A 92,140-nucleotide genomic window follows, 5' to 3' on the forward strand; every position below is an offset into this window, starting at 1 on the left:
TAACATATTGCGAGACTGCTTTTGGGTCACCTCGTAGTTATAGCCTACATAGCCTTCCATATTACAACCATTATCGGCAGAAAATATGATATGCTGTGGTCGAATTTCACCATTAATCTCGCCCCAAGCCGTACAAATTTTGCGGAAATACACTTCCCATAGGCCAAGTCCTCCTGGAATTAAGCATTTAGCTTGGAGAAATTTATTCAGTTGTTGCTCTATAGCTGTGATTGGCTTATCTTTCATTCTATTATCTAGACGGTACTTAATGCATCGACTAGCCTTCTATTAATTCGATATTATTCTATATGAAAGTATATCATAAATTATATGGCTAGTAATGTACCTATTTTTAGTTTTTTGAAAGTCATGTGTAAAGGTTTTATATATCGTTACTTTGAATACATTAAAAGCTTATATCGAGAAAGGTAATTCTGCTTTTAATATAAAGTTATGTTCAAACAAAAAAGGTTATCCCTTACAGGATAACCTTTTATTTGAACTATATTTAGGATACATGATATATCTCTTGTAAATTTATTAAGTTACTTAATTTAAGCACCTTGAAATTGAGGCATATCATCCCCGCTAGAGTCGTCCAATTTACCTTGAAGGTCATGGTCAACTATGGCACATACAGATGCATCAGACCATACGTTTTCAGTGGTTTCAATCATGTCGATAATTGTATAGATTGGCAAGATGATACCGAGCAAGCCAATTGGTGCTCCGATGGAGCTCATCAAGGACAAGGTCAAGAAATAACACCCCATTGGAACGCCCGCATTACCAATAGCAGCGAGAACGGCAATAAATAACCATGCTACCATTGTGCCAATCGTTAAATCCATTCCAGCATTTTGCATTACAAATAAGGATGTAACAAGAATGAAAGCAGCACAGCCATTCATGTTAATGGTTGTACAAATTGGCAATACAAAACGAGCTACTGCAGGATGAGCTTTCAAATTATCCTCAGCAGATGCCAATGTAACAGGCAAAGTTGCTGCAGAAGATTTTGTGAACAACGCAACAGCTACGGCTGGAGACATTTTACGGAATACGTCTACAGGGTTTAAACCACGGAATAACAAGAACAATGGAATTACGATAAAGAATTGGATTAAGTTACCGCCGATAACAACAGCAGTATATTTACCTAAGGCACCAACAATTACACCTGCTTCGATTTGTGCAGATAATTGACCTGCAAAAGCAAGGATGCCGATTGGCAATACATAAAGCAATGCTTTAATCAACGTGAACAATAACTCTTGTAAACCAAATAACACTTTCAACACCGCTTCACGATTTTCTGTGCGTGGCATGAACGCAAATGCTAAACCAACGGAAGCAGAAATAAACATTACAGACAATACATTGGCCTGCAAGTATGGTTGCAAGATATTATTTGGAATGGCGGACAAGAAATGATCGTAATACGTAACATTACCAAGTTTTTCAGGAACTTGAGCTGCACCGGCACCGATTACATCAAGTGGCAAGTTGCCTGGTGCAATCCAGAGGTATAAGCCAAGGCCTACAACTTCTGCACAGATTGTAGTAAGCAATGTATATACTACGGCGTGGCCAAAGATACGACCTGTATCCTTTTTAGCCCCTAGCATGGATAATGTAGTAATTACTGCTAAAGATACTGTTGGAATCGCAATGAATTGGAACAAGCGAGTAAAGACTGCTGCAATAAAATTAAAGAGCTCATTTAGAGCTGGAATGTGTTGCCATCCTAAGATAGCGCCTATGATGAGAGCTCCCATCCATAAAATGAACTGACGCAATTTTCCTTGTCCACGACTTTTCAAGGTAATCTCTTGCGCTAAGGCATCGACATTTTTGTTTTTTTGATTTGCCATAAAACACCTCTTTACAAACTAAACTATATGAGACTATAAAAAGAAATCCCAGCCCTTAGGGCTGGGACAGTAGTTATATCCTAGTCTCTTGTTAAAACATATTATAAAGATATGTTTTAACACTGTCAAACCAAAATAATTTGATATATAGATTAATATATACAATTAATGCGTCACTATAAAATCATAGAAGACAACACGAGTACGATCAGGGCTAAACAAAAAATAAATCACATACGGATCAATTCCACTCTCTCGGTGTAGAACATAAACCGTATAGCCATAGGTAGGAACTCGTTCAAGTTGATAATATCCACCTGCTAGTTGACGACCATATAGAAGCCACACAAATAAGTTCCACTTTGTATAATCCTCAATTAAAAGGTCATAAGTGCTTTGTATATCCCCTTTTGAAAAAATAGAGTCTGCCACAGACTTATATGTGCCCGCCTTAAATAACTCCGGTGTAATAACTACACCAGGTGCTGAGGATTCGGCAACAGTTTTCTCAAATTCTTTTACAACTTCTGGGTTACCTTCAAAAACAATAGTGGTTGTGAAATCATAAAAACTTTCTATTGTTCCCCTTGAAGATATAGGATGCAATCCTTTCGGTACTATATCAGGATTTCTAAAATGTTCTGGTAATACTGTTGCTTTTACTGGCCATCTTTGTTTCCATCGTGATATATCATTAACTTCACTTCCAAAAAGGAGTTCATATATAAAGATAGACATTAGCAATAAAGGTACTGCTACAACTAATGTGCACCAAGCATATAAAATGTGTTTCTTCGGTAATATTAAATGATAAAAGTAGTAATAACACTGTAATCTTATTGATAATAATAAGATTACACCTACAATTACAAACCATAATCCTGGCAATTGAATATGTGCATTTCCCCAAAGAAAAAAGGCAAAGAATAAGATTGATAGAATGATATGTTTACCACAAGGAGGGCCTATTAGTATTTGTAATAGTTTAATAAAGCGATTCACAATATATAATCCTTACTTAGACTGATAAAACACAGCCCGTGTCCCATCATCACTAATCAAAAGTTCCACAAAATGAGGTCTCTTTGTATTACCATCATCAACAAATACATATAATCTATGATTCCGCGTAGAATTATATGTATCCTTGACTACTGTTTTTGTTTCTTTTCGAGGTGCAAAGCGCAACCACTCTATAAAATTCCGTTGCGGCAAATTTAAAGGTTCTTCTCCTATACTTTCTATAATGTTATAGCTATTTGGGTGAGATATAAAGCGCTTTTTCTCCCCAGTGTCTAAATCACGCAATACACCATCCGCATCAATTTGCGCTGTATAAGCTGCATTTTGCTTAGCTATCGCTTCATATTGTGCAATTACTTTTGGGTCCCCCTCCAATACCGTATATCTCTCTGGATATGCATTAGCCCAAGCTAAACTACTACGAAAAGCAGACGCATTATAAATACCTTCTGGAAGTTTTTCTGGCCGTTTTAACCTTTCCGGCAATTCTTCACTATTGGGCCATCCTTGATTCCAATCCTTTGTGCTATACTCGAAAGAATCAAATTGATCAAGGCTTGTTTGCAAATCGTACTTAAACCAATCGCCTATTAGCCAAGAAAAACTGAGAGTAAACGCAATATACAAGCACCAGGCCAATTGAGTGTGCCTTTTTTCAGATACAGTCTGTTTCTTAAAACGACCATATTGTAATAATAGACTCAATAGTATCATTACACCAAACACAATATATGTTATAGGAGCTATATTAAATAGCATGCTCAGTATAAAGAATACACTTATACATATTGTCAATAAGCCATAAAATCCTTGAAACAAAACTCTCTCCTATCATGACAATACTTAGAACATTTTCTTATACAACATTTCTATATCTTCCCGACTCACGTCGGCCACTGTATTAGCAATATTCCCGGTAGCTACAACGTATACGTTATCGACGAGCCAAGGAATGTCTTTTTTCGTTAAGCCTAGTTCTGTAAGGTTCGTGGTAAGATCCAGGTCATGTACAATCAAACGTAATGCTTCACCTAGTTCGGAGCCATCTCCATGGTTGAATATACGAGCTAAGGCACCAAACTTATCAGGGTTTGCACTCCATGTATATTCCACTGCAACAGGTTCAATAACGGCAAGGCCTACACCGTGGGTAATATCCTTAAGCCCACTTGCAGGATGTTCCATGCCATGAGCAAGTGTTACACCGGCGGTATTAATAACCATGCCTCCAATTGTGCTAGCCAATGTAACGGACTCCCAAGCTTTTGTAAGTTGAGTTTCGTTGAGAACAGCTGATTTGCCTTCAGCCATTGCTTTCACATGTTTATATAGAGGCACAAGATATTGTGCTAACAAAGTTACAGCATAATGAGCTAATGCATCGGTAAAAGGTTGTGCCGTTTTAGAAGTATACGCCTCGATATTATGACAGAGTGCATCAAAGCCCACAGATGCCAATACATGGGGCGGCATTGTGCCCATCACTGCGGGATCTACGATGGATACTTTTGGTACGATGGCATTACATCGCAAGGATTTCTTGTCTCCTGTTTCGGGATTAGTAAGTACACCAAAGCCATTACCTTCGGAGCCGGTGCCACAGGTTGTAGGAATTACAATAAGAGGCAACGCCTTATCACTGGTTTTACGATTAAAGATATAATCGTTAATGTCACCTTCGTTAACGGACATAAATGCAATGCCTTTTGCACAGTCCATGATAGAGCCGCCACCGATGGCAATGACCATATCACAGCTTTCAGATTTAGCTAAAGCAGCGCCGTCCAATGCAGTCGTTGTTAAGGGATTAGCATCCACTTGATCAAACAACACATGTTCAATATGTGCCGCATCAAGTTTTGCTGTCACACGGTCATATAGTCCAGATTTTTTAGCACTTGTCCGCCCTGTTACGATGAGTGCTTTATTGCCATAAGGCTTAACAAAATCAGCAACACTATCGACTTTATCCCAACCAAATTGGATATGTACTGGTAAAAAATAAGAGAACTCCATGTGAACGACCTCTTTTCTATAAATACTAGCTCTTAATGTTATTGTAATGTATATTCAGACGCCTGTAAAACCTCATAGGACTTTCACTAGAAAACATGTATACTACAGATAAGAGGGGGCATTTATTTTTATAAAGGGAGAGAATCTATGAAATCTGCAATTACACATTTATGGTTTTCGCTGCGTGACCTAGCAACGCAGTCACCTATATTACTGGCATTAATTGCCGTATTTTCATGTACACCGTTTTATCTAGAGCAAGATTGGTTTGCCGATATAGACCTTTGGTTCTATGGGCTGTATTTCTTCATCGTCATACTACAATCATATATAACACGAGATCGAAAGTTCTCCATAGTATATACATTATTAAGCATAGGTATCAGCGTTGGTCTATATACGATTCATGAAACGTACCATCACATACGAGGCATCGAGCTAGCCACAGAAAACATATCATATCTATGGCTGTACTCTATGATTGCTCTATATTTTACATCGCCTGGAGAATACTACATCGGCGAAATCATCAATCGCCTGAAACGGATTGGTATTACCATTGTTACATCAACACTGTACAATGTCGTCATAATCATGACTCTATGGTTTTTCTTCATCATTCTGAACAAACCATTTACCTTTGATGATCTAATCTTTAAAGTACTAGCCGCTATTAATATTTTTATCTGTATGTCCATGCTGTGCACTTACAAAGAGGAGCCTGATGGACCACCAGAACCAAATACATTCTATAATGTTGTTTTTGGAATCATACTACCAAAAGCTTCCATCATTACAGGTATTCTAGCTAATATCTACTTGGTATTGATCCTCTTAGGCCTCCGTGAAGATGCACGGTTCCTTTACACATATTATCCGTATGTAGCCATTTTCTATCTATTTTACTTGGCTAGTTTCAGGTCTAGTGAAAGCAGCAAGACACAAAGGATCCTATGTTTCTTATTTATTACGATTACAATATTGTGTTTAATCCTGATTGGCAAGCGCGTAATAAATGAGCCCGTACTCTGGCTCAATACGATTTACGTAGCCGCATTCAATCTAATCTTCTTAGCACATAACGTATATTCCTTTGTAAAACGTTTGACTCCATCGATCCATACAACGATTATGGCACTCGCCCTAGGCACAGTCCTTTTAATGCCTTTTATCGGTTACACATCCCATCGAGAGTTTACAAACTATACGAAAATTGACGGTCAATGGCACGTATACTTGCCTATTACAGAAACATTTAACCCTGATTTCACAGACTATGGCAGAACGATTATACAGCGAGATCCATCAAAACCAGGAGCAACTGAAATATATAAGGAAAGAAATATTCAGTTTATTAGCTTTACAGCCGTTGAAGAACCACATGTTATTTCGCTTGTAGGATATGATAAATTCATTTCTAACATCGAATTAGAAGTACGTGAACCTGCTGATAGTACAGCTGACATACCAACAGCGTCATATGAATCTATCAACTTTAGATTCATCAATGAAGGGCTTGATTTAGAGGTATCTCTACCAAATGGCGTGACCGAGGTTCATCATATATATGAAAAATTCCTCACTGTGCCAAAAACGGCTTCAGATTCGGTCATTATAGAAGGCACGGGATACAAACTCTTAATCCACTCCTACTATGCATATCAAGACAGCGCACGAAGAATTATTTTTAGCGTATTATATAATTAATTATAAAAGCAGTGCCCCTAGGGGTACTGCTTTTATTTGTATATAAATGATTAATGATTTGATGATATATTATCCAGATTTACAATTACGTCAAAACAGTACTATCCATTTTCTATTCTAAAAAGAGATATATTATTCATAATTTTCATATATCACCTCTCTATACAGTAATATAAAGCATCTTCAGTTATATCGACATTTTTTGTGAAACTATATTAAAAATTTTCCAAATGTCAATATTGAATGTATAGAATTTTTTCGCTATAATCGTAACATAATGTATAAGCTAGATAAGAAAACTACCATATATAGTAGTTTTCTTATTTTTCTGATTAGACTCAACTTAAAGATAATTTATATATTTCATTCTAATCTTATATATGCTTATACGACTATATTAACAGTTTTATGACTTTTAGCTCTCAAGGGGAACAGTAATGGAGATTATGATCAAGAAACGGGATGGCCATTTTGAGCCGTTGTCCGTTGAAAAAACGAAACGAATGATAGCCTTCGCATGTTTGGGGTTAGATTCTTGTGATCCACTAGAATTGGAAATGGATGCGAAGTTACAATTCGTTGATGGCATGACTACTAAAGAAATTCAAAAAACTTTAGTCCAAACAGCTATCGAAAAAGTTATATCTAAAAAAGACGACGGCTTCGGCAACCAAGTTAATAAAATGAACCAAGATTGGCAGTTCGTAGCATCCCGCCTATTCTTGTTCGATCTCTATAAAGAAGCCGCTATTACTCGTCGTTACAAAGCATTTGGCTACGGCAACTTCCCAAATCTTGTCAACATGCTTGTAGAAGAGAAAAAATACGCAGACTTCTTCGTCACAGAATACACAGCTGACGAATTGCAAGAATTAGGCGATTACATCAAACCTAAGCGCGACTATCTTTTCAACTATGAAGGTCTCAAATTATTGGCTGACCGTTACTTGGTAAAAGGCTTCAACAAAGAAATCTTTGAATTACCTCAAGAGCGTTTCATGGCTATCGCAATGCACTTGGCTCTTGTAGAAGGGGAAAACAAAGTAGAATACGCTAAGAAATTTTACGATTTGATGAGCCAACTAAAAATGACAACAGCTACACCTACTTTGGCAAATGCTGGTACACCATTCCACCAATTGTCCTCTTGCTTTATCTCTGGTGTAGACGACAATTTATGGTCTATCTACGACGTAAATAGCAAGTTCTCGCGCGTATCTAAACACGGTGGTGCTCTTGGTATCTACCTTGGTAAAGTTCGTGCATTGAACTCCGATATCCGCGGTTTCAAAAACTCCTCTGGCGGCGTTATTCCTTGGATCCGCTTGTACAATGATACAGCTGTTGCAGTAGACCAATTGGGTAAACGTAAAGGCGGAGCTACAGTAACGCTTGATATTTGGCACAAAGACTTCTACGAATTCGTAGAGCTTCGTACAAACAACGGTGATGACCGCCGCAAAGCGCACGATATCTTCCCTGCTATCTCCGTTCCAAACATCTTCATGGAACGTATGTTAGCTCGTGAAAACTTCACCCTCTTCGACCCTCATGAAATCTTAGCTGTAAAAGGCTACTCTTTAGAGGACTACTTCGATACAGATAACGAAAAAGAGTTCACAAAACGCTATATCGAATGTGAACAAGATCCTAATTTACACGGCATCGAAGTTCCAGCATTAGACATGATGAAAAAAATCATGCGCTCCGCTGTTGAAACTGGTACGCCATTCATCTTCTTCCGCGACACTGTAAATGCTGCAAATCCTAACAAACATGCAGGTATGATTTACGCGTCCAACTTGTGCCACGAAATTGCACAAAATGTTGGCTTCACTAATCTTGCTGAAGAAATCATCAACGAAGACGGTACAATTACTACAAAAACAAACACAGGCGACATGGTTACATGTAATTTAAACTCTATCAGTCTTGGCCGTATTACAGACGAAGAGTTGGAAGAAAACATTGCCCTTCAAATTCGTATGTTAGACAATGTTATTTCCATCAACCAAGCACCAGTACCAGAGTCTCGCATGACTTCTGATAAATACCGCGCTATCGGTCTCGGTACGTCTGGTTATCACCACTACCTTGTAAACCATGATATCCAATGGGAATCTGATGAACACATCGAAGTAGCGGACAAATTATTTGAAAACATTGCATTCTATGCGATTAAAGCTTCTATGGAGCTTGCAAAAGAAAAAGGCGCGTACCCAGCATTCAAAGGTTCCGAATGGGAAACTGGTGAATATTTTACTCGTCGTGATTACACATCTGATCGTTGGAAACAATTGGCTGCGGACGTTGCAAAATACGGTATCCGCAACGGTTACTTGATGGCCGTAGCTCCTACAGGTTCTACATCCAACATCGCAAATACAACAGCTGGTATCGACCCTATCTTCAAAAAATTCTTCATCGAAGAGAAGAAAGGTTCTTTCACACCAAAAACTGCACCAGATTTGAACGACAAAACATTCTGGCTATACAAAGAGGCACATACAATCGACCAACAATGGTCCATCAAAGCTTGTGGCGTGCGTCAACGTCATATTGACCAAGCACAATCTTTCAACTTGTACATCACGCCTCAAATGAAAGCGAAAGAAATTCTTGACCTTTATGTAGAAGCCTACAAACAAGGAATCAAAACAATCTACTACATCCGTAATCAATCCCTTGAAATGGATGAGTGCACAAGCTGTTCCTCCTAATATAGGATAGATACACGCTACATTCTATAATGCAATTTAAGCTATGGTAAAAGTTAACGATATCATTGCCATAGTTTACAAAAAATATGCTCTATAACTAGAGAGCACTAAACTCGGGAAAGATACTTTCACTAACAATGTAAATTTGATGACGACCTATAGAGGTATAGGTCGCATCATTGTATAAAGGAGTCCTACTATGGATAAAAAACTGATTTTCAATGAAAAAGGTGACCGTGGCACGCAATCTATGATTGGCGGTAATACCACGAACCTTCGCGAGTGGAATCGTATCAAGTACGACTGGGCAAACCAAATGTACCGTACGATGCTCAACAACTTCTGGATTCCAGAAGAGATTTCCTTAAACGAAGACGTTAAACAATTCCCATATTTAACAGATTATGAACGTCGTGCCTTCGATAAAATCATTGCGTTCTTGAACTTCCTCGATTCTATTCAATCCGAAAACTTACCTAACTTAAGCCGCTATATCACGGCCTCTGAAGTTGCATCTCTTTTAAATATTCAAACATTCCAAGAGGAAATTCACGCTCAAAGTTATTCCTACATTTTGGACACTGTAACAAATCCGATTACGCGTGACAAAATCTATGATGAATGGCGTACAGATAAAACATTGCTTGAACGTAACCGTTTCATCGCCGACGCGTACCAACGTTTCAGCGACGATCCTAGCGAAGCAAATCTTATTCACACAATCATCGCGAACTATATCTTAGAAGGGATCTACTTCTACTCTGGCTTTAGCTTCTTCTACACCTTGGCACGCCAAGGCAAGATGACAGCTACATCCACAATCTTCAAATATATCAATCGCGATGAAGTAACTCACCTTGTATTGTTCCAAAACATTATCCGCGAGTTACGCCGTGAACGTCCTGATTTGTTCACTCCAGAACTAGAAGCAAAAATCACTGATATGATTCGTCAAGGTACAGAAAACGAAATCGCTTGGGGTCAATACATCACTGACGATAAAATCCTCGGCCTTAACAACGTTCTTATCGAGCGCTACATCAAATACCTTGCCAACATCCGCTTAGAAGCGATTGGTTTACCTCATTTGTATCCTGAAATCAAGGATAATCCAATGGAATGGATCGAAAGCTTTTCCAACTTGAATAGTACAAAAACTGACTTCTTCGAAGCAAAAGTTACAAACTATACAAAAGCAGCAGCATTTGATTTTGATGATTTAGAGTAGAGTGCCGTCATAAAATACAATATCTAGGGACCTACGTCCCAATAGAAAAGAGCTGATAGCTATAACGCTATCAGCTCTTTTTTCATGATTATTTAAAGTTTTATATTACATAGAATTACTATTTCATCAACACTGAGATTTTTTATTTCAGCGTATATGTAGTTAAAAAATATAGTCCCCAAACGCCACCCTCGTTTGTACAGTTGACACGTGGTAATACTTGATAAATTATTACAATACATTTGTGCGCAAAAGGGCCTACACAATATAGATACATTTGCCCCATAAATGTTGTGATAAAGGCTCGTTATTTTAGAGCTAGAGGTTTGTGTCCACCCTGTTTCAAACTACCAACTTTAATTAACTTTCAATCAATTCTGTAGACCAATTAGCAGACTGCAATAGATTGTCTAATAACCGAACTTGTTTAGCAATGTCATCTGCTTGTTTTTGGATTTCACCCACATTGACGGTTGGCAGCAGTTTAATCTCGGACCCTCTCGCACGGAAATTAATAATACCCGCACCAGAAGCCAGTGTCCGATAGGAGGTTAATCGCAAAGCCGCACAATCTTTTTCGGCAATGATTTCAGTAATGGTTCGGCCTTCTATAATAGTTTTACAGTTTGTTAAATTAATATCTGTAATTAGTTTTTGAAGTCTAGTTAAACACTGCTCAAGTGTTTTCAATAGGTCATCAGGGTTCTCATTTGGTACTTCCCCTTCTTGTACTAAACAATTTAGAGATAATCGATTATTTAAATCCGCTATCTTTTTATTTAAATCAGATCGTTCTTGTAATGCTTCTGCTAATTTCATAGACTCTCACCTCGTAATTAAAAACGTATATTCAAATCAATTTACTGATTCAATACCATATATTCTTTTGTTATACAACATCTTATAAAACTTTTCGCATAAAAATATGTGGACAATCTTCATCAAGGTATTCATCCCCTTCTGCTTTATATCCAAGGGATTCGTAGAATGGTCTAGCCTGTACCTGTGCAGATAGGCCGCAAATTTTAAATCCTGCTTTGCGAATAGTATTCTCTGCAGCAATCATAATGGTAGCGCCCAATCGTTGCCCTCTAAATTCTCTACGAACCGCTAGACGCCCGATATAAGCAGATCCATTTTCTTTACCAGGGAAATATCTACATGTACCTGCCGCCTTACCATCGATAGATAAGAGAACAAATTTTGCAATCTCATCAATTTCATCAAACTCTTGTGAAAAGCCTTGTTCTTTCATAAACACATCGATACGAATTTGTTTTATTTCATCAGTAATATGATCTAAGATTTGAATCATCATATGGTACCCTTTCTGCTTCTAAATACATTCGTAAAGATATCAAAACATATTACAAAAGACCTTTATAAACACCTCAAGAATATTTATAATCATTATATCAAAAGCCTCATAGTTTTCACAAAAGAAATCATATCTGACTAATTTTCATCACAACTTTTATTTAAAACTTACATGAAGTTTACTTTTAAGTATTGCATCATTTTATCATTTGGGTTTATACTATACCCAACATTTTAGAAAGGAGCAACCAAAGATGACTAACCAAATTAGCCTCGCAACAAAACAATACTTTTATTGGTTCTTTATCCAACGTACGGGTAAGGAACTATTTGTGATGCGCTAATTAAGGACTTTTCAACATTAGTTGCTCACAGAATAGTTAAAGGGCTACCCGTATTAGCTTACGGGTAGCCCTTTTTTGTTTGCTATCCGTATGGTAAGCCCTACTATTCACTGTAGTTACAAGGAGGAATTATCATGATTATTACATTGAAACAAAACGCAGCAGCGGAAGAAGTATCCCGTTTACGCGGTGAATTAGAGGCTCAAGGATTCGTTATCCATCCAGTAGAAGGCACACGATACAATATTCTAGGACTTATCGGTGATACAGCATCTCTTGATGCTCGCCAAATCGAGTCTCTAGATTTCGTAGATAAAGTAACTCGCATTCAAGAGCCATACAAAAAAGCAAACCGCAAATTCCATCCAGATGATTCTGTAATCAATGTAGGTGGTGTCCTCATCGGTGGTGGTCACTTCGCAGTAATAGCCGGTCCTTGCTCTGTGGAAACACCTGAACAAGTATTAGCCACTGCTAAAGCATGTAAAGAAGCTGGTGCCACAATCCTTCGCGGCGGCGCTTTCAAACCTCGTACATCCCCATACTCCTTCCAAGGTATGGGCCCAGAGGGCTTGGAATTGTTAGAGCTTGCTAAAAAAGAAACAGGTCTTCCTATCGTTTCCGAAGTTATGGATATCTCCCAATTACAATACTTCGACAATGTAGATATGCTTCAAATCGGCGCTCGTAACATGCAAAACTTCACGCTTTTAAAAGAGGTGGGCAAATTAAATAAACCAGTTCTCTTAAAACGTGGTTTATCTGCAACATACGAAGAATGGTTGATGGCTGCTGAGTACATCATGTCCGAAGGCAATGAACAAATTGTATTATGCGAACGCGGTATCCGCACATTCGAAACTAAGACTCGCAATACCTTAGATGTAACAGCAATTCCTATGATGCATGAATTATCTCACTTGCCAATTATCATGGACCCTAGCCACGCAGCAGGTATGAGCCGCATGGTTCGTCCGCTTTCACTTGCATCCGTAGGCGGCGGTGCAGACGGCCTTATGATTGAAGTTCACAACGATCCAGCCAAAGCATTGTGCGACGGTCCGCAAGCATTGCGTCCAGACCAATTCACTAGCCTTATGAAAGAAATTAACGCGTTACGCCAAGCCTTGGTAGAATGCACTAAATAATCTTACATATCACACAAATAAGCTAGTATCCGTTATAATAGATACTAGCTTATTCTTTTAAGAAAGGAACCGTTATGACTCGCATCCATATTAACGCATCCACACCTTATGACGTTGTCATCGAGGAAGGCGCTTTACAACGCATCACCGATTATATTAAACCCTTAAAACCAAATTGCCGTGTTATCATCGTCAGCGATAGTAACGTGGCACCTCATTATTTGGACTCTGTGAAAGCTAATATGGAACATGCAGGTTATACTGTTTGTGATTATGTTTTCCCTGCTGGTGAAAGCTCCAAAAATGCCCACCAGCTCATCGATTTAGTAGAATACATGGCGGCCCAATCATTGACTCGCAAAGACTTGCTCATCGCCCTTGGCGGCGGTGTTGTAGGTGATATGGCAGGCTTTGCGGCAGCGACCTATTTACGTGGTATCGACTATGTTCAGGTTCCTACATCTCTATTAGCCGCAGTAGACTCCTCTGTAGGTGGTAAAACTGCGGTCAATCTCGAAGCCGGGAAAAACCTATGGGGCGCTTTCAAACAACCTATCCTCGTCCTATGTGATCCAGCTACACTCAATACATTACCTGAAATGGAATGGATTAATGGATGCGGTGAAATTATCAAATACGGTTTCCTAGACGTACCGGGTTTACTCACTCAACTCGAGAACAGACCATTAATTAAACATCGCAGTAGTGTAAGTGGCGTTATTGCCCGCTGCGTGCAAGCAAAAGCGGATATCGTGGAACAAGACGAACACGAGTCTGGAGTTCGTGCCCTCTTAAACCTCGGTCATACCTTTGGTCACGGCATCGAAAAAGCGAGTCATTTCGAGGTGCATCACGGTTATGCCGTTGCTATTGGTATGGTGCTCATGGCACAAGGTGCAGTCAAACATGGAAAATTAGATGCGGAGGCTTTAGAGAAATTAAAGGACCTTATCAAAGCACACGATTTGCCAACCACAACAACGATAAGCAAAGAAGAGATTCTAGCTGCCGCTAAGCACGACAAAAAAAGCGAAGGAGAAACCATTAAAATTGTAGTACCTACTAGCTATGGTCACAGTGAACTCAAAGTAGTAACGCACGAGGAACTTGCAACCTATTTAGACTGAGATATAAAGGAGATTTATATGCATTCCGTAACGAACGCCATCCCTACAGGGACTATCGCGTCCATTCCTGCAAAAGCTCATGCGCACCGCGCATTGATTTGTGCTGCTCTTGCAAACTCGCCATCTACCATACTACTGAGCCGCACCTCTAAAGACATCGATGCAACTATGGACTCCTTGCGAGGCTTAGGCGCACACGTTGTGTATGAAAATAAAGTTGTCACTGTTACACCTGGTCCTGCCCCAACAAAGGGCAATGTAGTGCCCCATGAATCCGGTACTACATTGCGTCTCTTATTACCAGTGGCAGCCTCCATTTGTAATGAGGTAGACGTAGATGCGAAAGGGCGTTTACCAGATCGTCCTTTAGAGCCCATGCTCGGTGAAATGAAAGCTCATGGCGTAACATTCTCCCAAGATAAACCACCATTCACTATGATAGGTCGTCTACAAGGTGGAGAGTTCGGTATGGTTGGCGATGTGAGTAGCCAGTTTTTCTCTGGATTATTATTAGCAGCACCACAATGTGGAGGCGCTACAATTACATCTACTACGCCACTTCAATCTAGTGACTATGTAACATTGACGACTACAACGATGGCAGACTTCGGCGTAACAGTCAACCATATACCTGCCTCTGACACAGTCCAAGAATCCTTTACGGTAGCTACTAATGCTACTTTTAAAGGTCAAAGTAATTACCAAATCGAAGGCGATTGGTCCAATACGGCGATTTGGATGGTCGCTGCCGCTATGACAGGCAAACCTATTACAATTACGGGTATGAACAAGAATTCTGTACAAGCTGACCGCCGCATCATACAAGTTATGATTGATGCCGGTTGTGATGTGGTATGGAATGGCAGGAACGTAACCATTACAGGCCGTGCAGTAAAACCAATCCATGCCGACCTCGAGCAAATGCCCGATATGTTGCCAGTTATGGCAGCCCTCGCTTGCTCTATCCAAGGTGAAAGCTCCTTTGTTAAGGGTGCGCGCCTACGCTTGAAAGAATCCGATCGCCTCGAAGCCGTTGCTAATCTCGTCCGAGATTTAGGCGGTACGGTTCGCGAAGATGGTGATGACCTATATATCATCGGTAGTGGTATACTAAAAGGAGGACAAGGTGATTGTGTTAACGACCATCGCCTCGTTATGGCAGGTACATTGATGGCACTCATCAGTGAAAATCCTGTGACATTAAAAGATAGCGAAGCTATCACAAAATCCTATCCAGACTTCTTTGAGGACTGGAACATGCTAGGTGGCAATGCACAGCAAGTATAGCGTCCTAGTAACAGCTAATGCGTTTCAATAGATAAGAATACTAGTCATACATACTATAAGTAGGAGTTAATATAATGGCATCTAATTTCGGTAAAACCATACAAGTATCTACCTTTGGCGCGTCTCATGGGTATGCCATTGGTGGTATCGTGGAAGGCCTCCCTTGTGGACATACCATCGACATCGACGAGCTACAAGCCTTCTTAAAGCGCCGTGCGCCAGGTCAAAACCAATTACAAACGCAACGTAAAGAAGCCGATATACCTGAATTCTTAGCAGGTATGGTAGATGGCATGCTCAGTGGATCTCCATTGGCATTTATGATTCGCAATACATCGCAGCACTCCGGCGATTACAATAACTTGCGCGATATCCCACGCCCATCGCACGCAGACTTTACGGCTCGCATGCGCTACGGTGACAAGGTAGATATGCGCGGTGGTGGCCACTTCTCGGCACGTCTAACAGCTCCACTTTGCGTGGCTGGTGGCATCGCCCTTCAACTATTACGTGAAAAAGGCATCGAAATCCACGGTCATTTAAAACAAGTTGGTATAATCCAAGATACTCCAATCGATATGGTTCATCCAGATATGAAAGCACTCGGTAAAATCGCTACAGAGCCAATTGCTATGCTCGATACAGACAAGCGTTCTGAAGTAGAAAACTTGGTCATGAAGCTCAAAAAAGATGGGGACTCCACAGGTGGTATCGTTGAAGTCGTGGCTACAGGGCTACCAATTGGACTTGGCAATCCAAACTTTGATGGCATTGAGAATCGTTTAGCTCGCGTAATCTTCGGCGTACCTGCCATCAAAGGCGTATCCTTCGGCGGTGGCTTCGGTATGTGCTCTAGTCTTGGATCAGAAGTGAACGATGCTTTCACCATGAATGGCGATACAATCACAACAACCACCAATAATAGCGGTGGTATTCAAGGCGGTATCACCAACGGCTTGCCCCTCGTTATGCAAGTAGGTATCAAGCCTACTCCATCCATTTATAAGGAACAATATTCTGTGTCGCTTTCACAAAAAGAGGACACCTTACTCACCATCAAAGGTCGTCACGACCCATGTGTAGCGCTCCGTGCAGTACCTGTTATCGAAGCCGTTACGGCCCTCGTCATTCTTGATTTCTTAGGAGATATTGACCATGAACTTAGATGAAGTACGCGTTAAGATTAACGATATAAACGACCAAATGCTCGCCCTCTTCAAAGAACGTATGGAACTCTCTAAAGACGTAGCGGCTGCAAAAAAGGAAATGAATAAGGCCATTTACGATGCCAAACGAGAGCGCGACATCCTCGACAAGGTAACAAAAGATGCAGGTCCAGACCTCGATCTATATGCACGCCGCTTTTTTGAAGCATTATTCAGTTTGAGTCGTACATACCAATCTGAGCAGCTATTCCAAGACAATGAATTCACGTTGAAAATGAAAAAAGCCATTGAGCAATCTCCTACTTTACCACCTCAACGAGGCAGTGTAGCTTGCGCCGGTGTATTCGGCAGCAATGCTCAAATGGCGTGTGATAAATTATTACCCCTCAGCCAAATCCATTATGTAACGGGTTTCCGTGCCGTATTTGATGCCGTAGAATCAGGTGAATGTCAATTCGGTGTATTGCCTATTGAAAACAGCTCCAATGGTTCTGTAAAAGAAGTATATGACCTCTTAGAAGAGCGCAAATGTTATATTGTACGCGGTACGCGCCTTTGGATATCTCACGACTTGCTCGTAAAAAAAGGAACAAAACTAGAAGATATTCATACCATAATTTCCCACCCTCAAGCGTTGGGCCAATGCAGTCACTTCCTAGATAAGTTAGAAGGCGTAGAATTACGCTCCTATGACAACACCGCTCGCGCCGCACAGCTTGTAGCGGCTAGTGATGACCCAGGGGTCGCAGCTATCGCAGCACCTCAATGTGCAGACCTATATAATTTGTCTCCATTGTTGAGAAATATCCAAAACAGCGACAACAACTATACCCGCTTTATCTGCATTAGTAAGGATTTCCACGTGTACCCAGGAGCCAATAAAATCTCAGTAGTAACGACCGCAAGTCATGCTCCAGGGGGCCTTGGTACATTGCTCACCAAGTTTGCTAATATCGGTGTGAACCTTACTAAACTCGAATCCCGCCCTATCGTAGGACATAACTTTGAATTCTTGTTCTACCTCGATTTAGAAGCATCCTTGGCGGATCCAAAAGTACTCTCCGTGTTGGCGGAACTCCACGCATCGCAAGATAAATTCCGTTTGCTCGGTAATTATCCTGAAAATTAATATTTTCCTCTATGGTAGTGCTTATTAATGGCATATATAGTACAATGGATATAGTTTTAAAACTCCAATGGCTAATAGGTGACAGCCTATTAGCCATTTTGTGTATATTGACCTAGGAGGTCCTATGAAATTTGGTTTACTTGGCCGTATGTTGGGCCATAGCTTTTCTCCACGCATCCACAGTGCTTTGGGAAATACTAATTATGAATTATTTGAACGAGAACCAAGCCAACTGCAAGAGTTCTTCGCAGACCCAGAATTACAAGGTATTAATATTACCTTCCCTTACAAGGTTAATGCCCTTGAAGCCTGCGATGTAGTTGACCCTCGCGCGGAACGCATTGGTTGTGTAAACACTATGGTCCGTAAAGACGGCAAATGGCATGGTTACAATACAGACTACGATGGATTTGTATTCACCCTAAAATACGCTGGTATCGATGTATCTGGTAAGGAATGCATTATCCTTGGCGATGGCGCATCTTCTGCTACCGTTCACGTGGCTCTTGAAGATCTAGGTGCTAAGAGCATCACACATCTATCTCGTAAAACAGCTCCGCTCTATACTGATGCACCTAATTACTACGAAACAGCGCAAATTATTATTAACTGCACGCCTATCGGTATGTATCCGCATAATCCGGCTAACCTCATAGATATTATGCAATTTTCCAAATTAGAAGGCGTTGTGGATCTCATCTACAATCCGCGCCGTACAGTTTTACTTTTACAAGCAGAAATGATGGATATTCCGCACTGTGATGGTCTACCTTTCCTCGTGGCACAAGGCGTTGAGGCGGCTAATCATTTCCAAGGTGAAAGCTTTGGCACCAAGGAAACCGAGCAAATCTTACGAGATATGCGCCGTGAAAAGGAAAATATCATTCTCATCGGTATGCCTGGTGTTGGGAAAACAACAGTAGGCAAGGCAATCGGCAAAGAGATGGGCCGTACTTGTATTGATGTCGATCAAGAGCTAGAAAAAGAAATCGGTAATATCTCCACATATATTACGGAACAAGGGGAAGCTGCGTTCCGTGAAAAAGAAGCGGAAATGATTGCAAAATTAGGTACAGAAACTGGTCTTGTCATCTCCACTGGTGGCGGCTGTGTAACAATACCTAAAAACTATGCACACCTGCGCCAAAATGGACGTATTTACCAATTAACACAACCTGTAGAAAAACTATCTACTTCAGGTCGTGTTCTATCTGGTGGTGGCATAGAACGTTTACGTGAACTCGAAGAAACTCGCACTCCAATGTATGAAAGCTTTGCACAATGCATCGTAGAACATAATCGCAATGCACCAAAAACAGTGGCAGCTATACTAGAAGACTTCGAAGCAAACTTATTGTAAGAGTTTATATAACGGTATTTATAAGATTATTTCCTCTATATAAGTACGGGCTTCTACATCTTTAGAAGTAAGAGCATTTACATCTGTATTCTTAGATAAAACTAAAACTCATATCATGACATCAATGATATAAACTGAAAAGCAGTAGCTATCCTCAGGGTAACTACTGCTTTTTTATGTGTCCTATGTATTATATATATTGGTAGAAAATCACTTTAGCAATTACAATGTAATTACATAAAGAATTTAAAATAGCTTTCACCATCGAACCATCAAAATACAATGAACTAATTTCTATAAGCAATAGTCTTAACGTGACGACCATAAATAGGAGGCATTATGAAAACTGTAAATCTACAAGTTCGCATCAATGAGGACTTAAAACAAGAGGTATCTAGCATATTAAAAGCACAAGGTCTATCATACACCTCTATGCTAGATGCACTATTCCGCCAAATCATCAAAGAGCGTCGCATTCCGTTTGCCATTGCGTTACCAACGGCACCTATCGATGAAACACCTACACCAAGCACACTCAACAACGGCACCTATGAACAACCACAAACTACATTAAAAGCCTCAGATCATATAGGTGCGTATGGTACACCAAGAGAAGAAAATCAAGAAATATCCTTCGATACAATCGATAAGACAGGAGTTCTTAACATCCGTATCAATCCTAAAGTTAAGACACTAACAACAGCTATTCTAAAAGAAATGGGATTAACCATGTCACAAACAATTACACTTGTATCTAAACAAATACAATTTAATAAGGATATTCCACCTACTATCCTCCGTCCAGAATGGATTGATGCTATTAATAATGATTTCTGGACTGAAGAAGATTTAACTACAAGAATACAATTAGGGCTAAATCAAGCAGAAAAAGAAATTGGTGAACCTGCGGAAAAAATTTTTAATGAACTCCTTGAAGATTTATAAATTTGGAGAGCTGAAATGAAGTATACAGTAATTATGACGCCTACAGCTAAGTCTGATATAGTAAATCTCAAAAGTTCACTAGAACAACAGATTATAGATTCTTCATTTATTAGAAAAGAATTAAAGTTGATTTATCAAAAAATTTCTTCATTAGCTATCTTTCCTGAACGTTATCCTATTGTAAATAGTAATACCAATTACAGAAAATTATCATACAAAAAATATCTTATTCTATATAAAGTCATTAATAATAACATATATATTTTTTATATCCGCCCTTCAAAAATGAATATACTACAAGAAATACAAAACATATAAAAAAGTCGGCTTTTGCCGACTTTTTTAATGCACTTTTACCCGTTTATGTTGTTGTTCATCAAATACGCCATCTACGTCGATGGTATCTAGAATTCGTTTTAAAGCATGTACATCGATTTGCCCTGGCGCCGATGTTTTACCAGCAGAAGCAAAGGTCATGGCATTTCCAAATAGAGCACCTGCAGTGCGTGTAACAGCACCTAGTTCTCCCATTGCCATCGTAATAATTGGATCCGAAGGATACAAAGCCTTTACTTCGGCTGTTGCTTCAAGGAGCGTCAATACATCACCAGTTGTGTGAGGCATAACGGCAATCTTTGGCACATCCGCTAAGAACTCTTTCATTTGAATGAGTCGATTTACAATGACTTCACGGCTCGGCGTACAGTGGAAATCATGGTTGCTCATGATAATAGTGATTCCATGAACCTTAGCAAACTCTATCGTTTTAAGCATTCTATCTTGATCAAAAAACAGCTCAATATCGATAGCATCCACCAATCCTGTAGGAATCAAACGTTCTAGCATCGTAAAATAATCTTGTGTGGAAATCGTTTTTTCCCCACCTTCACCTTTTGTACGCCATGTAAAGAGCAACCCACGACCTTTCAGTTGTGGCTTGATGAGCATTAATAATTCAATAATAGCGTCAATGGAGTGGGCCCGCTCGAAATAGTCAATGCGCAGCTCCACTACGTGACACGGTGTATTACATGCTACCGCGGTGGCATCTAAAATTTCTTTTATTGTTGTGCCCACAATAGGCACGCATATTTTTGTACCCTTTTCGCCGAGTACAGTATTACCGATACGGACCATAATAACTCCTTTCTGTCCCACACGGTGAGACTAATGACTTACCTTAAACTAACTATATACCAATATTTTTGTAAAAGCAATCAATCCGGCCATATTGGATTGCTATTCACTAAAAACGTATGAAAGCCTGCCATTATGCACTAAAACAGTATTCTTAGATTAACGATTAACATCATTTTTTGTTATATCTTGAGTCATTTATAGATGTAACTTTATAACGATTTACATGTTGTAAAATTTCTAGATATAATAATTAGATATATAATATATTTACATTTTGTTAAACCTATATAATATTAATCAAATATATAGCTGAAACGTACAAAGAATATAGATAAAAAGACACAAAAAAAGCCCCTACAAATTAATTGTAAGGGCTTTGATATAAATCATAATTCCTAAGTATAGTATAATATCGTATCGTATGTTATCAGTTGTAATAACATTTCATACCATTAATCATGTTGTACGGATAGTTTCCGCGATTGGAATCCCATATAAAGTAATAGCAAACCTGTAATGCTAAATACATAGGATATCCCAATATAGGTAGATACAATACTTGCAAACACTGGACCTACCATGGAACCAAATTGTTGAGCCGTCGTCGTCATACCAAACATGCGACCTCTAAAGCCTGGTTCTGTATTAAGTGTTACAGCTGCACTCAAAGATGGGTTGATACCTACAATACAAGAGCCAATTAATACTTGTAGTACACCAAACCACCAGATACCTACTGGTAAGCTTTGAAGTAAAAGAACAACACCACTACCAAGCATACAGTAGGAAATGGTTCTAAAGTACCCACGACGCTCACCGAGGCGCACCCATATATTGGTCGTTAAGGAACCGGCTAAACCACCGATACTGAGGATTGTACCTGAAATGATGGCCGCCCCTTCCATAGTGCCTTGCATATCACCTACATAAAGCGCCAAAATAGGCTGTAGCATCATGATGACACATTGCATAAAGAAGTAAATCCATAAAAGTCTTACTAATACAGGTTGTTCTTGAACCGACTTAAAATCTTCTCGCAAGGATGTAGCTTTTACCGGCTGTTTGGACTGCTCCTTAGAAGTTGTATTTTCAACATCTAGTTTTGGTTCTTTTACAAGAAACAATACCGCCAAGGTAGCAATGAATACGGCTATACCAGATATATAAAATACAGGGCGCATACCTACGACACTTTCAACGGCACCACCTAAAAATGGGCCGATGACATTGCCTAAAATCAGACCTGTTTGGAATATGCCGAGGGCACGGCCCACCTGTTTCTCATCCACACTGAGGGAAACCATGGTCATCGCTGCAGGATAGAAACCATTAGCGAACCCAACTAAGGCACGCCCCATCAGCAATTGGTACTGATCCGTTACCATGCCGATGAGAACATAACTGACAGCAATGGCAAAACCAGCGCGCAAAGCCATCCGCTTTTTCCCTTTATTATCTGCAATTTTGCCCCATATAGGAGCCATAATACCAGCAATAAGGAAGGTAATACCAAAGACAAGACCTGACCAAAGTGCCACATCATCCTTAGATACGCCGAGTTCTAACAGATATATAGGCAAGAAGGGAATTATCATTGTGTAACATATGGCTAGCACGGTCATACTAGCCGTAATAATCCATACATTGCGCATGCCACCTCGAACATCAGATTCAGTTGAACTCATATTTACCTCCCTTCCACGTATAATTATATAGAAAAACTAATAGAAACTAATATACATACAAATATATTTCAATTTAAATTTCTATCGACCAAACTAACTAATCTAAGTTCTAATCATATATGTAAAGAAGAGCCGCATACGAAACGCGACTCTTTCCATAAAACTCACCTAAAGATAGCCAAACATTTTAGTAATCCCTAAAGATTGCTCATACTAAACATATGGAACTACCAATTAATTTTCTGGGAATTTGTGATCCATTACGTCTTGCAAGGAAACGCGCTCCATTACATGACGGAATTCTGATTGCAAATGCTGCCACAATGGAGCAGTCAAGCAATCGTTAAACATAGGACATGGCTCTACATCGTCTTCTAAACAAGACACGAGAGCAATCGAATCCTCTGCAGCATATAAAATTTCATATACATTGTATTCAGATGGATCCTTCACCAATCGATATCCACCGTATTTGCCACGTCCACTTTTAACGAGACCTGCGGAGGATAGACGAGAAACAATCCCCTCTAAGTATTTATCGGAAAATCCTTGGCGTTCTGCAATCTCACGAATCGGTACATTTTTTTCTACACCGTATTCTGCAATATCCGCCAATATCCGTAAGGCATAACGACCTTTTGTAGATATTTTCATAAGTTAACCTCTATATCATTCATAATATATTAATAGTATATCACAAATTCATACAAAAAATGGTGGGAAATATGATACACTATACATATATCGAAATATTTTATTTAGGTATGATTTTAATTTCATATAGGGAGGATGTTATCTAATGTTAGATAAACTATTTCTACTCAGTGAGCGCGGTACAACTGTCAAAACCGAGATTTTAGCAGGTATTACTACGTTTATCACGATGGCGTACATCCTATTCTTGGCGCCAAACATTCTTAGTCTTGCAGGTATGGACAAAGATGCAGTCCTCATCGCAACCGCTTTAGGGGCTGGTCTCGTAACGATTTCCATGGGTCTATTCGTTAACTATCCGATTGCTCTCGCGCCAGGGGTTGGTCTCTTAGCCTTCTACTCCTTTACCGTAGTTCTAGGAATGGGTGTGTCTTGGCAAACAGCATTAGGTGCGGTATTCATTTCAGGTCTCGTATTCCTCGTATTAACACTTACGTCGGTGCGACAAATGATCGTTGAAGGCATCCCTGCCTCCATGAAGATTGCTATTACCGTTGGTATTGGTCTCTTCATCGCTATCATTGGTTTGAAATTATCCGGCTTAATGGCCATCTCCATTAGTTTGTCTCCAAACTCCTTAGGTCAAGTCGTACAAACACATGGTAATTTAATACCTCCTGCATCCGAGACGCTCTTAACGCTTGGTAATTTGCATAGTGGCGAAACATTGTTAGCTCTATTCTGCCTCATCTTTACGGCTTTATTGATGGCTCGTAAAGTTCAAGGCTCGCTCTTGATTGGCGTTTTAGTGACAACTGTAATTTCCTATGCCACAGGCCTTTCCACAATGCCTGAGAACTTTACTGTATTGGCAGTGCCTGATTTCTCTAAAGCGGCATTCCTTCAATTAGATATTCCTGGCGCTCTTCACATGGGCTTAATCACGATTATCTTCTCCTTCACCTTCGTAGAATTGTTCGACTCTATGGGTACTTTGATCGGTACTGCTACAGAGGCGAAAATTGCAGATCCTAAATCTGGTAAATTCCCTGGTCTTGGGAAAGCCATGACCGTAGATGCTCTTGGTGTAAGTGCTGGCGCCTTGCTCGGTACTTCTACAATTACTGCTTTCGTTGAAAGTGCGGCAGGTGTAGGTGCTGGTGGACGTACTGGCTTAACAGCTGTTACAACAGGCGTATTATTCTTAATCTGCCTATTCGTTGCTCCATTGGTAACGCTCGTACCAAATGCTGCAACCTCCCCAATCCTTGTAATCGTTGGGGCCCTCATGTTAGGAGCTATTCGCAATATTGACTTCGATGATTGGACTGAAGGCTTCCCTGCATTCCTCGTTATCGTATTAATGCCGTTCACATATAGCATCGCTAACGGTATCTCTGCAGGTCTTATTGCATACCCTCTACTCAAAATCATTGCGGGCCGTGCAAAAGAAGTTAACTGGATCATGTACGTATTGGCCGCACTTGTTATCATCCGCTACGTATTCTTCTAATTAACGTATGCCCATAATTATGCTATTAGTGAAAGCTACTTTATATTCGATAGCTATACAATCACTAATACCTAAGAACAAAGTATATGTAAATTACATCCACTAAAAGAACCTATCTCCAAAGATATTACCCTAATATCTAGGAGATAGGTTCTTTTTATTATGTACTCTTTTACTAAACGCTAACGTCGTATGGTAACACCGAATCGCGCTATAGAGTCTTATTAGGATTTAGTATTAACGAATTGTTTTTACACCGATTAAGTCTGTACGACTTGGCTCAATATCAGTTAATGGTACTACATGATCTTTATAAAACTCTGCTTCAGATGCTTTCACAGGCACTTGGAAGAACAAGAAATATGCCATGTTATCTTTGCTCCACGTAATACTGCGAACTAAGCTCTTATCTACATTACCTGTATACTGCACATCACCTGTTGGCGTAGAGTCAATCCACTGTACGTCATGGTATTCCGTTGGAACATATTCTTTAGGCAATACAGTATCCTTAGAGTAACTCATGCGGAAGGCCATAACATGATTTACCCAACGGCCGCTATGTTCTTTGTACTCTTTACCTTGCTTCCAATATACAGTTTCTAATACATCATTATCATAAAAATGTGTAGCATAGTATGTATAGCCAAGAGGCAAGTAACTTGGTACAGATACGTCATAGGACATCTTACGAGATGCATCAATTACACCGCTTGGTAAGCCAATGGATTTACTCGTAAGTATAGGCCACTCAGAATTCGTATGTGTACGCAATGGCAACCCAATAGATTCAAAATGAGGTCTATCTTGTTCACCATTTTGTTTAACACTTTGCGCATTATTTCGTTTACCATTTTGCTTATCATTTCCGTCACCACGTAATCTAGTGTCATCAGAAGCCACGTTACTTAACGGCCCTACTGAATCTACAATTTTGCTTACATAGTTTTGGTTTCTTGGGGAAGCAAAGTAGAGCATATGAACTTTGTTATCTTTTTCCCAATAAGCAATTTGAACAGAATCGTTGCTAGAGCCTAAAGTATGTACAGGAATTCCATTAGGGGTAGTAAAGCTAACAGTATCATCAGCATTGTATTTTGTCTTTTCCAATATAGGCTTTACCACGGTATCGATAGCCCAACCCATACGATATACAATATCTGTATTAGAGAAGGTTAATTTCGGACCATATTCTCCATCATGGCCCGTTTCCGTATATACAATTTCTAATACATCATGGTCCTTGGCCTTTACATCGCGTACTGCATAGTCTTTAGGCATATAAGATGGAATTTGTAAATCATATCCAAAATAATTTGTACTGGCGTCAACATTAAGCTGTACTATATCACCATTATCAACTTGATCATACCACCGATAACGATTCATTAGATCTTTATTCTTTTCCACTGTATCGATGGTAACAGTATTTCCATTTTCATCCACTAAAGGGGTTAATGCACTAACTGATTGTACCCCAAAGCTACTTACCACAGCAGCTAGTATTCCCATGGCTAATAATAATTTTGTTGTTTTCAATCTCATAATTTCTTCTCTCTAAATTTAGATATTTCATAAGTATATATTACCGAGTTAATCACTTATCTATTACATTTTTAACTCAGATTACTGACTTTCAAGAGTATTACGTACCCTTAATAAACCACGCCACTCTTTGCTTTCATAGGCACTACATGTTCCTGTTTTATTTCTTCAATAGTTTTAGGTTTAATCGGTATTGTCGGATAGTTACCAACTAGTTCATAACGAGAGCTATCAATACTTTTCAACGGTACCACATGGTCCTTATAGAATTCCGCATCAGCCTCTTTCACCTGTTCTAAGAAGAATAGGGAATAAGCCATACCATCCTTCGCCCACGTAATGCTGCGAACCATATGCGTTTCAGGATTACCGGTATAATAAACCTCACTAGAATCACCTGATTTAGACCATTCAAGATCGCCGTATTCAGATGGAACATATGGTGTATCTCTTACAGTATCCAAGGAATATCCCATTCTATAGGCCATAATACTATCTATATATTTTTTCCCATCCCGATAGATAGTCACACCTTTTTTGTAATATACAACCTCTAATACATCATTTCGATCTTGACGCGCTGTATAGAGCTGATAACCATAAGGTATATAACTAGGTGCCTTGACCTCATACGGCAGTTGCTGTGCAGCCTCTACTATTCCCTTCCAATTACGAGCCCCTTCTTGAGTTTTCATAGGCCACTCTAAAAAAGACTTTCTTGGCAATGCTTTAATTGCTGAATCAGGATAAACTCTAGGCATATCATTTGTAACGGTAGCTAAAACACCAGCATTATCAGTAGATATAGAGTCATTAACAACATCTGCTGAAACATATCCCGCAGACAATAATCCTATAGCCATAGCAGCTAAAACGGACTTATATAGAAGCTTTTTCATGATCTCTCCTTTTATAAAAACTTGATATACTTTACACATTTAATGATATATTTTCTTATATATATCAAAAATATGACTATAATTCTGTTACTTAGGCTACTTCTTAAAACTTTTATCTTTCCTATTGTGAAAGTATAGTTATGAGCAAATAGCTGCTTTAATGCTTACTAGTTATACATAATAAAACATCCTACTAAACGCTATATTACAATAGAGTTCAATAGGATGTTTTGTCATTATTTATTTAATGGAGGCATAATAATATCTTGTTCAAGCTGTCTTCGTCTCTTTGCGGTATAGTCTACAACTTTAATTTGAACTACGCCCACAGAGTTTACCATGGCATCAGTAAAGGTAAATTCTCGACCAGTCTGATGCTTCATCAACACCTGTAAACCATGAGCTTTATCATCAATATTCGCTAAATAAACAGCCTCTCCTCGACCCATTACACTGAAATAAACTGAACTATATTTACAAGGAATATCTCCACCTGATACGAGGGCTTCATCATGGCCGTCAATTTCGATAAATACATGAGGGTTCGCTTTAATCAAATCAAACTTCTTTCCCTCATGATGTCCATGCACAAAGATATGAAGTTCATCATCTATAAATTCATAGCCAAAATGTAAAGGTACCACGTAAGGGTAATCACCATCCATCATACCTAAGTGAATGATACGCGTGCTGTTTAAAATATCTTTAATTTCATCTATATTTGTAACTATACGATCTTGACGTCTCATAATAGCCTCCACGGTTATATTTTAATGATAGTTCATGTATTATTATAGCAATTTTTCAGCTATATTTCTTACCAATCCTTTTGAAAGCTATAAGTAATCTATCTTAATCAAGGTTGTTTACTAAATATACCCTAAATTTTGTCTACTGTAAAAATACATTTGACTTTTTACAATAGATACTGTATTATAAGAAAATAGTTTTATAGATTCTATAGATTATGAAAGTTATGGATATCCATAGCCTTTATATTTATAGATAGTTTGTAGAAAAGAGGTCTTTATTATGTCTGATACGCATCAGTTAAAACGGGGTCTTAAGAACCGGCATGTACAGCTACTCGCCATCGGTGGTGCTATTGGTACAGGCCTATTCTTAGGCTCTGGTCGCGCCATTCACTTGGCGGGTCCATCCATCATATTCGCCTATCTAATAACAGGCGTTATGTGCTTCTTTATTATGAGAGCACTAGGCGAGTTATTGTTATCTAACCTAAATCACCACTCTTTTATCGACTTTGTAGAAGATTACTTAGGGGATCGAGCAGCCTTTATCACAGGATGGACATACTGGTTCTGCTGGCTTTCACTAGCCATGGCAGATTTAACAGCCGTAGGCCTCTACATGCAATACTGGATACCGTGGCTTCCTCAATGGATACCAGCCTTACTCGTTTTAATCGTCTTGTTGTTAATGAACTTGACAGCTGTAAAACATTTCGGCGAAATGGAATTCTGGTTTGCCTTGATTAAGGTAATTGCTATTATCTCTCTTATCATCATCGGTATCATCATGATTTTCACAGGTTTTACTACGAATGCTGGCGTCGCCGCCTTTAGTAATATGTGGAACTACGGAGGATGGTTCCCGAACGGAACGATGGGCTTTATTCTATCATTCCAAATGGTTGTATTCGCTTTTACAGGTATCGAACTCGTAGGGTTGACAGCTGGTGAAACGGAAGATCCTGAAAAGGTTATTCCAATGGCCATAAATAATATCCCATTGCGTATTATTTTATTCTATGTGGGTTCTTTAGCCATCATCATGAGTATTTACCCTTGGACTGCCGTTAACCCTGCTGCAAGCCCATTTGTAGCGGTATTTACCGCCGTTGGTATTACAGCCGCTGCAGGTATCGTAAACTTCGTTGTTCTTACCTCTGCAGCATCTGCTACAAACTCCGGTATTTTTAGTACGGGTCGTATGATTTATGCCTTGGCAAAACGCGGTCATGCACCTAGCTCGATGCGTCGCTTGACTCACAGCAGTGTACCATACCAAGCAACGATCTTCTCGGCAGCCGTATTATTGATTACGGTTGTACTCAACTACGTAATGCCTGAAGCAGTATTCGTTATGATTACATCAATCTCCACATTCTGCTTCATCTTTATTTGGGCCATGATGGTTATCTGTCACCTTAAATATCGTAAGAAAAATCCTGAACTAGCAGCACAATCTAAATTCAAAATGCCTCTATACCCTGTAATGAATTATATTATCCTAGCTTTCTTTATTTTCGTTCTTGCAATTCTAGCATTAAACGAAGATACGCGAATTGCCCTCTTGTTCACACCAATTTGGTTTATTATTCTTTGGGCCTTCTACTCCATGCTTAACACAGACGATGAAGATGCCCTTGGGGAAGAACTCATCGAAATGGCTGGTGTAAAAGAAATTTACAAAAAACCTAAGAAAGACGATTCCGATGATTACGTAATCTAACAAAAAAGCTCGTGCATAGCACGAGCTTTTCTTTTACTTCATAGTAGGGAAATTCTGTTGTTCATATTGTTCTAGATATGCTGGTAAATTACTTGTATCTTCATTGTAATTAAAAATAGTCTTGATGCGATAGCCTTCTTGAGTGATCATGATATCAATAGAGGATGGTACTTCTTGACCATTCTGTTGCAAATGGTGAACTAATTCTTGCAATGCCTCTATTTGACGTAAAGAACCTGCCATATATTTACCCTTGGATAGGCCTGTATTTCTAATGACTTGACCATTATATACTTGCCCTCTATTATCTTTGTAATAGAAGCGTACAGCATCCTTATCACCCATAGGGACTGCTTTAATATAAATAATCTTCCAATTCTTCTTAATCATCACTTTTGTAGCTTGTGCTAAATTATTAGACAAACGTCGTGTTTCTTGATTAGTAGATTTAGATACACCATTAACCTGTTGAATTTCATCATTCATAGGCATTTCAATAGGTGTCATTACTGGATCTTGTTCTACCTTTTTTGCATCTACAGGCTGAATCGTAAACACGCCAACAACCGCCATTACAGCTAATGAGGTAAGAGCAATTTTTTTCATTCCATCTCTCCTTAGAGAATTTATCAACACAAATTACATTTTATAAAATTAGTTACTAAAATCCGTATCCACAATAGCGAATTGTGTATAGTCAGGGTAACGTTTTTGCATTTCTGCCTTAATTTTTTCCAATGTGCCATGCGGATCTTCTTCGTCAAAGTCAAAGATAATATCGTAGTAAATAACCTTCTTTTCTTCTTGTACGTAGAAGGCATGTACTTGTACTACATGTGTATATAAACTAATAACTTGATCAAGAGCTTTTCTAATTTCAAGTACTTCTACACTTGGTTGGTTTTCAGCATATACACCAACGGTCATATTGATGCCAAACTTTTTATAAAGATGAACCGCAATGCCCTTTGTTAGGGGATGAACTTCTGCCATTGTCATCGTATCTGGTACAGAAATATGAACAGAACCAATTGTTTCTCCCGGACCATAGCTATTTAATACCAAGTCATATACACCACCCACATTCGGATGCTGTGCGATAGTTTCTTTAATATTACGGATTAAATTATCATCTGCTCGAATACCAAGCAAATGGTTGTACATTTCACGTAAAATATCATACGCCGCTTTTAAAATTAAAACAGAAATAACAGCGCCCACATAACCTTGAATATCAAAGTTAAAGAAAAATACTAAGCCTGCAGATACCAATGTGGCAAAGGTAATTACCGCATCAAAAAGGGCATCTATACCAGATGCTACGAGCGCATCGGATTTATATTTTTCACCTTGTGCCTTGATATAACGGCCCATCACGATTTTCACCACGATGGCAACAGCGATGATAAGAAGGCCTGGAATATCAAAGGTAGATACCTCAGGGTGAATAATTTTTTCCACAGATTCCTTAAGGGATCCAATGCCAGCACCGAGAATGATGAAAGCTATGGCCATAGTAGTCATATATTCTATACGACCATGACCAAATGGATGCTCCTTATCAGCCCCTTTGGCGGCTAATTTCGTACCCACAATAGTTAATACAGAGGACAATACATCTGTTAAGTTATTTACTGCATCAAGGATGATGGCGATGGAATTAGACGCAAGGCCCACAATCATTTTAAAAATAACGAGAACGACATTACCTATAATGCCTTTTATACTAGCAAGCGTAATCCCCCGATTACGTGCTGCACCATTATCTTGTAAAATCATACTACACCTCTTACATTCTGATTTATAGTTTATAAATAGAACTATATCGATTTACTTATAATCCTATTATAGCTTATTGATTATCATTTGTCATTATTTTTCTTGAAAAATATTTTTAAACTTATTGATTTTGCTGAATTATCAATAATTCTCATTTCTCAATTAGAAATTTTGATGTATTGTGACTTCACAATGTATAGTACAAACCTATTATTAACGTACTGGTATTTTGTATTACGTAACGAGTTAACCAGATCAGATTATACCGTAACCGTAATACGCTCTCCTGTGCGCATATGTGTAAATACTACCTTTTGAGCGCATAATTGGAATGGCTGTCCCGTAGGTTGTGCACCGTATAATGTATCTCCTACAAGAGGGTGCCCTAAATGGCTGAAAGCTACTCGAATTTGATGTGTTTTCCCTGTGTACAAACGAACTAAAACCTCAGTATATCCACATTTATTGGACTTATACACAGTTTTGTCCACATTTGGATTATTTTTATCCACATCTACTAATTCTATATCCACATTTTTTAGTCCTATATGCACAGAATTTTCAGACTTATTCACAGAGTTATCCACAGGCTGGGAAGAATGTCTACATAGGACGGAAAAATCTGTGCGAGTCTCTTTGCCCTTTGCATTTACTTCGTAATGAATACCATCAGCACTGCGTTCCATAGGGAATACTAAAGTATCCTCATCAGCTTCTACAATGCCTTCTACAGTCGCCAAATACCACTTTTCAAAGGTGTTATCATCCATTTGTTGTTGATAAAGACTTTGAGCTAGACCGCTTTTAGCAATGACAATACAGCCCGTCGTATCTCGATCTAGACGGTTCAAGAAACGTACCTTTCGCTTGATACCATGTTCTTTAAAATAGTGCGCCACACCATTGGCAAGAGATAGTTGATCTTTAGAGTTCACCGTCACACCACTTGGCTTATCCACAATAAGAAGATCCTCGTCTTCGTATAAAACGGATAAGTCCATTTCGATTGGATCGTGGTCAATCTTCTCTTTAGCCATAGCAATCCAGATCTCATCGTCTACGGAAATTACATCCTTTGGTGTAGCCTTATGCCCATTAATATGGATTAATTTCTCTTCAAAGAGTTTAACTAAGGACTTTCGAGGATATTTAGTATCTAACACTTCGCCAAGTGAAATATCACATGCTTCGCCAGTATGTTCTAGATCACGACTTGACATGTCTTGATTCCTACTCGATATACCTCGACTGCTACTAAATACGTCTCGACCGTTATTAGACAGCTTTTGTTTTGCATATTTCTTGCTAAGCACAGCGTTTATATCTACAGCGGTCACGGTCCACAGAATATCGTCAGGACGATGTGTTTTTCGCGCCATCAGTATCTCCTTTCTACGAGTTCAGAATCTCGTGGCATATAGTTGAGTAGCGAGCTTGGTTGAACAGCTCGACCTCTTATATTCGTCTGTTCAAAGGTAATAGTCAATTCTTGTTTAGGTCGAGTGATGGCCACATAGAACAACCGCTTTTCTTCGTCTTCACGACCTTCTGCAATAGCAAAAGGACTTGGGAACGTACCTTCGTTGAGTCCTGCTAAGAATACGTAATCAAACTCACTGCCCTTTGCTTGGTGAATGGTAATGATAGGAATGCGGTCTTCGTTTCGCACCTGTTGTGCAGGCTCGCCCGCCGTGAGAGCTGCGAGCTGCAAGATTTGATTTAACCGTGCTAATCCTGCTGGCCCTTCATAAGCCGCATCTAATTTTTCCATGATACGATATAAATCGCGTATATGCTCTACTTTAGCCACTTCTCCATGAGATTTGTAGTATTCTAGAACCCCCATTTGATTCATGATGTACGCCAATAATTTCGTTGGCATCTCCGTATAGGCTTTTCTACGCAACGTCGCCATTTGAGATGCGATATTGGTGAAAGCTGCCTTATATTTGTTAATAGCTACCATACGTCCCGTTGTAGTAGGCACGATATTTTCTTTCACCGCATAAATTAAAAGCTGTGCAGTGGCTAAGATATCGTCCATCGCATTATGAGTCGGGACGTGGTTTATAGGGAATGTAGACGCCAGAAAACCCAATTTATGATTTGGCAAATTAGGGTAGAAACGACGATAAATATCGAGTGTATCATAGACAGCCTTGAACTCGGGATTACCTAAGTTATAGCGATCCAATTCATTCGTAAAGATACTTACATCATAGTTTACATTGTGACCTACAATAATAGCATTCTTAGAGAGTTCCTTAAAGGCTTGTAACACTATAGCTGGCTCTTCGCCGTGCTCTTGTAAATACGCATCGGAGAAGCCGTGTACCTCTTCGGATTGACCAACAGGTACCCCAGGATTGATAAAGCGTTCAAAGGTCTCTAAGACCTGTCCATTTTCATCGATACGGATGGCCGCAATTTGAATGATGCGGTCTTGAGCTGTATCTGTGCCAGTGCTCTCCACGTCATAAACAACTACTTCGTGCTGCTCTAATCCACTGACAAGCTTTGCATAAGGCTCTACCTCAAAGATAGGCATATCCATAAAGTCCGTCAATTTTAAACCAACTTCTCGTGTTTCGGGACTTTCAATAGCGCCGATACGAGCGTCACCAATACCAGCAACATATCGCTTGATAATTCGTTTCGCACTGACAGAATCATTAGGATTCATCAACAACTTGAAGTAGGCCATAACATCTTTGATTTCTTGACGTCTAAAGAATTTGAACTCGTCGATAATCATAAAGTGACGTCGTTCCTCTTCAGGTCGTTCATTGTTGAGACGTTCAAAGGAGTCACTCAATCGTTGCGCCTTTTTATTATCCCGCACGAGAACGCCAATGTTAGCATCCTTTGGTAAGGCGCAGATAGCTTCGTAGATATATCTCCCCTCAAGATAACTATTTTTACAGCCTTTAATGAGAACTGGCTTCCCCTTGCTTTCACTATTGGCACGAGGCAATTCAGTGTAAATAGACCCAACTAGGTCGGGAAACATATTTTGCAAGGTCTTGAAAGCCATCGTAAAAAGCGTCCAGTTAGAGCGATAGTTTTCATAGAAGATGATTTTCAAAGGCTTGAAATCCGCATCAAACTGCTTGAGCAAACGGAACGGATCGGACCCACGCCATTCGTATATGGTTTGGAAATAGTCGCCACACAAAAGTACGTGATTACCCTCCCACAGCATTTCTAATACCTTGTACTCCAGTACGCCCGTATCTTGCATTTCATCTACAGAGATATAGCTGTAACGGCTACGCCAACGTTCACGAACTACAGGGTCTTGAAACAGACGATGAACACCACAGATGAGATCTGTAAAGTCTAGACCGTGCACGGAAGCTAAGCTTTCATCATACGCAGCAATCCATTCGTGACCATGGTTCAAGAAATCATGAAGCTCGCTGTAAAGGAAATTGCCAAAACTAGAGAATTGCTGCTCAATGGCTTCGCGCTGTTCCTTCTGCAAGCGTTCGATGGTCCGCTTGTAATCGCCTAGAAGGTCATCAGAATAAAATCCATATAAGGAACGATATTCTTTCACCATGGAGATAACATTAGCAAAAGACATTTCTCGCAATTTACCAGGACGGTACGGTTCAGAAAGTTCCTTGCAGTCTTCTTCGTCAAAGATGGTCACGTCCGTGTACAAGCTTTCGTTGCGCTTTCCCTCTTGTTGGAGAATGAAAAAGCAAAAGCTGTGGAATGTACTAACCTCCACAGCCTTTGCAGGACTGCCTACGAGCGATTGAATGCGGTCTTTCATCTCATTTGCGGCCTTGTTCGTAAAGGTCATGCACAAGATATTTTCCGCCTTCGCATAGCCGCCCTCGATGAGGTGAGCCACTCGATAAGCAAGTGTATTCGTTTTTCCTGTCCCAGCGGACGCTAACAAGAGGATATTCTGTTCCACTTCATCAATAACGCGTTGTTGTTCACGATTGATAAGCATAAAGACCTCCTGTTATAAAATGCCGTAATATATAGCAGATAAAACCATAGGAATAGGGCCTAAAATTGCTGTTAATGCCCAAATACCAACTCCAATATCCATTGGAATCTCCAGTATATGAACACATACCCAGTAGGTTAAAACCCCAGTTACAACATTCATAGCCACCCGTTTAATGGTGAAAAATGCTACCTTGAAAGCAATGTAGGCTACAGCAACGGAAATAACCGCCGATATAATCGGTGATGCTAATAAAGCTTCCATATTATCCTTTCATTTCTTGACGGTTCACTACGGCACCGCCTAGCGTTAATTCATCGGCATATTCGATATCGCCGCCCACAGGAACACCGCGGGCAATGCGCGTTACCTTAATGCCACTTGGACTTAACAAACGCGCCAAATAAAGCGCAGTTGCTTCCCCTTCTACGTCTGGGTCTGTAGCGAGGATAACCTCTTGTACAACGCCATCGCGAAGACGAGCAATCAATTCTTTTACCCGAATATCATCGGCACCGATGCCCTCCATAGGGGACAAGGCACCTTCCAATACATGATACAAGCCCTTATAATCACCACTGCGCTCGATAGCAATGACATCGCGAGATGTTTCAACAACCATAATCGTCGTATGATCGCGATTTGGATTGCTACAGAATTCGCAAGGATCTTGAGCTGATAAGTTAAAGCAAATAGAACAGTGACGCGTAGCCCCTTTCGCTTCTACGATGGTTTCTACAAGGCGGTCCACCTCTTCCTTCGGCATTTCTACCAAATGGTACGCCAAGCGTCTAGCTGACTTGGAGCCGATGCCAGGCAAGCGGCGCAGCTGTTCTACGAGGCGTTCTAAAGCGTTTGTCATTTAGAATAAACCTGTTGGCAAATTAAGACCACCAGTTACTTTGCCCATTTCTTGAGCCAAGAGGTCGTCTACTTTTTTGCTAGCTTCGTTTACCGCAGCCATCACTAAATCTTCTAACATTTCTACATCTTCAGGATCCACTGCTGTTGGGTTCAATTTCAAAGACTCAATGATTTTTTCGCCATTCATCACAACAGTTACGGCACCGCCACCTACGGAAGCTTCTACAGTACGAGTTTTTAACTCTTCTTGCATTTTCTTCATATCTGCTTGCATTTTTTGAACTTTTTTCATCATGCCAGTCATATTGCCCATACCTTTACCAAACATTGTATTTCCTCCTTTTAGGACATCGTCCTGTACTAATATTCTAAGTCTATATCATTAATACTATATGACATAGGTTTATAACATATATGTCACCTAATAGCCCTAAGACCAAAGGTTATTATATAACAATTACTTTTTTATCTATTCTTCGATGACCTCGACTATGATGTCATGGTCTTCAGATAGTTTTTCTAATGTTTCTGCCAATAAAGGATTGTTTCGTTCCTCTTCGGTCATATGCGCTGGATCCCATGCGTATTCACGAGCTACCGTAACGCTATCGATAGCCTCTACTTCAATAGGTGCTGGTGAAAGCATACCATTTCCATCACCTTGCTGTGGGGTTACCTCACGAGGTTCACCCCCATCAGACTTTGGGACAGCTTCAACCTCGATATGTGCACCGCTATCCATAGGGCGCTCTAACACTTCGCCATCCTCGCTGATAACCGTCACACTATCTAATGGGTGTGGCGGCATATCATCTAAGGATGATACATAAGAACCCTCCATATCATCTACAGGCACATCATCAAAGGAATGAACTGGAATATCATCCCCTTCAATAGAACCCGCTAGAGACTCAATAGGAATCTCACCATCAGGAACCTGATCAGATGGACTGCCATCAAAAGATGTAATCGGCACATCACCACCGAATGTTGGCTCTGTCTCTACACCAGCTCCTAATGCAGTTTCTGATGCATCTATTGTACTTGTATTCGCACTATCACTAACTGCTGTATTTCCAACAGCATCGCCTGTTTTCTTAGCTAAAAACGCCATCGCCGCAGCCTTAGCCGCGTCCACAGCTGCAGAATCAGTTTTACTTTCTTGCGGATCATTGGTTAAATCCATTTGTGTCGGTTCCGCACCGGAGGTCGTCTTTACGTCAACCATCGGTTCTTGTGGTCGTTGGGGTGCTTTTACTTGGCGTTGTGTGGTGCTACCAGCAGCCTTTTTATAGTCTTTATAAACTTGCGTGAGGGCATCCACGATTTCTACGTGTACCGCATAGCCCAGTGTATAAGTGAAAGCATCAGCTGCTTCCGCCAAATTCACTTCATTAGTCATCACATTGAGATGCAATGTATTTTTAAAGGCCATGACCGCCTTGCTTTGGTCTACATATACAAGTTGACCTTGTCCAATAACGGTAGAGGTCATATTGCGATTGCTATCCTTCAAGTATTTAATAACATTGGATTGTACATTGCGATACTCTTGAGCAGACAAGATTTGTTCACTAATGATGGCCTGTGTACTAACACCTTTTTTACCGCGACCTTTAGCTTGGTTTCTAGTAGGTTTTCGGGAAGCCGTGTCCCCATTATTTGGCGGTGGCGCCATGCCAACTCCGCCCATTGGTGGTGGAGCTATACCCACTCCATTCATCGGAGGAGGTGTACTACCTGGTGCTCCCATTGGTGGAGGCGTCATACCTACCCCATTCATAGGAGGCGGTGTCATCCCCACACCACTTGATGATGGCACTGCATCAATAATAGTATTTTGAGTGCTACTTATTGGAGCATCCTGTGTAGTTACAGTAGTATCAACAGATACAAAACTATTCGCATAACCACCTTGTGGTGGTACAAATGCATTAGCTCCATATGTTGTTGGAGCTGCTACGGGACTTCGTTGCTCTAATTGAGCCATGCGGTTCAATAAATCATTTCGTTCGGATCTCTTGGCACTTTCTAGTGCATATACGCGATCTTCGATACTTTCATCAACAGAACCTAATTTAGCACAAAGCACGAGTAAGCCCATTTCGATGATGGTTCGTGGATTGTCCACTTGTTTCGCATCATTCATGATGGATTGCGCACTGCGTACATATTGGTTAAGTTCATTGAAATCAACACTATTGGCCTGAGCTAGGAACTCATCCTTAAAAGCATCGTATACCTTGAGCTCATCCGCATCAGGAGCCACCTTACCAACGAGCAAGGCACGCACATGTTGAACTAGGGCTTCCATAATCTGCGTCGCATCGCGACCTTCTGCCAAGGCCTCGTGAACGTAGGATAATACTTTAGGTCCATCGCCGTTACGCAAAGCATCTAGGAAGTGAATAATCCATTCCTTACTTACGAGACCGATTAACTCTTCCACCACTTGCGGTGTAATAGAGCCTGTTGCCATACCTGCACATTGGTCTAGAATACTCAAGGCATCACGCAAACCACCGTCTGCATGAACAGCGATAAGCTGAGCCGCCGCAGAATCAAGGCCAAAGCCTTCTTTTTCTGCTACGTAAGATAAACGTTGCGCGATGTCATCAGAAGTAATGCGTCTAAAGGTATAACGTTGACAACGAGACACGATTGTAACAGGCAATTTTTCAATTTCTGTAGTAGCAAAGATAAACATGACGTGAGTTGGCGGCTCTTCGATTGTTTTTAAAAGCGCATTCCATGCCTCTGTAGTGAGCATGTGGGCTTCGTCGATGATGAAAACCTTTTTACGCCCCTCAACAGGCATAAATTTGACGCTTTCACGGAGAGCACGCACCTCATCGATACCGCGATTTGATGCAGCATCGATTTCAAGGACATCCATAGACTGTCCACTCAAAATCGATTTACAAGCACTACACTCGTTACAAGGGTGATCCGTTGGACCATGCTCGCAGTTGATAGCGCGCGCAAAAATCTTCGCCATGCTCGTTTTCCCAGTCCCCCGCGGACCGGCAAATAAATAGGCATGAGCTACCTTGTCTTCGCGGATAGCACGCATCAATGTATCAGACACCTGATGCTGACCGACTACATCGGTAAATGTCTGCGGACGATACTTACGATATAGCGCAATATATGCCATTGGAACACCCCCTTTTTTCAGAAACTTACAATACTTTATTATACCATATTCAAGAAAATCTGACTCATTTTATAGAGTTTTATCAGTAATTTAGACTAGTCATTTGAGCCCATCAATTAGACAAAAAAAAGCGGCCCCACAGGCCGCCTTGCAATATTCGATCACGACAGCCCCCGGGGTCCCCGTGGCACATGAAGGTTACCGCTTAGTGCTGCTACCTCTCAGTCCTGACACGATTCACAGGCCCCCATTGCACAGGCCCGAGAACTGCCATGATCCAATATTACAATACAAATATTATACATGAAAAAGCCTCTATAGTCAAAGCTATAGAGGCTTTTCACTATATTCTTATATAACAAAAATTAACTAAGGAGAAATATATTATGCATATTTTTCTTTAAATGCAGCCAATTGTGATTCTTCTAAGGATAAGCCTTGTTCTTTGAAGCGTTCAATAGCAGCTTGCATTTCTTCATAAGCTACAGGCACAACTTTTGTAAATCTGTTTACAAAGTTATTCCAGTTTTCTAAGATGTGACGGCCTTTAGCGGAGTTAGTATGCAATACATGTTGTTCTACTAGTTCTTTAATGCGTTTAAGATCATCATTATTCGCAGGACGTAGTTCTACGAGACCTGTATTTACATAGCGTTCATCACAATCGAGAATGTACGCATAGCCACCAGACATACCTGCTCCAAAGTTACGGCCGATTTTACCGAGCACGAGTACTTCGCCACCGGTCATGTATTCACATCCATGATCGCCGACGCCTTCCACAACGGCAGTGATGCCACTGTTACGAACGGCAAAACGTTCACCAGCTACACCGTTAATGTAGGATGTACCAGAGGTTGCACCGTAGAAGGCAACGTTACCGATTAGGATATTTTCGTCCGCTTCAAAGATAGATTTCTTAGGTGGGTACACCGTTATAGTACCGCCGGACAAACCTTTACCAAGGTAATCATTCGCATCACCTTCAAGTTCTAGTGTCATGCCTTTAGGGATGAAAGCGCCGAAGGATTGACCAGCAGAGCCTTCGAAATTCAACTTGATTGTATTGTCTGGCAAGCCGCTTTCACCATAACGACGAGTCACCTCAGAACCAACCAAGGTACCTACAACACGATTGATGTTAGTGATAGCCAATTTAGCGCGAATCGGTTTTTGGTCCTCAATAGCAGGACGGCACATACGCAAGAGCTTGGACATATCCAAGGTGCGTTCCAACTCGTGATCTTGGTCAACCATGTGCATATGCCCTACAGAGGCGTCGATGTACGGACGGAACAATATGCGTTTAAGATCGACGCGAGACAATTTGAAGTTATCGTCTTGCGATTTTTGACGTACAAGATCGATACGACCAACGAGCTCAGCCACGGAGCGAATACCTAAACGAGCCATGATTTCACGTAATTCACGTGCGATGAAAATCATCAAATTTTCAACATATTCAGGCTTACCTGTAAAACGAGCACGCAATTTTTCGTCTTGTGTAGCTACACCATAAGGGCATGTATTAAGATTACATACACGAGCCATTTTACAGCCTACCGCCACAAGTGGCAATGTACCAAAGCCGAATAGCTCAGCACCGAGCATAGCTGCTACAGCCACATCGAAACCAGTCATCAACTTAGAGTCTACTTCCAATTGAACACGGTCACGCAATCTGTTGAGCATCAATGTTTGATGAGTTTCAGACAAACCTAATTCCCAAGGCACACCAGCGTGTTTAACAGATGTACGACCTGCCGCACCAGTACCACCATCGTATCCGGAAATCAAGATATTATCCGCTTTCGCTTTCGCCACACCAGCAGCAATCGTGCCAACGCCTGCTTCAGATGTCAATTTAACGGAAATACGCGCATCTTTGTTAACGCATTTCAAATCATAAATCAACTCAGCCAAGTCTTCGATGGAGTAAATATCATGATGCGGTGGTGGAGATACGAGCTCAACGCCTGGAGTGGAGTGACGAGCCTTGGCAATTTCAGGATATACTTTTTTGCCTGGTAATTGACCACCTTCACCTGGTTTAGCACCTTGAGCACATTTAATTTGCAATTCTTTTGCATTGATTAAATAATTCGCTGTTACCCCGAAACGACCAGATGCAATCTGTTTTACTTCGGAGTTCATGCTGTCGCCGTTTGGCAACGGTTTGAAGCGAGCTACGTCTTCGCCACCCTCACCAGAGTTGGATGTGGAGCCAAGACGATTCATAGCAATGGCGATAGCTTCATGTGCCTCTTTACTGATAGCACCATAACTCATGGCACCGGCTTTAAAGCGTTTTACGATAGACTCTTCCGGTTCAACCTCTTCGATTGGAATACCGCCGCCTATTGGATAGTTCAATTCCATCAAGGAACGCAATGTAACGTGGTAATCGTTCCGAATCGCTTTGGAGTATTCTTTATATTTTGCATAATCCTTTTCGATAAGGGATGCTTGTAAAAGATCGATAGTCTTAGGGTTGAAAAGATGCTCTTCCCCATCTTTTACAGGACCATACCAGCCGCCTGGTTCGAGTACTGTTTCTTCAGATTTGAAAGCCCGTTCATAACGAGCCAAGGCTTCGTGTGCTACACCGCCAAGACCAATGCCGCCAATACGCGTTGGCGTATTTACAAAGAACCTATTAATGAAGTTAGTATTCAAGCCCAAAGCTTCAAAGATTTGTGCACCGTGGTAGGAACGAACTGTGGAAATACCCATTTTGGACATGACCTTCATAATGCCACCTACAGCGGCCTTGATGTAGTTCTTTTCTGCTTGTTCTGGTGTAATATCGCCAATACGTTTACGAGCTTGTAAATCGCGTACAGTTTCAAGCGCCAAGTATGGGTTGATAGCCGTTACACCATAGCCGATTAATGTACAGAAGTGATGTACTTCACGAGGCTCACCAGATTCAAGGATGAGGCCAATTTCTGTACGCAACACTTTGTTAATCAAATGATTATGAACAGCTGCTACAGCTAATAATGCTGGAATTGGTGCATGATTTTCATCAACACCACGGTCGGATAAAATCAACACATTTTGATCTGTACGAGCTGCTTCTTCTGCCTTTTCACACAAATCATTTAAAGCATCACGCAAGCCTTCAGCACCCTTAGTTGGGTCGAAGAGAATTGGCAAGGTTACGGATTTCATGCGACGACAATCAAGAGCCTTAATAGATGCCAACTCTTGGTTTGTAAGGATTGGAGTACGCATGGACAACGCATAGGTCCCAGCTTTGTTAGGGTCTGTTAGATTGCCAGAGTTACCAAGCATTACCCGTGTAGATGTAACCATCTCTTCACGGATAGAGTCGATAGGAGGGTTTGTTACTTGAGCGAACATTTGCTTGAAGTAGCTATATAGTAATTGTGGTTTATCGGACAAGATAGCTAAAGGCGCATCGGCACCCATGGCACCTACAGGGTCTTTACCATCTTTTGCCATAGGCACAATCATGCGAACAAGGTCTTCTTGAGTATAACCAAAGGCTTGTTGATTTTTGAATAAATCTTCAACTTTTGGTATGGAGCTTTCATCGGCCTGAGTAATTTCAGATAAATGAATAACATGTTCTTTCACCCATTCATCGTATGGCAATTCAGTAGCAACGCGATGTTTGATTTCTTCATCGGAGATGATACGTTGTTCATCTGTATCGATGAGAAGCATTTTACCTGGTTCCAAACGGCCTTTAGCGCGGATGTTTTCAGCGTTTTCGTTTACAACGCCAACCTCAGAAGCCATGATAACGCGGTCATCTGTTGTCACATAGTAACGAGCGGGACGTAAACCGTTGCGGTCAAGCACACCGCCAATAACGGTACCATCGGTAAAGCCCATAGCCGCAGGACCATCCCATGGTTCCATCATGAAGCTATTAAACTCGTAGAAATCATGTTTTTCTTGGCTCATGAGATTATTGCGTTCCCAAGGCTCAGGAATCATCATCATGATCGCATGAGGCAAGGAACGACCTGTCATGTGCAAGAATTCCAATGTGTTATCAAACATAGCAGAGTCAGATCCGCTATCATCTACTACAGGGAATACCTTTTTGATATCTGGGAACAATGGAGATTCCGCTTTACCTTCACGAGCATTGATCCAGTTTACATTGCCGCGGATGGTGTTGATTTCACCATTGTGAACTAAGAAACGGTTAGGATGTGCTCGAGCCCAACTTGGGAATGTATTCGTACTGAAGCGGGAGTGAACCATTGCCAATGCGGAGGTAAAATCAAGGTCGCTCAAATCGAGGTAGAAGTCGCGCAATTGACCAGGTGTTAACATGCCTTTATATACGATTGTTTTGGAGGATAAGGAGGCAATATAAAAATCGCTAGACAATTCCTTGCTCAATGGGATGATGCGTTTTTCTGCCAATTTACGAATGATATATAATTTGCGTTCAAATTCCTTATTGTTTGTTACATCAGGGCCTTTGCCGATGAGGATTTGAATCATCCAAGGACGAATCGCCGCAGCCTCTTTGCCGACCTTTGTACCATCAACCGGTACTTCACGCCAGCCGAGAACAACTTGCCCCTCTTCGCGCACGACCTCTTCGAGAATTCGTTTTTGCTCGTTACGGAGACTTTCATATTTATGGGCAAAGACCATACCTACGCCATATTCGCCAGCTGCAGGTAGGTTAATACCAAGCACTTCGCACTCGCGCTTGAAGAACTCATGCGGGATTTGTACTAAAATACCGGCACCATCCCCAGTATCCTTGTCGGCACCGGCACCACCACGATGTTCCAAGCGCTCTAAAATGCGTAAACCATCGTCGATAATATCATGAGATTTTTTTCCCTTAATATTAACAACGAAACCCATGCCACACGCATCCTTTTCAAATTGGCTGCTGTACATACCATTGGCTTCAAGTCTAGCTTGATCTAGACGTTGTTGCTCTATTGTGCTTTGCTTCATATCCATAACGTGCACTCCTTCATATCACTTGATCATTCCAAGCACTGCGGCATCGTTCCGTTCGATCTTGGTAAAAGTATAACTAACAAACTATTTCTCTATAAAATTATCAATTTAACATTCTATAGAATTTTATGTCTATACACAGTATACTCCTGTCCACTGTGAATTGAAAATATAAAAAAAACATAGTCTATGCTTTTCATGCATAGACTATGAGTTTTTATCACTATTGTTTTTTGTATACAAGGACACAGGGGAAATAAGCCTCTCATCCAATAAACACGATGGCTTATTATTTAGAGTGGAAAAATCAACAGTTATTATTCTCGACCGAAATCACCCCCTACTTCACAGGTAATCGTAATAGCTTCATCCTTACCATACGGCACAAAAGTTAGCTCTGATGCGTGTAAACATTGGCGTGTATAGGGCTTCTTGCGCGTACCATACATAGCATCACCTACGATAGGATGACCAATATGTTCCATGTGAACCCGAATTTGATGGGTTCTGCCAGTCAACAACTTAAAACGTAACAGAGTGTTGTCGCCTTCATGACCGAGAACGGTATACTCCGTTTGAGCCGATTGACCAAACTCATCGATAACACGGCGATTATCAAAGACTGGATCCGCCCCGATAGGCGCATCTACCATGCCATCCGCATCAATATGACCTTCTACAAGTCCTGTATAAATACGATCGATACGACCTGCTTGTAGCTCATCCGTATAATATTGTTGTGCTTCCTTTGTTTTACCAAATAGAATACACCCCGATGTATCTCGGTCGAGGCGATGCACAGGGCGAACCTTATGAACTACACCCTTTTTCGCATAATAACCAGCTATATAATTGCTTAAAGTGCAAGACTTTGTTTGCCCTGCTGGATGAACGAGCATAAAAGGAGCTTTATTTACAACTAAGGTATGAGCATCCTCGTAGAGAACGGTAATCGGTCCTTTTTCTACGTCTACTCCATAATCCTTATCTTGTGGTAATTCTAAGGTTAATACATCACCCTTTTTAAGTGCTCGCTGCGAATGAGCCACACGGCTATTAACTTTTACCCGTTTCTTGCGAAACATCATTTGGATATCCCGAGAGGATAAGGAAAATCGTTCCTTTACATATTTAGAAACCGTCAACTCAGTTGGTTCTTTCACCGTATATGTTTTCCAACTCATATTACCACCATTCGTTAATATACGTTTTTTGTTCAGGATAGAGAATATCGAAATAGTCTAACCATTCTTCGCTTACTGAAAGTTTCCCTTCAAACGCAAGGTCTCGAGCCGTAATTGTGCCCATTAATAACTGGCTCAACGCACCGACCTCAATGGTAATATCTGTTTCCCCCTCTATCGTATCAGAAATCTTTTTAACGGATGGAGTTAATGCACTGCCATATTGTACTTCATAGCGACCTTCGTTCCAACTGCAAAGCCCATCTTTTACAGCAAAGGTCATTGTTATAGGCATCATCAATGTCTCTTGATTGACAGAAATTGCTTCAAAAGCAGCTTTTACATCTACAATACGACTCATCATATATGGCATGGTAGCGTGGCCAGTTCTACCATCAGGATAGAAGCGATAATATGTATCGTGAAGGCCTTCATTCCAACGGATAGACGTACCTTGAGAACGGTGATTATAGAAATAATTTAATAATGCACGTTGTGCACGGCGTGTCGTGTAAACCAGCTCAGTAACAGGAATTTCAGGCTGACCTAAACGATACACTGCATAGCCTTCAATGACATGGTCATCGTTGCGCACTACAGCAACATTTACACCTTCTGCAAAGAAGCTGCCTAACAAACGTTTCCATTCCTTTTCGCCACGTTCTGCGTAGCCAGAAAGACGAGCCGTATATGTTTTATATACTGGATCTAACAAAGTCCATTGATCTACGCTATTTAGTAAGCCAAATCTCAACGTTTTATCTGTCATAGGGCGCAAGTCTTCTAGCGACATGGTGTTCACCCATTGATGAGCATAAAGTTCCCAACCATATTGCTGATAGAACGCTGCCTTGGATGGCATCAAAATCGTCATAGCTTGACCGCGTTTACGAAGCTCCTCTAGTGCAGCAGTTAACAGTGCACCGCCTACACCACCACGGCGAGCTGCTGGATGCGTGGCAACGCCTACCATATAGCTCGTAGGTAATACGGCACCACGTACATTAAGATTATATTGACGCAAATGAACGGTGCTCAACAATTGGTCCTGTTCTAACCCGACCATTGTATTCTCTGGTTCATAGCAATTTGTAAAATAATATTGAAAGAATGGATCTTCCTTTGGTTCAAAGCAGTACGCCCATAGATTTTCCACATGAGACGTATCTTGAGCCGTCGCAATTCTAAATTCCATAATTATGTCCTCGTTATATCATAAGAGCCGTTATCTATCTGTCGCGTCACAGCGTATAATATCTAATCTGATCTAATTTAAGCACATCACATCGCCATATGGCCATATCGCCATGATGATACGATAGTTACATTCAAATAGATAGTCTAACAATTCTATTATAACAAAATGAGCTATGAAGCACATCGACTTCATAGCTCAGATTTTATTTACCACCTGTCGCATTATCTGCTTCGTTAGCATATACTGCGTCATATTTTTCAGCAAAATGATCTGGCTTATAAGATTCTTTTGCTTGACGAAGACCAGGCAAGCCCATATCTTCTTCACGGTTGATGAATTCTACTTCGCTAAATTCATGACGAATGAATTCATTATTGATAGCTTGATACAAACCACGAATATCTGGATTTGCTTTTTCAATGTGAATCAAAGCAATTCTGTCATTGAGAAGTTCACCGATACTAAAAGCCTCAACACGGCCGAATAATTTAATGGCACCGCCTTTAAGACCCAACACGTCCCAGTTATCAAACAACAAGTTGATGGCTACCAATTCATCTTCGATACCTTCTTCATGATGCGTTTCTACCCAAGATGCTGCCGTTTCACGACATAATGGGATGATATCATCTGTAATTGGCACATATTCATAGTTAGAATATTGCATGCGAAATTGGTTTAAATGGTTTTTCTTTTGACGGAATTTCTTACCAGACAAGTTGATAAGATCTTCGGACTTGTAAATATATTCGTAATTGTCACGGTCAGGTGTAAATGCATAGCGACCAGGACATAGGTCTTCCATGCGTTCTTTTACATCTTTGCTAACGCCTTTAAATCGGAACGGCAATTTATTTTCTACGAACCATTCTTTAGCACGCAACAAACCATCAAGGAACTTTGCATCTTTACCAGCAAATGGAGGCAATAGGAATGGCTCACGCTTGCCACCACCTTGGATGTACAATACTCCATTCTCTTCAGCCCAGCGAATACCGTACGGATCTTGCCACATAAACAATGTAGTAAAGCAATTATCGGATGCTTCATAATGATGTTGTTCAAAATATTTGTCGATTAATGGTTTATCTCGCAATTCAAAACGTTTAAATTCTAAAATAATAATCCCTCCTATCAGATTCCTCTTTTGAGGTTACTTTCACGATTTGTGAAAGTTTCGATTCTATTATGTTTAAACATAATCCTAACAATCTAGTATTAAACCCATAGGGTTCGTAATTACAATTTTACAGATTCACCTAACTCAAAGGTGCCATCGGTTGTGATAACCTTGTCACCTTCGTTGAGTCCAGAAATAATAGCTACGTCATCACCTTCAGTAATGCCTACCTCAACAACACGTACATCAACTGTATTATTCTCGGTTAATACATATACATATTTGCCATCTTGATTTTCCCGAACCGCCTTAGTTGGAACGGTCAGCATCTTGGCTTTCACATTAGATTCAATAACGAGTGTATAGAATTCACCAGCCTTGATAAGGCCTTTCTCATTGTTGAAAGTAGCTTTTACGAGGACACTTGGCACATTTTCAGGCTGAGTAATATCTACGTAAGTCAATTCCCCCGGTATTTCTTGGTCCCCCACCTTGAGAAGTACCTTCATACCATTCTTGGCTTCAGATGTACCTAACTTCATAGCCGCATCACGGGGAATGCTGAGAGAGGCTACCATCGGTGTAGTTTGTTGAATCATCATAAACGGACGATCAGCAATCGCCATTTGACGGTCTTCATTATAGATAGATGTCACCGTACCTGCTATAGGGGCCACGATTGTAGATGCCGCCATCTGAGCAGATACTTGAGCTATTTGTGCCTCAATAGCCGCCGCATTAGCGCCACCGCCGCCACCAGTTGTGACAGTCGTAGTTTGTGGTCTAGCTCTTTCCAGAATACGCTCATATTCCTTTTGTGTAATCATGCCCGCTTCACGCATGCGTTGAGCCTGTTCCAATTGGGCACTATCTATAGATGCTGCCGCCGTAGTCGTCACAGATGTCGTATATGATTGAGCTTGCTCTAACTGTCCTTGTAAGGATGCTAGCTGTTGTTGTAAAGCCGATGTATCTACAGTAGCCAAGGTTTGACCTTGTTGTACTTGGTCACCCACTTTCACAGCATACACGACCTGCCCCGTTAAAGTCGGCGTTATCGTCGCCTTATTAAGGGCCGTTACATTGGCATCATTATGAATCTGCAACGGCATATCCTTGTACGTTACCTCCGAGACGGATACAGTTTTTGTACCACATCCCGCAATGGCGAGCACCATAATCATAACACCAAGGATAGCAATTACAGAGCAGAAACGATTTATTTTCATTCTGTCACTTCCTATCATATTGATTTTTATCAATACCTTAGTATATCATAAAATCAATTAGAATTATATGAAAGCTATTTCCTTTAGTTTATGGATATAACGGAGGTTCTCATGGAAGAACGGATGGACTTTAGAATTTTAAATAATGGCAGCTTCATTCCCTCTATCGGTTATGGCACCTATAAAACAGGTACCGAAGGAGAGACTGAACAAGCCGTTGTAAATGCACTTGGCGTAGGCTATCGTTTACTCGATACGGCATCCTATTACGGCAACGAAGAGGCCGTTGGTAGAGGCATCAAAGCATCTAGCGTCAAGCGTACAGACATCATCATTACGACTAAAATATGGCACACTGATGCGGGCTATGATAATACGATGCGTGCTGTTGAAAGCTCCTTAAAGAAACTAGATACCAATTATATTGACATCATGCTCGTACACCAACCCCTTGGTGATTACTACGGCTCTTGGCGCGCTATGGAAGAACTATACGACCAAAATATATTGCGTGGGTTAGGTCTATCTAACTTCTACGAAGACCGCCTCATCGATTTGCTGTACCATTGCAATGTAAAACCGGTGGTCAACCAAATCGAGTGTCACCCATTCAACCAACGTCAATCTCTTTTACAATTAATGAGAAAACATCAAGTCGTAGGTATGGCGTGGTCTCCATTTACTCGTGATCGCCAACCGATATTCGACCATCCAATTATTAAAAGCTTGGCTGAAAAATACGGTGTATCAAAACACCAAATCATCTTGCGTTGGCACATCCAACGAGGCATCATTCCATTGCCAAAGGCAAATAATGTGAGTCATATTGAAGCCAACTTCGATGTATTCGACTTCAAATTAACCAACATCGACATGGACGTTATGGAATTATTAGACCAACAAGACTTCTTGGAAGACCATCATACTGCGCCAGGTCTTGAAAGACTTTTACAATTAAAATAAAAAATAAAACCACGTATATCTAACCTTTCATAGGAATAGATATACGTGGTTTATTTTATTTTGTCACATTAAATATGGCTTGTACAAGAATCATATATGCTACAGTTCCTGCCCCAATTGACATGAACATATTTCGCTTCCATATATGAAGCCCCACTGTAACTAACAATGCAATCAATTCAGGAAGTCCATAAGGATATGTCAGAACTACAGTATCTTTAAACGTGTACACAACAAGCAGGCCCATAACCGCTGCAGGTAGAGCCTTACCTAAGTACAGTACAAAGTCTGGCGCCTTTTTACCGGGAGGGAAGATGAGAAAAGCAGCAAATCGTGTAAGCAATGTACCTGCTACTACAATAGCAACAGTAATGACCATTTCTAAACTAGTCAAGGCGTACACCTCCCCACTTATATGCAATATAAGATGCTACGATCATACAACTCATAGAGGCAAGCATAAAGATGGATTTTCCTGCCAGTAAAAGCATTACCACCCCTATTATCGCACCAGCAACACCAAATAATCTTATATTATTATTCTTAGTATTCAACAGCATCTCTAAAAAAATAACAATAAATAAGCCTGGTAATACAAAGTCAATACCTCGTAAATCTACAGCGGCTAAAAGATTACCAAATAGTCCACCTATAAAAGTACTAACTACCCAAAATACATAATTTAACCAAGTTACGTGGAAATAGAACGACTTTTCATCTACATCATCGGGCAACTGAGTACTTACATTGATAGCAAAGCTTTCATCACACATCCAAGCAATAGTAGGGAACCATTTCCAGCCCATATTTACATATCGTTGTAACATTGATAAACCATAGAAGAAATGACGACCATTAACGAATAAGGTCAAAATAAAGGCATTGAGAGGATCAAATCCAGCTAACATCAGTCCTATCGTTACAAACTCCATGGAGCCTGCAAAAATAGTAGCCGCCAAAGCTGGTGCGGTCCACCAAGGGAGTCCTTGGCTAGTAACATAAAGACCAAAACCTAAACCTAAGAAAAACAAACTGATACCAATAGGTACCACCAAAGGAAGTGCAAAAGAAAAGGCGCTTCGACGTTTTGTTTCACTCAAAGGATTTCCTCCTTTCAAAATCATAAATTGTATATCATATAAAAAGTAGTCAAGAGCTAAGCAAATTTAACCCCTATATCCATTAGCAAATAAAATTTAATAATAAAAGACACCAAATGGTGTCTTTTATTTAAGCTATTATATTATACATTCTATGTGGTATGTGTCAAATTTTGATTATTCTCAACACAACTCTTTATAAAGCACACATTAAAATTTCGCGAGCTACTTCTGGAGTAATATCTCCTTTTTCACCAAGTTTTACCATGCCGTGGTCTTTTAATTGCTTCACGACTTTATCCACAGCTTCTGCACCGATGCCATAGTCTTTCAAATGAGTGGCTACGCCAAGAGATTCAAAGAATTCACGAGTTTTAGCAATCGCTTTATCTGCTTTTTCTTCTGTTGTGCCTTCAGTAATATGCCATACGCGTGTAGCATATTGTGCCAATTTTTCGAGTTTATCTGCTTTTTTCACTTCCAATAATGCAGGTAATACGATGGCTAATGTTATACCGTGATCAAGATGGTAGGCAGCCGTCAATTCATGTCCGATAAGATGTGTAGCCCAGTCTTGTGGCACGCCAGCACCAATTAAGCCATTTAAAGCTAATGTGGATGCCCACACGTGGTTAGCACGAATATCATAGTTTTCAGGCTCCTCTACAGTTAAATGACCAATTTCAATCATGGTCTTTAAAAGACCTTCACAGAAACGATCTTGAATGCGACCTTCTGCAGGATACGTTAAATATTGCTCTGTAGTATGTACAAAGGTATCAATAACACCATTCTTAACTTGTTTTTCAGGCAAGGTAAATGTTAATGTAGGATCTAGCATGGAAAACTTAGGGAATACTAAGCTACTGAACACAGGGAATTTGCCATCCCCATGAGAGATAACAGCTCCATTATTCATTTCAGAACCGGTTGCAGGAATAGTCATAACAGTACCAAATGGTAATGGGTTCGGCACCATTTCTACAGGAACTGCTGGTAGACCTGCTTTCATTACATCAATGACAGGACCATCATACGTAGCGCCCATAACGATGAGTTTTGTGGCATCCACGACGGAACCACCGCCTACAGCAAGCACGAAATCTATGCCATGTTCTTTAATGAAAGCTACCGCACGTTCACAGGTTGCTAAAGATGGATTCGGTTCGATGCCGCCAAATTGTTCAACCTTTCGGTTCCCAAGAGCCGTTACGACACGATCGATAAGGCCACTGCGTACTGCAGAGCCCCCACCATAGGTAATCAATACCTTCGCATCCTTTGGTACCAAAGTATCAAGTTCACCTAAACGGTCTTTACCAAATACGATATGTGTAGGATTATAAAAATCAAAGTTAAACATGATAACCTCCTAAGTGATAAGTGATAAGTGATAAGTAATAAATAATAAATATTAAGTATTAAGTATTAAGTACTAAGTTTTAAGTGTTAAATTTTAAGTATTACGCATTAAATATCAAGTATTAATATTTACTATATATACTATTTCCATTGAATTTAATTGTATAAAACTTAATATATATTATATCATATTTTGATGTTCTTAATATGTAGAATCTGTATTTATCGGTGTCTACTTCATCCATATTTATAAATATCTACTAAAAATCATTTGTAGATACGTACCAAGACTCATAGTTTTAATCTATAGCCAACTGATATGTATATATAATATGCAAAAGCCCATTCTCATGATAGGATATCTACATTACATATGTTGTAGAAAGGGATGTTATTATGAAATTCAAAAAGTTTATTGCTCCACTCCTCGTTGGTGTGCTCGCATTTGCCATCGCTGGTTGTGGTAATAGTACAAATCAAGCTAGTCAAACGCCAAAGGAAATTAAAATCGGTGCCACTGCCGGTCCTCATGCACAGGTAGCAGAAGCAGTAGCTAAGGAAGCTAAAAAACAAGGTATCGAACTTAAGGTTGTAGAGTTCTCCGATTATGTAACACCAGATAAAGCTCTTGCTGACGGTGATATTCAATTGAACGCGTACCAACACGTACCATTCATGGAAAACTTTAACAAACAAAACGGATCCAAGTTAGTAGCTATTGGTAAAACGATCTTAATGCCAATGGGCTTATACAGCAACTCTGTACGCAGTGCTGCTGATGTTCCAGAAGGCGCTATCGTTGCCATTCCAAACGATCCAACTAATGGCGGCCGTGGTCTAGCGCTATTAGCTAAAGCAGGCCTTATTACGCTAAAAGAAGGCGTAGGGTTTAAAGCAACTGTAGCTGATATTACATCTAACCCTAAAAATCTTCAAATTCAAGAGTTAGAAGCAGCTCAATTACCACGTAGCCTAGACGATGTTGTAGTAGCCGCAATTCCTATGAACTACGTTCAAAGCGCGGGGCTCAATGTAGAAAAACAAGGTTTCTTCTTAGAACCTAAAGATGAACCTTTAGCCGTTATGATTCTTGCCGTTCGTGAACAAGATAAAGACAACGAAACATACAAAAAAATCGCGGACATCTACAAATCTGATGCCATCAAGCAATTCATTAATGATACTTTCAAAGGTACCATTACATCTGCAAATTAAATAAATTACAGACCGACCTCTATAATCTCAGAGGCCGGTCTTTTTATTGGTAAAAGTCTCAATTTATATGTAAAAACTCATTTTATATGTAAAAATTTCATTATATGCCAAAAAGCGATACCCTAATCTAGTTAGAGTATCGCTTTTATTTTATTCTTCAGTATCGAATACAACATCCAATGGTTGACGTTCCACGATGTTACGATAACGAACACGTGGATAACCCATCAAGATAGCACCAGCAATGATTTTATCCTCTGGCACACCTAAAAGCTCCAACAATGGTTTGTATTCTGCTTCGCCTGCATGTTCAAAGAAGCCTGCCCAACAAGTGCCAAGACCTAAAGTCGGTGCATATAGCTCAGCATAAGACAAGCAAGAGTGACCACTATCATGGGTACGATGAATGTCCTTTTTAGAGCCAATTGCCACTACGAGAGCCGGCGCATCGCGCAAGATATACTCCTTGCCTTTATCTACCTCTGCTTGAGCAGCACGAGCATAAAGACGCATAATCGGTACTGTTTTTGCAGCCAAATGCATCCACTCCAAAACGAGATCAGCAATACGGCGCAACTTTTGTTTATCCCGAATTACAATATATGAAATACCTTGTGTATTAGTCGCTGTTGGCGCCATTCTTGCAACATTTAATACTTTGCGAATGAGCTCTGCAGGGACTGGTTTATTTTGATAGTTACGAATAGAACGACGACTACGCATGAATAGCTCAGCCTGTTCTGGCGTTAACTTAGGTTCTTTTGTAATATCGATTTGCTCCTTACGCGGTGTCATATCGCTGTCAAGAGCAAGTGTAGGGCATACGGAAATACAATGCCCACAGGAGATACAACCTCCCCTGCCAGTTACAGGTCCATTATCGGACATCACCAGCAAGCCTGTCGGACAGTCAGCAACGCAAAGGCCGCATCGTGTACAGACTTCTGTATTGACGGTAAATAACATCTGATAAATCCTCCAAACACTACTATAAAGCCTATTATAACATACTCAATCAAGGGTTATCTAGGCAACATATACTTATAGAGGCTATAAGACCTATTTTGATGGGGCCCCATTTCATTTCTACAACCTAGCTAAAAAAGTACAAATATACTTGCTTGCTCCGTTCTTCGCAAAGTCGCTGCACAAGTATATTTGTACTTTTTTATAATTATATTCATAAAGACGTCCCATCAAAATAGGTACGCCTGCTTAAAGTACATAACGCCTAGATACACTGATTGATCTATATAAAAAGGCTTTATAGTAGTGGCGCCATGCCCACCGTGGGGAAGGGACTAGCCTACGGCTAGTCTTGGTAGTAATTTAGTCAAAATTACTTGGCCGTCTCTCCCCTCCCCCTATTATATAAAAGCAGATTGAGTAAATATCAGATGTAGCTTGTGATGGGATTGGTTAATAGCAGACGGTCAAATAATAAAAAGAGTTCCCTATGCAGCGACTTTGCGAAGAACGGAGCAAAGAGGGAACTCTTTTTATTATTTATTGAGTTGTCGCAATCTAACGGGGCCCCATCACAAGCAATCCAAACATATTTACTCAAATGCTTTTATAAGCTCCATGTATTGCGCTTTGTGTGTCATTCTCCAGGTCCCAAAGTCTGGTTCCGGAGATTCATTCAGAGTATTCGCCAAGGCTTCCATGAATTTCGGTATTTTTGTGGCAACGATGTGGCCTGCCATTTTGCCGAAGCTTTCAGAGCCCATGTGTTCTGAACCACCATCAACTAACATAAAGGATACCGTAGGCTTCTTATCTACTAGTTTTACCGATCCGTGAAATCCGATTTCTCCAATTTGGTGTGTCCCACAGGAGTGCGGGCAGCCAGAAATGTGTAATCGAGGCAGTTTTCTTGTATCTACACCCTTTTCTTCAAGGTAGGTAAAGATCGATTTCAGCAGACCATTAGAGTCTTGAATACCAATTTGACAAACGGTAGAGCCAACACAGGATACGGAGCGTCGGAACTCATTACTAGCACTATCATCTGTTAGCGCTGCAATCTTACGAGCTTCATCGGCCGTTAGATTAATAAAATACACAGCTTGTTCCGGTGCAATACGGGCCTCTACTTGGTCTAGAGTTACTGCATAATCAAGGGCAGCCAATAAGTTTTCTACATTGACATCCCCACCTATCGGATGATATTCCACGTAATATAGACCTTTTTGTTTTTGACGATGGATTCGATGATTCATCACAGAATCATCACGCTTGCCTGATTTTGTAATTTCATAGACGTAGTCAGCTGGATTAACAGTCAACTGTTCTACATTTTTCACCATCGCCAAGGTTTCTTCATAGGTTTTAATGAAAGCTTCCGCCCCACCCATTTCTGCCGGCATATAACGTGTCCGAGCTTTACCACGATTTTTAAAATTACCGTGATTCGCAAAGACCATGAGCATGGCTTTCACATGGTACAATACATCCTCAGGTTGCACATCGTGTGCCACGAGAATCCCCATACGCGGATTCGGTCCGAGACCACCACAAGCATACACATCAAAGGTATTGTGTTTCGTCAAATTAAAGCCTAGATCCTTGAACGTAGAGTGTGGTGTACTATCAAAGCCATTATCGATACCCATCTTAAATTTGCGAGGAAGCTTGATATAAAACATTTGCTCCATGAGGAACTCGCTAATCGCCGTTGCATAAGGTGTTATATCTAAAGTTTCACGAGGATCGATGCCGCGCAAAATACTAGCCACTACATTTGGATTATCACCACCAGCACCACGATTGTAGATACCATGTTCATGGCACTCTTTAAAAAGGCTTAAAATCGTATCGCCATCAAGCCCATGCATTTGCAAGCATTGGCCAGTAGTAAAATGGACGTGTTGCAAGTTATATTTACGAATGGAGTCCGCTAAGAACTGCATATGTTCTCGAGTCATGCGGCCCCCATTAAAACGCCAACGACTCATACTGGAGTTAGCTCCACGCTCTGCGTAACTACCAAAAGCTCCAGACTCACCTTTATAGTCAGCGATAGACATTTCTTTTTTATAAAATTTATGTGTCATATCTTCAAACTTTGAATAATCTGCAATTAATCGATCTTTCAATTCTTGTGTAATCATATATTACCCTCTTGGCTTATATCTATTAAGCATGATTTATAAATGCAACGGTTAGTATACCATACATGCATAAGTATGTTTATAGCTTAACTCACAAATTTTATACCGAATATTAATACTACTCTTTACAATCTGTAATAATTATTACTTTTAAAAAACAAAAAAAGAACAGCCCGATGGCTGTTCTTTTATGTTAGTTCTGATGGTTTTGTATGATTAAGTGTTGTTAGTGTTGTTAGTTTTATAAACTTAAGTGTTATTAGTTTTATAAACTCAAGCTCTGCTAGGAATAACTATACTTTTAAGTTCATATCTAATCTTGGGACCTACACGCGACCTTCGTTAGGATTATTGTATGCGTCTTTATCGATAGTTCCCATAATTTTATCTACTACGAGAGCATTTGTTAAGGAGCCAGATACATTCAAACATGTACGGCCCATATCGATCAATGGATCGATAGCTAGGATTGGGCTAATAGAGGTGAAGTACGCACCAAGGCCTGTACCACTAAGGGATACGGATGCAGCCATTGTAGCAGTACCTGGCACACCTGCGATACCAACGGAACCGATAGCGATAACGATAACACTCATGATGTACATAGTCATATCGAATGGAATATTCGCTACGTTAGAGATGTACACCACAACAAGTGCAGGGAATACGCCGGCACAACCTTGCATGCCCGCAGTAGTACCGAAGGAAGCGACTGTATTAGCAGTTGTAGCATTTACGCCAAGACGTTTTGTCAAAGTCTCTACAGTCAATGGCAACACGCCCATAGAGGAACGGGATGTGAAAGCCAATAAAAGAGGCGCTTTTGCTTTCTTGAAATATGTAATCGGATTGTAACCAAAGCTAGTAATCAAAATAGCTTGTACAACGAACATGATTAAGATACCAACGTAAAGTAATACTACAAATAAACCCATATCAAGAATAGCTTGTACGCCACGAGTTGCTAATGTAGAAGCTAGCAATGCAACTACGCCATACGGCATAAGACTGATGATAAAGTCAGCCACCCAGGAAATCAATTGGTGAAGCTCATCAAATAGTTTAGTGAACATCTCCATGGAGTTTGTTCCTGTTTGTTTTAATAGGCGAGCTACGCTACCTAAGATAATTGCAAATACAACAATACCGATAACATTTGTTTCAGCAGCCGCTTGAATTGGGTTGCTTGGAATCAATGCACGGAATGTATCAACCATAGGTTTGATTTCACGAATCTTCTTACCAGATTCAACGATATCAAAGCCTTGCCCTAAACCGAAAGCATTGCCCAAAATAAGGCCTACTACAGCAGCAACGGCTACCATGCCGAGATTCGTAGAAATCATAGCAACTACTAACTTTTTAAGGTTAGCACCTGCCTCCATGTGCAAAATAACGTGTACAATGGAGATAAAAACGATAGGAATAACAAGCATGCGGATTAAGTCAATGAAACCGCCCCCTACAAGGGAGAACCACTTAGTACTTTCCTTGATATAAACCACTTTAGATGGATCATCAGGGAAGCCTGCAATAATTTGAACCGCTACACCGAGTACGGCACCAGCAATAGTACCAATAATAACGAGATTACCGAAGGATGTGCCCTTGCGTTGCAATACATAAATACCTATTAACACGAGCACAAACACCGCGATAATACCAATACTTAGTGGATTGCTTAACATGAGGTAATCTGTAAAGAATGGAATATTCATAATACACCTCTTTTAATTCATATCACAATAATAGGTTATGAACTTAGTATAGCATATATCGAAAAAAATACAAGTATAATATTATTTTTTTTAAATAAAATATTATTTATTCTGAAATATATACAAAAAAGGCGACCTTCCAAAAGAAAGTCGCCTTTAGTTAATCTAGTTACTATATTATCTATTAACTAAGATATATGTAACGCGGATAGGACCATGAGCACCATCTACAGTTACCAACTCGATATCAGCCGTACGGGACGGGCCAGAAATCAAGCAAATATTTGTAGGGAATTTGGATGGATCATTGTGATAACGTTCAGCCAAATGTTCCATTGTTTGTGTCATACGTGGATTAATTGTATCAGTATACAATACAGCAATATGAGTTTCTGGTAACAAGCTAATTGCACGGCCAGATTCTTCACCAGATGCTTGTACTACAGTAGCAGTTTCAGCGATACCGCAGTAGGGGAATGTAATACCGATATCAGCATTAGCAGTATTAGAAATACATTCTTCACGACCTTTAGCTGGGTCCCATTGGAAGTATGTACGAACACCACCATTAGAAGCTGCATCTTGTTCGAATAATTCTTTTAATTTATATTCTTCAACTTCGGAGGAGCTTGGGAAAACAACTTTACCATTACCACGCTCTTCGATAACAGCCATAATAGTTTCACCTAATTTATCAGGTGTAGTATCTACAAATTTTGTACCTACTCGTTCACATTGTTCCTTGAACATAGTGATAACTTGTTCATGAGATAAATCTTTGAACATAGTTTCTTGAGGACCATGGCTATAATCAAAAGATTCTACGAATGTAGGAATTTGATCACGGCCTAATGCACGAGATAAACGTGCAACAAATTGATTACGTTTAGCTACATCCATTATTTTTTCTCCTTCTTCTTGTTCTTTTCATGTTCAGCATATAAATCGCGGAATTTCTTGAATTTCAAGGAACCCAATTCTTTAGACTTAGTCCAACCGTTCATAACTGGAACAGCTTGAGTCCATGCAGGCATGTTACCTTCTTTATTACTAATTAAGTTCATGCCGATAGCACCAGCTTTTGTACCAAGATCGAACAATGTTGCATTACCGAACATCTTAGCAGCTGCAGTAAAGATAGCTTCTTCTGCTTTCGGACGAGTTTTTTCAATATCAGCCATAACATGACGGTGTTCCATCAATAATTCATGCAATGGAATAGCTACTGGACAGTTCTCTGTACATGCACCGCACAATGTGGAAGCATATGGAAGATCGCCAGCTACATCGTAACCCTTGAACAATGGAGTCAATACAGCGCCCATTGGACCTGGATATACGGAGCCATAACCATGACCAGAAACGTGACGGTATACTGGACAGATATTCATACATGCGCCACAACGGATACAACGTAGCATTTCTTGGAATGTACCACCCAAGATGCCAGAACGACCGTTGTCGATAATGATGATATGAGTTTCTTCAGGACCATCAGCTTCCCCAGAACGAGCAGGACCAGTCATCATGGAGAAGTAGTTGGAAATTTTAGAACCTACTGCGGAACGGTTCAACATTTCCATCATAACGTCAAGAGCTTTGAAGTCAGGAACAATACGCTCTGCACCTAAGAAGATCAATTGAGTCTTAGGAATGGAGCTAGCCATACGACCGTTACCTTCGTTAGAAACGATTGTACATGTACCAGATTCAGCAACCGCAAAGTTACAACCGTTAACGCCTACGTCTGCGTTCAAGAAGCGCTCACGTACATAACCGCGTACGAAGTGAGTCATTTCTGTAGGGTTTTCAGTACCTGTATAACCTAATTTTTCAGCGAAGATTTCGCGGATTTTGTTACGTTCGAAGTGAAGGCCTGGTACTACGATATGAGATGGTGGGCTTACTGCAGTTTGCAAAATAAATTCAGCCAAGTCAGTTTCGTTAACTTCGATGCCAGCCTCTTCTAAAACTTCGTTCAAGCCAATTTCTTCAGTCAAGATAGTTTTGGATTTAACGATCATTTTAGCGTCGCGTTGACGAAGGATGTCTAAGGCGATTTGAGTCGCTTCTTTGTCGTCAAATGCAAAGTGAACTTTAGAACCGGCTTTTTCAGCATTGTCAGCAAATTGACTTACATAGAAGTCCAAGTTGTTAAGTACGTGATCGCGAATTTTAGCCGCTTCAGCGCGGAAATCTAACCATTCAGGAACATCCGCAACTACTGTATTACGTTTATCATAAAACACGTCTTGTGCTTTTTTAATAGCTGCAACTTTGAAATCGTCAGCTAAACATTCTTTTATACGTGCTTTATAGGGGCGATTGTCATATATAAGTGCCATGTCGTCTCCTCCTTAACGGCAGTTTAAGATTTCAGCAATATGCATTACTTTGATACGGCGATCGATTTCACCATCTTTATGAAGGCGATCTAGCATACCAGCAATATTCATCAAGCACGCTTGGTCAGAACCGGAAATAACATTAGCACCTGTGCCAGCAATTTCCAATGCTTTTTCGCGTGTCATAACTTCACTGATTTCAGGGTTTTTAACGGAGAAAGTACCGCCAAACCCACAGCAACGATCTGCACGTGGTAATTCAATCAAGTTGATATCTTTAACGTTTTTAAGGAGTTTGAAAGGAGGCTCTTTAATGCCCATCAAACGAGTTACGTGGCAAGATGTATGATATGTAACGGATTCGTTGAAACGAGCCCCTACATCTTCAACACCTAATACGTCAGTAATAAATTGAGTAAATTCATAAATTTTGCCACTCAATTTTTCTGCGCGCGCCAACCACTCTGGTTGATCTTTTAAGAAATGATGATATTCATCGCGGATTGCAAAAGCGCAAGAGCCGGACATGCTGACTACATATTCAGCGTTCTCAAAGCATTCGATTGTGTTCTTAATTGCGTCCATAGCCGCTTCATTATAACCAGAGTTAGTGAACATTTGTCCACAACATACTTGTTTCTTAGGTACTACAAGTTCGCAACCTAATCTTTCAAGTACTTCTACACCAGCCATACCTACATGAGGGTAGAACATGTCAATCAAACACTGTTGGAAAAGATGAATTTTCATATTATCTTCCTCGTCTTTTCTAGTACTTAACCTAATAAAAAATTTTGATATGTATGTGTTATGGCAATTTTAGTAGTGAATTTTTCGACTAAATTTCTGCCCTGAACATTACTTATGCTTTCAAATAAATATTCAAAAGCTCATCGATATAATTATAAATTAATCATATAGATATTGTCCAAAGAATTGCTATATTCGTATGTACCCTTTTATTTCTCATATCGTTATGACTTTTTGTAATAACAAACATTGAATTTTATCACATCTATTATTTCATTTATCAATTTTTCTTGTAAAAGCCCCATAAAACCTAGATTTTGGGAATGTTTATCATTTTGCATTTTTGGACACAAGAAAATCAAGTTTTATCTATATTTCATCCTATATTTACATAATCAAACTCAAAATTTCAAATTCATGTAAATTTTATCCTTATATATTACATTTTCTTATAGTAGTGTATAAATTTAAAAAGTGTTATAATTTATTTTATATAAGTATAGTTTGAAAGGAGCCCTTTTCAATGAAACTAAATAAATTATCTTTGTCCTTAGCAATTACATTGGCCCTTGGTTCTACATTCGGCATGGCTCACGCTGAAACTACTGCGGCACACACTAAAGCAACAACGGTAACAAATACGCAAGCTAAAGCAACTACGACTAAAGCTACAAATGCTAAAGTGAATGCTAAAACTACAACTGCGAAAGCAGATAATAAAGTGGATACTAAAGCTACTGCAGCAAAACCTGCAACTACCGAAAAAGTAGCAGCACCTAAAGCCGAAGCTAAACCAGCGGTTAAGGCCACTGAAGTTAAAGCAACTACTAAAGCTAAAGAAACATTGCCAGTAGGCATATACACAGATACAAAAGATAACTGGGCACGCGACGCTATCCAAGCAATGTCTCAAGCCGGTTACCTTTCTGGTTACTCTGACAATACATTCAAACCTAGCGCTCAAATCACACGTGAACAAGCAGCTGCTATTTATGGCAAAGTATTACAACACAACTTAAATGAACAAGAATTAGCTGAAATTACAGCAAAAGAGTCTACTGCCTCCTACTCCGACGTAGAAGCAGATCGTTGGTCTAACTCCGCTATCAAATTAGTAAGCGCTGCTGGCGTAATGGAAGGCACATCTAAAACAGCTTTCACCCCTAGCAAAACTATGAACCGCGAAGAGTTCGTTGCATCCGCAGCTAGCTTGGCTAAGAAATTAAATATTTCTACACCTGTAAAAACTGAAAAAGTGACATTCAAAGATGAAGCTAATATCTCCACTGATTACTTAGCAGATATTCAATACATGGCACAACGTGGCATCGTAGCATCTGGTGCAACAGAAAGCTTCAACCCTAAACAACCTGTAACAAGAGCACAAGCCGCAACTATTTTGAACCGTATGCTCAACGGTGCTGGCCTTGCTACACCAAAGCATACTACTACAGAAGCTAAAGCAGAAATGGCTGTAAAAGAAGATCTTATTAAAGCTGATAAAGCAATCGAAAAAGATGCATCCAAAGTAAGTAAAGATGCAAAAAAAGATATGGCTAAGGCTGATAAAGACATGAAAAAAGATGCCGCAAAGGCAGATAAAGCAGCAAAAGCTGAGGCTAAAAAAGCTGAGAAAGACTTAAAAGGCAACAAAGATGCTACTGTAGCGGAAAAAACTGAACTTACGCGCACAGTTCGCCCTGTTCGCCGCAGCACACTAAAAGCACTTGATCAAAAGCAACAATCTGCATTGGAAGATAAAGTATTTTCTGAATTAAATAAAACTTACAAAACAGAAGATGCATTTCAAAATTATGGCGTAATGTACTGGCGTGACAATCAATTACACGTAGCTTTGAAATCCAACAGCGATATTTCCACAGTAAAAGCAAATCTTGCAAACCGTGGCGACTCCACTGTAAACAACTATGTTGTAGTTGAATCTTCCCAATACAGCCAAGCTGAATACGATGCAATCGATACAAACTTCCGCAACTACTACAGCAAAAATGAAAAAGCAGGTACAATCCTAGCTACATTCCCTGATGTAGAAAACAACCAACTTTACGCAGTTGTAACTACTGCATCTAAAGAAACACAACAAGGAATCTCTAAATTATTCGGTTCCAAAGTAAAAATGACAGTAAAACGCTAATCGGCGTTACACTTAACCAGCCAAAGCAGCGTATACGCAATAGTACTACGCTGCTTTGTTGTATATCACTATGCATTCTAACTAGTTGACTACAATGAGATGGATATAGATTTTTATGCTGGTGAAAGTTTATATTCTTAGGCTATCGATCGTTAGCCTTTACCATGATTAGGAAGGATTTTTATGTACAAGAATACCCCTTACGCATTACGTACCCTCGTGCTCGGCACATTATTGGCTACAACAGGCCTTGGTTTTGCTTCTGCAAATACAACCACTACGACACATACTTCTACAACTACTGTTGAGTCAGCTAAAATGGAAAATGCTAAAGCAGATGCAGCTAAAACGGATGTAGCAAAAATAGATGGTGCTAAAACGGAAGCTACCAATACAGAAGCAACTAAGGTTAAATCTACTATTACTGCGTCACCTGTAGTTGTAAATACTTCTATTGGTACACCTCAAGATATTCAAAAAATTCGTGCCCACATCTTTACAGATGTGCCTAGCGATTTTTGGGCTGCTAACGCCATTAGCACTGTAACTAAAGCAAATCTGATGAAAGGCTATTCCGACGGCACATTCCGACCTAATCAACCTATGACGCGTGAAGAAGTGGCAGCACTCTTCAACAACATCACGGATGATGGTACCGCAGCCTTCATATCTAGTAAGTTTAAAGATATAACCTCTGATCGTTGGTCCGCTCTCGCTATCGACTCCGTAGCGCGTAAAAATATCATCAGCGGCTATGGCGATGATACATATAAACCAGAAAAATATATGTCTCGCCAAGAGTTTGCCGTAGTAGCAGATAACTACATTCATTATTTAGGCTATACTACTGAGGATCCAACAGTTCTAGATAGTGTTGCTTATGGAGACCAAAAATTTGTAGCGCCTTGGGCGCAAGACGCAGTTCGTGAACTTGCTTACCTTGGTTTCACAAACTATGCGCCTGGTACATTATTTAACCCTGAAAAATACGTAACTCGTGCAGAAGCAGCGGAAATTGCTTACCGCATGACGCAAACACAACAAGCGCTTGCCTTCCATAACACATTATTTAAACAGCAAGTAGAAAATAAAACAGCTAGTATCATTGACAAAGCATTAGGCTATGACAATGATTTCACTAAATTCCGTCAAGACGGAGCGCTCTTCTGGGAAGCAGGTCAATTACATGCATCCTTAACAGATCAAAAGAAAACTGACCTCGTTGCCAAAGCTATCGCAGATGCTCACGATCCGCTGTTAGATAGAACTGTAGTTGTATCAAAAGGTAAATTGAATCAGGCACAACTAGAGGAATATCAATCCGATGCCATCTCCCTTTACCAAGAGAAGGAACCAAAAGGCAAGATCCTCTCTATCTCTCCAAATACAGACACGAGTGCCCTTCTCATAACCGTTGATTCCATTCAAAAATCGACGCTGAAAGCATTTAAAAAGAAATTCCGTGATAATGTATTCTTACAACTACCACCGGAACCACTTACAAACTCGGATGGAAATATTCAATTCCCATTGCCTCCACGCGTAAATTACTACAGTGACAAGCAATAAAATAAGAACAGTAATAAAAGCCGTGTCATTACACGGCTTTTTGTTTTGATAATAACTTAACCTCTACAACCTTAAGTTATACATTTAAATTAATCCTTATTCAAAAAAAGAACCGCTCCTATTGGAGCGGTTCTTTTCACAATTAAACAGCTGTTACTATACACACATAATCGAATTTACACGTTTTCGATTAGTTTTTTGTTACATCATTTTCGCGGTCACGCAAGTTACCAACAGGTACATATACTGTACCTGCGCTGTGGATTGCATCCACGTCTTGTTGCAAGATCATTACAACGGAATAATCATCAGTTGTGTAGAACTCAGTAGGCATTTTATCGATATTTACATCGCCACCTAATTTATCTTTCACATCTTGGTTATTGTTAATAGCATTCACCAATTCTTTTTTGTTAAGACCACCAAGGTCATACAAGGACAATTGACGGCCTGTTGTAGTATTAAACGTGAATCCTTTTACATACATAACGCCATTTGCATCACGATCACGCATTGTGTACGTATGAATCAATACGCTGAAAATGCCATTTTTATCTGTTTTCACATCGTAGTACATAACGACATTTGTTTTATTAGATTCTTTAGCATTTAACTTTTCTACATCGTTTTGTACTTTAGCAACGTACTTTTTGATAGCCGTATTGATTGCTTTTTCTACAGCTGGGCTAACAGATTTAACCTCTGGGAATATTAGATCCAAATGATCTGTAGTAGATTCCACAGGAGATACGGCAACTTCTTTGCGATCTATATAGCGATCCGCATTTGGAGCTACTACTTCAACCGGATCAACTCTAGTTGGAATAGTACGTAACGCACGATTTTGCTCTGGTGTAGCAGTGCTAGAAATACGATATGTTAAATCATTACGATTTACTCTATTCGTATTTGCTTGATCTGCTTGTACGACTACAGTATCTTGCGTTACAGGAATTACTTCGCTTGCTGCGAAGGAGACTACTGGCAATGCAGCAGCCATCATGATGAGTACAGACTGTTTTAATTTCATTGTTTAACCTCTTATTGTTCTTGCTCAGCTTTCATAGCAAGAGCTTCTTCTTTATTGAACTTGTGTGTAACAACACGGCGAACAAGATAGAGACCAGCGAATATGAATGCAAGCAATCCTAACCATTGTGCTGTGCTTTCAAATTCAGGACCTACTAATTCAAGTGGAGCTTCCCCACCACCAGTTGTAACAGACAATACAATAATAACAGCTATGATTACACCAATCAAGCTTTCACCAACGATCAGACCAGAAGCGAAGAGAACACCACGGCGATTCGATTGCTCAACATCGTAGTCAGCAAGCTCACCGGCACGCATTTTAGCACGAGCTACAAGATAACGACCTACGAAGTAGCTGATGAAAGAACCAATAATAAGTGGTACTTCTAAAGTAGGCGGTAAATAAATACCCATACCAACAGCCAATGGAGGCAATGTTAAAGTAGCAGTTGTGCTCTTGAGAATCAAATTTACGATAATTGCCACAATACCAACGCCAACGCCGATTAAGATATAATCCCAATCCATGCTGGAGTTGAAGATACCTTGAGCAATGGTAGTCATCAAAGTCGCTTGAGGAGCAGATAATGCAGCATTAGGATCCATTTCAGCACGTGGTAACGCACCTGTGAAACCGTATGCTTGGTAAAGCAAGTTAAGAACTGGAGCAATTGCAACAGCACCGGCTACAGAGCCAAGTAACAATGCAATTTGTTGACGCCAAGGTGTAGCACCAACGAGTTGACCAGTTTTCAAATCTTGCAAATTGTCATTAGAAATAGATGCAATCGCAATAACTACGGATGTCATAAAGATAGCCATAGCTGTCGCGAATTGAACACCAGCTTGTGTAGCAAACAAATTATTTTCCGCTGCGATGAAGTATACAACCAAGGAAGAAATAATAGTCGCTAAAATACCAATACCGGAAATTGGAGAAGCAGATGTACCGATAAGGCCTGCCATGTAACCACATGCTGCAGCTACGAAGAAGCCGATCAACAACGCTACTACGATACCTACTACAACAAGTGTCCACATCAAGCCTGCACTAATAGGTACAGCAGAGACGAATTCCCAGAATGTGACTACTAAACCAACAAGAATAAGAACGAATACGCCTAGAACGGATTTTGTACTCATATCTGTATCCATACGATGCAATTCACGTTCAGCAGAACTGCTATTCATGGATTGTACAGAAATTTTCATACCTTCGATAATAGGTTTGATCAAAGTAACTAAAGTCCAAATCGCGGCGATACCGATAGCACCAGCACCGATGAAACGAACTTTTTCTTTCCAAATGCCCATTGCGAATTTAGCAGTTACGCCACCATCTGGAGCATATAGATTAGTTAAGTAAGGTACGAAGCCAGCCCAAGCGATGAGTACACCCACGAGAATAGCGATACCAGAAGCGATACCGATAAGGTACCCAGCACCTAACAACGCTGTAGAGAATCCCAAAGGAATTTGAGTAATGCCTTTGCTACCCACAGGAATCCAGAAGCTCATGCTATCGCCAAGCACTTTGAAACCATTTGCACAAAGGCTGATAAGACCAGCTACAAAACCGCCAGATACGATATCTGTCATACCGGAGCTAGATTGAGGGCCTTGTTCACCATTGTGAGAGCCAACTTTCAAAATTTCTGCTGCTGCACGGCCTTCTGGATATGGTAGATCACTATTCACTACCATAGCACGACGCAATGGAATGGTGAATAATACACCTAGACAACCACCGCATGCGCAGAGCAAAAATGTTTGCCAGAACGGAAAGCCATTCCAATACCCAAGCATGAGTAAACCTGGCAAAATAAAGATAATGGCGGACAATGTACCAGCGGCAGAAGCCTGCGTTTGTACCATGTTGTTTTCAAGAACGTTAGAATCCTTGAAGAACCGTAAAATCGCCATTGAAATAATTGCTGCCGGAATGGATGACGAGAATGTCAAACCAACCTTCAAACCGAGATATACGTTAGATGCTGTAAAAATAATAGTAATCAATGCACCAAGTAGCATCCCACGTAACGTCAGTTCCGGCAGATGAAGGTCATGGCTCGTAAAGTCATGTTTCATAAGTACTTACCTCCTCTGTGAAATCATAAACTTAAAACAATATACTAAGCTACTTCCATTTTAACGTGTTAAAGCGATGATTTCAATATATATACGATATTTATAATGTATACATGTTTTATCCGGCCCTTAACTATATAGGAAAAGCCAATAGCCCAAAAGACTCCAAAGCCACCTATCCCGCTCCGCGAAGACGCTAAGTCGTTTTTGTAGGACCACCACGCTAATATACACCTAATCGTTTTACTATAAGAATAAACCTTAAGAATAAACCTTTCATTATTCACCAAAGTAAAATATTTAATTTATAATCTTTCTACATATAACGCATTATCAATCTTACATATAGATTGAAATCATAAAGGTATAGGAGAAAGAAGGACGCAATATGCGTCCCCTTTCTTATATGCGCATTATGCATATACACCTATCAATTATATGAAAATAGAAATCATTATCTTTTATTCTGTACAAATATACAGGATTTTATATAATTAAAGTACCGACAATACGGTCGGCATGTCTTTTAAGGAGGTTGTAAACATTATGGAAACAAGAATTGAATACGATTCAATGGGACCAGTCGAAGTCGACGCTAGACGAATTTACGGACCTCAAACGCAACGCTCGTTCAATAACTTCAAGATCGGTGACCACCGCATCCCTATTGAACAAATCAAAGCTCTTGCGCTTGTCAAAAAAGCATGTGCTTTAACCAATGCAAAGTGTGGCGCAGTAACTGAGGAAAAAGCGAAACTCATCGCTCAAGTAGTAGATGAAATCGTAGACGGCAAATGGGATGAAGAATTCCCGTTAACCGTATTCCAAACAGGCTCCGGCACACAAACGAACATGAATGTGAACGAGGTAATCGCTCACCGGGCTAAACAGTTAGATGAAGCCAATCCGCTCCATCCTAACGACGATGTAAATCGCGGTCAAAGTACAAACGATACATTCCCTACGGCAATGCATATCTGTGCGTACTTTGAAATTACAAAACGCGTAATTCCTGCATTGGACGGCCTTATCGGATCCTTTGAAAAATTGCAAGAAAAAGGGAAAGGCTTGCAAAAAGTTGGTCGTACACACCTACAAGATGCTACTTTCATCATGGTGGACCAAGAAATCAGCGCCTTTGTGGACGGTCTAAAAACTGCCAAAACTATGCTCGTTCAAAACGCTGATTACCTTCTCGACGTAGCCCTCGGCGGCACTGCCGTTGGTACAGGTGTAAACACGCCTAAAGGTTATCTAGACGTTATGGAAACTGTATTGCCAGAGGTAACAGGCGCTCCATTCCGCGTGAAAAACAACAAATTCCAAGGGCTTGCCCTCAAAGATGCTTTCATGATGGCTCATAGTGCACTCAACACATTGGCTACTACACTATTTAAAATCGCTAACGACGTGCGTTTCTTAGGCTCTGGCCCTCGCTGCGGTTACGGCGAATGGCATCTACCTGAAAACGAACCGGGCTCCTCCATCATGCCAGGCAAGGTAAATCCTACACAATGTGAAGCCTTGACCATGGTATGCGCCCAAGTATTTGGCCATAATACGACTATGACAATCTGTGCAGGCAGCGGTGCATTCCAATTGAACGTGTACATGCCTATCATGATTTATGATTTTGTTGAAAGCTGTCGCCTCCTTGCAGATGCGATGAATTCGTTCACAACACACTGTATCGACGGTGTAGAATTCGTACCAGAAAAACTCAACTTCTTCGTAGAACAATCCCTCATGATTGCTACATCCTTAACACCATACATCGGCTATGACAAGAGTGCTCAAGTTGTAAAAGAAGCATACAAACGCGGTTGCTCCATTAAAGAAATCATCTTGGAAGAAAAACTCATGACAGAAGACGAATTTGCTGAAGCAGTTCGCATGAAATAAAATCTCTCACATCTCTATGACATATCTGTAACATCCTCTCATACCTCAAATGAACGGAAAAAGCCCCGATACATTATGTATCGGGGTTTTCTAGTTATTATGCCACTCCATCAAAGAATGTAATGACTGTAATTTCTCGTGGGCAGTTGATACGGATTGGGAACCAGTGTCCTGTGCCGTTATTAACGTAGCACACGCTTTGTTCTTCTACGTAGCGACCTTTTATATATGGTGTGCCAATTGGAACTAAAGGAACACCCATGAGTACGATTTGACCTCCGTGGGTATGGCCAGATAGAGTCAACGGGATTTTACGTTCAATAGATTCTTCGAAGAATTCTGGGTGATGAGCCAATAGGATAACAAAAGCATAGTCCGGAATACCAGATAAAGCTTTATTAATCATAGCTTCTCGATTGTCCTTTTTGCGATTGTTGTCATACGCAACACCTGCAATATATACAGGTTGCTTGCCACCCATAATTTGAATATTGCTATTCACGAGAATATTCATAGGTGTATTTCGTTTAAAGGAGTCAAGCACCTTATTTACATCATGATGATACTCGTGATTACCCAAGATAAAATCAACACCATCAGGGATTTGTTTTGCAAAGGTTGTCAGTCTTTCGCAAACTTCCGGCAACCATTCGAGCTTATCGATGAGGTCACCAGTGATAACAACGCGATTAGGCTTTTGTAAAAGTGCCAGTTTTAAGATTTCATCAAAATCGTCTAAATCGATACTCGGTCCTATGTGAACGTCACTAAGTTGAACAATTTTATAATTTTTCAGATCAGGTGGTAAGTTCGTGTAGCCGAAGCTTTCATTGGTTACCACTACCTCTTGTTGACCAGCAATAGCTGCATAGCTAGAGCCGCCAATAGTCGCCAACGGAACTATCGTCGCAGCAGTTCTAAAAAAGGCGCGACGTCCCGTTCTGTTTTCCTCTGGCGTTTTACTCCAAACCTTATTGACCATCCAATATAGCAAGCTAAGTACGATAAATACTGGAATAGCTAGGAATAGACCAAAGAGGATTCCGTAGCTTTCAGTACGGAACGGATTCATAAACGGATAGTATTGCGTGCCGTATAGTTCAACTTGATACACTATATAGTACCAAATACCGGCGAGCCACGTACCGATTATTATTATATAGCCTACCCAAGCGGGCCATTTCTTTTTAGGTTTCCACAAGTTCAGGAATAGAGCCCAAAAGCCTATTAATCCTAATATTAAAATGGAGACCATAATTATATTAAATAGAATTCTCATTCATTGCTCCTACAAATTACTTTGCGATTTCCGTCAACTTACCATGAGGCCCCGCCCAAGCATAGTCGGCGAACTCATCGCGCTTGATAAGCATCCAATCCTTTGGCAATTGCGCCCGGATATCCGCAATTGATATATTGTTAGCGTCCCCTGCGTACGTTAAGTCGCCACGGAATGCTTTCATAAACCATTTTCGATGAGAGAAAATATGTGTTAATTCTTTTACAAGCACTGGTTGTAAGGATAGGTCAAAGCCAAGGGCCTTAACTAATTCCTCGAGGCCTCGTTCTCCGTCCTCAAAGTTAGATACCATTTCCACAGATGGGAATTCCCACATGGATCGTAAAAGCCCACGATTCGGCCGTTTATGCAACAAATAATAGCCTTTATAATTCAAGATGCCCACGAATAAAGGCACCTCTACTACCTTTGTTTTCTTGATGCGCACAGGCAGTTTATCTGTATCTTCATATTGATAGGCAGCGCACATATTTACAATAGGACATTCCCCACAACGTGGAGTTTTTGGAATGCACACAGCAGAGCCAAAGTCCATCAAGGCTTGGTTAAAATCACCAGGTCGATCGTGAGGCAAAGTCTCCTCTACGATAGCCGTAATAGCCTTTTTACCCTTAGTACCCAAGATATCGTCAAAGATGCGATATAAACGAGCATAGATGCGCAATACATTGCCATCTACAGCCACTTCTGGTTCGTTGTACGCCATAGATAATACAGCTCCAGCCGTATAAGAACCTACGCCCTTTAGGGACTCCATGGTCTTACGATCATGAGGCACGATACCGCCGTAATTTTCAACTACGTCCTTTACACCGAGGCGCAAGTTACGAGCACGGCTGTAATAACCAAGCCCTTGCCAAGCATGAACCACCTCATCTTCGGAAGCCTTTGCCAAATCCTCTAAAGTTGGGAATAGACGCATCCAATTATCATAATAGGGCTTCATCGCCTCAATGCGAGTCTGCTGGCTCATCACCTCGGAAACCCAAATCTTATAAGGGTCCCCACAATCGCGCCACGGCAGTTCCCGTTTATGCACATCATACCACGCCAATAGCTGTGGTACCCACTTTGGGTTCTTTTTATCAGTCATATTACCTCAAAATAGTATAAATTATGGAGCATATTACCACTCTCATGGTCATATAGCCCCTTTTTACATTTTAAAATCCACCAAACCATCATTTTGATGTTAGTAAATATATGTTAATAATTAAATAGGTATACACTAAAATTCGTCGGCATAGTATAAAGAATACCTATATTCGACAATATAACGCAAATAATCTATACGTATCAGCCGTTAATATACAGATCAATGCGCGCCAAGTGTTCGCTTTCAAGAACGGTATCCACAGTGGTCAAATCCATCTTATCCACCATACTATTATCTCGGCCGAACACAATAGGCCCTTTTAATTTCTTTCCTTCTAACAGCATCGGCAACCATCTGCGGTCACCGTCCCACATATGCTCGTATGGAATTTGATTTGGTTCTAGCCAATGAGGCTCCATTTCATCTGTTTCCTCTACAGCGCCTGTGAAAGTACGCAAGAAATACACATAACTCACGTGCGTTAAGCTTTCATCAAAAGGAAATTGAAAATCAAAAGCCGCTACACACTCTAAATCTTCGGCACGCCCCTGAAGGCCTGACTCCTCAAACAGTTCGCGAATGGCACACTCTCGGAAGCTTTCACCATCATCCAGTTTACCTCCGAAACCATTATATTTATTGGCCCCAAAACCACGTTTTTTGCGACCTAGCAGTATACGATTTTGTTCATCAATAGGAAATACTAGCGTCGTCGGTTTCATGGGACCTCCTTAGTCATAAAAATAACACTCTTTTATTATACCATTATTTTATGTACGAATGCCTTAGTTGTGGTATGATTAAGAATATAGATTTTCTTGCAAGGAAGGAGGCACTAGATGAACAAACCACTTAGATTTAATATCGAATTAGGGCGCACAAAGCCCGTCAATATTCGCAATGAACAAGTGCGTTGTCCCTTCTGCGATCGTTCCAAATTAACGGATATCCTAGATACATCAGGTCATATTATATGGCTCATGAACAAATATCCAGTCTTAGAAAAAACTTGGCCTACCGTCATTATCGAAACAGAAACTGACGAAGGCGAGTTTTCTACCTTACCTGCGGACGAAGCAGCCCACATTCTCCAGTTTGGCCTCGATAAGTGGCGCGAAACTCGTCAGCGTAAAGAGTTTAAATCCGTACTGTTCTTCAAGAATTACGGCTATATGTCCGGCGGTTCTATTCGCCATCCACACAGCCAGATTATAGGCCTTGAGAATTACGATTATCACAAAGATATTACGGTGCAAAACATGGAAGGCTGGCTCTTGCACGAGGATCAGGATGTGCGTATCACCTTGTCCACCCATCCAATTATCGGGTTCTTTGAGTACAATATTTGTTTCAAACCAGATGCGCCTGTTCGTGCTGTAGCCCTTCGACTACAGCAAATTTTGCGCTATGTATTGCACAGTGTAGCCAACTTTAGCCAGTCCTATAATTACTTCGTATATAATCTTGAAGACGGCTATGATTACATCAAGGTAGTGGCTCGTTATGTAACGACGCCCCTTTATGTGGGCTACAAAATTCCTCAAACTTGCGATGAGGAACGAGCTGCTAAAATCATGCACGATATTACGCCTTATTTTCAAGCTACTAAATAGTTCTGACCATATACCGTATATAATTTTATATAATAAATTTATATAGTTTAACCATACATAATTGAAAGGATTTTTATGAAAGTATTTGCCATCGGCGACCTCCATCTATCTGGCAATCCTCCGACGAAGCCGATGGATATTTTTGGTCCACACTGGAATAATCACTGGGCCCGCATCAAAGAGCATTGGAATGCCAATGTATGCGATGAAGACATCATTTTTCTCGTAGGTGACATGAGCTGGGCTCTCCGCCTCGAGGAAGCGGCGTGTGATTTACAAGAAATTGCATCTTTGCCTGGTAAAAAATATATGATTCGTGGCAACCATGATTATTGGTGGGCATCGGCAAACAAGATGTATAACCTCATGGGCGATGCTATTACCTTTTTACAAGGTCACGGCACCGCAGAGCTCATCCAAACCGAAGTAGGCCCGCGCCTTATTGCATTCGGTGGAACGCGCGCCTACCTCTGTCCTGGAGACTCCCACTTCTCACCGGAAACAGACCAATCCATTTACAAAAAAGAAGTGATGCGAACCGAAGCAGCACTTCAAGAAATGGATAAAGCAATACATAAAGTGCTTGAAGAACTCAGGACGGAAACAAACGTCACAGATATGACCTGTTCTAAAAAATCCTATTCATCAACACCTGATTCAATTATAGATATAGAGAATATTCCTGTAACAAAGTTATTGTTGCTACATTACCCTCCATTTAACGAATCCAACGCTCCTTCTGGCTTTACGGACCTATTAGAACAATATAAAGTAGATATCTGCATCTTTGGCCACTTACACGATCAAATTTCTTTTAACCGAATTCCAAAGGAGTTTAGTACGACAAAACTAGAATTGGTATCTGCAGACTATCTAGACTTCAAGCTAAAGCAAATTATTTAAGGAGAGACCATGAGTCGCATTCACAAAGAACATTTACAAGCCGGCTATATTTTTGGTGACACCGTTAACCAAGAATATATTTACTTGCCTTCTGGTGAGGTCGGCACGGAGCATCCGTTAGCCATCCTAGAAACACCAACGAAGCGTGAGGATATTACATTGGACGAAGCAGTCCATATGATTGATACCCTAACGCTAAAACGTTGTAGCCATCCTACACTAGGTAAAAAATCATTTTAATAACGCAATCAATAATGCAATTAATTGAACAAAGGAGGCTGTTTATCACAGCCTCCTTTGTTTTTTCTTTAATTTATACAAGAACTATTTTGTTGTCTTCCTTTTAGTTTAAAAGGTTAATTCATGACAAGTAATTACTTCGCATTACGCTCGATATGACTACCATAAACATCTCTGTAATCATTAGTTTGCTTATTGTCTTTATTGTTTACACGAAGTCGTTCTACCTTATGACGGTCATTGTCTTTACCAGAGATTCGATCTACACGAGTGCGATCTAAATCACGAAGACGAGCCAATTCAGGATTAAATTCGTTAATCGCACGACCCATTTTGCCATCAATTGGAGCACCCAATTGTAAAGCACGGTAAATAATCGCAGCATATTCATAGCGAGTCATCGCACGATCGCCTTTAAATTCGCCATCAGGATAGCCTTCAACAAGACCTTTATCAGCCAAGTCTTTTACATATTCATAAGCCCAGTGATTAGCTGGTACATCAGGGAAGTTCACATCTTTCATTTCATACTGAGGAGCCATTCCCATAGATGCTTTCATTTGTTGAATTTCTACATTTTGTGCTTTCACAATAGCCTTTAAGTCCTGAACCTCTTTAGCCAAAGCTACTCTAGATGTAGATACACCATTTTTCTGACCTAATTTCACGGTAACACCGGCATTGACCATGTTTTCACCATTGCCCATAGAGCCGGCTACGCTGAACATAGTGTCTTCATTTGGTCTGTAGAAAGCACCTAATGCCATAGCATTTTCACCGGCATAGTTACCGTAACCGGCTGCAAAGTTCCATTTATCATCTGGATCAAAATCCAACGGATGAATTGCCGCTAATGCAGCTGCACCGGCACCAACTTTACCAATTTTTTTATTTAAATGACTCACGCCACTGCTAATACCGTTAGTTGCTTGATACAATTGGCTACCATTAACGGCATCTTTAGATGTAGGGGATACTTCACCATCGGCTACATTAGTGATTTTATTGCCACCATTATTTAGACCTTTATTGTCCAAAGAAACATTACCAAATTTAACTTTATCTACAGATACTTTGTAATCAGTACCACCAGCAGCATTTGTGCTTGTAGTTACAGTTACATTATTACCTGCAGAAATGCTAGTATGTTTTTTAGCTTCTTTTAATGCTTCTGTGGCTAAAGTCTTATTATATTCAATACGACGTTCATGACTTTCGATACGCTCACTATGATTTTCAATTCGAGCATCATGATTATCAACACGATTATCTAAATAATCTAAACGCTTATCTTGATTGTCAATACGTTTTTCTTGATTATTCATACGTTCAGTTTGATTTTTTAATTGAATGTCATGATTTTGAATTTGATCTTCATGACGAAGTAAATCAGCATCTTGACGAAGATTTTCTTTAGTTAAACGAGTAATTTGATTATCATGATTTACAATTAATTTATTATGTTTTTCTAATTCTTGACTATGTCCATTTAAAATATCTTCATGTTTTTGTAAGACATCTGTATGATCTTTTAATTTTCGTTCATTGTCGGCAATTTTTTCTTTATTTTTATCGATTTCATTAATATTATTTTGAATTAATGTATTGTGATTATTAAGAATTCCGCCCACTGTATTTGCTACTGCATATAATTGACTACCATTTATAGCATCCGTGCTATCAGAAGATACTTTCCCAGCCGCCACATTAATCACTTGACGTTCTTTACCTGATGCGCCTACACTTGTAACACCATTACGAGCCGATCCAAGCCCAGCAAAGCCAGAATAAGTAATACCATTTATACTAGCTTTCGTTTCTGTTGTGGCAGCTCTATCGATAGATGCATTACCTAAAAGAACACTATTCGCTTGTGTCGCCGTCACATTACTGCCCAATACATATGTATTCGCTTGTGCTATTTTATTTCTTACACCAAAAGCGCCAGAATCAATGCCGGAAACAGTATTACCACTACCAATTCCAACTCCACCACGCGCGGTAATTGTACTGCCTGTACCTACCGCAACAGCATTTCCAGCAGCTCCATTAGCATTATTACCAACAGCAACGGCGCTCTCTTCAGCCTGTACACTATATCCAACAGCTACAGAACGAGCGCCTCTAGCTCTAGCACTATTACCATATGCCACGGAATAATTGCCTGATGCATCGGCATTAAAGCCAGTAGCAGTACTTGAAATACCACTAGCCTTTGTACTATTACCAACGGCAGTAGCACCTTCAGCAGATGCATTTGCAGATGAACCGAAGGCATTTGAATTACGTCCGGAAGAAACCGATCCATGGCCTATTGCAGTGGCATTCTCCCCTTCTGCACGAGCACTCCGACCAATAGCATTAGTATTATTAGCGGTTGCCTGTGCACTTCGTCCAATAGCTAGAGAAGTCCCACCAGATGCGGTAGATGACTGACCTACAGCGGTTGAATATGAACCGGATACCGTATTTCTGAAGCCTACTGCCAAACTATGATCGCTGGTAACCTTATTTTCAATACCAAAGTCACTCGAATACTCTGTAGGATTCCCCTGTGCTTCTACGTGTAATACAGTTCCCGTTCCTAAAGCAAGTAATATTGCCAATGATAATGCCACTTGTTTGCTTTTCATCTTTTACTATACCTCCTCACATCTAAAATTATAGATACTGCGCATAATATATTATCATTTATAATATATATTCAATAAAAAATCGCATAAAATATAGTTTCTTATAAATAATGTATTATCATTATCCCTGACTATTATTGTACTTTAAACTTAAAATGAAGTAAATGATATTTAAAATAAATAGATAAAATTATCGATTTTATCTATAAGCAAAACTCTCTACAAAAACGATTTCTACAAAAATATCAGAAATATCGTTTAACCGCATATAAGGAGATAAGATATATCTTATCTCCTTATATTAGCTATACTAGTTATTACTAGTTATAATATTTACTCTAATTATATTAGTTATTCTAGCTATATTAGTTATTCTAGTTATATCAGCCTATTATCCCAAGAATCCTCCGTGACCCATACGGATACAGTCTTCCTTGGTGATTTCATCATCTGCGATGAGGCGTGGCACGATTTCATCAAAGGCAGTCGGTTTACTGAACAATACACCACCTGGAACACCAAGGATTGGCGTGCCATCTGCACAATAAGCAATGCAAACCATGGACCCTGGTAACACAGGTAATCCATAGGTAACTACACAATCTGCATAGCGTTTAATCGCACCCGGTGTTAAATCATCTGGGTCTACACTCATACCGCCGGTACAGAAAATGATATCGGCCCCCGCCGCTTTTACCTTGTCGATAGCTGCCACGATATCATCCGTATTATCTGTTACAATCTCATGAGCTACCTTTGTAACGCCGAATTCAGCGCAACGTTCTTCAATGATTGGTGTGAAAGCATCTTTAATACGACCTTCAAATACTTCAGAACCAGTCGTAACAATCCCCATTGTTTTGCGCACGAACGGCTTTACATGTAACAAAGGCTTACCATCAGCAATTTTTTTTGCATCTTCTACTTGTTGTTCTTCTAACAATAATGGAATACAACGCATACCTGCTAGTTTATCACCAGCTTTCACAGGTGTGTTATTAAATCTCGTTACAATAGTCAGTTCGCCAATGCTGTTGATAGCGTGTAAACGTTCCACATCGACCTTGAAAAGACCATCTACATCTGCAATGGCTTCAATTTTACCTTGCGCCATAGGGCCATCGTGCATGTTTTCGCCGCCTGCCATATGGTACAAAGCACGAGCTACATCCTCTTCGTGCAAGAAACCTTCATCTTCTGGTTCCATCACAAAGATATGCTCCTTACCAAGGTCTAACAATTTTGGAATATCCTCTTCTGTAATAACATGACCACGGCGGAAGGGAGTGTCTTTCACCTCACCGATGACGATTCTTACGATATCGTGTAATAATGTATGCCCTACGGCATCTTGTGTTCTAATAGATTTCATAATATCTCCCAAGTCATTAATAACAAAATACGTTACTGTATAACATCAAAATGTATTTAATACTATTATTCGATGTTAATATGTTTACATAGTACAGAGTAGACGCACTACTAGCATGCCAACCCAACAGAGGATTAAGCCCCCTACGACTTGTACTGCACCGTACCATAATGCTTGTACATAGGATTCAACCATCATAAGCTGTAACATTTCAAAGGCAAAGGTTGAGAAGGTGGTAAATGCACCTAGCCCACCTACAACGAGGAAGAATCTCGCCCATTGAGGTAGATCTGGCTTTTGCATATAAAGGCCTAAGACTAGACCGATAATGAGGCAACCAACGAGGTTTACTACTACCGTACCATACGGAAAAGAGCTGACCTTTGTCATCACCCATTCACCGAGAGCCATACGGCATAAGGCCCCAGTGGCGCCACCGAGGGCAACGGCTATGTATTTTTCCATATTGCCTCCTCTACTCAAGATAACATACTAGATGGTATGATCACATTACTATAGCATACATGTAATACTGCTTTCACAATTCGTGTAATTATCTGTAATAGCCGATAATTATCTAGTTTTCTATATTAGTCAGATGCTAATAATCTCAGTATACTATATTTAGAGAGTAGGGAAAAGAAAGGAGTCCCTATGAACCCCTCGTCTACACCGCTCACCGAATTACGGATCAACACGTACGAAGACCCTTTTTTACAACATCAATATGTGTGTTTAGGTCATAAAATTGCCATCATTAGAGTATCCCTAAATATGTCTCAACAAGAATTAGCTCATCACATTGGTATCAGTCGTAGTTATTTAAGCAAATTAGAATGTGGTACAGGAATCTCAGGCATGTCTTTGGAAATTCTTTTTAAAATCGCTCAAGCCTTTCAAATTAACGTAGGTCAGCTCGTAAGACTGCGTGTTGCAGACTATAAAAACTGTAATGCGCACCTAACATCACACTATAAACGGCTAGAGCTTCTAAACCACACCAAGAGAACGTCTCAAAACAAAACAAGAACAAACTGATCCGATAGGCTAAAACAACGGTTAATTAAATACAACAAATGATAACTAATTTATATCAAAATACTCTAAATGAAAGTTGAATTAGATATTCAAAATAATACTCAAAAAAGCTCCGCCATTGGCGGAGCCTCTCATATGTCATTATGCCCATTGCATCAGCATCAGCATCAGCAGACATTATACTTCATTAAGTTTTTTATGTTGTACTTCTGCATTTGCTTTTTTAAAGATAAATGCATTGTTGATATGCTGACGCATAGCTGTTTCTGCAGCTACTTCGTCGTGACGTTCAATAGCGTCTACGATTTGATCATGTTCATCATCACAGTCATGTGTACGTACAGCATTGAAAGAACTGATGTACATGTCGCGATTTACGCGTTCACGGAAACCTGCTAAATAATCTACAATGCGTTCATTGCCAGAGTAATGAGCAATCATTGTATGGAATCGGCTGTTTACATCAACACGTTCTGTGGCATCTTCAATTTCATGCATTTCTTTACAAAGGGTTCTTAGCTCTTGTACTTGCTCAGGTGTAGCATGACGAGCACATAATCTAGCACCAAGTCCTTCCATTACTTCACGAACTTGGTAAAGTGCTACGATTTCTTCTGGCGTGTCAGCTTTTACAGTAACACCTTTCCAAGGAACGATAACTACGAGATTATCTTTAGCCAATTTGCGGAATGCCTCACGCACAGGTGTAGCACTCACTTGTAATTGTTCTGCAATCTTTACTTCGTTAAGCTTCTCTTGAGGCATCAATTCGCCTGTTAAGATAGCTGTTTTTAATGTTAAATATACTTGTTCACTGAGAGGTAATCTTTCGATAGAATCCACTGCGGACAATTTGTATTTATCTTTTGAACTTTGTCTTCCCATTACTAGCCCCTAAACCTTACTAACCATTCATGCTTTCAGACTTTCAAAGAACGGTTAAAATGAGTATAATATAGTATACAACATATCTTAGACAGTATGTTGTGCGAAATTAAGTGCATACATTACAATTATAGAACTCATCATTAAGACTGTCAATTTAACTATAGATAATAGCTATATCTCATTTTTGAAAGTAAGGAAGTATACTATGAGCCGTTGTTTGATTATCATCAACCCTGTCTCAGGAGGCGGTGCAGCGCGCCGTTACGCCCTCGATTTACAATGGAAATTGAGTACCTTGTTCGAAACGATTGAGGTCAAATTCACCAGAGGTGAAGGCGATGCTACACGTTTCGCTAAGAACGCTTGTGAGCGCGGGTTTGATGCCGTATTCTGCATGGGTGGTGACGGCACTGTTAACGAAACCGTTAATGGTATTGCCCAAGGTGGATTCTCCTGTACCTTTGGGTTTATCCCCGTTGGTACAGTAAATGATATGTCTCGTGCGCTCGGTATTCCCCAAAATCCAACACAAGCTATCAGGCGTATCGATATCAATGAAACTCGAACCATTGATATCGGCCGTTGTAATGATCGGTATTTCTGCAATAACATTGCAGCTGGCGTTATTCCTAAAGTTGTAGATGAGGTTACACCAAAGGAAAAAAGCATACTCGGCCCTCTCGCGTATTTCTTGAGAGCAGGCCAAGCATTGTTCACTACAAAGGACTACACGTACCGCATCAAAACAGAGGACGACGATTTCATTTGCAAATCTCCTCTCGTTTTAGCCCTACTTACCAATGTAGTCTCTAGCTTTGAGCGTTTTATGCCACAAGCCTCAGTAGATGATGGTTATATGCGTATCATTATCTTCAAGGAATATTTTATCCTCGATATTCTCAGCGTATTACCACTCATTATCAGTGGTGCCATCTATAATTCTCGTTATACAACGACATTAACGGTGAAAAAAGCTCATATCGAACTTCTATCTGACGTCGATGATTTATCGACCAATATGGATGGTGATGCGGGTCCGGATATGCCTGTGGATATTGAAGTATTGCCACGCGTACTCAAAGTATTTGCACCTGCAAAACACAAAAAGAAAAAAGCCTTAAATCTGCCTAAACTACCACATATATAACAAGTAATTGGTAACACAAAAGCTCTCTATCAAAAGATAGAGAGCTTTTGTGTTTATTAGTTTATAAGAATCTATGTACATTAGTCCACGATGATTGCATCATGCAAGCGGAAGCTATAAATATAGCATGCTTTCACGGGCATCCCCGTCAATCGCTGCAAGGCCTCTTTATAGAGGTCCATTTGGATTTTATATCGTTTAATGAGTTCTTCTCCGGATGTAACGCGATCCGTTTTGTAATCTACGAGAACCCATTCGCCATCCTCCTCAAAGGCCGTATCAATAATACCTTGAAGGAACAGATTTTCCCCGTCCTCTAAGGTGTCGTATACGCGTTTTCCTTCAAAGAGCATGCTAAACGGCAACTCTCGCTCGATACGTTTTGCATTGATAAGGCGCTTACCAAGATCAGAGCTAAAAAATTTATACAAACTCGTATCGCTTAATAAATTCCGTTCTTCCTCTGTAAAAGTCCCATTCGCCACCAGTGCATCGAGTTCTTTCGTCAAAGAAGCTTGCGTATACGTCACAAGAGGTAGCCATTGCATAGCCTCATGCATCAAGGTCCCCCATTGAGCACCGGTTAATACATCATCTTCAGACTGTAATGCTTGTGGCTTTCGACCGAATACGGAGTTTGCTAGGTCATCTGCTGAAACTTCTACCGTTGCGATTGGTTCATTCAAAGTATCAATAGTTCCTGCTTCAAGTTCTCGTTCTTGGAATCGTCGTTTTAATTCACTGACAGAAATTTTTGCGGTTCGGCGAGTAGCATCATTGTACGGATAGCTATAGTTGAAGCGGTCCACGATTTCCTGCGGTAATTCTACGGAATTAACAGCTTTTAACTCACGCACCTTGTTGATGGTTGTCTCGTCGATATCCGCTTTGTAATCGAGATCACCATAAAGAGAGCCATCATGGATTTCAACCTTTAAACGGCACTGTTTATCCGGTAAATCAAAATAAGTTGGCCCTTCGTACTCAATGGCTACGCGCAATGGATTGCCACCATCTAAATGACGAGCAAAGCCCATAATCATCCAGTCTAGATAGGTATTAGCTTGTGTAATAATATCTGTCGGTAACTGTTGAGTTTCTACGGAAGCCGCATTTTTAATGAGCTCACCTATGGTGCTTAACACACCTTTAGAATTTTTAAAGCCTTTAATAAAGCCTGTCATGAACAGCTTATCTCGTGCCCGTGTCAAAGCAACATAGAGAATGCGCTGCTCCTCCGCCTTGAGGGCCGCTTCTTTTACGTCTTTCACATAAAACCAAGGCATGGTCGGGAAGGATACTCGAATATCTGGGAAATACCCTTTCAAACCAAGACCTGCATTTTTATCGATAAGAAGTTCTGAACGCAAGTCCATCATGTTGAATCGCTTTTGTACACCAGATAGGAATACTACAGGGAATTCAAGGCCCTTGCTCTTATGGATGGTCATGAGGCGCACCACATTATCCGCCTCGCTCACCACATTGGCAAGAGGCATATCTTGGTTGCTGTCGCGCAAGCTTTCCACAAAGCGCAAGAACCTAAAGAGCCCACGGAAGCCAGAGGCTTCATAGCCCTTGGCTCTATCGTATAAGGCGAGCACATTGGCACGGCGAACGAGGCCATTCGGCATAGCTCCCACATAATTTACATAGTCTTGAGATTCGTAAATATCCCACAACAAGTCGGTCACACCGTGACGACGCGATAAGGTGCGCCACCTTTCCATATGTCCAATAAAGGCCAATAAACGCTCATCTTGAACCTCTTCTGCATAGGCTGGCATAAGAGACCATAAGGAGCCCTCACCAGACAGGCGCAATGCACCTAGTTCGTTGGCATCAAGGCCTACCAGGCCAGAGTGCAACACAGCAGCCATCGGCAAATCTTGTTCAGGATTATCTATGATGGATAACAACGCCAATAAGAGTTGAATCTCTTGGGCTTCAAAGTAACCGTCTCGCTCGTTTACCACCGCAGGAATCCCCGCTTGCCGCATGGCTTCTACGGCACGGGTGCCCCACCCCGCTAAGGATCTGCGCAAAATAGCAAAGTCTCGCCACTCGATTTGACGGAATGTGCCATCTGGATTTTGCACCTGTTTCTTGGCAGCATGGATTTCTTTGATTTTTTGAATGATGAAATCTAGCTCACGCTCGTTGTTTTCAGGGTCATCCCCTTCGTCCTCGTCGCTTTCACCAGCACCAAGGGTATCCTTACTCACATCTAAGAGCTGTAATTCCACGTCACCACCGACCCAATCCTCTGGCGCATCCTCTACGATGCGGCCAGGAATGAGCGATTCAGCCTCTGTATAACTGAGCTCTGCCGCGTCTGCCGTCATGATTTGATAGAACAAGAAATTCGTTGCAGCCAAGATATTTTCGTGAGATCGGAAATTCTTCGCTAGGTCGATACGACGTTCTACCGCATCATTGCCGCCGTACGTATTATATTTCTCCATGAACAGAGAACTATCGGCCATACGGAAGCTATAAATAGCCTGCTTCACGTCCCCCACATAAAACCTATTATCGATGCGAGAAATCAAGTTAATAATCGTCTCTTGCACGCCGTTCGTATCTTGGTATTCATCAACCATGATTTCTTTGAAAGTATCTTGTAGTTCCTTCGCTACTTCAGATGGCTGAGGATCATCCTCTGTGCCAGGCTCAACGAGAAGGGCCAAGCATAGATGCTCAAGGTCGCTAAAATCCATGATGCCTTGCTCTTGTTTCATATCCCGATACGCTTGATGGAACGCAATCGTCAGTTCTACTAACCCTTCTATGATTGGATATTGAGCCTTAAACTGCTCTTGCAAGGTAGCCTCCGGAACGGTGAATATAGCGGTTTGCATAGCTTTGAGGTCATCTTTATTTTGACCACCCAAAGATTTAAACTCTGCCACCAATATAGGGTCATAGGCTTGCGCCTCTTTTGAGCCCATACGGAACTGATCTTTAATAAAGGTATCCATATGTTTACAAGCTTCCCCCATGTCGTCCCAAGTTTGAGCCGCTGAAAGCATGCCTAGTGCAGCCAGTTGATTATCGTATATGTTTTGCCATTTATGAGGTCCTGTTGGATCGAGCAAGATTTGTTCCATCCGCTCTAAGCGCTCGCGAATGCGATCGATGACAGCCATGTGATTAGACCACATATATTGACCCCACAACGTATCACTAGGGTTTATGTCCATCGCCTCTTTATAAGGCTCTAAGGCTTTGCGTAGCCATCCATCGGGATTGGCGAGGGACATGGCGTAGTTATACAGGGACATAATCTTCGCCGTTAAGCCTGCATCGGATTTATCATCGCTGAAGAAATCCGCTAGCTCATAGATATTATAAAGGCCCTCTTCATAGGATTTAGTTAACAAATCGGCTAATACCTCTTGTTGTAGCAATGCCATTTCTGCTTCATTGCCGATGCGCGCTGTCGGATTAATGTCGAGCTTATAGAAATAGGACCGGATTACCCATTGGCAAAAGGAGTGCAATGTAGAAATATGAGCCGAGGGCAACAGATTGAGCTGTCGTTCAAGGCGCGCTTGTAGTGCAGCATCATCTGTAGATTCCATGGCTTTAGCCAAGGCAAGGCCAATACGAGCGCTCATCTCTTGGGCCGCAGCCTTTGTGAAAGTTACAACCATGAGTTCTTGAACAGATAAGGGATTATCCATGTCCTTAAGGCGCGTAATAATGCGTTCTACGAGGACCGCTGTCTTACCTGAACCGGCAGCGGCCGCAACAAGTAAGGTCTGATTATCTAAGGAGGAATCCTTAGGCGCTATAATAGCAGACTCCTGCTCTGGCGTCCATTTAACACCCATGGTTTTCACCTCCTTCGCTACTATTATTTCCGTCATTATTGTTATTTCCGTTATTGCTGCTATTTCGGTCGTTATTGCGATTCCCATTGTTATCGCTATTTTCGTCGTTTAAGACCTCTTTCATCCGTTCTAATGCATCATCTTCGGACAATTTAGACAAATAATTATATCGATTACGGCTAGAGTCAAAGCGACATACCGTTCTGTAGTCGCAGAATGTACAAGGTCTAAGGCCATTCAATTGATATGGCTTAATCGGGAACTGCCCTTCCCCAATGTGACGACCCGTCTCAGCCATCACGTGATTTGTATAGCGGCACATTATGTCAAATTCACCTGTAGACTTAACCTTCCGCAAATCTCTGCTAGAAATGGTTTGATCTTTTTTCGTAGCAATCGGCACATAAGGCCCTCGCTTAGATCCATAGGACAAGAACTTATTGTCAATATGCGTCAACAACTCTATATCATCGGAGAAGTACCCACTGTTTTGCCAAGCATCGCTTTCATTAGCCAACGAAACCGCATCTTCATAAGATATAGGCGCATCAGCAGGGATTTTAGGGTTCTTCACGTAAGAGTAAACCACCGCCGCAGGGGACATAGATCCGCCATGTGTTTTACCATAAGCGGACTCCAAAGCCAACAGATAGGTCATGAGTTGCAGTTTAAGTCCATAATAGACATCTTGGGCCGTCACATGAGCACCACCCGACTTGTAGTCGATAACCATGCCATAGGTTTGATCATTTTTTGTATATTCGTCGATGCGGTCAATTTGACCGATGAGTCGCAAGTAACGGTTTTCACCAAGAGGGACTCGAATAGGATCCCAGCCACCTTGACGACCAAAGTCTTGCTCTAAATACTTCGTATCAAAATCGCTGCGCTTAGACCACTCTATGAGGCGGTCTACCGTCACATGTAATGTTCTCTGTACACGCTGTTCAATGGCCTTTTGGTAGGCATCGCTCGTTTCTTCACCTAGCTGATTTTCTTGCAAGATTTCGTCTGCCACAGTACGGCATAGATTTTCTTGTTCCTCTTCGTCGAGGTCACGCCATTGTTTGTTATTTTCTAATAGATAATTACCTAAGCGCTCTAAATTAGCATGTAAGAACGTACCGATTTCAGGAGCTCCAAAGGAGCGTACTGGACGTGGTTCTAGTTTCAAACCATATTGGGCATAGAACTTAAACGGGCATTGTTGGTATCGTTCAAGGCGTGTCACAGAACCAGACATGTAGCCTTTAGACAAGAATAGACCATTCACTAAATCCTGCGTTATGACAGGCACATCGTTGTTATCTCGAATGCCACGTGACACCTCCGCTAAACGAGGACGATAGGTTTCGCTTTCACGAGCCCAGTTATAGAGTCCCCACCAAAGAGGATTGACCTCATAACCACTAAAGAGAGCCCCCCAACGCTCAGATAGCAATGACAGACTTTGGAGTGGGCGCCACACGTAATCTGCCTCTGTATCAGGTGCAATGGAGAGAGGAATATCTACTGCCTGATCTATGTACCCAAGAGATTCTAATCGTTTCACAACGAGGGATGGCTCAAGACCTGTTCCATCCTCACCAGAGCCCGCATAGGACAAGGTCAACGAATCAGACGCCCGTGTCATGGCGAGATATAATAGGAAATTCTCGTTGAAAGCCTTCGGCAAGGCCCCTTCTGCTAAGGTAATTCCTGCATCGGCCAATTCTTGACGCTCCTTATCCTTAATGAGCCCTTCATCGCCCATACTTTGAGGGAATACACCTTGGTTGAGACCCATTACAAACACCTTAGGCCACCACTGGCTGTAGCCACGTTCGATGGTAGTAATCACCACATGATCTAAAGAAGGTGGAATCATAGAGTAGTTTACATCGCTAAGGCCTTCTTCGAGGAGGAGCATCATCTCATCCAGAGTCAATATTTCATCCTTCATGACCATAGAAATTTCGTCTATAAAGGAAAGAACCGCATTATACATCTGTTCATGACTAGCTTTGGATTCTTGATCACCTATAGTTTCTGCGTCCTTCGCCCATTCATAGAGCCGCTCTGGCACTTGTAAGATTTCTAATAAACCATAAAGTTGTGTACCCCACTCAGCCCCTGTATGACCCTCCGCATTAGCAGCAAAGTCAAACCATGGAGATAATATATCCATAATGGTTTCTCTTGCTTTGTTAACACGTGCTCTGCGTGGTGCATCTACGTGGCTCTCTTCATCTTGCCCCTCATGAAAGCCTCGTAGGTACGGCCAGCTTTCACGTTCCCATTTATAATGGTCGATACCAAACTCGAGAACGTAGTTCTCTAACTCATCTACAGCCTCACGAGTAAGCGGCATCAAGTCCGTCTTGAGCAATAGAAACATGCTGTCCCGACTATAGTTATGACGCACGATATCAAAGAGAGCCGTCAATAGCTCGCCTAATGGATGGTTTTTCATAGGCCGCTGACGGTCGATAAAGTGCGGAATACCGTAGCGAGTAAAGACCTTTTCTAAAGTATCACCATAGGTTTCAGACTCGCGTAGCATGATACATACATCTCGGTAACGAGCCTCTTCAGACGATTCTACATAGGCTAAAATGCGACGAGCCACCGCATCAGCTTCACGTTCCCTGTTATAGCCTCGAATAAGTGGAATCGTTGCATCTGTAGTATTTTTCTTACTAGGGCTAGCAAAGTAATTAGCCTCTAGCTCTTGAACAATTTGAGGACCTCGTTTTCCATCAAAGCCAACCCAGTTAATACTAGAGCCATAACGAGCGACTAAGGTGTCGTAAATCTCTAAAGGACGGCTGAAGAGATGCTCCCCTCGACGAGCTAGATTTAACGCCTTTGGGGCCATCGGTAAATCGATAGTAATAACGGCTTCCTTTGCCAAATCAAACAAGGTATAAATCAACTCATAGTGTGTGGGTGTAAACCAATGGAAACCATCGATAAAGACGTGGCTATTCTCCATGAGAGGAGATTGTGGCAATGCCTCTACGATTTCCATGATAGGATCGATGTCGCGCTCCCCATGGCGACTGAGTTCTTCTACATAGGCAGACATACAAATAGCTAGCTCGCGCAATTTCTTTTGTAATACTTTATTGTTAACAGATTCCGCCCCTCGTTCTAGGTCAGCAGGGCCTACACGGAAGGCGCGAAACTCAGAAAAGAGTTGTTGCAATACAGAGGAAAACTCAGGTCGCTTTGTGGCCTGTTCTAACAGCCCGAGTTCCTTTTGTTTTCGTTTCATTACAAGGCGCAACAACATAGACCGGCCAAAGCTTGATAAACTTGATTGATCGACCCCTTTTGAGCCTATCGATTGATATATCTGATAACCCAAACGACCAAAGCCTACGACGCGAACCGTAGTAAAGCCTTTCTCAGGCATAAATTCAGCTAGCTCCCGTTCCACCCGATAGGTGGCAGGTTCAGGAACAAGCAAGATTATTGGTTCCCCTGGACAATCTGTCATGACCTGACGTATGCGCTCATATACGGCACGTGTCTTGCCTGATCCAGCTCGTCCATAATAGACGCTAATACTCATGAGACCTCCCTAGTGAAACTTTCACCATCTCAATTAATATAATCCACAAATTTATATTGCTCATATCAGTTAACACATTAGAATAGCACTACACAAATTAATTGTAGCACTATACGAATTAGACATAGCATCAAACGAAATTTTTCGATATAATAAATTACTATACTGATTATTATTATATAGTAATATGACATTCTATGGCTAATTGTACAATATTTGACTCATTTGATTATATTTATTTATAATTAAGATAATATTTTATATTTTATTTACAATTAGCATGAATTCCTATATAATACAAGTTAGTATCTGTGTTATTTGTAAAATCATGTATTTAGGAGTAAATTATTATGAATAAAAAACATTTAGCAACTGCTTTTGCAGTATTTGCAGCGACAACAATGTCTTTCTCTGCTTTTGCTGCAACTATCGATGCTAATGCACGCGCTTACGAACGTGCTTCAGCAGAGCAATATTCTTATCCTACACCACAAGCGGCTACGCCAGCTTATCAAACTAGTTATGCCACAAGTGCACCACGCCCTGGTTACAAACCATTGCCAGCAGTGCCTTATACAGCAGGCGATATGGCTCAACAAATGCCTGTATCTAAAGAATTAGGTGATCCAATCTTTGTGGCACCACAAACAACAGCTGTAGGTCTTCAAATCATGGATCCTATCCCTACTGAAGCCCAACCTGTATACCAAGAAACTGTAAACTCCGTAACAGCTAATGGCAACGGCAGCTCCTACGTTTCTCGCTACAAAGCTAACCAATTGAATGCATTTGACTTATTGTTAAATGGCAAAACTTACACATATGACTTGCCTGCATACACTAATGGCTACCAAGTGAAAACTGCTAGCTCTTACAACCGTGCTGGCAACGGTGTTGCGAATGTATTCTCTACAAACGTAATCACTGAAGCAGTTGTAAATAACAACTCTTTGCGCATCACTGTAAACATGACTCAACCAACAGCTGTGGCAGCCGCTAAATTGCGTTCCATGCAACAATCTGGTCAAGTAGCTAGTGGTGAAGTAGCTGCATTGTTCGCTTACAATGAAAGTTATGATGGTGTAAAACAAGCCGCTCATTATGATATCTTTAACAACAATGGTCGTTACATCGTTGTTAAATCCGGTGCTGTAACTGTACCAAATGGTGCGCAACACCCTTACGCAACTGCATTATTCGCAGTGACTGAAGACACTGTAGCAGCTGTAACCGTATCTGGCAACACTGCTGAAGCTTCTGATTTAGTAAAAGGCACTGCATACGCAATTGCACAATCTGCTAAGGTGTCCAATAACAAAGTATCTACTAAATCTAAAAAATAATTCGTTACGAATTTAATTTTATCTGGTGAAAGCCCCCAACTTTCGCTAGCACAAAAGACTATAAATCACTAACTCCCCCAATGAGGCAACTCATTAGG

General features: G+C 40.6%; 70 protein-coding genes and 1 other RNA gene. 24 read left to right on the forward strand and 47 right to left on the reverse strand.

The genetic code is table 11. From position 1 onward, the window contains the following. From HMPREF1865_RS02480 to HMPREF1865_RS02500, 5 genes are all read right to left on the reverse strand, one after another. A partial coding sequence (locus tag HMPREF1865_RS02480; protein ID WP_196484495.1) for a nicotinate-nucleotide--dimethylbenzimidazole phosphoribosyltransferase occupies window positions 1-246 on the reverse strand: 246 nt, incomplete at its 3' end. 308 nt (window positions 247-554) lie between these two features. Further along, entirely contained in the window at window positions 555-1,874 is a 1,320-nt protein-coding gene (locus HMPREF1865_RS02485; RefSeq protein ID WP_060919061.1) for a dicarboxylate/amino acid:cation symporter, read from the reverse strand. Between the two features lie 165 nt (window positions 1,875-2,039). Further along, window positions 2,040-2,876, reverse strand: a complete 837-nt coding sequence (locus HMPREF1865_RS02490) for a hypothetical protein (RefSeq protein ID WP_060919062.1) — start codon at window positions 2,874-2,876, stop codon at window positions 2,040-2,042. A 12-nt stretch (window positions 2,877-2,888) separates the two neighbouring features. Further along, window positions 2,889-3,716: a hypothetical protein gene (locus HMPREF1865_RS02495; RefSeq protein WP_060919063.1), complete on the reverse strand. Its 828-nt coding sequence runs from the start codon at window positions 3,714-3,716 to the stop codon at window positions 2,889-2,891. A gap of 24 nt (window positions 3,717-3,740) precedes the next feature. Beyond that, window positions 3,741-4,913 (reverse strand): iron-containing alcohol dehydrogenase, encoded by a 1,173-nt coding sequence (locus tag HMPREF1865_RS02500; RefSeq protein ID WP_004698250.1) that lies wholly within the window; start codon window positions 4,911-4,913, stop codon window positions 3,741-3,743. Between the two features lie 147 nt (window positions 4,914-5,060). Here HMPREF1865_RS02500 and HMPREF1865_RS02505 point away from each other — a divergent pair, with 147 nt between their 5' ends. From HMPREF1865_RS02505 to HMPREF1865_RS02515, 3 genes are all read left to right on the forward strand, one after another. Beyond that, on the forward strand, window positions 5,061-6,620 hold the full coding sequence (locus tag HMPREF1865_RS02505; RefSeq protein ID WP_060919064.1) for a hypothetical protein: 1,560 nt from the start codon (window positions 5,061-5,063) through the stop codon (window positions 6,618-6,620). Window positions 6,621-7,057: 437 nt separating this feature from the next. Further along, window positions 7,058-9,340: a ribonucleoside-diphosphate reductase subunit alpha gene (locus HMPREF1865_RS02510; RefSeq protein WP_060919065.1), complete on the forward strand. Its 2,283-nt coding sequence runs from the start codon at window positions 7,058-7,060 to the stop codon at window positions 9,338-9,340. Between the two features lie 199 nt (window positions 9,341-9,539). Next, entirely contained in the window at window positions 9,540-10,568 is a 1,029-nt protein-coding gene (locus tag HMPREF1865_RS02515) for a ribonucleotide-diphosphate reductase subunit beta (RefSeq protein WP_060919066.1), read from the forward strand. Between the two features lie 360 nt (window positions 10,569-10,928). On the opposite strand, the gene HMPREF1865_RS02520 is transcribed toward HMPREF1865_RS02515, so the two are convergent. Further along, entirely contained in the window at window positions 10,929-11,387 is a 459-nt protein-coding gene (locus HMPREF1865_RS02520) for a DIP1984 family protein (RefSeq protein WP_060919067.1), read from the reverse strand. Window positions 11,388-11,469: 82 nt separating this feature from the next. Beyond that, a complete protein-coding gene (locus HMPREF1865_RS02525; protein ID WP_060919068.1) occupies window positions 11,470-11,886 on the reverse strand; it encodes a GNAT family N-acetyltransferase in 417 nt (138 codons plus the stop codon). A 477-nt stretch (window positions 11,887-12,363) separates the two neighbouring features. Here HMPREF1865_RS02525 and aroF point away from each other — a divergent pair, with 477 nt between their 5' ends. From aroF to HMPREF1865_RS02565, 8 genes are all read left to right on the forward strand, one after another. After that, window positions 12,364-13,377: a 3-deoxy-7-phosphoheptulonate synthase gene (aroF, locus tag HMPREF1865_RS02530; RefSeq protein ID WP_060919069.1), complete on the forward strand. Its 1,014-nt coding sequence runs from the start codon at window positions 12,364-12,366 to the stop codon at window positions 13,375-13,377. Between the two features lie 74 nt (window positions 13,378-13,451). Continuing rightward, on the forward strand, window positions 13,452-14,504 hold the full coding sequence (gene aroB, locus HMPREF1865_RS02535) for a 3-dehydroquinate synthase (RefSeq protein ID WP_060919070.1): 1,053 nt from the start codon (window positions 13,452-13,454) through the stop codon (window positions 14,502-14,504). A gap of 18 nt (window positions 14,505-14,522) precedes the next feature. Further along, complete coding sequence (aroA, locus tag HMPREF1865_RS02540; RefSeq protein WP_060919071.1) at window positions 14,523-15,791, forward strand: 3-phosphoshikimate 1-carboxyvinyltransferase; 1,269 nt, start codon at window positions 14,523-14,525, stop codon at window positions 15,789-15,791. 74 nt (window positions 15,792-15,865) lie between these two features. After that, window positions 15,866-16,960 (forward strand): chorismate synthase, encoded by a 1,095-nt coding sequence (gene aroC / locus HMPREF1865_RS02545; RefSeq protein WP_060919072.1) that lies wholly within the window; start codon window positions 15,866-15,868, stop codon window positions 16,958-16,960. After that, window positions 16,947-18,086 (forward strand): bifunctional chorismate mutase/prephenate dehydratase, encoded by a 1,140-nt coding sequence (locus HMPREF1865_RS02550; RefSeq protein WP_008602300.1) that lies wholly within the window; start codon window positions 16,947-16,949, stop codon window positions 18,084-18,086. Before aroC ends, HMPREF1865_RS02550 begins: the two co-directional genes overlap by 14 nt. A gap of 124 nt (window positions 18,087-18,210) precedes the next feature. Next, complete coding sequence (locus HMPREF1865_RS02555; protein WP_060919073.1) at window positions 18,211-19,446, forward strand: shikimate kinase; 1,236 nt, start codon at window positions 18,211-18,213, stop codon at window positions 19,444-19,446. Between the two features lie 339 nt (window positions 19,447-19,785). Further along, entirely contained in the window at window positions 19,786-20,391 is a 606-nt protein-coding gene (locus HMPREF1865_RS02560) for a type II toxin-antitoxin system RelB/DinJ family antitoxin (protein WP_060919074.1), read from the forward strand. Between the two features lie 15 nt (window positions 20,392-20,406). Continuing rightward, on the forward strand, window positions 20,407-20,709 hold the full coding sequence (locus tag HMPREF1865_RS02565) for a type II toxin-antitoxin system RelE/ParE family toxin (RefSeq protein ID WP_008602295.1): 303 nt from the start codon (window positions 20,407-20,409) through the stop codon (window positions 20,707-20,709). 24 nt (window positions 20,710-20,733) lie between these two features. Here the strand turns inward: HMPREF1865_RS02565 and aroD are convergent, their stop codons facing one another. From aroD to HMPREF1865_RS02580, 3 genes are all read right to left on the reverse strand, one after another. Continuing rightward, window positions 20,734-21,528, reverse strand: a complete 795-nt coding sequence (gene aroD, locus HMPREF1865_RS02570) for a type I 3-dehydroquinate dehydratase (protein WP_060919075.1) — start codon at window positions 21,526-21,528, stop codon at window positions 20,734-20,736. 455 nt (window positions 21,529-21,983) lie between these two features. After that, complete coding sequence (locus tag HMPREF1865_RS02575) at window positions 21,984-23,216, reverse strand: MFS transporter (protein ID WP_060919076.1); 1,233 nt, start codon at window positions 23,214-23,216, stop codon at window positions 21,984-21,986. Between the two features lie 234 nt (window positions 23,217-23,450). After that, complete coding sequence (locus tag HMPREF1865_RS02580) at window positions 23,451-23,870, reverse strand: RrF2 family transcriptional regulator (protein ID WP_060919077.1); 420 nt, start codon at window positions 23,868-23,870, stop codon at window positions 23,451-23,453. Window positions 23,871-24,015: 145 nt separating this feature from the next. Between HMPREF1865_RS02580 and HMPREF1865_RS02585 the strand changes: the two genes are divergently transcribed. After that, window positions 24,016-25,383 carry an NCS2 family permease gene (locus HMPREF1865_RS02585; RefSeq protein ID WP_060919078.1) on the forward strand — a complete coding sequence of 456 codons (1,368 nt, stop codon included), beginning with the start codon at window positions 24,016-24,018 and terminating at the stop codon, window positions 25,381-25,383. A gap of 237 nt (window positions 25,384-25,620) precedes the next feature. Here HMPREF1865_RS02585 and HMPREF1865_RS02590 read toward each other — a convergent pair whose 3' ends face one another. The 3 genes from HMPREF1865_RS02590 to HMPREF1865_RS02600 all read right to left on the reverse strand — a co-directional run bounded on the left by HMPREF1865_RS02590 (window position 25,621) and on the right by HMPREF1865_RS02600 (window position 28,576). Continuing rightward, window positions 25,621-26,928 (reverse strand): hypothetical protein, encoded by a 1,308-nt coding sequence (locus tag HMPREF1865_RS02590; RefSeq protein ID WP_060919079.1) that lies wholly within the window; start codon window positions 26,926-26,928, stop codon window positions 25,621-25,623. Between the two features lie 110 nt (window positions 26,929-27,038). After that, window positions 27,039-27,827 carry a hypothetical protein gene (locus tag HMPREF1865_RS02595; RefSeq protein WP_060919080.1) on the reverse strand — a complete coding sequence of 263 codons (789 nt, stop codon included), beginning with the start codon at window positions 27,825-27,827 and terminating at the stop codon, window positions 27,039-27,041. A 236-nt stretch (window positions 27,828-28,063) separates the two neighbouring features. Further along, window positions 28,064-28,576, reverse strand: a complete 513-nt coding sequence (locus tag HMPREF1865_RS02600) for a pyridoxamine 5'-phosphate oxidase family protein (RefSeq protein ID WP_060919081.1) — start codon at window positions 28,574-28,576, stop codon at window positions 28,064-28,066. A 283-nt stretch (window positions 28,577-28,859) separates the two neighbouring features. Between HMPREF1865_RS02600 and HMPREF1865_RS02605 the strand changes: the two genes are divergently transcribed. Continuing rightward, window positions 28,860-30,302, forward strand: coding sequence for an amino acid permease (locus tag HMPREF1865_RS02605; RefSeq protein WP_060919082.1), 1,443 nt, complete (start codon window positions 28,860-28,862; stop codon window positions 30,300-30,302). 33 nt (window positions 30,303-30,335) lie between these two features. Here HMPREF1865_RS02605 and HMPREF1865_RS02610 read toward each other — a convergent pair whose 3' ends face one another. The 14 genes from HMPREF1865_RS02610 to HMPREF1865_RS02675 all read right to left on the reverse strand — a co-directional run bounded on the left by HMPREF1865_RS02610 (window position 30,336) and on the right by HMPREF1865_RS02675 (window position 49,765). Further along, on the reverse strand, window positions 30,336-30,908 hold the full coding sequence (locus HMPREF1865_RS02610) for an immunity protein YezG family protein (protein ID WP_060919083.1): 573 nt from the start codon (window positions 30,906-30,908) through the stop codon (window positions 30,336-30,338). Between the two features lie 48 nt (window positions 30,909-30,956). Next, a complete protein-coding gene (locus HMPREF1865_RS02615) occupies window positions 30,957-32,081 on the reverse strand; it encodes a cation diffusion facilitator family transporter (RefSeq protein ID WP_060919084.1) in 1,125 nt (374 codons plus the stop codon). Between the two features lie 260 nt (window positions 32,082-32,341). After that, window positions 32,342-33,460 (reverse strand): RluA family pseudouridine synthase, encoded by a 1,119-nt coding sequence (locus HMPREF1865_RS02620; protein WP_060919085.1) that lies wholly within the window; start codon window positions 33,458-33,460, stop codon window positions 32,342-32,344. Continuing rightward, window positions 33,460-36,048 (reverse strand): 3'-5' exonuclease, encoded by a 2,589-nt coding sequence (locus HMPREF1865_RS02625; protein ID WP_060919086.1) that lies wholly within the window; start codon window positions 36,046-36,048, stop codon window positions 33,460-33,462. The genes HMPREF1865_RS02620 and HMPREF1865_RS02625 overlap by 1 nt, the downstream gene beginning before the upstream one ends. Before the next feature lie 12 nt (window positions 36,049-36,060). Then, the gene (locus HMPREF1865_RS02630) at window positions 36,061-36,312 is read right to left on the reverse strand and encodes a hypothetical protein (RefSeq protein ID WP_060919087.1); all 252 of its coding nucleotides are present in this window, start codon (window positions 36,310-36,312) and stop codon (window positions 36,061-36,063) included. Between the two features lies 1 nt (window position 36,313). Then, entirely contained in the window at window positions 36,314-36,910 is a 597-nt protein-coding gene (gene recR / locus HMPREF1865_RS02635; RefSeq protein WP_012864864.1) for a recombination mediator RecR, read from the reverse strand. Beyond that, entirely contained in the window at window positions 36,911-37,240 is a 330-nt protein-coding gene (locus HMPREF1865_RS02640) for a YbaB/EbfC family nucleoid-associated protein (RefSeq protein ID WP_008714816.1), read from the reverse strand. A 141-nt stretch (window positions 37,241-37,381) separates the two neighbouring features. Further along, complete coding sequence (gene dnaX / locus HMPREF1865_RS02645; RefSeq protein ID WP_060919088.1) at window positions 37,382-40,069, reverse strand: DNA polymerase III subunit gamma/tau; 2,688 nt, start codon at window positions 40,067-40,069, stop codon at window positions 37,382-37,384. A 167-nt stretch (window positions 40,070-40,236) separates the two neighbouring features. Then, an RNA gene (ffs, locus tag HMPREF1865_RS09725) (signal recognition particle sRNA small type) lies at window positions 40,237-40,336 on the reverse strand. 117 nt (window positions 40,337-40,453) lie between these two features. Then, window positions 40,454-45,034 carry a glutamate synthase large subunit gene (gene gltB / locus HMPREF1865_RS02655; RefSeq protein WP_060919089.1) on the reverse strand — a complete coding sequence of 1,527 codons (4,581 nt, stop codon included), beginning with the start codon at window positions 45,032-45,034 and terminating at the stop codon, window positions 40,454-40,456. A 317-nt stretch (window positions 45,035-45,351) separates the two neighbouring features. Further along, a complete protein-coding gene (locus HMPREF1865_RS02660) occupies window positions 45,352-46,218 on the reverse strand; it encodes an RluA family pseudouridine synthase (RefSeq protein WP_060919090.1) in 867 nt (288 codons plus the stop codon). Between the two features lies 1 nt (window position 46,219). Then, window positions 46,220-47,413, reverse strand: coding sequence for a GNAT family N-acetyltransferase (locus HMPREF1865_RS02665; protein ID WP_060919091.1), 1,194 nt, complete (start codon window positions 47,411-47,413; stop codon window positions 46,220-46,222). A 205-nt stretch (window positions 47,414-47,618) separates the two neighbouring features. Next, window positions 47,619-48,554 (reverse strand): DUF2156 domain-containing protein, encoded by a 936-nt coding sequence (locus tag HMPREF1865_RS02670; protein WP_330987024.1) that lies wholly within the window; start codon window positions 48,552-48,554, stop codon window positions 47,619-47,621. A 101-nt stretch (window positions 48,555-48,655) separates the two neighbouring features. Continuing rightward, the gene (locus HMPREF1865_RS02675; RefSeq protein WP_060919093.1) at window positions 48,656-49,765 is read right to left on the reverse strand and encodes an efflux RND transporter periplasmic adaptor subunit; all 1,110 of its coding nucleotides are present in this window, start codon (window positions 49,763-49,765) and stop codon (window positions 48,656-48,658) included. A 111-nt stretch (window positions 49,766-49,876) separates the two neighbouring features. On the opposite strand from HMPREF1865_RS02675, the gene HMPREF1865_RS02680 reads away from it, so the two are divergent. After that, entirely contained in the window at window positions 49,877-50,728 is an 852-nt protein-coding gene (locus HMPREF1865_RS02680) for an aldo/keto reductase (protein WP_060919094.1), read from the forward strand. Window positions 50,729-50,783: 55 nt separating this feature from the next. On the opposite strand, the gene HMPREF1865_RS02685 is transcribed toward HMPREF1865_RS02680, so the two are convergent. From HMPREF1865_RS02685 to HMPREF1865_RS02695, 3 genes are all read right to left on the reverse strand, one after another. Next, complete coding sequence (locus tag HMPREF1865_RS02685; protein WP_060919095.1) at window positions 50,784-51,122, reverse strand: branched-chain amino acid transporter permease; 339 nt, start codon at window positions 51,120-51,122, stop codon at window positions 50,784-50,786. Further along, window positions 51,115-51,780 carry an AzlC family ABC transporter permease gene (locus HMPREF1865_RS02690; protein ID WP_230949597.1) on the reverse strand — a complete coding sequence of 222 codons (666 nt, stop codon included), beginning with the start codon at window positions 51,778-51,780 and terminating at the stop codon, window positions 51,115-51,117. The genes HMPREF1865_RS02685 and HMPREF1865_RS02690 overlap by 8 nt, the downstream gene beginning before the upstream one ends. A gap of 244 nt (window positions 51,781-52,024) precedes the next feature. After that, window positions 52,025-53,191 (reverse strand): iron-containing alcohol dehydrogenase, encoded by a 1,167-nt coding sequence (locus HMPREF1865_RS02695; protein ID WP_060919097.1) that lies wholly within the window; start codon window positions 53,189-53,191, stop codon window positions 52,025-52,027. 395 nt (window positions 53,192-53,586) lie between these two features. Between HMPREF1865_RS02695 and HMPREF1865_RS02700 the strand changes: the two genes are divergently transcribed. Beyond that, entirely contained in the window at window positions 53,587-54,405 is an 819-nt protein-coding gene (locus HMPREF1865_RS02700; RefSeq protein WP_060919098.1) for a MetQ/NlpA family ABC transporter substrate-binding protein, read from the forward strand. 150 nt (window positions 54,406-54,555) lie between these two features. Here HMPREF1865_RS02700 and HMPREF1865_RS02705 read toward each other — a convergent pair whose 3' ends face one another. The 6 genes from HMPREF1865_RS02705 to HMPREF1865_RS02730 form a co-directional block, all read right to left on the reverse strand. Further along, on the reverse strand, window positions 54,556-55,371 hold the full coding sequence (locus HMPREF1865_RS02705) for a nitroreductase family protein (protein WP_060919099.1): 816 nt from the start codon (window positions 55,369-55,371) through the stop codon (window positions 54,556-54,558). Between the two features lie 593 nt (window positions 55,372-55,964). Then, window positions 55,965-57,518, reverse strand: a complete 1,554-nt coding sequence (locus tag HMPREF1865_RS02710) for a nitrite/sulfite reductase (protein ID WP_060919100.1) — start codon at window positions 57,516-57,518, stop codon at window positions 55,965-55,967. 326 nt (window positions 57,519-57,844) lie between these two features. Beyond that, window positions 57,845-59,236, reverse strand: coding sequence for a cation:dicarboxylate symporter family transporter (locus tag HMPREF1865_RS02715; protein WP_060919101.1), 1,392 nt, complete (start codon window positions 59,234-59,236; stop codon window positions 57,845-57,847). A 177-nt stretch (window positions 59,237-59,413) separates the two neighbouring features. Beyond that, window positions 59,414-60,136, reverse strand: a complete 723-nt coding sequence (locus HMPREF1865_RS02720) for a LutC/YkgG family protein (RefSeq protein WP_060919102.1) — start codon at window positions 60,134-60,136, stop codon at window positions 59,414-59,416. Continuing rightward, window positions 60,136-61,581, reverse strand: a complete 1,446-nt coding sequence (locus HMPREF1865_RS02725; protein WP_060919103.1) for a LutB/LldF family L-lactate oxidation iron-sulfur protein — start codon at window positions 61,579-61,581, stop codon at window positions 60,136-60,138. The genes HMPREF1865_RS02720 and HMPREF1865_RS02725 overlap by 1 nt, the downstream gene beginning before the upstream one ends. 12 nt (window positions 61,582-61,593) lie before the next feature. Further along, entirely contained in the window at window positions 61,594-62,331 is a 738-nt protein-coding gene (locus HMPREF1865_RS02730) for a (Fe-S)-binding protein (RefSeq protein WP_060919104.1), read from the reverse strand. Window positions 62,332-62,854: 523 nt separating this feature from the next. Here HMPREF1865_RS02730 and HMPREF1865_RS02735 point away from each other — a divergent pair. Together HMPREF1865_RS02735 and HMPREF1865_RS02740 are read left to right on the forward strand one after the other, a co-directional pair. Further along, window positions 62,855-64,486, forward strand: coding sequence for an S-layer homology domain-containing protein (locus tag HMPREF1865_RS02735; RefSeq protein ID WP_060919105.1), 1,632 nt, complete (start codon window positions 62,855-62,857; stop codon window positions 64,484-64,486). Between the two features lie 183 nt (window positions 64,487-64,669). Then, window positions 64,670-66,055 (forward strand): S-layer homology domain-containing protein, encoded by a 1,386-nt coding sequence (locus HMPREF1865_RS02740; RefSeq protein ID WP_060919106.1) that lies wholly within the window; start codon window positions 64,670-64,672, stop codon window positions 66,053-66,055. A gap of 190 nt (window positions 66,056-66,245) precedes the next feature. On the opposite strand, the gene HMPREF1865_RS02745 is transcribed toward HMPREF1865_RS02740, so the two are convergent. After that, the gene (locus HMPREF1865_RS02745) at window positions 66,246-67,085 is read right to left on the reverse strand and encodes a polysaccharide deacetylase family protein (RefSeq protein ID WP_060919107.1); all 840 of its coding nucleotides are present in this window, start codon (window positions 67,083-67,085) and stop codon (window positions 66,246-66,248) included. Between the two features lie 11 nt (window positions 67,086-67,096). Next, the gene (locus tag HMPREF1865_RS02750; protein ID WP_060919108.1) at window positions 67,097-69,175 is read right to left on the reverse strand and encodes an OPT family oligopeptide transporter; all 2,079 of its coding nucleotides are present in this window, start codon (window positions 69,173-69,175) and stop codon (window positions 67,097-67,099) included. A gap of 546 nt (window positions 69,176-69,721) precedes the next feature. Here HMPREF1865_RS02750 and HMPREF1865_RS02755 point away from each other — a divergent pair. Beyond that, the gene (locus HMPREF1865_RS02755) at window positions 69,722-71,077 is read left to right on the forward strand and encodes a class II fumarate hydratase (protein ID WP_060919109.1); all 1,356 of its coding nucleotides are present in this window, start codon (window positions 69,722-69,724) and stop codon (window positions 71,075-71,077) included. A gap of 97 nt (window positions 71,078-71,174) precedes the next feature. Here the strand turns inward: HMPREF1865_RS02755 and HMPREF1865_RS02760 are convergent, their stop codons facing one another. From HMPREF1865_RS02760 to HMPREF1865_RS02770, 3 genes are all read right to left on the reverse strand, one after another. Further along, window positions 71,175-72,356: a metallophosphoesterase gene (locus HMPREF1865_RS02760; protein ID WP_060919110.1), complete on the reverse strand. Its 1,182-nt coding sequence runs from the start codon at window positions 72,354-72,356 to the stop codon at window positions 71,175-71,177. Window positions 72,357-72,372: 16 nt separating this feature from the next. Further along, entirely contained in the window at window positions 72,373-73,470 is a 1,098-nt protein-coding gene (gene mutY, locus HMPREF1865_RS02765; RefSeq protein ID WP_060919111.1) for an A/G-specific adenine glycosylase, read from the reverse strand. Between the two features lie 203 nt (window positions 73,471-73,673). Beyond that, entirely contained in the window at window positions 73,674-74,195 is a 522-nt protein-coding gene (locus HMPREF1865_RS02770) for an 8-oxo-dGTP diphosphatase (RefSeq protein WP_060919112.1), read from the reverse strand. A 117-nt stretch (window positions 74,196-74,312) separates the two neighbouring features. Here HMPREF1865_RS02770 and HMPREF1865_RS02775 point away from each other — a divergent pair, with 117 nt between their 5' ends. The 3 genes from HMPREF1865_RS02775 to HMPREF1865_RS02785 all read left to right on the forward strand — a co-directional run bounded on the left by HMPREF1865_RS02775 (window position 74,313) and on the right by HMPREF1865_RS02785 (window position 76,229). Further along, a complete protein-coding gene (locus HMPREF1865_RS02775) occupies window positions 74,313-75,086 on the forward strand; it encodes a DUF4931 domain-containing protein (RefSeq protein WP_060919113.1) in 774 nt (257 codons plus the stop codon). 75 nt (window positions 75,087-75,161) lie between these two features. Continuing rightward, window positions 75,162-75,989 carry a metallophosphoesterase gene (locus HMPREF1865_RS02780; RefSeq protein WP_060919114.1) on the forward strand — a complete coding sequence of 276 codons (828 nt, stop codon included), beginning with the start codon at window positions 75,162-75,164 and terminating at the stop codon, window positions 75,987-75,989. Between the two features lie 9 nt (window positions 75,990-75,998). Next, window positions 75,999-76,229, forward strand: a complete 231-nt coding sequence (locus HMPREF1865_RS02785; protein ID WP_060919115.1) for a hypothetical protein — start codon at window positions 75,999-76,001, stop codon at window positions 76,227-76,229. Window positions 76,230-76,363: 134 nt separating this feature from the next. Here HMPREF1865_RS02785 and HMPREF1865_RS02790 read toward each other — a convergent pair whose 3' ends face one another. From HMPREF1865_RS02790 to crcB, 3 genes are all read right to left on the reverse strand, one after another. Next, on the reverse strand, window positions 76,364-78,862 hold the full coding sequence (locus HMPREF1865_RS02790) for an S-layer homology domain-containing protein (RefSeq protein WP_060919116.1): 2,499 nt from the start codon (window positions 78,860-78,862) through the stop codon (window positions 76,364-76,366). 391 nt (window positions 78,863-79,253) lie between these two features. Then, window positions 79,254-80,234 carry a molybdopterin-binding protein gene (locus HMPREF1865_RS02795; RefSeq protein WP_060919117.1) on the reverse strand — a complete coding sequence of 327 codons (981 nt, stop codon included), beginning with the start codon at window positions 80,232-80,234 and terminating at the stop codon, window positions 79,254-79,256. A gap of 84 nt (window positions 80,235-80,318) precedes the next feature. Then, complete coding sequence (gene crcB, locus HMPREF1865_RS02800; protein WP_060919118.1) at window positions 80,319-80,699, reverse strand: fluoride efflux transporter CrcB; 381 nt, start codon at window positions 80,697-80,699, stop codon at window positions 80,319-80,321. A gap of 189 nt (window positions 80,700-80,888) precedes the next feature. On the opposite strand from crcB, the gene HMPREF1865_RS02805 reads away from it, so the two are divergent. Next, complete coding sequence (locus HMPREF1865_RS02805; protein ID WP_060919119.1) at window positions 80,889-81,272, forward strand: helix-turn-helix domain-containing protein; 384 nt, start codon at window positions 80,889-80,891, stop codon at window positions 81,270-81,272. Window positions 81,273-81,449: 177 nt separating this feature from the next. Here the strand turns inward: HMPREF1865_RS02805 and HMPREF1865_RS02810 are convergent, their stop codons facing one another. Beyond that, window positions 81,450-82,157 carry a GntR family transcriptional regulator gene (locus HMPREF1865_RS02810; RefSeq protein WP_004694848.1) on the reverse strand — a complete coding sequence of 236 codons (708 nt, stop codon included), beginning with the start codon at window positions 82,155-82,157 and terminating at the stop codon, window positions 81,450-81,452. Window positions 82,158-82,365: 208 nt separating this feature from the next. Here HMPREF1865_RS02810 and HMPREF1865_RS02815 point away from each other — a divergent pair, with 208 nt between their 5' ends. Then, on the forward strand, window positions 82,366-83,307 hold the full coding sequence (locus HMPREF1865_RS02815; protein WP_004694845.1) for a diacylglycerol/lipid kinase family protein: 942 nt from the start codon (window positions 82,366-82,368) through the stop codon (window positions 83,305-83,307). An 80-nt stretch (window positions 83,308-83,387) separates the two neighbouring features. On the opposite strand, the gene addA is transcribed toward HMPREF1865_RS02815, so the two are convergent. Both addA and HMPREF1865_RS02825 read right to left on the reverse strand, forming a co-directional pair. Beyond that, on the reverse strand, window positions 83,388-87,143 hold the full coding sequence (gene addA, locus HMPREF1865_RS02820) for a helicase-exonuclease AddAB subunit AddA (protein ID WP_060919120.1): 3,756 nt from the start codon (window positions 87,141-87,143) through the stop codon (window positions 83,388-83,390). Further along, entirely contained in the window at window positions 87,133-90,699 is a 3,567-nt protein-coding gene (locus HMPREF1865_RS02825; protein WP_060919121.1) for a PD-(D/E)XK nuclease family protein, read from the reverse strand. Before HMPREF1865_RS02825 ends, addA begins: the two co-directional genes overlap by 11 nt. 350 nt (window positions 90,700-91,049) lie before the next feature. On the opposite strand from HMPREF1865_RS02825, the gene HMPREF1865_RS02830 reads away from it, so the two are divergent. Further along, a complete protein-coding gene (locus HMPREF1865_RS02830; RefSeq protein WP_060919122.1) occupies window positions 91,050-92,042 on the forward strand; it encodes a hypothetical protein in 993 nt (330 codons plus the stop codon). Window positions 92,043-92,140 lie beyond the last annotated feature (98 nt).

The sequence above is a fragment of the Veillonella parvula genome, from assembly GCF_001553335.1.
GTDB classification, from domain to species: domain Bacteria; phylum Bacillota; class Negativicutes; order Veillonellales; family Veillonellaceae; genus Veillonella; species Veillonella parvula_S.

Bases quoted from the DNA above. Each gene is read 5' to 3' on its own strand.
- HMPREF1865_RS02620 (WP_060919085.1), bottom strand. From the start codon at position 33,460: ATGGCGCGAAAAACACATCGTCCTGACGATATTCTGTGGACCGTGACC.
- HMPREF1865_RS02740 (WP_060919106.1), top strand. From the start codon at position 64,670: ATGTACAAGAATACCCCTTACGCATTACGTACCCTCGTGCTCGGCACA.
- HMPREF1865_RS02555 (WP_060919073.1), top strand. From the start codon at position 18,211: ATGAAATTTGGTTTACTTGGCCGTATGTTGGGCCATAGCTTTTCTCCA.
- HMPREF1865_RS02715 (WP_060919101.1), bottom strand. From the start codon at position 59,236: ATGAATATTCCATTCTTTACAGATTACCTCATGTTAAGCAATCCACTA.
- HMPREF1865_RS02615 (WP_060919084.1), bottom strand. From the start codon at position 32,081: ATGATTTTACAAGATAATGGTGCAGCACGTAATCGGGGGATTACGCTT.
- mutY (WP_060919111.1), bottom strand. From the start codon at position 73,470: ATGACTGATAAAAAGAACCCAAAGTGGGTACCACAGCTATTGGCGTGG.
- HMPREF1865_RS02730 (WP_060919104.1), bottom strand. From the start codon at position 62,331: ATGAAAATTCATCTTTTCCAACAGTGTTTGATTGACATGTTCTACCCT.
- HMPREF1865_RS02790 (WP_060919116.1), bottom strand. From the start codon at position 78,862: ATGAAAAGCAAACAAGTGGCATTATCATTGGCAATATTACTTGCTTTA.
- HMPREF1865_RS02815 (WP_004694845.1), top strand. From the start codon at position 82,366: ATGAGCCGTTGTTTGATTATCATCAACCCTGTCTCAGGAGGCGGTGCA.
- aroC (WP_060919072.1), top strand. From the start codon at position 15,866: ATGGCATCTAATTTCGGTAAAACCATACAAGTATCTACCTTTGGCGCG.
- HMPREF1865_RS02505 (WP_060919064.1), top strand. From the start codon at position 5,061: ATGAAATCTGCAATTACACATTTATGGTTTTCGCTGCGTGACCTAGCA.
- HMPREF1865_RS02755 (WP_060919109.1), top strand. From the start codon at position 69,722: ATGGAAACAAGAATTGAATACGATTCAATGGGACCAGTCGAAGTCGAC.
- HMPREF1865_RS02760 (WP_060919110.1), bottom strand. From the start codon at position 72,356: ATGAGAATTCTATTTAATATAATTATGGTCTCCATTTTAATATTAGGA.
- addA (WP_060919120.1), bottom strand. From the start codon at position 87,143: ATGGGTGTTAAATGGACGCCAGAGCAGGAGTCTGCTATTATAGCGCCT.
- HMPREF1865_RS02580 (WP_060919077.1), bottom strand. From the start codon at position 23,870: ATGAAAATATCTACAAAAGGTCGTTATGCCTTACGGATATTGGCGGAT.
- gltB (WP_060919089.1), bottom strand. From the start codon at position 45,034: ATGGATATGAAGCAAAGCACAATAGAGCAACAACGTCTAGATCAAGCT.
- crcB (WP_060919118.1), bottom strand. From the start codon at position 80,699: ATGGAAAAATACATAGCCGTTGCCCTCGGTGGCGCCACTGGGGCCTTA.
- HMPREF1865_RS02830 (WP_060919122.1), top strand. From the start codon at position 91,050: ATGAATAAAAAACATTTAGCAACTGCTTTTGCAGTATTTGCAGCGACA.
- HMPREF1865_RS02700 (WP_060919098.1), top strand. From the start codon at position 53,587: ATGAAATTCAAAAAGTTTATTGCTCCACTCCTCGTTGGTGTGCTCGCA.
- HMPREF1865_RS02680 (WP_060919094.1), top strand. From the start codon at position 49,877: ATGGAAGAACGGATGGACTTTAGAATTTTAAATAATGGCAGCTTCATT.
- HMPREF1865_RS02725 (WP_060919103.1), bottom strand. From the start codon at position 61,581: ATGGCACTTATATATGACAATCGCCCCTATAAAGCACGTATAAAAGAA.
- HMPREF1865_RS02675 (WP_060919093.1), bottom strand. From the start codon at position 49,765: ATGAAAATAAATCGTTTCTGCTCTGTAATTGCTATCCTTGGTGTTATG.
- recR (WP_012864864.1), bottom strand. From the start codon at position 36,910: ATGACAAACGCTTTAGAACGCCTCGTAGAACAGCTGCGCCGCTTGCCT.
- HMPREF1865_RS02775 (WP_060919113.1), top strand. From the start codon at position 74,313: ATGAACAAACCACTTAGATTTAATATCGAATTAGGGCGCACAAAGCCC.
- HMPREF1865_RS02720 (WP_060919102.1), bottom strand. From the start codon at position 60,136: ATGGATGTAGCTAAACGTAATCAATTTGTTGCACGTTTATCTCGTGCA.
- HMPREF1865_RS02585 (WP_060919078.1), top strand. From the start codon at position 24,016: ATGTTAGATAAACTATTTCTACTCAGTGAGCGCGGTACAACTGTCAAA.
- HMPREF1865_RS02745 (WP_060919107.1), bottom strand. From the start codon at position 67,085: ATGAAATTAAAACAGTCTGTACTCATCATGATGGCTGCTGCATTGCCA.
- HMPREF1865_RS02795 (WP_060919117.1), bottom strand. From the start codon at position 80,234: ATGAAATCTATTAGAACACAAGATGCCGTAGGGCATACATTATTACAC.
- aroA (WP_060919071.1), top strand. From the start codon at position 14,523: ATGCATTCCGTAACGAACGCCATCCCTACAGGGACTATCGCGTCCATT.
- HMPREF1865_RS02825 (WP_060919121.1), bottom strand. From the start codon at position 90,699: ATGAGTATTAGCGTCTATTATGGACGAGCTGGATCAGGCAAGACACGT.
- HMPREF1865_RS02665 (WP_060919091.1), bottom strand. From the start codon at position 47,413: ATGGAATTTAGAATTGCGACGGCTCAAGATACGTCTCATGTGGAAAAT.
- HMPREF1865_RS02605 (WP_060919082.1), top strand. From the start codon at position 28,860: ATGTCTGATACGCATCAGTTAAAACGGGGTCTTAAGAACCGGCATGTA.
- HMPREF1865_RS02770 (WP_060919112.1), bottom strand. From the start codon at position 74,195: ATGAAACCGACGACGCTAGTATTTCCTATTGATGAACAAAATCGTATA.
- HMPREF1865_RS02590 (WP_060919079.1), bottom strand. From the start codon at position 26,928: ATGAGATTGAAAACAACAAAATTATTATTAGCCATGGGAATACTAGCT.
- aroD (WP_060919075.1), bottom strand. From the start codon at position 21,528: ATGGTCCGTATCGGTAATACTGTACTCGGCGAAAAGGGTACAAAAATA.
- HMPREF1865_RS02595 (WP_060919080.1), bottom strand. From the start codon at position 27,827: ATGAAAAAGCTTCTATATAAGTCCGTTTTAGCTGCTATGGCTATAGGA.
- HMPREF1865_RS02630 (WP_060919087.1), bottom strand. From the start codon at position 36,312: ATGGAAGCTTTATTAGCATCACCGATTATATCGGCGGTTATTTCCGTT.
- aroF (WP_060919069.1), top strand. From the start codon at position 12,364: ATGATTATTACATTGAAACAAAACGCAGCAGCGGAAGAAGTATCCCGT.
- HMPREF1865_RS02550 (WP_008602300.1), top strand. From the start codon at position 16,947: ATGAACTTAGATGAAGTACGCGTTAAGATTAACGATATAAACGACCAA.
- HMPREF1865_RS02515 (WP_060919066.1), top strand. From the start codon at position 9,540: ATGGATAAAAAACTGATTTTCAATGAAAAAGGTGACCGTGGCACGCAA.
- dnaX (WP_060919088.1), bottom strand. From the start codon at position 40,069: ATGGCATATATTGCGCTATATCGTAAGTATCGTCCGCAGACATTTACC.
- HMPREF1865_RS02575 (WP_060919076.1), bottom strand. From the start codon at position 23,216: ATGAGTTCAACTGAATCTGATGTTCGAGGTGGCATGCGCAATGTATGG.
- HMPREF1865_RS02610 (WP_060919083.1), bottom strand. From the start codon at position 30,908: ATGAAAAAAATTGCTCTTACCTCATTAGCTGTAATGGCGGTTGTTGGC.
- HMPREF1865_RS02805 (WP_060919119.1), top strand. From the start codon at position 80,889: ATGAACCCCTCGTCTACACCGCTCACCGAATTACGGATCAACACGTAC.
- HMPREF1865_RS02710 (WP_060919100.1), bottom strand. From the start codon at position 57,518: ATGATTACACAAGAATTGAAAGATCGATTAATTGCAGATTATTCAAAG.
- HMPREF1865_RS02560 (WP_060919074.1), top strand. From the start codon at position 19,786: ATGAAAACTGTAAATCTACAAGTTCGCATCAATGAGGACTTAAAACAA.
- HMPREF1865_RS02640 (WP_008714816.1), bottom strand. From the start codon at position 37,240: ATGTTTGGTAAAGGTATGGGCAATATGACTGGCATGATGAAAAAAGTT.
- aroB (WP_060919070.1), top strand. From the start codon at position 13,452: ATGACTCGCATCCATATTAACGCATCCACACCTTATGACGTTGTCATC.
- HMPREF1865_RS02520 (WP_060919067.1), bottom strand. From the start codon at position 11,387: ATGAAATTAGCAGAAGCATTACAAGAACGATCTGATTTAAATAAAAAG.
- HMPREF1865_RS02695 (WP_060919097.1), bottom strand. From the start codon at position 53,191: ATGTTTAACTTTGATTTTTATAATCCTACACATATCGTATTTGGTAAA.
- HMPREF1865_RS02750 (WP_060919108.1), bottom strand. From the start codon at position 69,175: ATGAAACATGACTTTACGAGCCATGACCTTCATCTGCCGGAACTGACG.
- HMPREF1865_RS02485 (WP_060919061.1), bottom strand. From the start codon at position 1,874: ATGGCAAATCAAAAAAACAAAAATGTCGATGCCTTAGCGCAAGAGATT.
- HMPREF1865_RS02500 (WP_004698250.1), bottom strand. From the start codon at position 4,913: ATGGAGTTCTCTTATTTTTTACCAGTACATATCCAATTTGGTTGGGAT.
- HMPREF1865_RS02705 (WP_060919099.1), bottom strand. From the start codon at position 55,371: ATGTTATTTACCGTCAATACAGAAGTCTGTACACGATGCGGCCTTTGC.
- HMPREF1865_RS02660 (WP_060919090.1), bottom strand. From the start codon at position 46,218: ATGAGTTGGAAAACATATACGGTGAAAGAACCAACTGAGTTGACGGTT.
- HMPREF1865_RS02625 (WP_060919086.1), bottom strand. From the start codon at position 36,048: ATGCTTATCAATCGTGAACAACAACGCGTTATTGATGAAGTGGAACAG.
- HMPREF1865_RS02565 (WP_008602295.1), top strand. From the start codon at position 20,407: ATGAAGTATACAGTAATTATGACGCCTACAGCTAAGTCTGATATAGTA.
- HMPREF1865_RS02525 (WP_060919068.1), bottom strand. From the start codon at position 11,886: ATGATGATTCAAATCTTAGATCATATTACTGATGAAATAAAACAAATT.
- HMPREF1865_RS02735 (WP_060919105.1), top strand. From the start codon at position 62,855: ATGAAACTAAATAAATTATCTTTGTCCTTAGCAATTACATTGGCCCTT.
- HMPREF1865_RS02600 (WP_060919081.1), bottom strand. From the start codon at position 28,576: ATGAGACGTCAAGATCGTATAGTTACAAATATAGATGAAATTAAAGAT.
- HMPREF1865_RS02780 (WP_060919114.1), top strand. From the start codon at position 75,162: ATGAAAGTATTTGCCATCGGCGACCTCCATCTATCTGGCAATCCTCCG.
- HMPREF1865_RS02785 (WP_060919115.1), top strand. From the start codon at position 75,999: ATGAGTCGCATTCACAAAGAACATTTACAAGCCGGCTATATTTTTGGT.
- HMPREF1865_RS02510 (WP_060919065.1), top strand. From the start codon at position 7,058: ATGGAGATTATGATCAAGAAACGGGATGGCCATTTTGAGCCGTTGTCC.
- HMPREF1865_RS02810 (WP_004694848.1), bottom strand. From the start codon at position 82,157: ATGGGAAGACAAAGTTCAAAAGATAAATACAAATTGTCCGCAGTGGAT.